Source organism: Brucella cytisi, from assembly GCF_038433355.1.
In the GTDB taxonomy this organism is placed as follows: domain Bacteria; phylum Pseudomonadota; class Alphaproteobacteria; order Rhizobiales; family Rhizobiaceae; genus Brucella; species Brucella cytisi.
The window spans coordinates 7,501-102,972 of the sequence record NZ_JBCAUP010000020.1; the positions used below are offsets into that span (position 1 = coordinate 7,501).

Here is a 95,472-nt window from a genome sequence, read left to right on the forward strand (position 1 = left end):
ACGATCATCCGCCAGCCGGTCGGCGTCACCGCTGCAATCACGCCATGGAACTTCCCGGCAGCGATGATTACCCGCAAGGCAGCCCCTGCCCTTGCGGCCGGTTGCACCATGATCGTGCGCCCCGCCGACCTCACGCCGCTGACGGCACTGGCGCTTGGCGTTCTTGCCGAAAAGGCAGGCATTCCGGCTGGCGTTCTCCAGATCGTTACCGGCAAGGCGCGTGAAATTGGTGCCGAACTGACAAGCAATGATATTGTGCGCAAGCTCTCCTTCACCGGCTCGACGGAAGTCGGACGCCTGCTGATGGCGCAATGCGCCCCGACCATCAAGCGCATCTCGCTGGAACTTGGCGGCAATGCGCCGTTCATCGTGTTCGACGATGCTGATCTGGACGCCGCCGTCGACGGTGCCATGATTTCCAAATACCGCAATGCGGGCCAGACCTGTGTCTGCGCCAACCGCATCTATGTGCAGCGCGGGATCTACGGCAAGTTCGCTGAAAAGCTCGCGGCCAAGGTCAAGGAACTCAAGGTCGGCAATGGCACAGAACCGGGTGTCGTCATCGGCCCAATGATCGAACCGAAGGCCATCACCAAGGTCAAGGCACATATTGACGATGCCGTATCCAAGGGCGCGAAGCTCATCACCGGCGGCAAGGAACTGGGCGGCCTGTTCTTCGAACCAGGCGTGCTGACGGGCGTAACGCCTGACATGATCGTAGCCAAGGAAGAAACTTTCGGCCCGCTGGCCCCACTCTTCGCCTTCGACACGGAAGAAGAAGTCATCGCCATGGCCAATGATACGATCTTCGGTCTGGCGGCTTATTTCTATACGGAGAATTTCAGCCGCGCGATCCGCGTCAGCGAAGGACTGGAATACGGCATGGTTGGTCACAATACCGGGCTCATTTCCAACGAAGTCGCGCCCTTTGGCGGCGTGAAGCAGTCAGGCCTCGGTCGTGAAGGCTCCAAATACGGCATCGAGGAATATCTCGAGACCAAATATATCTGCAGCGCCTACAAGCGTTAAAAACCGCTGTTTTCCATACCGTTCCCTGGAAAGCAGTGTCAAAAAAGATGGCGCGCATTGTTCGCGCCATCTTTTTTATTTATAGACGGTGCAACTACTAATATGGCTTCCGCCAAAGATAATCCGGAAAATATATGCTGCGCCGCCTTTACGACTGGACGATTTCGCTTGCCGCAAGAAAATCCGCCGAATGGTGGCTCGCCATCATCGCCTTTGTAGAAAGCTCGGTCTTTCTTGTCCCCGCCGACGTCCTGTTTCTGCCCATGGCGCTTGCCCGCCCCGAACGCGCCTGGCGTTATGCCTTCATCGCAACAGTGGCTTCCGTCCTTGGCGGCATTGCGGGCTGGTATCTCGGCTATCATGCCTATGAGCAGATCGCCAAACCGGTACTCGAGATGTACGGCAAGCTCGACACGTTCGAGCAATTGCGCGGTACAACCAGCGCCGACACCATTCTATTGATGCTGATCACCTCCGGCCTTGCACATCTGCCGCCGATCAAGGTGGTGACGATCCTGTCCGGTGCAGCTGGCATCAATATCTGGCTCTTCATCGCATCGGCCATCGTTGCGCGCGGTGCGCGTTTCTATTTCCTCGCCTGGCTGCTGCGCCGTTATGGCGAACCAATCCGCGATTTCATCGAAAAGCGCCTTGGCCTGATCGCAAGTCTCGTGGCTGTCGTCCTGATCGCGCTCTTTTTTGCTGTGAAGTATCTTCACGCCTGAGCGGTTCGCCCAAACTCGGTCAAAATAAATTGCTTGGAGACAAGCAAGCAGTTTGCCTTAAGAATAAGAGAGCCTTTTCAGGGAATCCCATATGGCGTTTGCACTCAATAATCCGGTCGGCAAAACACAGGCATGGACCGCAGGCATCATGACCATCGGTCTTGCCGCAACTGTCGGCACAGCACTGGGCTTCGAGCATCTGGCTGGCTTCATGCCCTGCAAGCTCTGTCTCGAACAGCGCACGCCTTACTATATCGGCGTTCCGGTTCTGGCTGCAGCTTGGGTCTCCTACGGCCTGAAATGGCCCCCGATCCTGACGCGCGGTCTTATCCTGATCAGCGCACTCTTGATGACCTTCGGGCTGGCGCTTGCCATCTATCATACCGGCGTTGAACTGAAATACTGGCCGGGACCGATTGATTGCAGTGCCGCGACAATGAAAGTCACGCTGGATGCAGGCAATCTCCTGAGCGACCTCAATTCGACGCGTCCGCCCGCATGCGACAGCGCGCCGGGCCACTTCCTCGGCCTGTCCTTTGCCGGATGGAACGTCGTCGCAAGCCTGCTCTTTGCAGCTATCGGCTACTACGGCGCTTTTGCGAAAAGTGGGAAGTAAAAGCGGGAAACTATAGGGATTAGGGCTCCAGTTCGACATCCCAGTATAGAAAATCGAGCCAGCTATCGTGCAGATGGTTGGGTGGGAAAAGGCGGCCGTTATTGTGCAAGTCCTGCACAGTCGGCATGGCTGGCTTCTGGCGCGGCCACATATGCGCGACGGCGGGCATCATTCCGCCCTTGCGCAGATTGCATGGTGAACAGGCGGCGACCACATTTTCCCACGTCGTCTCGCCGCCATGGCAACGCGGGGTAACGTGATCGAAGGTCAGGTCATGCGGCGAGCCGCAATACTGGCACTCGAAACGATCACGCAAAAAGACGTTGAAGCGCGTGAACGCAGGATAGCGCGGCGGCTTCACATAATCCTTCAGGCAAATCACGCTCGGAACGCGCATGGAGAACGATGGTGAGGAAACGATGTGATCGTATTCCGCCACAATGTTCACGCGTTCGAGAAACACCGCCTTGATCGCATCCTGCCAGGACCAGAGCGACAGGGGATAATAGCTGAGCGGACGGTAATCAGCGTTCAGAACCAGCGCGGGCAAGCCACTGGTCGAGACGGTTCTGGGCGAGACGGCAACAGTCAAGGGCGCACCTCCTTCAGAGCAACTCCGAAAAAGGGCGAAATGGCTCTCCATGCGGAATTGCGCTTTCATCGAAGCGCCGCGCGTCCATTTGGGCGCAACAACGACGCTCCAACCTCATGAGGACGGGACTGCAATCCGCAGAAAATCAAGCTTCCGCGAATCGAAATTCCGTCATCAGCCGATGCGGATAATGTAAGCCCGACGTGACAGGATTGTGAAGCGGAAACGCATTTATGCTTCGGGAAACACGCAAGTTTTACAGCAGCATCTATAAAAGTGGCGCCGCTTCACGTCCCTTGATCGCCGCATAATAAGCCCAGAACAATCGCGCCGCCACGCCGCGCCATGGCGCCCAGTCTTCCGCCAGCTTGCGAAGGGCAACGGCATCGGGCCGGATCTCATGGGCAAAGGCGTGGCCAACAGCCGTCTGCAAGGCCACATCGCCAGCCGGAAACACATCCGGATGACCGGCAGCAAACAGAAGATAGACCTCCGCCGTCCACGGGCCGATGCCCTTGATGGCCGTCAGTGCCGCGATCGCTTCTTCGGCAGGCAGATCGCAAAGCCCATGCAGGTCGATTGCCCCTTCTGCCAAAGCTTCACTCAAGGCAAACAGCGTTCTCTGCTTGGGACGCGAGAGACCAGCAAAACGCCAAGCCTCCTCTCCGCCCGCAATGTAGGTTTCGGGCGTCAGCGGATCGATGGCCTGTTTCAGCCGGGCCCAGATCGCGGCGGCACTGGCCGTCGAAACCTGTTGTGCGACAATGATGGATGCCAGACTTTCAAATCCGGGTTCGGACCGGCGCAACGGCACCGCATGGGACCGGCTGCGAATATCGGCCAGCCGAATATCGGCGAGAACCAGAGCCTCCAGCCCCGCCTCAATATCGCTCAATGTATCGATCCGCCGCATCGCACAGCCTTTCATTCTCTCGGCGCACAACGTACCAATGGAATCAGAAGACATTCAACTGACATTGAAAACACCATGACCGCACCTGTGTTCCGCTTTGCTCCGAGTCCCAATGGCCAGCTTCACCTTGGCCATGCCTATTCCGCTCTTCTGAACGCAGATATGGCCAAAAAGAGCAACGGGCGCTTCCTGCTGCGCATGGAAGATATCGACACAGCACGCTGTACGCCTGCGCTGGAACAAGGCATTTACGACGATCTCCGCTGGCTTGGCCTGACATGGGAAACCCCTGTGCGCCGCCAGTCGGAACATTTCGGCGAATATCGCAACGCCCTGACCAAACTTGCCGACAAGGGCCTTGTCTATCCGGCCTTCCTCAGCCGGGGCGAAGTTCGTGAGCGGATCGGCGAAGCTTTCGCCAAGGGCAAGGACTGGCCTTCCGACCCGGATGGAACACCGCTCTATCCGCAAAGCGAGCGCGATCTGACCGAAAAGGAACAAATGGAGCGTATCGCCTCGGGCATGTCCTATGCCTGGCGGCTCAATATGGAGAAAGCGCTTGGGGCGCTTGTCGCCGCAGGTGAATCATTGTTCTGGACCGAAAGCGGCGCGGGGCCGGATGGCGAGACCGGACGCGTGAACGCCGATCCAGCGCAATGGGGCGACGTGGTGATTGCCCGCAAGGACACGCCAACCAGCTATCACCTCTCCGTTGTCGTGGACGATGCCTTGCAGGGCATCACCCACGTTGTGCGCGGGCACGATCTGTTTCACGCGACATCCGTGCACCGGCTGCTGCAGAAGCTGCTCGGCCTGCCCGAGCCTCTTTATCACCATCACGATCTGGTGCTGGGCGACGACGGGATGAAACTGTCGAAAAGCCGCCAGGATACAGCGCTCGCATCATTGCGCGAACAAGGCTTTACGCCCGACGATATTCGCGCCAAGTTGTCCCTATAAAAGCTATTTTCGCCGCAGCGTCACAGATGATGTGCCCACGCACCGATTGACGAAAGCACACCAAAGCGGTTCAAAGGCAACATGATAGCTGGCACTGAAGAGTGCCGGCGGTAGATTTGTTTATTTTGAAGGAGGCATAGCCATGGTTTCTCAGAAAGCCGGTAATTACGTTGAGATAGAAGGCTTGCGCGTTGCCCCTGAACTGGTGGAATTTCTGGCCAAGGAAGCTGCTCCCGGAACCGGTGTGGAGCCGGAAAAATTCTGGAAGGGCTTTGCCGCCATCATCCGCGATCTCGCACCGAAGAACCGCGCCCTCCTTGCCAAGCGTGACGACCTGCAGGCCAAGATCGATGCCTGGTACAAGCAGAACCGCGACAAGGGCTACAGCCAGGCCGATTACCAGCAGTTCCTGAAGGATATTGGCTATCTCCTGCCGGAAGGCGGAGAGTTCTCGGTTTCGACCACCAATGTCGATCCGGAAATCACCCATATCGCTGGCCCGCAGCTTGTCGTTCCGGTGATGAATGCCCGCTACGCGCTCAACGCCGCTAATGCGCGCTGGGGTTCGCTCTATGATGCGCTCTACGGCACCGACGCGATTTCCGATGCCGACGGCGCGGAAAAGGGCAAGGGCAAGGGCTACAATCCGAAGCGTGGCGAAAAGGTCATCGCCTGGGCGAAAAACTTCCTCGATGAAAGCGCACCGCTTGCCACCGGCAACTGGGCCAATGTCGCCGGTCTCGCCGTCAAGGACGGCAAACTTGAAATCAAGCTGACCGACGGTTCGGCAACGGCGCTGAAGGATGCCAACCAGTTCAAGGGTTATAATGGCGACGCAGCCGCCCCGACCAATGTACTGCTGGCCAAGAACAACATGCATGTCGACATCGTCGTCAATGCGGACCATCCGATCGGCAAGACCGATCCGGCCCATATTGCCGATGTGGTTCTGGAATCTGCCGTCAGCACGATTCAGGATTGCGAAGATTCGATTGCTGCCGTCGATGCCGAAGACAAGGTTGCGGTTTATCGTAACTGGCTCGGCCTGATGAACGGCAAGCTGGAAGACACGTTCGAGAAGAACGGCAAGCAGATGACCCGCCGCCTCAATGGCGACCGCAGCTACAAGGCTGCGGACGGTTCCACGCTGTCGCTCAAGGGCCGCTCCCTGATGCTGGTGCGCAATGTCGGCCACCTCATGACCAACCCGGCGATCATTGATGCCGACGGCCATGAAGTGCCGGAAGGCATCATGGATGCAGCCTTCACCAGCCTGATCGCGCTGCACGATATCGGCCCCAATGGTCGCCACATGAATTCGCGCGAAGGCTCGGTCTATATCGTCAAGCCGAAGATGCACGGGCCGGAAGAAGTGGCTTTCGCCAACGAAATCTTCACCCGGACCGAAGAAATGCTCGGCATGAAGCCGAACACGCTCAAAATCGGCATCATGGACGAGGAACGTCGCACCACGGTTAACCTCAAGGAGGCGATCCGTGCCGCCAAGGAACGCGTCGTCTTCATCAATACCGGCTTCCTTGACCGCACCGGCGACGAGATCCATACTTCGATGGAAGCAGGCCCGATGATCCGCAAGGGCGATATGAAGCAGGCCGCTTGGATCGGTGCTTACGAACAGTGGAATGTCGATATCGGTCTCGAATGCGGCCTTTCCGGCCATGCGCAGATTGGCAAGGGCATGTGGGCCATGCCGGACCTGATGGCAGCCATGCTGGAACAGAAAATCGCCCATCCGAAGGCCGGAGCGAATACCGCATGGGTGCCGTCGCCGACCGCTGCCACCCTCCACGCGACCCACTATCATCAGGTGGATGTTGCTGCCGTTCAGGCAAAGCTGAAGAGCCGTCCGCGCGCCAAGCTCGACGACATTCTGTCGGTGCCGGTTGCAACCCGCCCGAACTGGACGCCGGAAGACATCCAGCATGAAATCGACAATAACGCGCAGGGCATTCTGGGTTACGTCGTACGCTGGGTCGATCAGGGCGTTGGCTGCTCGAAGGTTCCGGACATCAACAATGTCGGCCTGATGGAAGACCGTGCGACGCTGCGCATCTCCGCACAGCACATCGCCAACTGGCTCTATCATGGCGTCGTTTCGGAAGCCCAAGTGATGGAAACCATGAAGCGCATGGCAGCCGTCGTCGACAGGCAGAACGAAGGCGATGCCCTCTATCGCCCGATGGCCGCTGACTTCGACAAGTCGATTGCCTTCCAGGCCGCCTGCGATCTGGTCTTCAAGGGCCGCGAGCAGCCGAACGGCTACACCGAACCAGTCCTGCATCGCCGCCGTCTGGAGCTGAAAGCTCAAGGGTGATTCTTTTCACTTGCAAATGATCGAAGACGGCGGGAGAAATCCCGCCGTTTTCTTGTTCAATAAGGTTCTGAAATGACCCTCCTCATCCGCCACGCGACGGAAACCGATCTCCCTGCCCTGCTCGCCATCTATAATGATGCGGTAGAGAACACGCTCGCCATCTGGAATGAAACGCTCGTTGATCTGGAAAACCGTCGTGAATGGCTCAAAGCCCGTAATCGCGATGGCTTTCCGGTGCTGGTTGCCGAACGTGAAAGTCAGGTCGTTGGCTATGCGAGCTATGGCCCGTTTCGCCCGTTCGAGGGTTTCCGCCATTCCTCCGAACTTTCGATCTATGTGGCAAGCGATGCACGCGGCGGCGGCATCGGACGCGTCCTCCTGACCGAGCTTGTGGAAGAAGCACGCGAGCGAAAGGTGCATGTACTGATTGCCGGTATCGAAGCGGGCAATGCCGCTTCCATCGCGCTGCATAAATCTCAGGGCTTTGAAGATTGCGGCACGCTGAAACAGGTCGGCCAGAAATTCGGACGCTGGCTCGATCTTACCTTCATGCAGAAGATACTCTGATTGAAAAAGGGCCGCTTTCGCGGCCCTTTTTATCAGTTCGGCTGTGGAACGGCATTTCCGACTGACAGCTCCGTCAGACCGATTTCGCCTTCGACCTGATCGCTGCGAGCCATCAGGTAAAGACCAAGGCCACAGGTCAGGGCAGCGATGAACACCAGATACCAGGCATGTGCCATCGGATTGACCGCCAGAAGCGACGTCACGATCACCGGCGTCAGACCACCAAAGACCGCATAGGAAACATTGTAGGAAAACGACAGACCCGAAAAGCGAACCGGTGCCGGGAATGCGCGCACCATCACATAAGGCACCGCACCAACCATGCCGACCGAAAGGCCCATCACCGCGTAAAGCGCAAACAGAACCGGCAGCGAAACCCCCGCATAGGTGTAGAAGGCGAAGGTCGCGACACCGAAGAAAATGCCTGCAACAGCGAAGAAGCGCCCGCTGCCAATGCGGTCGACAATGGCACCAGCATTTACAGTTCCGAACATCAGGAACAGTGTGCCGAAGCTTGTGGCGGCGAGCGACTGCAAAGGCGTGTAGCCATAAAGTTTCTGCAGGAAGGTCGCCGTCATCAGCGTGGTGACAACAATGCCAGCCGACAAGATCCATGTCAGCAGCACCGAAATGATAACGCCATGCATGTGGTTACGCAGAACAGTGCCGAGCGGCAGCTTATCCTTGAGCAGATGGCTGTTCTTCATCTCGGTGAAGATCGGCGTTTCAGCCAGCCAGCGGCGCAGATAAACGGCAAACAGGCCGAAGATTCCGCCAATGAAGAATGGAATACGCCATGCATAAGCAGCCAGTTCTTCCGGCGTGAAAATCCAGTTGATGGCGGTCGCAATAAGCGAGCCGATCATGATGCCAAGCGTGAGGCCAGAGCACAGGAAACCGCACGCCATGCCGACACGATTGGCAGGCACATGCTCGGCCACGAAGGTCCATGCGCCCGGAACTTCACCACCGATGGCGGCACCCTGCAACATGCGGAAGACGATCAGCAGGATCGGCGCGCCAACGCCCAGCGTTGCATAGGTCGGCAGGCAGGCCATGGCCAATGTCGAAATCGACATCAGAAACACCGAGAAGGCGAAGACGCGCTTACGGCCAAACTTGTCGCCGAAATGCGCCAGCACGATGCCGCCAATCGGGCGCACCAGATAGCCGGCTGCGAAAATACCGAACGTCTGGATCAGCACCAGCCAGTCCGGCATATCGGGCGGAAAAAACAGATGACCTATGACGCTCGCAAAGAACACGAAGATGATGAAATCATAAAACTCTAGCGCACCGCCAAGGGCCGAAAGGCCGAGCGTGCGGAAATCCTGCCGGTTAAGCGGACGGGGACTGTTGCTTGCGTGGAGATTCGTCGATGCCATCGATTCGATTCTTTTCTGGTGGTTTACGCAGTGGGGCCGATCTTTTCGGATGGGTTTTAATGCGCCAATTGTGCATGCACTGCAAGGCTTGACTTCCAGATGTCGAAGCCTATTTTAGAACTATTCTAAACTTTGGATTCCCGAAATGCTCAGCCGATTCTTCCGCAACGACCGTCGCCCTTTCGATTCACTTTCCGAACAGGAAATTCTGGCGCTTGCCATATCCTCCGAAGAAGACGACGCACGCATCTATCTCGCCTATGCCGACGGCTTGCGTGACGAGTTTCCGCAATCGGCGAAAATCTTCGAACAGATGGCGGCAGAAGAACACGGACATCGCGATGCGCTGATCGAACGCCATAAAGCCCGCTTTGGGGACCGGATTCCACTGATCCGCCGCGAGCATGTCAGCGGCTATTACGATCGCAAGCCGGACTGGCTGGTGCGTCCGCTTGGCATCGACAAGGTGCGTGAAGCTGCATCGGAAATGGAGGAACAGGCCTACCGCTTCTATGTCGAGGCTGCCAAACGCGTCAGCGATGCAAACACCCGCAAATTGCTGGGCGACCTTGCCCAGCAGGAAAAGCAGCATGAAGCCAAGGCTGAGTCGCTGGAACACACACTGACGCCGGACGATGTGCAGGATGAGGAGCGCGCCGCCGAGCGCAAGCAGTTCATCCTGACCTATGTCCAACCCGGGCTTGCTGGCCTGATGGACGGATCGGTTTCAACGCTTGCCCCGATCTTCGCCGCCGCCTTTGCGACCCAGGATACCTGGCAGACCTTTCTGGTCGGCCTGTCCGCCTCGGTCGGTGCCGGTATTTCGATGGGCTTCACCGAAGCCATCCACGATGACGGCAAGCTCTCGGGCCGAGGCTCGCCGATCAAGCGCGGCCTGTCCTGCGGCATCATGACGACGCTGGGCGGCCTTGGCCATACCCTGCCCTATCTGATCAAGGATTTCTGGACCGCCACAAGCATCGCAGCGATTCTGGTCTTCTTCGAACTATGGGCCATCGCCTTCATCCAGAACCGCTATATGGAAACACCGTTCCTTCGCTCTGTGCTTCAGGTGGTTCTGGGCGGTGGCCTCGTGCTGGCGGCAGGTATATTGATCGGGAACGCCTAAACCGTCACAGCATCCTGCGGTCGGGAAATCGGTTCTTCGAAAGTCTCGATCGCAATGCGGCCTTGCCGGGAAACGGTGACAAAACTGTTTGCCGGCACCGCCATCCAGTTGGCGGCTTCACCGTCCAGCGGCTCCGACACCACGCATATGCCGGACGATCCGCCAAGTGTCGCCGTATAAAGCGTCGGCGCGAAAGCATCGGTCGCATAGCGGATCGCGTAAAGCTGATTCCCGTCGGAAAACGCCGCAGTCAGCCGCAGAAATGGCGGCACACCGCCGCGAACTGCTTCCTCGACAACCGTTGCCACCATGCGCTTCATGGCCAGCACTGGATCAGTGTCGAGACCGAATTCCAGCATCAGCAGAAAGATCAGTTCCGAATCGGTTGCGCCATGTTTCTGGCCATAGACATCATCGCTCAAATGGCTTTCCAGCCTGCGACGCAGCCGGTCGAAATGACCGATCTGGCCGTTATGCATGAAGCTCCAGCGTCCGGAAACGAAGGGATGGCAGTTGGAACGGCTGGTCAGCCCGCCGGTCGAGGCCCGCACATGCGCAAGGAAAAGGCGCGACTGAATTTGCCGCGCAAGGCTGCGAAGATTCTGGTCGGACCATGCGGGCAGAATATCCCGATAAAGGCCAGGTTCATCGCGATTGCCATACCAGGCAACGCCGAAGCCGTCGCCATTGGTACGTGTTTTGGCTTCATGCGCATCGTGGCTTTGCGCCACGAGCGAATGGCAGGGAGACGATATGATGTCTTCCAGATAGGTTTCAGGTCCGAGATAGGCGGCCCAACGACACATTTGCGATCCGGTACTTACCGGCCCCGGTTATGCGTCCGCTCATAAAGCTGGCGAACGATTGTGCTCGCCGTCTTCTCGAACAAAAATGGCAAAATTGCATGGATCAGTGCCGCAAAGGCCGCACAAAAAAGCTTGAACGAAAAACGTCCGGCAAAGGCCATATGTTCGAAATAGGTCTCGTCAACCGACTGAGGGTGTTCGGTGAAGAGGCGCGTGATGCGAGTGGTCATTGGAAATACTCCCGTCAATGAGTAAGTTGTTCCCGTTATACGGCGCATATCGCGCCTTTCTGGAAAATCATTCTAGCAAATGCATCTGAGATGAAATCTCGAAATATCCTTGATAATTACTATTTATTGGGACAATCATCCCATCATGAAACCATCACTGGACGAAATTGATCGAAGAATCCTGGATCAGCTGCAAATCGATGGCACCCTGTCCGTTGATTCTCTCTCCGAGCGGGTACACTTATCGCGCAATGCCTGCTGGCGCCGGGTCAAGCGCATGGAGGATGAAGGGATCATCAAGGCGCGCGTCGCTTTGGTCGATGCCGAGATGGCCGGTTGCGGCCTGTCCGTCTTCATTCTCGTACGCACGTCGAGCCACGATCCCGACTGGCTGACGAAATTTCGCGGTGCCATGGGGCGCTTTCCGGAGATCGTCGGAGTTTATCGCATGACCGGCGATCTGGACTACGTGCTGAAGGCGCGTGTTTCCGACGTCAAGGCCTATGACCGTCTTTACCAGCGGCTGATCGCCAGCGTTCCCCTGTCAGATGTTTCGGCTTCATTCGTCATGGAAGAGATCAAGGAAACGACTGCCGTGCCGTTGGAGCGGGATTAAATCCCTCGCGGAGGGCAACTCATCGTGTAAAAGCATGATCCTGTGCCGCACTATCATTGCAAAACAGCAAATAGACGGTACACCTTTCATTGGTTTTCACGTATGAGCGTCGCCAATTTAGAGCGCATCCTGAAAAGTGTGAAACGGTTTCAGACAAGATGCGCGATGAAACAATGTTCCGCAAGAAAGGCCCCCTCATGACCGTAGCATCCGCACAAGCGCCAACGCTCGGCATCATCCGCCTCGAACATGCGAAAGGCCTCGAACTCCCGGCCTATGAGACAGCGGGTTCGGCTGGCATGGACCTGCGGGCAGCCGTTGCCGAAGATCGCCAGATCGTTCTCCTGCCGGGACGTCGCACGCTGGTGCCGACAGGGCTGATCTTCGAAATTCCCGAAGGTTTTGAAGTGCAGATTCGTCCGCGCTCGGGCCTTGCCTTCAAGAACGGCATCACCTGCCTCAATACGCCCGGCACCATCGATTCCGATTATCGTGGCGAGGTGAAGGTTCTTCTCATCAATCTGGGCGATGACGATTTCCGCATCGAACGCGGTATGCGTATTGCACAGGCTGTTTTCGCACCAGTCGTCCAGCCGAAGATTGAAGAGCGCGCCCAAGTAACCGAGACGGCGCGCGGCGCTGGCGGCTTCGGTTCGACCGGCACGGCATAAACGCATGAAAAAGCCCGGCCAAGCCGGGCTTTTTTATTGCCGATTTCTTATTGCGTCAGAGCCGCGCGCTGGCAAAGTACGCCAGTGACCTGCACATCGGCCTCACCCAATTTGACGCCGAGCAGGTCGAGAATTCCGAAAACAAGGTTGTCTATTATCGGGGCAACAGGTGTTAGCAGAACACCCAGCAAGCCCACAACGTCTCCCAACGGCAGCTTTATTATACTCAGTAGATTGAGATCTATATCTATATTCTTGAGAAGAGAGCTTGAGAGAGAGGGTACTAAATCGCTTGAATAAGCGGTCTTGATCTTTTTATTCTGTATATCACTGTAATTGAATGACAACGAAGTCGTCTTTTCTCCAAGTTTCACTTCTGCTTTAGCGTCTAGGCTTAAAAGGCTGCCGAATGGAATCCCCAGTAGATACAGCTGCACCTTAGCTATACTCGTTTTGCTCACAGAGGGCTTTCGGTTCAGGTCATTAAAGGAACTGACTTCACCAAGGTAGATACCGACAATACCGGGCTTTGCAGCAATCGTGACATTGGCACTCGTCGGGCCTGACGGACAACTTAGGCTCTTGAGTTCTCCTTCTGCCGAAGCAATGTCGATTGATAGCGGCAAATGGAGATTGAAAAGTTCGACACCAATCAAAGGGTTGCCCGATTGGCCCCCGACGCGGATATCGAGTTGCAACCGAATCTGAGCCGTACGTACGAAAGATCCCGCCGCACCAACGCTGAAAAATGGGGTACCTTGCGGTGCTTCTCCTACGTATACTTTTAAAGTGACGCCAAGCAGTCCCGGGATGCTCAAGCCAGACGTAATATCGACTTGATGCTTGCCTCCAATCATGATCGCTGCGGAAACAAGCTGCAGAACATTAGCGGTTATGTTGTATCCGGCTCCCGAGCCTATTGAGGCGTTCGCCAACGACCCGAGCCCCAGCAACTTTCCGACCGGCAGTTTCGTAGCCAGTGCAACAGCATCCTTGCCCAAAATACCGAGCGCTGCTTTCGCCGTTGGATTGTTCGTCACCACTTCAGCCAACACATTTGCCAGCATGCCGACTGAAACATCCGTGTTCAGCAGCTGGTTATAGGTCCCGGCCGTCAATCCCACCTTTGGAGCCAGCTTGTCCAGAAAGCCGAGCAGGTTGATATCGGTTGCCGCGAGTGCATTGTAATCAACAAGCTTCAGATTGAGGGTGGTCCCCAACAAGCCACCGAGAAGTCCATTCAACACACTCTGATCGGTATTCAGGCTCAACAGTCGCGAACCGATCGAAAATGCCGCCTCCGCCTTTGTCGCTGCCATGCCGGTCGCGCCAAGTGCGGGCCGATTGATGAATGCCTGTCCGAAATAGAGATTGCCCGGACGTGCCAGCCGGACGCGAACCGCATCGGGACTGGTGCCGTCGGCGACAAAACGCTTCTCAACCGCACGACTTTTATCGGGGAAATAATTGCCCTTCTCCACCCAGACACGCGTCTTGTTGTCGGTCTTTCCGTTGACGACGGACGGATCGTAAGCGCCGGTCATCAGCACCGGATCAAGACCGTTCGCCCGTAATTGCCGCAATACAGCATCATTAGCTTGCGAAAGGGAAGCCGCACCGGCAACGGCGGCAAAATCCGCCATGCTCTGCAGTTGGCGCCGCTCCAGAAACAGTGAACTTGTGTCCACGCTGAAAGCCGCAACCGCCAGAAATATGGGGGATACCAGCGCCGCCATTGTCGCCAGATTGCCGCCCCGTGCACGCAGGAAACGCGATACCAGACCCCGCATATCGAATACCCCCACCCTGTGTCAGATTCCGCCAAGCCTTATTGTCGATGCCCTTGTAATGGTCGTGTCTGGAAGCGGCAGCCCCGTCATCAGGTTCCAGATCGGCAGGTTTTGCGCGTTGTAGCGGATCGTCACCGTGAACTGGTTCGGATCGGACTGGGCATTGTCGACACTCACCTGCATCTTGGCTGGATCGATCAGTGAATATTTTGCCGCGTTTTTCTGGATGTAGGTTGTCGCCAGCGTCAACCGCTCCGGGGGATCGATACCCGCCAGCGCCGTCCGCGTGGCATCTGCCGCAAGCTGCTGGACGGCATTCGCCACACCCAGATAAAGGCCGAAGGCGATCATACCCATCAGGATCAGAAGAAAAACCGGCGCCAATATTGCGAATTCGACCGCCGCCGTGCCGCTTTTATTTCGCTTGAAAAATAACAATGAAGGTATTCTTCGATGCAGGTTTGAAACCCTGTCCGATATGAATGAAAACCTTTTTCGCCCCATAATAAGGTAAGCCATTTGCCCTCCCGTCAAAGAGCATTGAAACCTTATTCCCATGTCAATTCGAAGCAACATGCATCATGCATGCGCCGACCATCCGCCCTTGCGGACCGGTCACGTTTTAAATTCTTCCATCTACTTTCAGGCGTGATTTCCCGATCTTATTTAATCAGGAGATAATTTAAGAACACTTAATTACTTTAAGAATCCCGTTTTAATTTGCGACTTCCAAAAGAATAACTGCAAGTTGTATATTGGTGCCAACTTGGTTCTCTTCATCACTTGCTTTCGCACCATGACCGGAAGGAACCGGAGGCATCCATCCCTTTGTGTTACCGACAATTATTGCATGACAAATAATTAAGATGAAATCCTGAGCGGAGAAGCATAGATATCCCGTTAGCAATCCATAGTGGGCAAGTATTGTCTCGCTTTGGTTGTATGCGACAGAGAATTGGCGGGACATATTGATAAATCTCCGGAGATCGGAGGTTCTGAAAGTTAGAGGGTTTGACGGTGCTTACATCTTCCGATTCTTCCAAAACCGGGCAGCGAACAGCACCTTCGCAGAAGCGCGCGCGCAGCAAGGCGCGCCGCTGGTGGCTCTGGCTTCCCGTCGCGGCAATCGTGGCCGGCGCGGGCTGGTATTTTTACGGCTCCGGTGAAGCTGGAGGCCAGAAGACGAGCTATCTCGCCGAAACGGTCACGCGCGGCGATATCGAAAACGCGATTACCGCTGTCGGCACACTCAGCGCCCTGCGCAGCATCAATGTCGGCGCGCAGGTTTCGGGCCAGCTAAAAAGCGTGAAAGTCGAAGTCGGCGATCAGGTCAAGAAGGGCGAGCTTATCGCCGAAATCGATCCATCGCCCTTTGAGAAGAAGGTGGAAATATCAAGCGCCCAGCTCGACAATCTCAAGGCACAGCTTCTCAGCAAGCAAGCTCAGCTTACCCTGAAAAAGGCCAATGCGGCACGCCAGCGCTCGCTTCTGGCCACACGCGGCGTATCGCAATCCACCGTCGATCAGGCTGATGCCGACCTCGCCATGGCCGATGCGGATGTGAAGGCGCTCGGCGCGCAAATCCGCCAGCAGGAAGCCCAACTTGCCAGCGACAAGGTCGATCTCGGCTACACCAAGATTTACAGCCCCATGGAAGGCACAGTCGTCGATCAGGCCGCCAAGGAAGGCGAAACGCTGAATGCCGTGCAGAGCGCGCCGACCATCGTGACCGTGGCCGATCTTAAGGTCATGACGGTGGAAGCGCAGGTTTCGGAAGCCGACATCGGCAGGCTGAAACCCGGAATGCCGGTCTATTTCACCCTGCTTGGCCAGCCGGAGAAGCGTTTCACCGGCACGCTGCGCCAGATCAAGCCGACGCCTGCGACCGAGAACAATGTGGTGCTCTATTATGCACTGTTCGACGTTCCGAACCCGACCGGCGAGCTGATGATCAACATGAGCACACAGGTCTATTTCATTCTCGATGAGGCGAAGAACGTGTTGATCGTCCCCTCGTCGGCGCTGAACTACAAGCGCGAAGGCCCCCAGAACCAGAGAGGCAAGCCGCAGATTTCGGTCCAGGTCGTCAGCGACAACGGCTCGATCACCGAACGTCAGGTTCAGATCGGCGTGCGCAATCGCGTGCAGACAGAGATCAAGAGCGGCCTTGAGGAAGGCGACAAGGTCGTCGTCACCAGCGCGTCCAGCGGAGCTGAAGCCGCCGCAGGACAGCGTGGCCGCAGGCCCGGCATGCGCCTGTTCTGATGAGCCGTCTCATGAACGAAAATCCCGTAACTGACACGCCCCTCATCAAACTGGATGATATCCGCAAGACCTATCACAATGGCGACCTTGCTGTTGAGGTGTTGCACGGCATCACGCTCGATATTCAGGCTGGAGAGTTCGTCGCGATCATGGGCGCGTCAGGCTCCGGCAAATCGACGCTGATGAACATTCTGGGCTGTCTCGACAGCCCGAGCGGCGGACAGTATCTGCTCGACGGCGAAGACGTCTCGACACTGGATGCCGATGCGCTGGCAGCATTGCGTCGCCGAACCTTTGGCTTCGTCTTCCAGAGCTACAACCTCATCTCGACCTCGACCGCGCAGGAAAACGTCGAAGTGCCCGCGATCTATGCAGGCCTGCCCGCATCGGAGCGCCATGCGCGTGCCGCCGAACTGCTTAATTCGCTGAAACTCGGCGACCGCCTCGATCATCGCCCGAACCAGCTTTCCGGCGGCCAGCAGCAGCGCGTTTCCATCGCCCGTGCACTCATGAATGGCGGGCGCATCATTCTTGCCGACGAGCCGACAGGCGCACTCGACAGCCAGAGCGGCGAAGATGTGATGGAACTGCTGCGCTCCATGCACGCGCAGGGTCATACCGTCATCGTCATCACACATGCCCGCGAAGTGGCCGAACGCGCCGACCGGCTGATCGAAATCCGCGACGGCCAGATCCTTTCGGATACGGTAAAACGAGCTATTCCCGATACGCAGGCGCCGTTCCGGTTGCGGAAGAGCCTTGAAGGCAGTTCCGCCCGCATCGCCGATATTTCGGAAGCGGTGAAGATGGCGATGCGCGCCTTGCGGGCCAACATCTTCCGGACGATCCTTACCCTCCTCGGCATTATCATCGGCGTCAGTTCCGTGGTGACGATGCTCGCCATCGGCACCGGTGCGCAAAACTCGATTCTCGACCGCATCAATGCGATGGGCACCGATCTCATTCTGGTACGTCCGTCCATGGCGGGCTTCCGGGGAACAGGCTCGATAGCGACACTGGTTCCCGAAGATGCCACTGCCATTCTGGAACTGCCGAACATCAGAACCGCGGTCCCCGAAGTCACCGGCACCGTGACGCTGCGGCGTGGCAATGTCGACTATCAGTCACAGGCAAACGGCACTGTCCCTGCCTTTTCCGAAGCCAAATCGTGGAAGGTTGCCACCGGCGACTTCATCAGCCAGAGCGATCTGGACAACTATGCGCCGGTCGCAGTGCTGGGTAAAACGGTCGTCAACACCCTGTTCCCCGACGGCAGCAATCCCATCAGCCAATATATCCTGATTCAGAAGATTCCCTTTCAGGTGATCGGAACCCTGGAGCCAAAGGGTGCGGGCTTTGGCGGCTCGGATCAGGACGACGTGGTGATAGTGCCGCTTTCCACCGGCAATCTGCGGCTGTTCGGCCAGAAATACGTGCGCACCATCACGGTGCAGGTGAAGGATTCCGACCTCATCAACACGACGCAGGAACAGATTCAGGACCTGCTCGACCAGCGCCACAAGAAGCAGGACACGATGATAACCAACATGTCCTCCATCCGCGAGGATGCAACGGCGATGGGCAATACGATGACGCTGTTTCTGGGGTCGGTCGCAGCAATCTCGCTTCTGGTCGGCGGCATCGGCGTCATGAACATCATGCTGGTAAGCGTGACGGAGCGCACCCGCGAGATCGGCGTGCGGATGGCGACCGGCGCAAGACGGCGCGATATTCTGCTGCAGTTCATTACCGAAGCGCTGACCGTCTCGGCAATTGGCGGTGCATTTGGCGTGGTGATCGGACTGGGCGCTGCTGCCGTCGCAGGCTGGGCCGGGCTTTCAGTCGGCTACAGCTTGGGACCCGTCCTGCTGGCCTTCGCCTGTGCTTTCGCCACTGGCCTGATCTTCGGTTTCCTGCCTGCGCGCAAGGCTTCTCGCCTGCTCCCGGCTGTGGCACTGTCTTCTGAATAGAAAAACACTGATTGGGAGGCAGTGCAGCGATGATTCTCCTGAAGCGAGGCCTCTCCGTCGCAGCCATAGCGCTCGCTGCTACAGCTGCGCTGACGCAGCCCGGCCGCACGGAGACCTGCAACCGCCAAACCTTTGAAAGTACAAACTACATCATCTGCGATGCAAAGACGGACGGCACAGGCTTGCATCTGTTCTGGAAAAATTCCGACGATGAGCCCTATCGCAATTTTTGGAAAATAGCCGACGCTGCCGCAACCCGCGGTGAGACACTGGTTTTCGCACTCAATGCCGGAATGTATCAGCCTGATTTTTCGCCGATGGGTCTCTACGTCGAAAATGGCCGTGAGCTTCGCCCGGCAAGCAAGACGACACCTGTTCGTGGGTCCGGGCCCGTACCGAACTTTTACAAGAAGCCGAACGGCATCTTCTACCTCGGCGACAAGGGTGCCGAAATCCTGCCGACAGGCCGTTTTCTGAAACAAAAGATCAAGCCGCAACTGGCCACCCAGTCCGGGCCGATGCTGGTTATCCGCAACAAGATCAATCCGATTTTCATCGTCGGCTCAACCGACAAGACCCGGCGCAGCGGTGTCGGCATTTGCAGTGGCGGCGCGATCCGATTCGCGGTCAGCGAAGACGCGGTCAATTTCCACGATTTCGCAAAATTGTTTCGAGACCATCTCCAATGCCCCAACGCCCTGTTTCTGGATGGCGGCGGCGGTGCAGGCATCTACGTTCCAGCACTGGGACGGAATGATGTCTCGTGGCACGGCGGTTACGGCCCGATCTTCGGGTTGATTGAATGAGGGCGGTCAAATTTCCGAATCATCGAGAATGCGGGAGAGCGTGCTTCGTCCGAGCATGCTCATGGCCGGATTGCTGACACGATAATACCAGACCAGCCCCATCGCCTGTTGAAACGCCCAGGCCGCGCCGCGTTTCCATTCGAAATCACCAGATTGAAGATGCCTGCGCAGAATATTGCGTCGCTCCCTATCGAAAAGATGCCAGGCTGCGACAAGGTCCAGCGCCGGATCGGCGGGTCCGAAGCCACCGCTATCGAGCACACCGACCAAATGTCCGTCGCGCGCAAGGAGGTTTCCCGGAATGAGATCGCAATGGCTCATTACGTCAGCACCACTGGATGGCAATGCGCGCAGTTGCTTCCATTTCCAGCGAAGGCGCGCTACATCCAGCAGGCCTTCGCTGTTCCTGAAACACGTCTCAATCCACTCATCATGATCCGTCAGATCGCCGCCTCTGCCAGTTCCTGAAAAAGAACGGCCTTTGGTATCAGCCAGACGAAGTGAAGCAATGAGATTTGCAATATCCAGCGCAAAATTGTTGGAAGTGGAAAGCCCATCAGGCGTGGCAACATCCCCTTCAATCCAGCTCTGCATCATCCAGGGCATGGGATAGTTGCGAGCGGGGTGGCCGATGCCCATTGGCTGAGGCGCCGGTACGGGCGAATGTTGTGCAAATTCCGCCATGGCAGCAGCTTCGTTCCGCAATATCTTTACATATTCAGCCGGGTTCGTTGCCTGTAGGGGAAATCTTGCAGCGATATTCGATCCGACGCGGAAAATTGCGTTGACCGTACCCGTCGTCTCCAGCTTCTCCACCTTCTCGCGACCATATTGTGGGAACTGGTCGGCGATCAGCACACGCACGAGGTCGGCATCAATATGAAGTTGGTCTGGATGCATCATGTCCCATCGATAGGACCGTGGGGCGGCAAAGGCAATGCGATCCATAGTTTGCCATGGACAAAATAAAGGCCGATCTGATTTTCAGACCGGCCTTTCAGATAACACATTCTGCATTGCTTACTTGAACAGCAGCGGCAAGGTGATTGGCATACGCGCCTTGGCAATGGCTGCCGGCGGGGCAGGCACAGGCGAAGCTCGACGCGCTGCTTCAAGTGCAAGCTGATCAACCTCCGAATTACCGGACGAACCGGCCAGCTTGACCGAAAGCACGTTGCCAGACGGATCAATCACAAAGTTGATGACCACGCGTCCTTTGGCGTTGCGTGCCTTGCGCTGCATGAAACGCGTGTTACGCGCCATATGAGCATTCATCTTCGCCTGCCATTTGTTGGAGGCGACGCCCGCCGACGCAGAATTCTCGCCACGACGGTTCGCAGCAGCCTTCTCGCCCGCATCTGCATCCATGCGCGGCGCAGCAGCCTGACGGGCTTCTGGCGCCTTCTCGGCCTTCTTGGGCTTGGGCTTCTCGACCTTGGGTTGCTTCGGCTTTTCCGGTTTCGGCTTCTCAACCTTTTTCGGTTCTGGCTTCGGCTCCGGCTTGGGTTCCGGTTTCACTTCCGGCTTTTCGACCGGCAGCGGAACAGCCACTTCGGGCTTTTCTGCCTCGACCACATCCGGAATGACTTCTTCCGGTTCCTGAACGGCCTGTGGTTCCGGCTCAGGCTCGGGCGGTTTCACCTCTTCCGGTTCAGGTGGTGTCGGTTCTTCCTGCACCGGTTCTGGCTGCGGGGCCGGTTCCGGCTCTGCCTGTTCCTGCGGTGCTTCAGCCGTTTCCGGCTGGGCTTCTTCCGCAACCTGTTCTTCCATCGGCGCTTCCGGCTCCGGCGCAAGTTCCACCACCATGGCGGCAACCTGCGAACCGTCAGGCTGATCCTGCTCCTGCGCCATATGGATGGCATAGGCACCGGCAGCATGAACGGTCAGAACAAGAATACCCGCACCGAGCCAGCGCCCCGCATCATGCCAAAAGGAATGATGATGAATGTCAGCCGAAGCCACCTTTACAGGAGGATGGTCGGGCGGAAGTGCGTTCATTGCGCTGCTCCCTGCGCTGCGGGAGTTTGCGAGGTGGGGGTCGGTTGCGCAGGCACACTGGCAGGTGCGGCTCCGCTCTGATCCGCACCGACGGTTTCAAGACCGACCAGTGCAATCTTCAGATAACCGGCTTCCCGCAGAAGATTCATCACACGCATCAATTCGCCATAGCCGACATTCTTGTCAGCGCGCAGGAAGATACGCGCTTCCTTGTTTTTTTCGGACAGACCGTCCAGCGCCACACCAAGGCGCTCGCGGGCAACGGTGTCATTGCCGACACTGATGCTGAGATCGTCCTTCAGGGTCACATAAAGTGGCTTGTCGGGACGGGGTGCAGGCGCTGCCGTCGAGGCAGGCAGATCCACCTTCACATCCACAGTCGCCAGAGGCGCTGCCACCATGAAAATGATGAGCAGAACCAACATGACGTCGATGAATGGCGTCACATTGATCTCGTGGTTCAGCTCGAGATCGTCACCGCCGCCTTCGCGAACTTTACCAGCCATGGTGCCTACTCCGCTGCGTGCAGCGTGCCTTCACGCACACCGGCCGTTCTGAAATCCAGATCGCGGCTGACAAGGCGCTCGACCCCTGCCGAAGCATCGGCCAGCAGCGACCGGTAGCCGGTGATGGAACGGGCGAACACATTGTAGATAACCACAGCAGGGATAGCTGCGACGAGACCGATGGCGGTTGCAAGCAAGGCTTCGGCAATACCCGGCGCCACGACGGCGAGGTTCGTCGTCTGCGCCTGGCTGATATTGATGAACGAATTCATGATGCCCCAGACCGTGCCGAACAGACCGACAAACGGTGCAACCGAACCGATGGTCGCAAGAATGCCAGTACCCTTGGAAAGACGGCGTCCGGCCTTGGCCTCGATACGCGACAGGCGCGAGGAAACACGCTCCTTGAGGCCTTCGCCACCGGCGCGCGCCAGCGCAGGACCCGACAAGCGCACCTCATCTTCTGCAGCACGGACCAGAACTGCACCCGGTCCCTTTGCACCGTCCAACGCGTGGACTGCTTCGGCAAGCGTTGCCGAATGACCGATAACTTTCAATGCCTTGGTAGCACGGCGGCGCGCACCGGCCAGTTCAAGCGTCTTGGCGACCCAGACCGTCCATGTGGCAAGCGAAGCGATCGCGAGACCAATCATCACAGCCTTCACGACCCAGTCGGCAGCCATGAACATGCCCCATGGCGAAAGATCGTGCGGGAGGATCAAACCGTTCTCGCTTTCGACAGGTGCAGCAGCAGGCGCAGCTGTCTGGGACTGGATCAGTTCAGGCGAAGGTGCCGTAGCCGGTGTGGTTGCTGCCGGGACAGACGCTCCCGGTTCGTTCGCAGGCGCCGGAGCAGCGACAGGCGCTGTATTGGCTGGTGCGGAACTGGAAGGCGCCTCTGCAGCGGGGGCGGCCGGGGCATTCGTCGATGGGGTTACGTCCTGGGCCAATGCAGAAGCCGCACCCAGCAAGCCGATGCCCATCGCCGCAGCCATGAAGCCTTTTCGCCAGAAACCAGTCATTTTGATCGCCTTTTGATTGTTCAAATCCGCGAGCACATGACTAAACCCTCATGCAGGCCGTCGCGCCGCTTGTTGGGCCTCTTCTTAACTCCCAATAACATGATGGCGCAAGTCATGTTTTCATTTTAAGGGCATTTTCGTCTTGCAATCCAAGGATTAGCGAACATTTTTCGCCTCTCGGCTTTTTGCCAGTTGCACATTCGTGCCAAATCAGACCTGATATGGTTAACCGCAGCGCTTGAGGATTGGATTTAAGAACAAATTCCGGGTGCTCGGGAGGAAATGCAATTCCGGCCAAGCCGGAATCCGGAGGACATGCCTATGATGCTCAAGGATATCCAGACACTTGAACATGCGGCCCGTACTGCCATGGCAGGAAATGATGATCCGCTGCCGGTACAACAGCGTTCGCTGAAGCCATCACATGTGGGACTGGCCTTTATCATGCTGGCCGGTGCGGCTTACCTGATACTGGCCTGATACTGGCCCGATGCTGGCTTGAGCCAGAAATATTCAACTCAAAAGCGTTTTTTGCCCCATTTTTGCCACGGAAAAGACGTGGGTTTCACAATTTTGACGTTTGAATAACACAGATTTTGAGCGGAACGGAAACCGTTTCCCCTCGTTTTTTCTCCTGTAGACGGCGAGATTGCCTCTCGCCTTCGGTTTGCCTTAATTACCGACAGGAGTTTCCATGAAAAGACTTCTCGCCTCGACGGCTCTTGCCGCGCTGATTGCCTTGCCCGCCTTCGCCCAGGGTGGTTCACCGATCTTCTCCGACGAGAAACAGGAAAAGCCGATTGCCAGCGAGAACGGATATTTCGTGGCATCCCCCGGCCAGCTTCTGGTGTCAGGCTTCATCGGACAGGCGGTCTATAACGGCCCATCCAACGATGCCGCGAATATCGGGACGGTCAATGACATGATCCTCGGTGCCGATGGCAGCCCGCAGGCGGTGGTGATCGGGGTCGGCGGCTTTCTCGGTGTCGGGGAGAAGAATGTCGCAATCGGCTTCGATCACGTGTCATGGGTGGTTCGTGAAGACGGCAAGCGCTGGCTGATCGTGGACGCCACCAAGGAACAGCTCGAAAAGGCGCCGGCATTCGACCGCAGCGCAGCTTTCGAAGCAGATGGCGTACCGCGCGCCGAACCGCCAGCCGCCGAAAAGACCATTACCACGCAGAAGGCGGACAGGATCATGCCTGATGGCATGAAGCCGGTTCCCTCCGAGGGACTAAGTGCGGACAAGCTCATCGGAGCCACGGTTTTCGGTGCGGATGAAACGAAGATCGGAACGGTCGGCGATGTCCTGATGACCGCCGACGGGCAGACAGAGGCATTCGTTGTCGACGTGGGCGGTTTCCTTGGCATCAATTCCAAGCCGGTGGCCGTTTCCATCGCCAATCTCGACGTTGCGACCGGCAAGGACGACAAGCTGAACGTCTTCACGCAGTTCACCAAGGAACAGCTGCAGGCACAGTCCGCCTATTCGGACGAAGCCTACAAGAAGGACCCGGAAGGCACGATCCTTCATGGCGAAGCGGAGTAAGGCTTCACGATATTTGCGGAGGCATTATCTGTAGTGCTTCCGCACTTTCCCGCCATTTACCCTGCCATTTACCATGACTTGCAACAACCGGCTGGTCTTGTTGCCGCTGATGGCTTGGCATGCAACCATTAAGCCAGCCGCACGTTATCCAAACGATAACCAGAGACTGAACAGGAGAGCTGATATGGCGCGTGCATCCGCGAAAACGAGCAAGATCGAAGAAAAGATCGAGGAAGCGCTGACCGATGCCAGCACTGAAGACCTGCAGGCCCAGGTCGAGCAGCTGAAGGAAGATATCGCTGCCATTGCGGCAACACTTGCCAATCTCGGTTCGCAGACCGTCCGCGACGCAAAACGCAGCGCGAAGGAAACCTACAAGAGCGCTTATATTCAGGGTGAGGACGCCATCGATGATCTGCGCAACAAGGCGCAGGATGTTGAAGCCCAGCTGACGGCAACGGTGCGCGAACGCCCGATTGCCGCACTCGCCACTGCACTCGGCGTCGGCTATCTGCTGGCCCTGCTCTCGCGCCGCTGAGGCGGATCATGCTGAAAGCTCTCATGCCCCTATTGTCTGCGATGGCAGGCGAAGAACTGAAATTCGTCGCGGCTCAAACGAAACGTGCAGCGATTTTCGGTGCGGCCATCGCCGTCTTCGCAATCATCGCGATCACCTTTTTCTGCGTCGCCGCCTTTCTGGCGCTGGCGCAGAACTATGGCGGGCCGCTGGCGGCTCTCATTCTGGCTGCATTGTCGCTGATCGTGGCGCTTCTCATTCTCGCAGTCCTGAAAATTCAGGCTGCGTCCGAGGCCAAAAAGCGCAAGCAGAAAATGGAAGCGGACAAATCGGCGATGGTAGCAGCCGCAGCAATCGCGACCGTGCCTGCCATCCTCAAACGGCCCATACTCGCCGCCGCCCTGCCGCTTGCAGGCATTGCTCTGGTCTCGCTGCTTTCTGACAAGAAAAAGCGCCCGCCGCAGAGCTGATAGCTTCACGCAAACGCAAAAACGCCGGCTTCAAGCCGGCGTTTTTGTTTTCCGCCTTCACCACCAGCTTTATTTGCCAACCGGCATTTCGCCTTCTTCGGCTAGTGGTCTGATTCCGACATTTGCATTCCTCGGATATGAGCGCTGAGCAAATGTCGGAATCAAAAAGATCACTAGTAATCTTATGATTCTGGTGGATTTTTCGAGTTTGACGTTTGAAACGAGATTTGTATCGGACGGGCATCAAACGTCAAATTCAATCCACTAGCGACGACAAGCGGACAATCACTCTGGTTCCGACACCATCATCGGTCTTGCAGTAGACGGGCTTTTCGCCGAACTGCATGCAAAGCTGTTCGATCACCAGCGTACCGAGACCGTTCTTCTCGCCGGATTTCTGCTGGTCCTTGTCGAAGCCCACACCGTCATCTTCCACGACCAGCACCGGGATAGCATCTTCACCCGGCTTCAGGCTGATCCGGATATGTCCTTCCGGACGTCCCTTGAAAGCATGCTTGATCGCGTTGGTGACAAGCTCGCCCAGAATGATGCCAATTGTCGTCACATCGCGCGCCTTCAGATCAAGCGGCGCGAAATCGGTCGAAAATTCGATCTTGCGATCCTGACCGATAGCGGTTCGGATATCGTTTATGACGGTTCCGAGAAAATCGTCGACGCGGGCCGATTCCATATCCTCGCCGAGACGCAAGCGCCGGTGCGCTGTCGATACCGTCTGGACGCGATCGCGAGCGGCGGCGAGAGCCGCGCGAGCATCCTCGCTGCGCGTCTGCCGCATCTGAAGGCCAAGCAGGGATGAAACGGTGGCCAATGAATTGCCGATGCGATGATTGGTGTCCTGCAGCAGAAGCTCGACCCGCTGGCGCTCCCGCTCGGCGATGCGGCGCTCGTGCTCAAGCTCGGCGGTCCGTTCCTGTACACGCTGTTCCAGCAATTGCTTTTCCGAACGCAGCGCCGTTTGCCCCTCGAACATCGACCGCGCATAGCGCTGAACCCGGCTGAACAGCAGAAGCGCCAGCATGGCAGCTGAAGCCAGTGCCACGATAGACGTCGCCGTCATCCAGTAGCGCATGCGGTTGATCCGCTTGTTGCGTTCAAGAAGCTGTTGTTCTTCCGCATCGATGAATTGCGTGACTGTATTGGCAAGCTGATCCATCAGCACCTTGCCCTCATCGCCGCGCACTTTTTCAACCGCTGCCGCCACATCACCCGACTGGGCAAGATTGACCGTCTCGCGCACATCTTCCTGTTCGCGTTCGACCAGCGCGCGGATCTGCTGAACCCGCGCATCCTGCAGCGGGCTCTGATCTGTCAGGGCTTCGAGGTCGGCAAGCGTCTTGTCGACGCTCAGAATCGTGTTGCGATACAGATCGAGATAAGTCTCATCCAGCGTCAGAAGATAGCCGCGACGGCTCATCTCGATATTGCTGGCAAGGCGCGCAACCTTGTCGACCTGCTGGCGCAAGGCATAATTGCGGGAAATATCGACGACCTGATGATTGACCCCGGACGACAGAAACAACGTCATGATGGCCGACAGCAGCACAAGGCCGAGCGAAACGATAACCGCAACCGGCTTCGATGACGATTGAAGCAGTTTTTGCAACAAGGCTGATGGCAAGAACGCAACCCACAAACAAACGATCACTTTGCCGACAGGAAATATCAGCAGCTGCTAACCTACAAGTGGCAGGATAAAAAGCAATCGTTGTGGGCGAAAACAGGCGAAGGTTTGAGATTTTAGCGCGATAAGCCCCCCTTTCATGGGAAAGAGGGGCAATTGATCAAGTGTTATGCAAAGCTTCTCAAGGTCGCCCGCGATGAATCGGCATCCGGACCGTAGTCGCCTTCGCCTTCGATCTTGAGGATTTCCTGCAAGCGCGTGCGAGCACGGCTGACACGGCTCTTGATCGTGCCGACAGCACAGCCGCAGATTTCCGCAGCTTCCTCATAGGCAAAGCCCGAAGCGCCGATCAGAATGATCGCTTCGCGCTGATCGTCGGGCAATTGCTCTAATGCTGCGCGGAAATCCTGCAGATCAAGCGTACCATATTGCGAAGGATGCACGGCGAGCTGTTCGCTGAACACGCCATCCGTGTCCTGCACTTCGCGGCCACGCTTGCGCATCTGCGTGTAGAATTCATTGCGCAGGATGGTGAAAAGCCAGGCCTTCATATTGGTCCCCATTTCAAAGGACTCCTGCTTGGCCCATGCTTTCATGATCGTATCTTGTACGAGATCATCCGCCTTGTCGTGCTGTCCAATCAGCGACACCGCAAAGGCGCGCAGGCTCGGCAGCGATGACAGAAGCTCTCGCTTGAACTGTGCATTACTCTCAACCGACGGACCGGGTGCTGTGTTCACGCATACTCTCCTGTTCAGCCTGATCGAGTTTTTGGAGAAGATCGAGGAAGCGATCCGGGATCGTCTCATCCTGTATCGAGGTGTACAGTGCCTTTAGTTTCAATCCGACTTCACAATTTGGTCCTAGTATATCCTTCTGAACGCGACGAGACGACCTGACCCCGGCTCCGTTCATGTGAAGGTTCTCTTTTTCTGCCATATCTTGATCGTTCCGGGCTAAATGCCCTACCCTATTAATCTAAGCCCCTGCTTGTCCGGGAAATGCGCGGCTTACCAAAAAGTTCCCTAATATATCTCCCAATCTCGGAACTTTTTTCAAAACGCCCCGTTTAGAGTACCATAATGCTGCGCTCAAAGCATGGGCGGGAGGGTTCTAGAACCGTGTCCGCCAATGTGCATTCGATGAACGAAAGCGGCAGTTGAGGAGTTCCAATACCATGACGTTATCGACGCGTATCGCGCCGCATCTTCCCTATCTCCGTCGTTTTTCTCGTGCTCTTACCGGCTCCCAGGCTTCCGGCGACGCTTATGTTGCGGCTGCCCTTGAAGCCCTGATTGCCGATGTGAGCATTTTTCCGGTCGCCTCGTCCGACCGGATCGGCCTCTATCGCCTTTTCTGCGATCTTTATAAGACGGCCTCGGTTCGCGTACCGGAACCAGCATCGGAATTTGCATGGGAACAGCAGGCTGCAAGAAATCTTTCGCATATCGCGCCCCTTCCGCGACAGGCATTCCTGCTTGTGGCGGTGGAAGGTTTTTCCGACAAGGAAGCCGCCGAAATTCTCGAACTGGACGATGTTGAACTGAGCCGTGTTCTCTCGGCTGCATCGACCGAGATTTCGCGTCAGGTGGCGACGCGCATCATGATTATCGAGGACGAACCGCTGATCGCGATGGATATCGAGCAGATGGTAGAAAGTCTCGGCCATGAAGTCGTCGGCATTGCGCGCACCAAGGATGAGGCCCTGGCGCTCTACAAACAGGAAAAGCCGCGTATGGTTCTGGCTGATATCCAGCTGGCCGATGGAAGCTCGGGCATCGATGCAGTGAATGAAATCCTGCAGAACGACACGATCCCGGTCATTTTCATCACCGCTTTCCCGGAACGTCTGCTGACGGGCGAGCGCCCGGAACCGACCTTCCTCGTCACCAAGCCGTTCAATCCGGATATGGTGAAGGCGCTGATCAGCCAGGCACTCTTCTTCGAAGAAGCCTCGCAGGTCGCAGCTTAAATCCAAAGGTCATAAACTCCCGAAAGGCGGCAGCTTTCGGGAGTTTAATGTTGGCGCTTCAATACACCGCCAAATCACACCGCCTTAGGTCCTGACATGAGTATTTAGAGTTGTGAGCGCCTTAATTTACCCGGAAGCACGGAACCAACCTGGCCTGGATGTCGTTTCTCCTTCACACAATAAAAAGGAGACCGGACATGCTTTATTATGCGCTCGTATTTCTTGTGGTGGCACTCGTAGCAGGTGCGCTCGGTTTCGGCGGCATCGCTGGTGCGTCAGCCGGTATAGCGCAGATTCTGTTCTTCGTGTTCCTTGCTCTGCTCGTTATTTCGCTCATCGCTTCGGCGATCCGCAAGGCGTAACAGATATAAAATCAAAGGCTGTTTTTGACCTTCTGACTCACCAGCCTATATTGCTTCTTAATGAAATTCGCCGCCGCATCACGTCATGCGGCGGTTTATCGGTTCCAGAATTCGGGCCAGTTCAAGGATCACAAGACGATCACTCGATCGGGACCCGCCGACCAGTCGATGAAATGGATGCCATGGCACGCAAATTTCCGCATAACTTTTCCGGAGCTTTTGCCGCTTTGCCAATGCGCGACCCAAATATTTGTTTCGTCGCATTCTCCTACGCAAAACCGCTTCGCACTTTTGCTGGAAATGCTCTGAATTCGGTTGCGGGATAATCGGGGCAGACATGACCGCTGGCGCAAAAGTTACCCTGCAAGAAACGGAACCTGACGCAGCCCGGCTGCGGGCCTTGCTGAGGGCCGTGCGCAACAGCAATGTCTGCGTTCTCTACCAGACACCCGATCTGATCTATTCCTGGGGGGAAAACATCCCGCTCTACTGGCAGGAAAAGTGGAAAATCGGTGGAAGTGACTGCGATTTCATTTTCTCCGTCACCTTGCACAAACTCGACGGCGCGAAGCGCGTGGCGCTGGATACCGGCGAAGCGCAGAATGTGGAGATCGCCATCAATGATGGCGACAAGCTGCGCTGGATCGAATTTCACATCGACTGCGATCGTGACGATAACGGCAATATACTGGGCCTTGTCACCACGGCTATTGAAATCAGCGAACTGAAGCGACGCGAGCAGGTGCTGAAGACCCTCTTGCGTGAAGTCAGCCATCGCTCCAAGAACCTTCTGGCCATCGTGCAAAGCATTGCCAGCCAGACGGCACGCTTCACCGATTCCATCGACGACTTTCTGTTGAAGTTCCGCGGACGCATCCAGTCCCTATCCTATTCACAGGATCTGGTGACCGATTCGAACTGGCGCGGCGCACTGTTTCGCGATCTCGTGCATTCACAGGTCGAAAAATATATCGACGTCAGCGACGAACGCCTGAGCATCGATGGCGACAATCCCTATCTTTTCCCCGGTGCCGCACTGCATGTCGGTCTTGCGCTGCATGAGCTGGTGGTCAATGCGACCTCCTTCGGCGGTCTTTCGATCCCTTATGGTCGGGTAAAGATTTCGGCGAAGGTCATCCATGTCGCCAGCGGCGATGACAGGCTGGAATTCCGCTGGGAAGAAACCAATCCGGCGATGCCCGAGGTTTTCGAGCACGATCCGCGCTTCGGCAGCGCGGTGCTGCAACGCATCGTCCCCGCCTCCGTCAATGGTCACGCCGATTATCGTATCGACGGAACCGGGGCCGTTTATTCGCTCGTCATCCCGACCGAACAGTTCGACGCCTGATCAGGCGGTAGCTCCTCAACAGCCACAAAAAAAAGCCGCCATGGTCAGACCTGGGCCTGAACCACGGCGGCTTGCTCTGAATTTGCGGAACGCCAGCTGCATAACGTTTGACGGTTAGCGCGGCATTCTCGCCGCTCGCCTCGTGCGGGGAGGTTGAGGCGAACTCTGAAGGCCGCGTTGTGGGGGCGGGGTCACGACCTTCATGCGCGCTTAACGCCGCAGAAGAAACTTGGTTCCGTCAGTTTCGTATTTTTTTGCAATAAAGTTCCAGCCGGTGATGCACAATCTCGTAACCGAGCGATCGGGCGATCTCTTCCTGCAGTTTTTCGATCTTGTCGGAGCGGAATTCCACCACATCGCCGGAATCCATATCGATGATGTGATCATGATGCGCGCCACTCGCCTGTTCGAAACGCGAAGGCCCTCCGGCGAAGGCGTGCCGGTGGATGGCGCCGCGTTCTTCGAGAAGCTTCATCGTGCGATAAACGGTCGAAAGCGAGATGCTGCTGTCGATCTCGACCGCGCGGCGAAAAATCTCCAGCGCGTCGGGATGATCTTCCGTCTCGGTCAATATGTTCAGGATGATCCGGCGCGGCCGCGTGATGCGGACACCTGCCTGGCGCAGTTCCTGTTCATAATCGGGTTTCTTGTATGATTCACTCATGCCCCGATTATGCACCGTCGCACCGCCAGTTGCAAATTTTTGCAACTGGACCGACCGCGATCTCCCCAACCCATTCCTGTGAATGTACTTTAGTGACTAAGATCCACTAACCGTTCGAAATCGAACCCGACAGCCTTGTCGTTCAGATGGTATTGTCCCCTGCCCACCCGCACGAAAAGCGCGTTGCCTTCCGGTTGGTTGTCTGTGCAGTTTTCGGCAAGGAACGAGAAGTATCTGGAATAAGGCCAGCCTGGAGCAACCCGGCGCACATCTCTAGGCGAGAAAGGTTCGGAAAGAATACCTTTCACCCGGACAGCATTATGGATTTGAGGATAAATATTCGATCCATTTTTCCACATGCATTAACTTTATCACCAGCACACGCAACATTCATATCCCGCGAACACGGGATAATTGCAGATTTTTCGAATGTAACGTCCAGACTTCGCCGCCAAAACGCTCATGTAATCATCTGTGATCTAGCGCTACTTTTTGTCTCCCGTTCTATTGCGAATGCGCTGTTTCGGATTGTGAAATACGCTTATCCGGTAACTATGGAGAAATTCATGAAAGCAAAAATCTTATTCTTTGGAATGGCAATTGCAGCTCTCACGTCTTTCGGTGCGATGGCCCAATCCAACGACAGCATCACTCAAAACCAAACGAAATTGCCGACACCATACAAGACCGCAAGTCTGCTGATAGCACCCGGGCAGTCCGGCCAATGCTATTATACCAGCGGTTCTGACTGCACAAAGCAATGTGACATGGGCATGTGTGTGAAATGCAAGAATGGCTATTACGCATGTACTAAATTTGATCCGCCTCCCCGCAAGAAGTGATCCCCTGTTTAGAGTTCCGCCATTGCGGAACTCTTCTCCCAAATCCACGAATGAAGGGCATGGAAAAATCAGAAAATGCTCAGATAGATGAGCGGGGACAGACAGAGGAAGAGGGCGATGAACGCAACAAAACTGCGCCGATAAAACAGACCCCAAAGGCCGAAGACTATCGCCACAGGCGCAGTATAGATGCTGAATATGACAAGATATCCATCATCGCCGACGCCGAAAAGCACGATATAGAAGAATATGAGTGCCGTCGCAGCACCAAAAGCCAGCGACACCACAGCAGAAAAACACCAGTCCCGCTTGCGCACTAAACGGTGCGTACCCGCTTTATTCAGAGCCATTGCCAGTGATTGTCAGTCGGCTGGAGCAAGCACGGTAAAGAGCGCTGCTCCGTCGCGATCCAGCTCTTCGACTGCTACCGGATAGATGTCGCCTTCGTGTGATTGGAGGCCGACCGTCGATGCCCCCATCGCGTCGGATATTGCATCCTTGCTGCCCCAGAACTTGCCGCGCTTTGTGAGGTCCACGCCGTCATCGGGAATAGCCACGCTATATTCCACCGCACCTTTATCGATACCATCACAGATGAGGTTCGCCGATCCGGTCTTGATTGAAACGCTCATCGTTCCTCCGCGCCTGATTGATCTCTTGTCGGGATCGACCCTAACGCGCATCCGCGAAAGTGTAAAATACTGTCTCCGGAAGAAGTGATGGTACGCCCAAGGGGAATCGAACCCCTGTTTGCGCCGTGAGAGGGCGCCGTCCTGACCGCTAGACGATGGGCGCTTAAACCATGTCGCTGATATAATCGCCAAAGAGAAAAAGTGCAATCCTCGAAGGGAGAAACAAACAAGGCGGCAATCATGCCGCCCTGATCAGCCTCTATCCGCTTCATAGCAGGGCGCTAAGATGCTAACGCTATCCACGCCCTGAAAATGCTCAATCGCCGCACGGGCTTAACCAAGTCTCGGTGAGTCAAACTCAACGCGACTTGGTATTATTCGACATTGCCGAGCTTGATGCGGCCGATGATGCGCGACTCGCGATAATCATAGATGATGAGTTCCGTACCGCCATCAGGCAGCAGGGTTTCCAGCGAAAGTTCATTGCCGGAAAGGCTTTGCGAGAGAAGACGGGTGCCCGGCGTCAGGTTGATCTGTGATTCGATCAGCTTCGGCGGTTCCGGCTTTACCGGAGCGGGAGCGGCCTGTCCGGGAATATCGGAACGGGCTTCTTCCGCTGGCGAGGTTTCCGGCGCGCGATTGATCTTGTAGACAACGGCGACAAGCACGGCCATAAGACCGATCAGCATGACACCGATGGAGACGGCCAGAAGCCGGATCATTTTGCGGCGCACACGTTCCATGGCTGGATCAAGCTGGGGCTCGGCCTGTTCTTCCGGGTAATAGCCCTGCTGATAGTCCTGATAGCCTGAATCCTGATGATTCTGGTATCTCGGATAGTGTGGATCCTGCATTCAACGACTCCGGTTCGAACTTCGCCATGTTATGGCGTGTGCCGCGTGATAGAGCATTTTGCAGCCAAATGGAAACATTTGACGCCGCATAAATGCGGTAAAACCAAGAGATAGAGCTGTTCTGACGATTTCGTTAAAACACGCCCGCTCTCATAGAGGCCCATTCTCTTAAAGGAAAGACACGAGTGAAAGAGCTTACGACCGACTCCGATGCCACAGGCAAGCGTCTCGACCAGTGGCTGGCCGCAGCATTGGGGCCGGAACTCTCGCGCAGCCGCGTTCAGTCCCTGATTGCCGATGGCCATGTGACCATCGACGGCGCACCCGCCCGTGAAGCCAAGCAGAAGCTGCGCGAGGGCATGACAATCGCCATCGTACTGCCTGAGCCGGAACCAGCCGAACCGATCGCCGAGAACATACCGCTCGATATTCTTTACGAGGATGATGATCTCATCGTGATCAACAAACCCGCCGGGCTTGTCGTTCACCCAGGCAACGGCAACTGGACGGGAACACTCGTCAATGCCCTTATATATCATTGTGGCGATAGCTTGTCGGGCATCGGAGGAATTCGCCGCCCTGGCATCGTTCATCGTCTCGACAAGGACACGAGCGGCGTCATGGTCGTGGCCAAGAATGACCGTTCGCATCGGCATTTGAGCGAACAATTTGCCGACCATGGCCGCACCGGCGATCTGGAACGCGCCTATCTCGCACTCGTCTGGGGCATGACAGAGCGCCCGCAGGGCTTCATCGATGCGCATCTTGGACGCTCGCATCGCGACCGCACCAAGCAGGCCGTGGTCAATGAAGAGCGCGAGGATGCCCGACACGCCATCACCCATTATGTGACGGTCGAAAAATTCGCCCCCCTTGAAGATGCAACCGCACTGGCCTCGCTCGTCGAATGCCGCCTTGAGACCGGTCGCACCCACCAGATCCGCGTGCACATGGCGCATATCGGCCATCCACTTGTCGGCGACATGGACTATGGCAGCGCCTACAAGACCAAGGCCAACAAGCTGCCGGAACCGTTGAAAGAGGCCGTGCGCGGTTTCCACCGGCAGGCACTGCATGCCTGGCTGCTCGCCTTCACCCATCCGGCCACGGAGGAACTGATGCGTTTCGAAGCGTCGGTACCGGAAGATATGGAGCACCTTCTGGAAAATTTCCGGAAGCATTCTATATAATACTGGCAACTATCATGGTTGGCCGAAAGGATGGATAGCTGATAAACAACAGGCTGTTTCCATCATCAAAATCGGGGGCGCGGCTGCAGTGAAAGCCGCTCTCTTGCCGCAAAAAACAATTCATTTCAGACCAAAGCGCATCCCGAAAAGTGGGAACCGGTTTTCGGGACAAGGTGCGCGCAAAATAAAAAGACAGGGTATTTTCTGTGTTTCGGGAAATGCAGAAGATACTCCAGCCACGCAACCTTTGGCCTTGAGAAGCGTTCACATTGTAGTGACAGATTGTTTCATGAGTTAAAGGATCGTGTTTTCGCCAAAATCATGCCTATATATGAGGGCTCGCGAGAGGGAAGTGCAGGAGGCAGCCCCCGCGACAGGTTCGCCAAACGGGAACCTGAAATTATAAAGGAGGGTGCTCTATGGCCCAGATGAATCTCCCAAGCATCACGTCCGGTGACGGTGGCCTTACCCGTTATCTGGAAGAAATTCGTCGCTTTCCCATGCTTGAGCCGCAGGAAGAATACATGCTGGCCAAGCGCTACCACGAACATACCGATCCCAAGGCCGCCCACAGGCTGGTGACAAGCCACCTGCGTCTCGTGGCCAAGATCGCCATGGGCTATCGCGGCTACGGCCTGCCGATTGGTGAAGTAATTTCCGAAGGCAATGTCGGCCTCATGCAGGCCGTGAAGCGTTTCGAACCTGAACGCGGTTTCCGTCTTGCCACCTATGCCATGTGGTGGATCAAGGCCTCGATCCAGGAATATATCCTGCGCTCGTGGAGCCTTGTGAAGATGGGCACGACCGCCAATCAGAAGCGCCTGTTCTTCAATCTGCGCAAGATGAAGAGCAAGATTCAGGCGCTCGATGATGGCGATCTTAACCCGGATCAGGTCAAGCAGATCGCAACCAAGCTCAAGGTCAGCGAAGACGAAGTGGTTTCCATGAACCGCCGTCTGTCCGGTGACGCGTCGCTGAATGCGCCCCTACGCGCTTCGGAAGGCGAATCCGGCGAATGGCAGGACTGGCTGGTCGATGACAGCAGCAGCCAGGAGCAGGTTCTGATCGAGCAGGACGAGCTGGAAAACCGCCGCTCCATGCTCGAACAGGCGATGGATACGCTGAATGACCGTGAACGCCGCATTTTCGAGGCGCGCCGCCTCTCGGACGACCCGATGACGCTGGAAGACCTTTCCAGCGAGTTCGGTATCAGCCGCGAACGCGTGCGCCAGATCGAAGTGCGTGCGTTTGAAAAGGTGCAGGCTGCGGTGAAGGTCGCTGCCTACAAGCAGCAGAAGGCGCTGAACCATGTCGAGGAAACGCACGCCTAAAGTCACAAGGCACCAAACCGACGCTGACAAGTTCTTTCTGCCGCAGACGGACAACCGTTCTGCGGCAGAATTATTTGGGCGTTACTGAGCCCCCTCGCCTTTGGCGAGTTCAAGTCCTTCATCTATCCAGCCTGTCAGCCCGCCCGCCATGATCTTGACCGGCCGGTCGAGATTGGCGAGCCGCAAGGCGCCACGCGCCGCGCCATTGCAATGCGGTCCTGCACAATAAGTGACGAAAATCGTTTCCTGCGACCATTCCGCCATCTTGGACGCGATAATCTTGCCGTGCGGCAGATTGATTGCGCCCGGAATATGCGCCTCTGCAAAATGCACAGGGCTACGCACGTCGAGAAGCACGAAATCGGCTCCTTTGGACAAGGCATCGTGCACGTCCCAGCAATCCGTCTCGAATGTGAATTCGGCTGCGAAATGATCACGTGCCAATGCGCCTGGCGCTGGCGGGATGGCAGTTACGGCTGATTTCCTGTCGGTCTTTGTCACACTATCCATGGGCGATCTCCTTTGTCTTCGGAAAGATTGTCGCCCATTTTCCAATTCACTTGCAATTGGCGTGATTGACAATATACGTAAAGATAATGACAAACCAGGTACCAGACCTTAAAGGCCCACTCGTCGTAGCGCTTCTCTATGACCGGCTTTGCACCTTTGAATTCGGCATAGTCGCCGAAATCTTTGGCCTGCCCCGCCCGGAAATGGGACCGGGATGGTATCGCTTCGCCAGTTGCCCGATTGAAGACGGCCCGTTGCGTGCACATGGCGGGTTCGTCATCACGCCCGATGGCGGTCCCTATCTCATTGACGAGGCCGACATCATCATTATTCCGGGCTGGAAAGGTGCAGACGTTCCGGTGCCGGAAGCCATCAGCGAAAGGCTGCGACACGCGCACCAGCGCGGAGCGCGCCTCGCCTCCATCTGTTCAGGGGCTTTCGTCCTGGCTGCGACGGGACTGCTCGACGGTGGCACCGCCACCACGCACTGGCGCTATGCCGACGCGCTGCGTAACAAACACCCCGCAATAGATGTCGATGATGCGTCGCTCTATCGCGAACATGATCGCATCTTCACTTCGGCCGGCAGCGCAGCCGGAATAGACCTCCTCATCGAAATCGTTCGACAGGATTTCGGAGCCGCCGCCGCAAATTCCGTTGCCCGGCGGCTGGTCATGCCCGCTCACCGCACGGGTGGACAGGCACAGTTTCTCGAACGTCCGGTCACAAGGCGCGAAGGCACCACAATCAGCCCGGTTCTGGACAGGATGCGTGCCGATCTTGCCGCGGAATGGACAATCGAGCGCATGGCGGCTGCGTGCCGGATGAGCCCACGCACATTCCTGCGGCGCTTTACTGAGGCAACCGGCGCCACGCCCGGCGACTGGCTCACCATGGAGCGTATTGCAGCTGCCAGGGAATTGCTCTCTCAGGGACAGGCGAGCATTGACGATGTTGCTGCTTCAGTCGGCTTTGGAAGCGCGCACACGCTTCGCCATCATTTCCGTCAAAAGATCGGGATCAGTCCGGCGGAATATCGCAGGCGGTTCCTCGCGGAAACTGTCATCCAAGCAATATAAAACCGTCAAACAACTGTAATGGATTGGCTTTAGGGACGAGGGCGTGTTTCACCCTAGAGCGGGCCAGTTGAAATGGATTCGTCGGAACCGCTCCAGCCTTTTGTTTTTACGCATGTCTTGTTCCGAAACCGGTTCCCACTTTCGGGAGACATGCTCCAGCCCGAAGGTCATCCCATGAAAAAGCTCCTGCTCGCCGCAGCTCTTGCGCTTACCGCTGCCACCGCCGCATCTGCTTCCGAATATGTCTCCTTCCTCGATTATCCGCAGAAGGAACAGGACGGGACGGAGTTCTTCACAGCCATCGAAATCCCGCAAGGCAGCTTCACCAAATATGAAATCGATGACAAGACCGGTCACATCATCGTCGATCGCTACCAGTCCATGCCTGTCATCTATCCGGCCAATTACGGCTCGATCACCAGCACGCTTGCTGGCGATGGCGATCCGCTCGACGCGCTCATCTATACGCGTGAGCCGATTGTTCCCGGCGCGATCATCAAGGTTCGTCCCATCGGCGTCCTGAAGATGATCGATGGTGGCGACCAGGACGACAAGATCGTCGCCGTCCCGACCACGGACATCGATCCGACCTATGACAACATCAAGGAAATCACCGATCTGCCGAAGATCGAACAGCAGCGTCTCGAAGCTTTCTTCCGCGTCTACAAGCAGTTGCCGGAAGGCCGTAAGGTCGTTGAACTGGGCGGCTTCGACAGCGCCGAAGCAGCCCGAAACGAAATCGCCAAGGCCATCAAGGCTTTCGCTGAAAAGAAGTAACCGGCACTATCCCGGCTCGCGTCAAAATAAAAAAGGCCGCTCAAAGCGGCCTTTTTCTGTTTCGATATGTAAGACTAGTTCGTGCCGAGCACGTCGTTGAACGCCTTCTCGCCCGGCACGCCCTTTTCAAGGCTGATAAGGGCGCGGCGACCGTTGCGATAGGAGATCGGAATATCGATCCACTGCAGGCGGCGCATCAGTGAAAGATTGGTGTCCTGCGCCGTGCGGGCGTCGTTCAGCCACACGATAAAGAAGTTATCGCCGATCTTCGACGGCACGGCGATCAGCGGATTGCCTGCCGCCTGTTCCGTGTCCTTGAAGGTAATGCGCTGTACATTGTCCACGACGCCACCGGTAAACCCTTCTGGCACGGTGAATACCAGCTCGATCAGATGGCTCGCCGGGATAGACTGATCCGTATTCTTGCGGATGGTCATCTTCAGCTCGACCTTGCTGGTCGGCATTGTAACGGTCGCGCGGACTGCCGGTTCAGCGGGTTGACCGTCTTCCGGGCTTTCCTCGATCGTCGACCAGACCACATTGCCACGCTCGACCGAATCCGAACCGGCGCCACCGCGTTCTTCATAAAGAAGCGCCTGCTGGCCGACGGCAACGGTCTGGTTCTGTCCGGGCTGCGCTCCGTTCTGCGTATTCGTTTCAGCGGGCGCAGGCGTGGAAGCAGCGGTCGACGTACCCTCGCCGATTCCGTTTGCAGCACCGGCAGATCCACTATCGGTTTCGCTGCCATCCGGCATCAGCCGCTGCGTCATTTTCGGTTCGCCTGCAGGCTGCTGCGGCTGTTCCGGTGTCTGCTCGCCACCCGTTGTCGCCGTGTTGGTGTCGGCTGGCGGAGTCGTCGAATCTTCGGGATGCGTCCCGGTATCGGAACCGGTCACAGGCGCATCGCTGCGTCCAAGGCTCGACGCCAGTTCCTGAATCTTGTCCTTGTTGACCCAGACCGCATAGCCAGCACCGCCGAGAACCAGAACGGCGACCAGAGCTGCAATCAGCCCCTTATAGGAACGCTGCTCCTTCTTGGAGGTGCGTTCGATATATTCGCTGCGGCGGGCCTGCGCCTTTTCCTTGGCGCGGTCCAGTTTCCAGTCGTCGCTGCGCTCGGCTGCAAAGGCCGGTGCGTCATCATCTTCACTGGAGAAATTGTCGCGACGCCCATCGCGCGGTGCACTGGAGAATGCGGGTTCGTCATCATCTTCATGCGACTGCGCGCGCTCTGCTGCGTCCTGATTCGCCTCCTGCAGGAAATCTTCCAGCGCATCCTCGACCGGCTCTTCCGGTACGGCGGCTGGCGGCGCATAAAAGGCTTCAACCTCGGCAATGGCATCTTCGAGAATATTGCGCTGGCGGACAGCTACAGCCTGCGAGGCATTTGCCGTAACAAGCTTTTGCTCGATCGTTGCGCGCGCTTTCGCGTAAACGCGCTGGCGCAATTCGGGCGATTTGTCCGCCTGCGCATCGATCGTCTTTTTCAGTACCGCTACAAAATCCGCCATTCCGTCTTACCCGGTTTCCGCCCGTCCAGATGAACAATAAGCACAGGATGCAATAAATGTCCCAATAATCACAATAATCAAGGGAAAGCAAAGTCTCTGGCTACGATTTAGCGAAGACTTTCAAAATGATGCGGTGAAATAGTGGCAAAATTCACCCTGATGCGAAGCTTTGTACGGCCCATTGCGTTCTTTGTACAACGGTCGAAACAAAATCGGAGCAGCTTCCGGAAAAGCTGCTCCGAACATATCGCTCATTGACTGCAAACAATCAGTCGTGGAACGGATCAGTGACGAGGATCGTGTCCTCGCGTTCCGGGCTGGTGGAGAGCATCGCCACCGGCGCGCCGATCAGTTCTTCGATGTGACGGACGTATTTGACAGCCTGCGCCGGAAGATCATTCCACGAACGCGCACCGGCGGTCGTTTCGGACCAGCCCGGCAGCGTTTCATAGATCGGCTTGACGCGCGCCTGCGCGCCCATGGAGGACGGCAGATAGTCGATGCGCTTGCCGTCGAGTTCATAGGCGACGCAGATCTTGATTTCGTCCAGACCATCGAGAACATCGAGCTTGGTGAGCGCAATGCCGGTGATACCGGAAGTACGAACCGTCTGACGCACGATGACGGCATCGAACCAGCCGCAGCGGCGCTTGCGACCCGTTACCACGCCGAATTCATGGCCCTTGGTGCCGAGGAATTCGCCGATCTCATCGTTCAGCTCGGTCGGGAACGGACCTTCGCCAACGCGGGTCGTATAGGCCTTGGTGATGCCAAGCACATAACCGATGGCCGTCGGGCCGAGGCCCGAACCGGCGGCAGCCTGACCGGCAACCGTGTTGGAGGACGTCACGAACGGATACGTGCCGTGGTCGTTGTCGAGCAGTGCGCCCTGCGCGCCTTCGAACAGGATACGGTCGCCCGCCTTGCGACGTTCGTCGAGAACGCGCCAGACCTGATCGATATAGGGCAGAATCTGATCGGCAACTGAGGTCAGTTCGGTCAAAATGGTTTCGACCGCAATTTCCTCAAGCCCCATGCCGCGACGCAGCAGATTGTGGTGCGCCAGCAGACGTTCGACCTTTGGCTGCAGCGTTTCCGGCTCGGCCAGATCGATCACGCGGATGGCGCGACGGCCGACCTTGTCTTCGTAGGCTGGGCCAATGCCGCGCTTGGTCGTGCCGATCTTGAGACCCGAATTGGAGCCTTCGCGCATGGCGTCGAGATCGCGATGGATGGAAAGGATGAGCGGAGCGTTTTCAGCAATACGCAGCACATCCGGGTTGATGTCGATACCCTGTGCGCGCAGCTTCTCGGTTTCAGCAACGAAATGATGCGGATCGACAACGACACCGTTGCCAATGACGCTCAGCTTGCCGCGCACGAGGCCGGATGGCAGCAGCGAAAGCTTGTAGCTGACGCCGTCGATAACAAGCGTATGACCTGCGTTATGACCACCTTGGTAGCGCACGATGACATCGGCGCGTTCGGACAGCCAGTCAACGATCTTACCCTTGCCCTCATCGCCCCATTGCGATCCGACGACAACCACATTTGCCATTGAAGAAACTCCTTGGCTTCTATTTGAAAATCCAAGGATCGAAGCGGCCCGGTCATCGCCAGTTGAGGCTACAGGGTGCTGATCCCTCGTCTCTATACAGATTGAAACGGGATTGCGCGACTCTTTCGTGCAAGAATTTGCTATTTTTGAACAGCCGTCGGAAACGGAGGGCGCTTAGGTCGCTTGAGATTCCGTTTATTGCGTGGCGAAAATGGCGGGATTTGAGACCCGGAGCGGAATGTACATTCAAGCATAGTCCCGAAAAGTTGCAGATTTTTCGGACAAGACTATGCGTCCAGGAGATGTACATGAGCACCGGAAGCGAAAAATCACGCCATTTGCAGACCGCCAGAAACGGAATATCCGCGACCTAGCCGGCGCGGACCATATAGAGTGCATCATCCGAATAGCTCTTGAGCTTTTCCTCAAGCGCCGGAAGATCGCGGACGACAAAGCCCTTCTTTTCCCAGAAGCCTTGCGAGCCGTTGACTGCAACGAGAGACATGGTAACGAAGCCGTCGCGTTCGGCTTGCGTGGCCATCAGTTCCACGACACGTGTGGCAGCACCGCTGGAACGGGCATCAGGCAGCAGCGCGATATCGTGGATATAGTAGGTGTTGGTATCATCCGGCAGTTCGCCCAGAACGGCGTTGAGAGCCGGAACCGTATCGAGCTTCCACGGATGGCTGATGCCATAACCAAGGATTTCAGTATCACGGGCGAGCACGAAGCAGCCCGCCGGATAGAGTTTGAAGCGGTCCCGGAAGACCGCCTCATCTTCAAAGAAGTCGAGATGGACAACATTAGCAACCGCAGTCACGCCCGCAATATCCTGCTCGTGCATGCGCCGCCATTCCGGCTGTACCATCTCTTCAACCATTTTCTCAAACTTCTCCGACGTTGAACTCAAGCGGTGTTGCCGCCTTGATTGCCTCTTGAGCCGTCAGTTCGTCAAGTGCTGCCTGTGGAATCTGTTCATCCACATAGAGCATGGCGATCGCATCGCCACCCGGATGGTCACGTCCGAGCGAGAAGTTTGCGATGTTGATATTGTGCTTGCCGCAGATCGTGCCAAGCAGGCCGATCATGCCCGGAACGTCCTTGTTGGTGACGTAAAGCATGTGCGGGCCGACCTCGGCATCGAGATTGATTCCCTTAATCTGGATGAAACGCGCCTTACCGTCCGAGAAGCAGGTTCCGGCGATGGAGCGTTCACGCAAGGTGGTCTTCACCGTCAGCTTGATATAGCCGTCGAAGATACCGGACTTGTCGCGCTTGACTTCCGAAACGATGATGCCGCGTTCCTTCACCATGATCGGTGCGGAAACCATGTTGACGTCGGCTACCTGCGGACGGATGAGACCGGCCAGAGCCGCACTCAGCAATGCGCGCGTGTTCATCGTGGCGGTGGAACCATCGAACAGCACTTCGACTTCCTGGATCGGCTCATCCGTGACCTGACCGACGAAAGCGCCAAGCACATCGGCAAGTTTTACGAACGGCTTGAGGCGCGGCGCTTCTTCCGCCGTGATCGACGGCATGTTGATCGCGTTGGAAACGGCGCCCTTCACGAGATAGTCCGACATCTGTTCGGCCACCTGAAGCGCAACATTTTCCTGCGCTTCCGAGGTCGATGCACCGAGATGCGGCGTGCAGACGACATTGGGCAGCGAGAAAAGTTCGTTTTCCGTCGCCGGTTCCGTTTCGTAAACGTCTATACCGGCACCGGCCACATGGCCGGATTTCAGCGCTGCCACCAGATCCTTTTCCACGATCAGGCCACCGCGGGCGCAATTGACGATACGCACACCCGGCTTTGTCTTGGCAAGGTTTTCCGCATTGATGATATTGCGGGTCTTGTCGGTCAATGGCGTGTGCAGCGTGATGAAATCGGCGCGGGCAAGCAGTTCGTCAAGCTCAACCTTTTCAACGCCCAGTTCCTGCGCACGAGATTCGGACAGGAACGGATCGAAAGCCACCACATGCATCTTCAGGCCGATGGCCCGGGTCGCGACAATCGAACCGATATTGCCGCAACCGACGACACCCAGCGTCTTGCCGGTGATTTCCACGCCCATGAAGCGGTTCTTTTCCCACTTGCCTGCGCGGGTGGATGTGTCGGCTTCCGGCAATTGCCGCGCCACGGCGAACATCAGCGCAATGGCATGTTCGGCAGTGGTGATCGAATTGCCGAACGGCGTGTTCATGACGATGATACCGCGGCGCGAAGCCGCCGGAATATCGACATTGTCCACGCCGATACCGGCGCGACCGACGACCTTGAGTTTCTTGGCAGCTGCAATCAGCTTTTCCGTGACCTTGGTGGCCGAACGGATCGCCAGCCCGTCATAATCGCCGATGACTTCGAGAAGCTTGTCCTTGTCCTTGCCGAGATCAGGCAGGTAATCGACTTCCACGCCGCGATCCTTGAAAATCTGGACGGCAGTGGGCGAAAGCTTATCGGATACGAGAACGCGAGGTGCCATGGAGGCCTCCTTCAAACATTTTCAGACCAAACATTTCCTGTAAACACAGACCGATCTGCTTCAGGAAAGGCTATGAATAATGGGGGATGCGGACCGTGGCCGCCCCAACGCGGACCACGGCGTCATGCACGAAATGCTCAGGCAGCAGCTTTCAGCGCAGCCTTCTGCGTTGCAAAAGCCCAATCCAGCCAATGCGTCAGCGCTTCCAGATCGGAAGTTTCCACCGTGGCACCGGCCCAGATGCGCAGACCCGAAGGTGCATCGCGATAGGCGCCGATGTCATAGGCAACGCCTTCCTTGTCGAGCGCAGTGACGATGCCCTTGGCGAAAGCGGCCTGCTCGTCGGCAGACAGGGCCGTCACTTCCGGATCAATAATCGTAAGGCAGACGGAGGTGTTCGAGCGGGTTTCCGGCTTCACCGCCAGATTGGCAATCCACGGCGTATTTGCGACAAAGCCGTCGAGAACTGCAAAATTCGCATCGGCACGCGCAACCAGCGCATCGAGACCGCCGAGCGATTTCGCCCATTTCAGCGCATCGAGATAGTCTTCCACACAGAGCATGGACGGCGTGTTGATGGTTTCGCCGACGAAGATGCCTTCGATCAGCTTGCCGCCCTTGGTCATGCGGAAAATCTTCGGCAACGGCCAAGCAGGCTTGTAGCTTTCCAGACGTTCGACAGCACGCGGGCTGAGGATCAGGATGCCGTGTGCACCCTCACCGCCCAGAACCTTCTGCCAGGAGAAGGTTACGACGTCGAGTTTCGGAAAATCGAGGCGTTGCGCGAAAGCGGCAGATGTTGCATCGCAGAAGGTCAGGCCCTTGCGGTCTGCCGGAATGAAATCGCCATTCGGGACGCGCGCACCGGACGTGGTGCCGTTCCAGGTGAAGACCACATCGCGGTCGAAATCGACCTGCGAAAAATCGACAATCTCACCATAAGGCGCGTCGAAGGTGCGAACATCTTCGAGCTTGAGCTGTTTGGTCACATCCGTGACCCAGCCCGAACCGAAGCTTTCCCACGCGACCATATCGACGCCGCGTGCGCCGAGCATGGACCACAGCGCCATCTCGACAGCGCCGGTGTCGGAAGCAGGCACGATACCGATACGGTAATCGGCAGGCACCTGCAGCACTTCGCGGGTAAGATCAATGGCCTCTTTGAGCTTTGTCTTGCCGATTTTCGCACGGTGCGAACGGCCAAGCGCCGCATCGACCAGCGCATTCAGCGACCAGCCGGGACGTTTTGCACAGGGACCGGATGAAAAATTAGGATTAGCCGGGCGAACTGCCGGCTTCGCAATCGTCGTCATGTTGTTTCTATCCTCTCAGATAGCACGCGTCTCGTTGGGGAGACGTGGCCCACTTACTGGGATAGCTGAAAGCGCATTTTTCATCAATACGCCTTTCTGGGAATATTTTTACCCAACCCGCCCGAATTGCTTCGGGCGGGTAGAATTTCGTTATCGGGTCGCTGTCTTCGTTTCAGACGGCTCTTCTTCCATGCGCGCATAATAGCTCGCAATCAGCGCACCGGAGATATTGTGCCAGACACTGAAAACGGCGCTCGGCACAGCCGCCAGCGGCGAGAAATGCGCATTGGCGAGCGCCGCGCCAAGGCCACTGTTCTGCATCCCGACCTCGATGCTGATCGCCTTGCGCTTGGCAAGCGACAGACCCGCGAAACGCGCTGAGAAATAGCCTAGAACCAGACCGAAGCTGTTATGCAGAACGACAACCGCGAAGATCAGCAGGCCAGACTGGGCGATAGCGGCCTTGTTGACAGCCACGACGGCGGAAACGATGAGCACAATGCCGATGACTGACACGAGCGGCAACATGGGCACAGCCGCCTTGACCAAACCCGGCACCAGCTTTTGCAGGATGAAACCCAGCGCCAGAGGCAGGAGAATCACCTTCACGATGCTGATGAACATGCTCATCGCATCGACCGGCAGATATTGGCTGGCGAAGAACCAGACCAGAAAAGGCGTCACGAGAGGCGCCAGCAAGGTCGTGACGCTCGTGCAGGCCACGCTTAGTGCCACGTCGCCCTTCGACAGATAGGTCATGACGTTGCTGGCCGTTCCACCGGGGCAGCAACCGACCAGAATAACGCCCGCAGCCACTTCCGGTGACATCGGGATGATACGCGTCAGCAACACGGCGAGAAGCGGCATGATGATGAACTGGGCCAGCACACCGATGGCGACCTCGAAAGGTCGTTTGGCGACTTCCGCAAAATCCTTGCCGGAAATGGTCAGACCCATCCCGAACATGATGATGCCGAGCAGAACCACGATCCATGGCGCAAATACGCTGAACGTAGACGGCAGAACAAAGCCGAGAATGGCAAAGACAATGACCCAGATGGCAAAAGTCCGGCCTACGAAATCTGAAAATGCTGCAATTGCTTTCATAACCCTCCCCTTTTCAGGAAACGCGCTCGACGCGTTCTTTCACCTGTAAGGATTCGGGTCGCATATGAAAACGAAAAATTCGACACAACTAAAACAATAGACTGCAAAGCGGGCCGAAAGACCCGTTGCAATTATAGCAGGGCGCTAAGATGCTAACGCATCACGCCCTGAAAATGCTCAATTGCCGCGCAGGCTTAACCAAGCCTTGATGAGTCAAACTCAATGAGACTTGGTATTACCAGGTCGTGAAGCGCACGCCGGCGCGCAGCTGATGGGACTGAATATCCTTGTCGCTGAGCGTGAGGCCTGCAGCACTAGCAATATCAGCACCCTCGATGACCCCATAACGATAGCCGATATCAAGCTTGATGTTGGATGCCACGTCGATGCCCACACCCGCCATCAGCGCCCAGGCGAGACGATAATCATCGTCGGTCTTGTAGTTACCATAGGCCGTATCAATGGAATAGCGCACATTGGCAAAGCCAAGGCCTGCACCGAGATAAGGTGTGAAGCCGTAATAATTGCCGAGATCGACATAGGCGTTGGCCATCATGTCCCAGCTACGAACATCGACGTCCAGGTCGTCGAAGCTCTGCTTGGAATAGCCGAGCGTCACGTCGCCGCGCAGATTATCCGTGAACTGATAACCGACACCGACGGACGGCACGATATTCTTGTCCAGATCATAGCTTTGCGATGCGCTCCAGAAAGATGTCTCTGTCTGAACCTTGACCTTGGAGGAGAGATTGTAGCCGATATCGCCGCGCAGATACCAACCGGACCCGACCTCGACCGGCTGCTGCACCGGAGCGCCCGGTTCGTAGCTGATCATATCGAGATCGGCGGCAAAAGACTGCGATGCGACGTATAATCCGGCCAGCAAAGCAGCCAACGAACAGAAAGCACGCCATTGCATAGACATGATGATATCCCCGCTTATGAATGTATCATCATGTATGAATGAACATGGTTAAGATCACATAAATATAGGGATATGTTTACTGTACTTCTAAACAAATAAGGCCCGGATGACCGGGCCTTATTTTTACCGCGCGATTTGCAATTACTTGTAAACGGGACCGTCTACGATGGTCGAAACCTGCTGCGGAGCATAGTCCGGGCCTGCATCGCCGAACATATAGCGCAAGCCAACGCGCACATCATGCACATTCATACCGTTGTCGTATCCATCACCGATCCACTGATTGCCTTCAAACATCTTGCCGCCATTGATATGGCGATAGCGATAGCCCGCATCGAGCTTGAGGTTTTGTGTGAGATCGACCGACGCACCGGCCATGAGCGCGTAGGTAAAGCGCCAGTTGGCAGCGCCTTCCTGCGTGCCGCCATAGCGAACATCGTCCAGATCGTCCCACTTCACCCGCGTGCCACCAATGCCAGCGCCGACATAAGGCGTGAAGCCGGCAAAATTGCCGAGATCGACATAGGCATTGGCCAGAATGGAGAGAGCCGAGAAGCGACCGCGCTCGTCGGAAGCGCAGTTGATGTCACCGTTACAGGCCGAACCATAAGTGTGGCCATCAAACTTGGCGCGGGTCATGTAGTCGACCGTCAGATCGGTACGGAAATAATCCGTCACCTGATAACCGACACCGCCGCCCACGAGGAACGACCCCTTGAGATCGCCATAAAGCGTGTTGCTGCCGAAGGTCGGCGAGCCGCCGCCGCAGGTCGCGCAATTATCGATGGTCGCGTAGTCGGCATCCTTGAACTTGGCCTTGGAGTAACCGATATCGCCGCGCAGATACCAGCCACCAACGGCGGGCGGAGCGACAACGACTTCCGGAACTTCAGGAACTGGCTCCAGTATGTCCGCAGCAAGTGCGACGGGCGCTGCAGCCATCAGGGCAACCGATGCCGCCACACCGGCAAAAAGAGCTTTCGTAAAACTTTTCATATGTCTGCCCCATCGGAGAATCACGCCGCTGAAAGCGACGGGTACGGATGTTTGAGGGGAGACTATTCGGCAAAAGTTAAATACAACTTAACCTTGTTTTTTTACCAAGTTCATTAACACTCGCTAATGTACAAAATGCATTCCAAACGCAAAAGGCGCGGGACAAAACCCGCGCCTTTGCTCGCATTATCTTTAAAGGCATCAGGCCGCAGCGCTGCCCTCGGACGAGATCACGTCGATGATATCGTTGACGACCTTTTCCACCAGACCACGATCATCACCTTCTGCCATGACGCGGATAAGTGGCTCCGTGCCGGATGGGCGGATAACCAGACGGCCCTGAACGCCAAGACGCTCGGTAGCTTCGTCAATTGCGCTCTTCACGCGCTTGTTCTCCAGCGGCTTGCCGCCCGAGGTACGAACGTTCTTCAAAAGCTGCGGCACAGGATCAAACTTGCGGCAGATTTCGCTGATCGCCTTGCCCTGCTCCTGCGCGACAGCAAGGATCTGCAATGCCGAAATGAGACCATCGCCCGTCGTCGCATAATCGGACAGAACAATATGGCCGGACTGCTCGCCACCGACATTGAAGCCATGTTCGCGCATATGTTCGACCACATAGCGGTCGCCCACCTTGGTGCGGGCCAGCGTCAGATGGCGATCGGCAAGGAAGCGCTCCAGTCCAAGGTTGGACATGACGGTCGCCACGATGCCGCCGCCTTCGAGACGATCGCTTGCAGCCCAGCTTTCAGCGATCACGGCCATCAGCTGGTCGCCATCGATGACGGTGCCGTTTTCATCGACCAACAGCACACGGTCCGCATCGCCGTCCAGCGCAATGCCGACATCGGCGCGCACTTCGTGAACCTTCTTCATCAGGCCGATGGGATGCGTCGAACCGCAATCCTCGTTGATGTTAATGCCGTTTGGCTCGTTGTTGATGGTGATGACTTCCGCACCCAGCTCCCACAGGGCAGCAGGGGCAACCTTGTAACCAGCGCCATTGGCACAATCGACAACAATGCGCAGGCCGTTCAGGTCGATATTGCGCGGTAGTGTACGCTTCGCGAATTCGATATAGCGATAGATGTCGCCGTCGACGCGCTTGGCGCGTCCGACATCACCGTGGCTGGCCAGATAAGGGGTCAGATCACCATCGATCATCGCCTCGATCTTCAGCTCGATCTCGTCAGAAAGCTTGAAACCATCCGGACCAAAAAGCTTGATGCCATTGTCATAGAATGGATTGTGCGATGCGGAAATCATGACGCCGATATCGGCACGCAGCGAGCGGCAGAGCATTGCAACGGCAGGCGTCGGGATCGGGCCAAGCAGGAAAACATCCATACCGGCAGCGGTAAAACCGGCCACCAGCGCGTTTTCAAGCATATAGCCCGAACGGCGCGTATCCTTGCCGATCACAACGCGCGAAGTCTGGCCCTTGCGGCGGAAGATGTGACCGACAGCCATACCGACTTTCATGGCAACTTCCGGCGTCATCGGGAAGCTGTTTGCCTGTCCGCGAATGCCATCGGTTCCAAAATATTTCCGTGTCATCTGTTTCGCCTTGCGCTGAGCCATGAACCGCTCTCTGTGTCTTCAAATATATGCCGCCTGAATTGATCAGCGAGCAATGGCTGCCCGTTGCCCGACAGCAGATTTTCGCTGTTCTTAACGCGAAAACACCCACAAATGCAATTTCGCCTTTTGCGGCAGGTTTAACGTTCCCACGTCCTAAGTCGTAATCTGACGCAATATGATGCGCCGAAATCCTTAATGAGCCTTTGCGGTAAGCCCAAACAAAGCCAGATAACAAGAAAGCCGGGACAAGCCCGGCTTTCTTGATTTCGCTTTCAGGCAGCTTACTGCGGCTGCGGCTCCATACCCGGTTCGTTGCCAGGCTCGCTGCCCTTGCGCTTGCGCGGGCTTCCAGCCTTCGGCACACCCGAACCACGCGACGGCGTATCGTTGCCCTGATCGCGCGACGGCTTGTTGCCCGCAATCAGTTCCTTGATCTCGTCGCCGGACAGCGTTTCATATTCGAGCAGACCCTCGGCAAGCGCGATCCAGTCCTTCTTCTTCTTGGTCAGGATGCGGGTCGCCTCGGCATAGGCCTCGTCGATCAGACGGCGCACTTCGGCGTCGATGATCTGCGCGGTTTCTTCCGAAATATTCTGCGTACGGGACACCGAATGGCCAAGGAAGACTTCTTCCTGATTGTCGCCATAGGCCACACGGCCAAGCTTGTCGGAATAGCCCCACTGGGTCACCATCGAGCGGGCAAGCTTGGTGGCCTGCTGAATATCGGAGGAAGCACCGGAAGTGATGTTTTCCTTGCCGAACTTCAGCTCTTCGGCCACACGACCGCCCATCATGATGGCAAGACGCGATACCATCCAGGTATAGGTGGCCGAATAACGGTCGCCTTCCGGAAGCTGCATCACCATGCCGAGCGCACGACCGCGCGGAATGATCGTTGCCTTGTGGACCGGATCAGCCTTCGGCACGTTGATCGCAACGATGGCATGACCGGCTTCATGATAGGCTGTATTGGCCTTTTCTTCCTGCGTCATGGCGGAGCGGCGTTCCGCACCCATCATGATCTTGTCCTTGGCGTCTTCGAATTCCTGCATGGTCACAAGGCGCTTGTTGCGGCGCGCGGCCATGAGGGCAGCTTCGTTGACGAGGTTGGCGAGATCAGCACCGGAAAAGCCCGGCGTGCCGCGTGCGACAACCTTGAGATCGACATTGGGTGCAAGCGGCACATTGCGCACATGCACTTTGAGAATCTGTTCGCGACCGACGATATCCGGGTTCGGCACCACAACCTGACGGTCGAAACGGCCCGGACGCAAGAGCGCGGGATCGAGAACGTCGGGGCGGTTGGTCGCCGCGATCAGGATGATCGATTCGTTGGCTTCAAAGCCGTCCATCTCGACCAGAAGCTGGTTGAGCGTCTGTTCGCGTTCATCATTACCGCCGCCGAGACCAGCGCCGCGATGACGACCGACGGCATCGATTTCGTCGATGAAGATGATGCAAGGCGCATTCTTCTTGGCCTGTTCGAACATGTCGCGGACACGGCTTGCGCCAACACCGACGAACATTTCAACGAAGTCCGAGCCGGAAATGGTGAAGAACGGCACATTGGCTTCGCCTGCAACAGAGCGCGCCAGAAGCGTCTTACCAGTACCGGGAGGGCCTACGAGCAGCACACCGCGCGGAATCTTGCCGCCGAGACGCTGGAACTTCTGAGGATCGCGCAGGAATTCGACGATTTCTTCGAGGTCCTGCTTGGCTTCGTCAACGCCAGCCACATCCTGGAAAGTCACGCGGCCATGCGCTTCCGTCAGAAGCTTGGCCTTGGACTTGCCGAAGCCCATCGCACCGCGCGAGCCACCCTGCATCTGGCGCATGAAGAAAATCCATACGCCGAGGATCAGGATCATCGGAAGCCACGACAGGAGAATGCCGATCAGCGAGCTGGAACCGTCGGTTTCAGGGCGCGCAGTAATCGCGACATCCTTGCTTTCAAGGCGCGAAACAAGACCCGTATCGCCCGGCGAATAGGTCTGGAAGGTCGAGCCATTATCAGCAAACGTACCGCTGATCCGCTGGCCGGTAATCGTGACCGATTTCACGCGACCGTTGGAAACGTCGTCAATAAACTGCGAATAGGAAACTTCACGGGAATTGGAGCGCTGACCTGGGCTTTGGAACAGGTTGAACAGCGCGATCAAAAGAAGAGCAATGATCGCCCAAAGGGCGAAGTTGCGATAGTTCGGATTCATATCGGGTCCAATCGATACCACGGCCATTCCGCGGGCACGGAACGATGTTTCGGTCTAACATAGGATCGAAGGATGGCCTTGCCAAGGCGCGTTCGACCCCGCATCCTCGATTCTTCTCACTCTGGTTTACAAAAATTAGGACATTTCCGCGCAGATACGTCCGATGCGGGCTTCCACGGCCCTTGCAAGATCGAAATCATGCCCCGGCAACACGTGATCGAAGATCGCAAAATGCCGTTCGATATGAATGTCTTGCTGAAATTCTCCATCCTGCAGAAACAGCAAGGCGAACAGCCTGCCTTCCCTATAAAGAGCAGGTGAAACCAGCAATGCCTCACGTTTTCGAGATTCGATCTCGATATTCTGCGACTTCAGGAAGTCCGTAAGTTCCTGCCTTCCCGGTGCCGCAAGATCAAAACCCGTTGCGCTTTGGTTCAAGAAACGGAATCGCCCGTCCCAGACAATTGGCTTGCCCGGCTTCAGATGGAGCTTTGGCAGATTGCGTTTTTCACGAAGAAACCGATGCGGTGAGCCACTGTCGCCGCGCTCGATGAGGGCGCCGAATACGGTCAGGCGATGAGTGTCATCATCTCCGGACAGAACCCGTTCAATGCGCGACCGCTCGCTATCGCCCGGCAGAAAACGGCGTCCGCCAGCGATGGCCGCAAGCAATCCTGCGAAGAGACGTCTCACATTGTCAGGAAGCACGGCGTAAAGCTGCGGATCGACAAGCAGGGTCCCGGCAGCATCTACACGCAAGCTCGCCGGATCGCCCAGCGCAGCAATCAAGGCGGCATTGTCCCGCTCACGCGCCGCTCCAGCCCCGGCAATCTGATCGAGAACTACCTGTCTGTCAGCCTCGGCAGCAATGCCCAGACGAATTCTTGGCCGTTCATATTCGATGTTGGCATTGCTGGGATCATCCACCCAATTGATCCCCCTGCCCCGCAATTCATCGCGCAGTGTCTGCCGGGAAACGAAAAGCAGAGGACGATCAAGTTCAACCGAGCCTTCGAGCCCAAGACCGTCCAGCAACGAGCGCGACGACATGGCCGCAAGCCCGCGCGCCTCGGCGTGGGCGCTACGCTCCTTGCGCATCAGAAAGGTCTCGATCTGGTCGTCCTGCGTATGGCCGGTGACAATGAAGGCTCCGCCAACATCCCGCGCGGCCTGCACCAGCAACCGATAGCGCGCCGTCCGCGCAGCAGCGGCAAGCCCGCTTGTGGGCTTGGCCTCGTCCCAGACGAGAATGCGGTGTTCAATCCCGTATTGCCGGCAAAGCAGCCCGACATTTTCGGCTTCGGCCTTCGATTCGGCGCGCAGTTGATGGTCCACCGTCACAGCAATCAGCCGGGGTGGGTTCTGGAGCATGGCCATATAATCCCGGAGGAGGAAAAGCAGGCCGAGAGAATCGCTGCCGCCCGAAACGGCGGCTATGACGGCCTTGGCCTGCTCAAATCCGAATGGCTCGAATAATTTGGAAATATTGCTTGGGCTAAGCCCCACGAAATAACTCCGCAATCAGCACTTTGCGCGGCTGCGCTCATCGGCAACGCGCTTCAATATCGCAGGCGCTGCCTTGGGGTAACGGTCTGGAATCTGCGCGAAGGTGGCGCAGGCGACATCGCGATTGTCCATCTTTTCAAGCGTCATGCCGAGCTTGAACATGTTTTCCGGCGCGCGCTTCGAATCGGGATAATCGCGCTGCGTATCAATAAATACCGTCGCCGCTTCTGGATATCGGCCCTGACCGTAAAGCGATTCTCCGAGCCAGAAGCGTGCTTCCGCCGTATTGGGATCAGCCGGATAACGCTTCACATGCTCGCGGAAGCCGGTTTCGGCTGCCTTGTAATCGCCCGACATCAGATACTGATAGGAAGCCTGATAGAGCGAACTGGGATTATCGTCCGTTGGAAGGGATGCGACCGTATCGCCTGCAGCATTTCCTCCCGACGTGGCGCCGGGTGTCGCACCCGGCTGTGCCGTGCGCGGTGTGGCATCAAGCGTTTCGCCGATTACATTGCCATTGGCGTCGAACCGGATGGAACCCAGCGACTGCGGCGGCTCGCCACGTTCCGGTCCACCCTGCGCGGGTGCGTTTGAACCAATAGCCATGGAATCGGCGCCAGAAGACTGGTTGGCCGCAGTCTGCGAAGAAGTGTTGTATCCACCGTTCTGCGGGGCGCTTCCGGAAACCCCGCCATCGAGGTTTCCGTTATTGCCCTGACTGGTCCCTTGGCTGGAACCGGCATCGGCGAGCGACGTGTCGCCGCCAGCCTGCTGCACTTCCGCATCGGCGCGCTTGCCGGTTTCCAGAAACTGGAAGCGGCCTTCGTTTGCTTCCTGCATCTTCTGCATCTGGTCCTGCATTTCGAGGATTTGGAAGTTCATGGCTTCCGCACGCGCACCCAGCGCATCTGCTATCGCAGCGGGGTTGCCCATGCCCTGCGCGCAGAGATCGGCGCCCGGCGATGCTGCCGCAGAAGCCGCTTGAGCTGCACCACTGGAAGCAGGCGAGGTTACGCCGTTCTTCTTTTCCAGTTCTTCAAACCGGAATTCATTGTCTTCCTGCGTCTTTTGCAGCTGATTGTCGGTGAAAGAAATCTGAGCATCCACGTCCTCGACCTTTCCGGTCAGGTTGCGCACCAGTTCCTGCTGCAGGCCGGGGCTTTGATAGCCGCCGCCCTGACCGCCGCTGCTACCATTATCACGCATGGCGTCATCGAGAATTGCCGTCGAACCGATGCTGACATGTTTCTGGGCGCCGCCACGCCCCTTCTCCAAGGCCTGAAAACGCGCTTCGTTGTCGCGCTGAATTTTCAGCATCTTGTCGCGAAGCTGCAAGATGCGCGTATAGGACTGGGCGTTTTGATGTGCCAGATTGCAGACCTGCTGCGAAAACTGATCGCCGCCGGGAGCACCTGCCTGCGCGAGCTGAATCCCCCCTTGCGAAGAAACAGATGCCGCCAGAACCGGAGCACTCACCAAAAGCGGCAGCATGGCAATTGCCAGCGTCACTTTCCTCATTGGTTTCCTCATTCCCTTTTGCCCCTGCTAATTCATCCATCCGATTCACCCATCCAACTCGGGGCGAACACGATGATCGAGTGCCGCGCCTGAACAGACGCTGAACATGATTACCGCACGATCAGCTCCGCTTTTAGAGCATTTCCCGCAAAAGTGCGAAGCGGTTTTGCGTCGGATAATGCGAAAAGCGAAGGCCTTTTGACGTTCACTATGACAAGTGCGACTTCGGCCAAAGTTTGTCGAAACGACCAAACAGGCGGTCAAAAACGAAAAAAGCGGCTCGAAAGCCGCTTTTCCGTAACACTGTCAGGTGCCCGCAGATTAGCTGCCTGCACCGTTGAGAACGGTGACGGCGCGACGGTTCTGCGACCAGCACGAGTCGGCATCGCAAACTGCGACCGGACGTTCGTTACCGTAGGAGATGGTGCGCATACGGTTGGTCGGGACGCCACGCGAAGCGAGGAAGTCTCGGGTAGCAGCTGCACGGCGCTGGCCGAGAGCAAGGTTATATTCACGCGTACCGCGTTCGTCGGCATGGCCTTCGACCGTGATCGAGTACTGCGGATAACGCTGCAGCCACTGGGCCTGCTTGGAAAGCGTCTGCTGTGCATCGGCGCGGATCAGCGAAGAATCGAGATCGAAGAAGATGCGGTCGCCGACATTGACCGTGAAGTCCTGCGAGGAACCCGGCGTTGCAGCGCCTGCACCGAGACCCAGATCACCGGCATTGTTCGGAAGGTTCTTCTTGGACGCACAACCGGCAACGGCGAGCGACATGAAAAGGGCAATAGCGATCGGGCTACGTGCAATCGACTGGATACGGCGCATGGGCCGGAGCTCCTTAAGATTTGATGTTCCTGCGTAACAATCCAATAATCATATTGAGGTTAAGACAGGCTCAAGAAGTATGGTTAATATTTTCTTGCGGCCAGATGCAACCGGCGATTTCCGGCAGCAGTTCTGGTGTTAGCCCTTGGGGGCAAAATACGGCAGAAACACGGCTTCCTGGCAATGATTGTGGCAATTTGAGCATTTCCTGCAAAAGTGCGAAGCAGTTTTGCGTGAGGATAATGCGATAAAACAAGGAGATAGAACGGTTTCCCGTTTCCGGTTGAACCGGAACCGTTCTATCCATGAAAAAGGCGCGAAACCGGAGTTTCGCGCCTTCACTTTCCATAACTATCCGCGAATCCGCTATTCGAGTAGCGGCGACCAGGCCGGATCGGATGCAAAGTTCGGCGTCTGGATCTGGCGCTCGTTGCGACCGGTCAGGTCAATGGTGAAGAGCTTCGGACCGCCTGCACCCGCCGCCTTGCGGAAGAACATCAGCACGCGACCGTTGGGAGCCCAGGTCGGGCCTTCATTGTGGAAGCCCGAGGTCAGCAGGCGTTCGCCCGAACCGTCAGTTTTCATCACACCAATGGAGAACTGGCCCTGCGACTGCTTGGTGAAGGCGATGAGATCACCGCGCGGAGACCAAACCGGCGTGGAATAGCTGCCGTCACCGGCCGAGATACGGCGCGGATTGGAGCCATCAGCACCCATGACATAGAGCTGCGGACGTCCACCACGGTCGGAGGAGAAAACGATCTGCGATCCGTCCGGTGAATAGGACGCGCTCGTATCGATCGCCTGGCTGTTGGTCAGGCGCGTGGTCGAACGATTGCGCAGGTCCATCGTATAGATATTGGCACTGCCGTCGTCCTGAAGCAGGCTCATCACAACCTTCTGGCCATCGGGCGAGAAACGCGGAGCAATGGTCATGCCGGGGAAATTGCCGACGAGTTCACGCTGGCCGGTTTCGAGCTGCAGCAGATACACCTTCGGCGAACCGCCTTCGAACGACATATAGGTGACTTCCTGACGGTTCGGCGAGAAACGCGGCGTCAGCGAAATGGCGCGACCGTCGGAAATGTAACGCACATTGGCGCCGTCCTGATCCATGATGGCAAGACGCTTCACACGCTTCTGTGCCGGGCCGGATTCATCGACGAAAACAACACGCGTATCGAAGTAGCCCTTTTCACCGGTCAGGCGCTCATAGATGGCGTCAGCGATGATATGGGCGACGCGGCGCCAGTTGTCCGGCGTGGTGAAGAACTGCTGGCCGATCATCTGCTGGCCACCAAACGTATCCCACAGGCGGAACTCAGCCTTGAGACGGCCATCCGGCTGTTTGGTGATGCGGCCCGTGACAAGCGCCTGCGCATTGATGACCTTCCAGTCCTCGAAACGCGGAGCCGCGTCCGGATTGGAGATCTTCTCGATGAAGGCGCCCTTGTCGATCGGTGCAAAAAGACCAGACCGCTCAAGATCGGCCGCGATGACCGACGTGATATTCGGTCCGAGCTGATCAGCCGAAAGGAAATCGGTGATGGCGATCGGCAACGGCTCGATCACACCCTTGTTGATGTTGATTTCCACGACGGCGCGCGCCGGCATGGTGCAGACAAGGCTTGCGGCAATCATACACGCGAAAGCCGAAAAGACCGTCCGGATCTTTGTATTGATGATGCCGATTTTCATGTCTTCTGGGACCTCTTTGTCCTTGCAGTAAGTTGGTTGGCGACCGGAAACCCGGTCAGAACATTTCGCTTGGGTCGAAGTTGACGATCACTTCCGACCATGAATCATATTTGTCGACTGGCAGATTGTACGGCGCGCAGCGTGCGACAGCGCGCTTGGCGCTCTCGGCTGCTGCACGACCAACACCATCGCCGCCACCACCCGATGTCACTTCCGGAGAGCCCTGAATGGAGCCATCCTGGTTCAGCTTCATCTTGACGGTCACGACCAGTCCCGGCGCGTCGGCCACACCGGCAGGCACGTTCCAGCATTTGGAAATCGCACCGCGCAACGCATCCATTTCGCTCTGGCTGAGCTTGGAGCCGCCAGTATTCTTCTTGCCGCCCAGCGATGCCTGATCGGTGGAACGCTTGGCTCCGCCGCCTGCCGCTTTCTGCTTGTTCAGCAGGGCAGCAACCTCATCGGCAATCGCATCATTCTTCGATTTCGAAGTCTGAGCGGCGTTCTGCGTCGGCTTCTTATCTTCCGTCGGTTTGCGGTCCGGCGTCTTTGCTGTCTGCGCCTGCGGCGGCTTCGGCTTCGCGTCGGGCGCTGGCACCTTGTCCGGCAGCTTCGGCGTTTCAGCGTCAGGGGTTTCCGCCTGTTTTTCGATGGCTTCCGCGACCGGATCAGGCTTCACTTCCTGCTTTTCTTCCGGCTTGGCCTGAACTTCCGTCGCCGGAACCGGCGTCGGCTTGGTCTCAGGCTTCTGTTCCGGTTTCGGATCAGGCTTCGGTTCCGGCTTTTTTACCGGTTCCGGTTGCGCCTTGGGTTCTTCCGCCGCCTCGATTGGCTTCGCCTTTGCATCAGGCTTTGGCGGTGTCTGGGTGTCGATATCCTGATCGCCAAAATTCTCGGCGTTTGGAACAGTTTGCGGTTTGGTTGTCGGCACAGGAGCCGACTTTTCCTTCATGGGTGCAGTCTTTTCGCCCTGCTGGATTTGCGTCATCGACTCGATCGGTACGATATCAACCGGGAACGATTCCGAATCCTGCACGTCGAAAGCCTTCGGCGAGGAAAACGAAACCACTGCCAGCGCGACCGCAACGGCATGCAAGGCAACAGAAGATGTCAGGCCAGCCTTCATGATGGCGTCAGCTATCCTGCTCCTGGAGGGTCACAAGGCCGATATTCTTGAAACCGGCGGCGGAAATGCGGGCCATGACTTTCATGACGGTACCGTAATCGGCAGCCTTGTCACCACGCACGAAAATGCGCTCTTCATAGCCCGTCTTGGCGATAGCCTGGAGTTTCGGCACCACTTCATCGATCGGAATTTCGGTTTCCTGCAGGAAGATCTTGCCTTCGCTATTGACCGAAACAGTGATCGGCTGCGTATCGGCATTCATCGCCTTGGCCTGCGTATCGGGCAGGTCAATCGGCACGCCAACCGTCAGCAGCGGCGCGGAGACCATAAAGATGATGAGGAGAACGAGCATCACGTCGACGAATGGCGTCACGTTGATTTCGCTCATCAATGCCTTCTTGCGGCCGCGCCTGCGGCGCCCGCCCGACTGCATTCCCTGATTTCCTACCGACATGCCCATTGCAAGATTCCCGAAGGCTGAAACTACACTCGATGCTTGAAGCCGCTTAATTACGCGGCGTCAGCTTCTCATCAATTTGGCGCGACAGTATGGCGGAAAACTCATCCGCAAATCCTTCCAGCCGTCCGCCGATCTTGCCCGCATCCGCCGACAGCTTGTTGTAGGCAATAACGGCAGGAATAGCGGCGAGAAGACCGATTGCCGTTGCCAGAAGTGCTTCGGCGATACCCGGCGCCACAACGGCAAGACTGGTGTTCTTGGAAGCGGCGATTGCCTGGAACGAGGTCATGATACCGACAACCGTACCGAACAGACCGATGAAGGGGGCAGCAGAACCGATGGTCGCCAGAAAGCCCAGACGCGAGTCGAGCTTTTCACTTTCGCGCGCCAGCGCGACATCCATGGCCTTGTCGATACGCATCTGCAGGCCAATGGGCGAGCGAGCGCCCTTCTCGAATGATTTCTTCCACTCACGCATCGCGGCCATGAAGATGGACGCCATGCCGGTGGTACGGCGTTCGCCGAGATTGCGATAGAGTTCCTCCAGCGACTGGCCGGACCAGAACGTCTGCTCGAAGCGATCAATCGCGCGCCGTGCCCGTCCGTAAGCAATCGTCTTGTCCACGATGATAGCCCAAGTCCAGATCGAGGCGAACAGCAGGCCAAGCATAACCAGCTTGACGACCCAGTTCGCCTGCATGAACAGGCCCCAGAGGGTAACATCGGCGGCGGGGGCCGCTAACGCAACATTTTCCATCGATCTACCGTCCTCGAATCCAAACGCCCGGCCACATGACCGGGCGGTATCGCAAATCCGTTACTCAACGTCTGAAAACAGACGCTCCAAACCTGCGCAGCTTTTCAACTTGAAGCCGTACCTGCCCGACGAGCGGCCGACACTTCGCACCGCAACCGCCATTCCGGATTTCAACTTTAAATCCATCACGCGCTTGTTACGGTTAATTTTGGTGAAAGGAAGGCGCTGCGCTTCAAGCCTGCCTCTCCACCGATTCCGTCAGGGTGATTAATGGAATATTATGGTTAAAGATGCGTTAGCATTCGCCCAAATAGGTATATTTGCCGCTAGCGCATCGAATTCCGCACGAACATGCCAGTGAAGACAGTCATTGGAGCGGTCCTGGGACTCAGTTCTTGCGGTTGTTGGTGAAAGCTTCCCGCCATTCGTCGGGAATGCGGCGCGGATGGCCTTCTTTGGTTATCATGACGGCCTCTACCTTCGCCTCCGAAAGCAGACGCTCCCCGCAGGTAATTTTCTGCGCCATGATGACCCGCGCGCCGCGAATTTCGCTGACGCGGGTTTCAATCAAAATAAGATCATCCATCTTCGCGGGCGATTTGTAATCGATCTCCATGCGGCGAACGACCCAGACCATTTCTTCGCCAAGCGCGCCCTCAGCCAATTCGATATGATGAACGTCCTGCAGACGCAGGAAATCCGTGCGTCCGCGTTCGTAGAATTCCAGATAGCGACCGTGATAAACGAAGCCGGAAAAATCCGTATCAGCATAATAGATGCGCGCATAGAGCAGATGCGCGCCGTCTTTCAGTTCGCCCGATACGGCAGCCTGCGCCAATTGTTCCTGTCGTTCCGTCATTCGTCTTCCATGAAGAGGCCGTACTGCGACTGCTGAATGATTTCGGCAGGCGCAGGCAATCCGAGATGCTGCCACGCGACAGCCGTCAAAACGCGGCCGCGTGGCGTGCGCTGCAGGAAACCCTGCTGGATCAAATAGGGTTCGATAATGTCTTCAATTGCGTCACGCGGCTCTGACAGGCCGGCGGCAATGGTTTCGATCCCCACCGGACCGCCGCCGAAATTGCGCGCGATGATATTGAGGTAACGCCGGTCGAGCTGATCCAGCCCGCGGTTGTCCACTTCAAGGCGTGACAGCGCCTCATCAGCGATCTTGCGATCGATGACATCGGCGCCGGCGACCAGCGCGAAATCGCGCACGCGACGCAACAACCGTCCGGCAATACGTGGTGTACCGCGTGAACGGCGGGCGACTTCCAGCGCGCCATCCGGCGAAATACCCATCTGCATGATGCGCGCACCACGCCGCACGATATATTCCAGTTCCTCGACCGTATAGAAATTGAGCCGTGTCGGAATGCCGAAGCGATCCCGTAACGGCGTGGTCAGAAGCCCGAGACGGGTCGTTGCCGCAACCAGCGTAAATTTCGCAAGATCGATCTTCACCGAACGTGCCGCCGGTCCCTCGCCGATAATCAAGTCGAGCTGGAAATCCTCCATGGCTGGATAGAGGATTTCTTCCACAGCCGGGCTGAGACGATGGATTTCATCGATGAACAGAACGTCGCGCTCTTCCAGATTGGTCAGCAGAGCCGCAAGATCACCCGCCTTGGCAATGACCGGGCCGGATGTGGAGCGGAAATTGACGCCCAGTTCCTTGGCCATGATCTGCGCCAGCGTCGTCTTGCCTAGACCCGGAGGGCCAACGAACAGGACGTGGTCAAGCGCCTCGCCACGCACTTTGGCGGCCTCGATAAAGACTTTCAGATTGGCGCGCGCTGCCGCCTGCCCGACAAAATCGTCAAGCGTCTGCGGGCGCAGCGTATTGTCTTCGTCTACGCGTCTGTCAGCATCAATGAGAGGGTTGCGGTCGCTCATCCCATCCTCCTCGCATGAACATATCGCTCAGGCAAGTAAATCACCGCGACAATTCCTTCAGACCCAGGCGGATGAGCTTGGCCGAATCGACATTCTCCCCCGCTTCCTTCAAGGCCGCGGCGACAGCATTGGCGGCCTGATCACGCGAGTAGCCGAGATTGGAAAGCGCCGACACCGCGTCGGCAACCGGCGCCGGAGCAGCGCCCGCGCCAAGTTCCTGCTTGAGCCCGATCGTGCCGCTCGCATCACCGGCGAAGGCAGGTGCCTTGTTCTTGAGTTCGGTCACGATGCGCTCAGCAACCTTCTTGCCGACACCCGGCGCGCGCGACACCATGGCGATGTCGCGCAATGCAATCGCATTGGCGAGTTCCGATGGAGACAAAGTGCCAAGCACAGCCAGAGCCACTTTCGCGCCAACGCCCTGCACATTCTGCAACAGGCGGAACCATTCGCGCTCAAGCTGATTGGCAAAACCATAAAGGCGGATCATGTCCTCGCGAACATAGGTTTCGATAAACAGGATGGCCGCCTCACCCGCACCACCAAGATTGCCGAGCGTGCGCGCCGAACAAAACGCAACATAGCCAACACCATGCACGTCGATGACGGCATGATCCTCGGCAATTTCATCGATCACACCCTTGAGCTTACCGATCATGGCCACCTACGCGATAAGTTGTTGCAACCGGCGCGCACTTGCGATGCTTTGCCGGTGATGCGCATGACAAATGGCAATGGCAAGCGCATCGGCGGCATCGCTCGTATCGAACGATGCGCGCGGCATCAGCACTTTCACCATCATATGGATTTGCTGTTTTTCACCGTGTCCCACGCCGATTACAGCCTTCTTCACGGCATTCGGCGCATACTCGGCAACGGGCAGTCCAGCCTGCGCGGGCGCCAACAAGGCAATGCCGCGCGCCTGACCAAGCTTCAGCGTCGCCGTTGCATCCTTGTTGACGAAGGTGTGTTCAACCGCCGCCTCATGCGGCATATATTCATGCAGGACTTTGGAAAGACCTTCATGCAGTTGGCAGAGGCGCGATGCGAGATCCATCTCGGCATTCGAGGTCACCGTCCCCGAACCGATGAAATGCAGTGAATTGCCCAACGATTCGACAATGCCCCAGCCGGTACGGCGCAGGCCCGGATCGATACCAATGATGCGAATCGTTTCTTTCATAAGCGAACCCTATCCTCAGACGGATTCACTTGACAGCAGAAAAGTGAACAAAAGAGAAACATGCGCTACGAAGGGCGCACATGATCAATCGTTATGAAGCGCCAAAAGCAGTTTTGAGCAATACGATCTGTTCGGAAACCGGATTGCCACGTGGGACGCCCTGCAGCGAGACCACTTCACCGTAAACTTCGCGGTCCATACGGCGCACACGCGCCTGAAGGCGCATGGAACGTTCGACCAACTCCATGAATGCTGCAGGCAGTTCGGACCAGCCTTGTGCGATTTCACCCGCCGATGGCGTATCAAGACGCACCTTGGCTTTCTCGGCTGCAACCTGCTGACGGGTCATTTCACCGTTGCGCGCCGCGCGCTGGAGCAGCAACCATGAAGCAATCTGCATCAGGCGCGTGGTCAGACGCATCGATTCGGCGGCATAGAGCGTCGCAGCCACACGCGAAAGATTGCGGGCGTCCTCACGGCCTTCGCCGTCGAGATAGCTTGCCGCTTCCTCGACCATATCCATGCCTTCTGCATAGATCGGCTTGAACGAATCCGAGAAAACCATGCGCTCTGCGAGGCTGATCATATTGCTCGGCATCTGGCTCTGTTCGCTAATCACTGCTCTGCCACCTTGCATGACCGCCTGTATCGGCGGCCCATTCCGTTGCCGTATTCGTCCAGTGGGATATGCCAGACGGATACGAATGAAACCATTGAACCGCTGTTCGACCATGAGGGAGGCTGAGACGGAACAGCTGTGCTAAACAAGTCCACGATAAACTGCACCTTCATACACCGTCGCGCAAGTTTATGTTTAACATTCGGTTAACATTTTCAGAGGCTTTTGACGAAAGCTTGTAAATAGAACGGATTGGGCAGTTGTTCCGTTCCGCACGCCTGCATGTGGAAATCGATATTCCCCCGATATGCAGCAAAAAGCGCACAAAAAAAGAGCCGCAATGGCGGCTCTCAGGAGTTTAACAGGGAGGCGTCAAACAGAGTGGCTAAACCACTCGGTAAGAATCCAGCCGAACTGGATGTAAACCATTTAACATTCTTAAGATTAATGAATGGTTAATTTCTGCGTAGCGCTGTGGATAATCTCACGCAATCCGGCACTTTTCACTCAAAGAGAAGCCGCCCGAAATGGGCGGCTGATCAGTAGTGGTTAATAGCGCTGCATCGCAGGCTTGGAGCTTGACGCAACCTGCATCTTGACGGGTTCGGCAGCAGGAACAGCGGGCTTTGCCGAAACGGGAGCCCCCTTCTTGCCCCAACCGATGGTTGGCAGCCATTCCAGATAATAGGCCAGTGCGAACTGCATCACGATGCCGGTTGCGATCAGCAAAGTGTCATAAGGCAGGCCGCCCGGGTTCACGAGCTTCATCACCTGCGCAACCATTGCCAGCAGCGTACCGGCAATGAAGACCGGCAGCGAATGCTTGCCGAGAACGGCGAGAGGATTATCCGGCGCCGTCCGGGCAATATTGTTCAGCGTCGGAACGACGGCGATGAGATAGGCAATCGCCAGCACGTGCAGCAGACGCGGACCCGACAGGAAAGTCTTGTCGAAGCCGGTAAGAACCATGGGCAGGCCCATCGACGCGTCGATGCCCCAAAGCGGAATACGCACCCATGCCAGCGCCAGCACCAGATAGCCAACGGCAAGGCCGATCAGCAGCGGATGCTTCGGCAGCTCGCCACCGCGACGTACATGAATCACGCCTGCAATACCGATTGCAAACAGGAACTGCCACGACAGCGGATTGAGGAACCAGACGCCTTCGGTCGGATAATTTACCGGCGCAACGTGATAGAGGCCTGACAGGAACCAGACCGTGCCGGAAACACCGAGCATGAGCGGCAGGCTGATGCGCGCCAGCAGAAGCAGGATCGGAGTCAAAACCAGCATCACGGCATACATCGACAAAATGTTGTTATAGCCGAGCTGGTGACCCATCGTGACGATGCCGAACAGCGCTTCGACCGGGTGCTTGACCAGCGGCGCGATGTTGATCTGCGTAAGCAACTCCGAACGCTTCAGGAAGATAGCGGCAGCGGCGAAAATGGCGATGGTCGCCATGGTCGTCATGATGTGCGTCGTATAGAGCACACCAGCGCGGCGCCACATTTTCAGCGACAGAAGCAGGCGATTGCCGGGAGCGAATTTAGATCCATAGGCAAGCGCCACGGCCATGCCGGAAATCAGCACGAAAGCTTCAGCCGAATCGGAGAAGCCCAGATTCTTGTGCGTGAAATGCTCGTAGATCGTGCCGGGTACATGGTTGATGAAGATCGTTAGCAGCGCGAGCGCACGAAACACGTCGATGCGCGTGTCGCGCATTTTCGTCGGTTGTGCGGGCATCGCTTCTCTAGCGGTCGCAATATTCATTTACCAGCCTGCCTATCTTTGAAGGAAAGTGCCTGCACTTGAGATTGCGAGCCTTTCCACTTTTCTTCGTGTCATTCCGGATGGGTGCCGGAACAGTTTCACACGTTCTGCCGGAGCGTTCAGCGCCCGGTCTTGGTGTGGCTTATATACGCGTTAATCCCGGCAGAACCGGGTTGGTTCCGATCAACTTTCGTTCCAGTGGATAACATTATGCCAGCCCGGACTGGCGCGGGCCCGAGGAGGTTTCGCCAATGAATACTTGCCGAAGCCCGGTTGCGTCGCATAAATGCGACAAAACAAATAGATAGAGCCCCGCTTCCGTTTCCGGTAAACAGAACGCCTCTATTGCCCGAATTCCATCACGTTTTTCCCGTTAGGCTTGGCTCATGAACACGCCCGCTCACCAGACTGAAACCGAACGCTGCCGCATCGTGCTGGTTGCGCCTCCACTTGCCGACGGCGCGGCCCTCGCAAAGCTTTTGACGGCTGCGCTCTCGGGCGGCGACGTTGCAAGCGTCATTCTCGACACCGGCGATCTCGACGAAGCCACTTTTCAGGCCGCAGCTGAAAAGGTCATCCCCGTCATTCAGGAAAAAGGTGCCGCCGCGCTTATCCTGAACGATACGCGCATCGCGGGTCGCGTCGGTGCAGATGGCGTTCATATCGAAGGCAAGGCTGCCGATCTGGCAGATGCGATCGAAAAACATACGCCGAAGATGATCGTCGGCACCGGCAATCTGCGCGACCGCCATGGCGCAATGGAAATCGGCGAGTTGCAGCCCGATTATGTTTTCTTCGGCAAGATCGGTGCGGATAACAAGCCGGATGCCCATCCGCGCAACCTGTCGCTGGCCGAATGGTGGTCGCAGATGGTGGAAATTCCCAGCATCGCGCAAGCCGGAAGCACGCTGGAAAGCATCATCCCCGCAGCCGAAACCGGCGCGGATTTCGTTGCGCTCGGTCGAGCGGTCTTCGACGCCGAAGACCCTGCAAAAGCTGTCGCGGAAGCCAACCGGCTTCTCGATGAGAACGCGCCACGCTTTGAAAACTGATCCCTTCATCAAGGTCTTGCCGATGCCCATGAAGAACAAATTTCTTCTCGCTGCCATTTTGACAATCGCGCTGCCGGTCCTGCCTGCTCTGGCAGCGGGCGAGCCGGTGCGCGGTCAAAAGAACAGCCATCAGGGCGATCATCAGGATAAGAAAGCCGACAAGCCTGCCAAGCCGGTGATGCTGCCGCAACCGGCAACGACCGAACCGATGCCCCACATCGACCCAAGCCGTTTCGGCGACAAACCGGCAGACGAGGCTTTCGGTGCATTTCAGCGTGGCCTTTATCTGACCGCTTTCAATTTGGCCAAGCCACAGGCTGAAAAGGGTGATCCGGCATCGCAGACACTCATTGCAGAAATTTATGCGCGCGGCCTTGGCATCCCCGCCAACCAGAAACTGGCGGCGGAATGGTACGAGAAAGCAGCCAATAACGGTGTTGTAGAAGCGCAGTTCCGCTATGCCGCACTTCTGCTTCAGGGCACCTACGCCAGGAAAGACCCCGTCAAGGCAGAGGAACTGATGAAGAAGGCGGCCGAGGGTGGCAATGCCATGGCGCAGTTCAACTACGGCCAGATGCTGATGGAAAAAACGCCGGGCAAGCCGGGCATCGATCTCGCCTTCCCGTGGTTCGAGAAGGCGGCCGGGGCCACGCTGGCCGATGCACAATATGCACTCAGCCAGATTTATGCCAACGGTACCCCGACCATCCCCCGCGACGACAAGAAAGCGCGCGTCTATCTCCTGCTTGCTGCCGCACAGGGTTATGATACGGCGCAGTTCGATCTGGGCCGCTGGCTGATCGAGGGCCGCGGTGGCGACCGCGACTACGAACAGGGGTTTGGCTGGATGCGTCTTGGCGCACAGCGCGGCATGGTGATGGCACAGGCCTGGCTCGCCCGCCTCTATCGCGATGGCATCGGCACAGAAGGCGATCTCGTCAAAGCAGCGGCCTGGTATATTGTTGCCCAGCGCGCCGGTTTTCGCTCACCAGACCTCAACGACATGATGGACGGACTGGCTGACGACCAGATTAAACAGGCCATAGAAACCGCCAACAATCTGCGCGTCCGCTGATTTTTGGGCGAATTTTGAGGCTGCATTGGCTCTCTTTTCGCGCTCAGGCTTGCGCCAAGCGCCTTTTTATGGTCTTGAGACGCCGATTATCGTGGTTCGAGTATAAGGCAGGTGCGCAATCTCCGGAATAATGCCGGACGGTTGCCTTTTCGTCGTCATGCGTCGAACCGCACATGGTTTCACATTTTCATTCCGGATCAAGCTCATGAAGATCAATGGTAACGAAATCCGCCCCGGCAATGTCATCGAACATGCTGGCGGCTTGTGGGTTGCGGTCAAGACCAACGCCGTCAAGCCTGGCAAGGGCGGCGCTTATAATCAGGTCGAACTGAAGAACCTCATCAACGGCACCAAGCTCAACGAACGTTTCCGCGCTGCAGAAACCGTCGAGCGCGTTCGTCTGGAACAGAAGGATTTCTCGTTCCTCTACGAACAGGGCGAAGCGCTGATCTTCATGGACACCGAATCCTACGAACAGCTTGAGCTGGCCAAGGATTTCGTCGGTGACCGTGCCGCTTTCCTTCAGGACGGCATGATGGTTACTGTCGAACTCTATGAAGAAAAGCCGATCGGCATTCGCCTTCCGGATCAGGTCACGCTTGCGATCACCGAAGCCGACCCGGTCGTCAAGGGCCAGACCGCTGCTTCGTCCTACAAGCCTGCTGTACTTGAAAACGGTATCCGCATCCTCGTTCCGCCGTTCATCGCATCCGGCGAACGCGTGATCGTTGATACCAACGAACTGACCTACGTCAGCCGCGCTTAATACGAAAAACGAGATTTGTGGTGCCTGGATCAGGCACCACTTTATCCATGTCGCAAAGATTGCGACCGTTCTTTCTCAGATCGCTCAATTCCTCGACCTCCACCGAATGTGTTTCGGTTCGGATGTTCGACATTCTGTTTATGATTAACTGCTTGATCCCTTTCAAAATCCACGCTTCGGGATCGTGCTTACAAGGACAATGAAATGGCCCGCTCAGCCCTTCTCAACGTTATGGTACAGGCCGCTATGAAGGCCGGCCGCAGCCTCGCTCGCGATTTTGGTGAAGTCCAGAATCTTCAGGTTTCTCTCAAGGGCCCCGGCGACTATGTCAGCCAGGCAGACCGCCGCGCCGAACAGATCATCTATACGGAATTGAGCCGCGCCCGCCCGGATTATGGCTTCCTGATGGAAGAATCCGGCGAGGTTGAATCCAAGGACGGACAGCACCGCTGGCTGATCGATCCTCTCGACGGCACCACAAATTTCCTGCACGGCATTCCAGTTTTCGCAGTCTCCATCGCTCTCGAGCGTCAGGGGCAGATCGTCGCCGGCGTCATCTACAATCCGGCCATGGATGAGCTTTACACCGCTGAACGCGGCGGTGGCGCATTCCTCAATGACCGTCGCCTGCGCGTTGCATCACGCAACAAGCTGGTCGATTCCGTTATCGGCACGGGTATCCCGCATCTGGGTCGCGGCCATCACGGGCATTATCTGGTCGAACTGCGCAATGTCATGGCCGAAACCGCAGGCATTCGCCGCATGGGCGCCGTTGCACTCGACCTCGCCTATGTTGCAGGCGGCCGTCTGGATGGTTTCTGGGAAGATGGCATGCATCCGTGGGATCTCGGCGCAGGCATTCTTATGATCCGCGAAGCCGGTGGTTTCGTCTCGGACAAGAATGGCGGTCAGGACATTTTCGGCACCAAGACCATCGTTGCAGGCAATGAAATCATTCAGAAGGCATTGCTGAAAACGATCAACAAACCGATCTAAAAAAGACCTGCTGCTTTGTCGATCCAATGGTTTGTTTCAACTGGGTCATCTCCAGCAATATAGAAACAAGGCCGAGCGCTTAAATGGCTCGGCCTTTTTATTAATTTAGAGCGTATCTATAGAAAATTATGCTACAGTTGGCCGGGAAACTTTCCCAGAACCTCAAGTATATTCCCAAGAATATTCCACCAATTCATGCTTATTCCCTCTCACAAAGTTGAGTTTACAAATCAATAATTATCAAAATTAGAAAACTTAAAAATATCAACTTATTTATTTATTTATTACCATAAATTATATAGGCATATATAAGAAATACATCATATTAAGATCCCGGGATCTAATATTATAAACTTTCTGCTCTACAATATTCAGACCATCCCGCGAACCTGACAGCGCACACCACAAATCCGCGTAATTTTCTTGTTCCAATGATTCCGCTTCACGAATTAATGAAGTAGGCTTCTTTTCAAACACGCGACCATGGAGCGGAACGCATGAGCGATTTGAGAGTTTCCCGGGACCGTCTGGACGAGGGACGCGATTACGATCCCTATCGCCTGTCGAGCCCGCGCATTGTCATTCTCTCCATGGCGATCTTCCTTATTATCGTGGCTTTTCTGGCCGCGATCCTGATGCGACAGATCCATACGTTCTTCGTCACCAATCCCGGCCTTAACGGCCTGATACTCCTGGTGCTTCTCATCGGTATTCTGCTGGCCTTCGGACAGGTGCTGCGGCTTCTACCAGAGATTCGTTGGGTCAATTCATTCCGCGACGGTGACCGCGACGGCACCACGCGACCGCCCGTCCTGCTTGCACCGATGCGGGCTTTGATCGGCCGCCGCCAGTCGATGGCGCTTTCCACTGCCTCCATGCGTTCGATCCTCGATTCCATCGCGACACGTCTTGATGAAAGCCGGGATATATCGCGCTATCTGATCGGACTTTTGGTCTTTCTCGGCCTGCTCGGCACCTTCTGGGGCCTTCTGGAGACGGTTGGTTCCATCGGGCGCACCATCCAGACCCTCGACCCGAATTCAGGAAGCACCGGCGATGTACTGGATGCGTTGAAGGCAGGCTTGCAGGCTCCGCTTTCCGGCATGGGCACGGCTTTCTCGTCCTCGCTGTTCGGTCTTTCGGGTTCGCTAATTCTTGGCTTCCTCGACCTTCAGGCGGGCCGCGCGCAAAATCGTTTCTATACAGAACTGGAAAACTGGCTTTCCTCCGTAACCGATCTCGGTTCCGATATCGGTGCCGACCAGAACGGAGGCACGGAAGAAATCCGCGTTCTGGCTGACCGGTTGCAGAACCTGCATGGCGGCGACGCATCCACGCAGCGCACCACGGCAGCGTTGGCCAATCTTGCCGAAGGCATACAGGGCCTCGTCAAGAACATGCGCAGCGAGCAGCAGATCATGCGCGACTGGGTGGAAAAACAAGCGGACGAGCAGAAGGCTATCCGCCAGACGCTTGATCGTCTCACCAAGGCCATCGGCGAGCGCTCGCACGACCGCAAATCCGATCGCACGGACAAGGCGGAGTAAGCAGCCATGTCCCTCGCCCGCAACCGCCGCTCCCAGAGGCATGTCGATTACTGGCCGGGCTTCGTCGATGCCCTGACGACGCTGCTGCTCGCAATCATGTTCCTGCTTACCGTCTTCGTGCTGGCGCAATTCCTGCTCAGCCGCGAGGTGAACAACAAGGATAGCGTTCTCGCACGACTCAATAGCCAGATACAGGAACTGACACAGCTTCTGTCGCTGGAGCGCAGCAATTCGCAGGACATGCAGGACACCATCGCCAATCTGCAGGCTTCGCTGTCCAGCACGGAAAGCGAGCGTTCACGTCTGCAAAGCCTTTTGAACGAAGGCAGCGGCGCAGGTGCTGCCGCTGAAAAGCGCGCTGGCGAACTGTCCGAAAGCCTTGATGCCGAAAAGCAGGTCAGCGCTCGTGCACTCAGTCAGGTGGAACTGCTGAACCAGCAGATTTCAGCCCTTCGCCGCCAGATCGCAGCACTTGAAGATGCGCTCAACGCTTCAGAAAGTCGCGACCGCGAATCGAACGCCAAGATCGCCGATCTCGGTCGCCGCCTGAATGTCGCATTGGCGCAGCGTGTGCAGGAGCTGAACCGCTATCGTTCCGACTTCTTCGGACGCCTGCGTGAAATCCTGTCGGACAAGGAGAATATCCGTATCGTCGGCGACCGCTTCGTCTTCCAGTCGGAAGTTCTTTTCCCGACAGGCTCGGCGGATATCAATCCTGCCGGTCAGGACGAGATGAAGAAACTTGCCGACGCGGTGATCCAGCTCAATCAGGAAATCCCAGATGACATCAACTGGGTACTGCGTGTCGACGGTCACACGGATAATGTGCCTCTGACTGGCACGGGACGCTTCCGCGACAACTGGGAGCTTTCGTCAGCCCGCGCAACCGCAGTGGTCAAATTCCTGATCGCCAATGGCGTACCGGCCAACCGGCTCGTTGCAGCAGGTTTCGGGGAATATCAACCGCTCGACGCTTCCGACACAGCCGATGCCCGATCCAAGAACCGGCGCATCGAGCTGAAGCTGACCGAACGATAAGAAGGAATAACGGGGGCAACGCCCCCCGTTTCACTTCGCAGCGAAGGCTCCAGCACCTGCCTCGAATTGCAGCTTGGCGAGACGGGCATAGATGCCGCCCTTCTCGACAAGGCTTTGATGTGTGCCTTCTTCGACAATATGGCCATGGTCGAGCACCAGAATGCGGTCGGCCTTGAGCACGGTCGCAAGCCGGTGCGCGACGACAAGCGTCGTGCGATCAGCCATCAGACTGTCCAGGGCCTTTTGCACAAGCATTTCGCTTTCAGCATCAAGCGCCGATGTCGCTTCATCAAGAAGAAGAATGGGCGCAGCACGCAAGATTGCCCGCGCAATGGCGATGCGCTGGCGCTGGCCCCCTGAAAGCGTCACACCGCGTTCGCCGACTTCCGTGTCATAGCCCTTGTCGAGCGCCATGATGAAATCATGCGCAAGGGCTGCCTTTGCCGCTGCCACAATCTCCTCGTCGCTCGCTCCGGGTCTACCGAAGGCGATGTTTTCGCGCACGCTGGTGGCGAAAATCGCCACATCCTGCGGCACGGTTGAGATGCGCGCCCGAACGGCCTGCGGGTCAGCATCAGGCAAAGCCACGCCGTCGATCAGGATCTTACCTGACTGCGGATCGTAATAGCGCATGACGAGTGCAAAGATCGTGCTCTTGCCTGCACCCGACGGACCGACAATCGCAACAGTCTCGCCGGGCTTCACGGTGAAGCTGACGCCATTGAGCGACGGTGCATCTGGCCGCGTCGGATAGGAAAAATGCACGGAATCGAACACGACCTCACCGCGTGGCGGCACCGGCATGGCAACAGGTTTCAAAGGCGCGGCAATACCCGGCTGCTCGTCCAGAATTTCGACAAGCCGCTCCGTAGCCCCTGCTGCCTGCGCCAGTTCCCCACCCACTTCCGACAAGGCACCGAAGGAGCTGCCTGCGAATACGGCATAAAGCACGAATTGACCGAGCGTACCGGCAGACATCGTGCCGGCCAGCACATCACGCGAACCAAACCAGAGCACCGCAACAATGCTGGAGAAGATCAGGAAAATGGCAAAAGCCGTCAGGATTGCACGCGCCTGAATGGAGGAACGCGCCGCCTGAAAGGCTTTTTCTACCGCGCTGCCAAAACGCCCGACCACTATGCTCTCATTGGTGAAGGCCTGCAGCGTGCGCATCGCACCAATCTGCTCACTGGCATAGGCATTGGCCTTCGCCAACATGTCCTGCGTCATACGGGAACGGCGACGCACCGAGCGTCCGAAGGCGATCAGGGGCACAACGATGATCGGGATGGCAGCAATGACCAGCGCAGAAAGCTTCGGGCTGGTCACGACCATCATCGCCAGCGCGCCGACACCCAGAATCATGTTGCGCAGCGCGACAGAGGCCGTAGCGCCCACCACCGACTTGATCTGCGTCGTGTCGGACGACAGGCGCGAAACGATTTCACCCGACTGTGACCGGTCGAAGAATTCCTGCGAAAGCGCCGTCACATGCGAAAAGACCGCATTGCGCAAATCCGCGACCACTCGCTCGCCGAGCGAGATCACGAAGAAATAGCGCAGGCCCGATGCCAGCGCGAGAATGAGCGCCAGCAACACGAGCATGCCGAAGTAATTATTGACGAAGATCGCATTCGATCCCGTAAAGCCATGGTCGATCATGCGACGCAGCGCGACGGGCACAGCAAGGGTCGTTACAGCGGCCAGCACCAGCGAAAAGAGCGCGCCTGCAACCAGGACCTTATAAGGTGCCAGGAACGGCAAAACTCTCTTCAGCGGCTTCAGCGTGCGGCGTTTGCGGCCATCTTCTGCAGTCAATTCGTGATTCATATCAATTTCAGTATCCCGGTCGGCCATTCTTGTGTTTGCGCCCTTGTTATTGCCGTGCGCCTGATGTATAGGCTCGCCAACCCTTTTGGAAGCCGTTGCCTGTAGGTAATGGGTCTTCATATCTGCCATTGGGCGAAAGTGCCGCAGTTTCGATAGTCAAGGCTGCGCTTTTCACCCCAGACTTTCAGGATTGAGAAGATGAAAGCCAATATCCATCCCGACTACCACACCATCAAGGTCGTGATGACCGATGGCACCGAATACATGACCCGTTCGACCTGGGGCAAAGAAGGCGATACGATGAACCTCGATATCGACCCGACCACCCATCCAGCCTGGACGGGCGGTTCGCAGACCCTGCTCGATCGCGGCGGTCGCGTTACGAAGTTCAAGAACCGTTTCGGCAATCTCGGCATCTAATCCGATATTGCATCTGGTTGAAAAGCCCCGCCTCGGCGGGGTTTTTTTATGCCTGAATTTCATTCATCAGGGCACAAAAAACTCCCGGATAACCGGGAGTTTTGCATCATTGTTGTGAGCACGAGAAATCAGGCGCTCAGCTTTTCCATCACTTCGTCGCTGACTTCGAAGTTCGTGTAGACGTTCTGCACGTCGTCATCGTCTTCGAGCACGTTGAGAAGCTTGAGAACCGAACGCGCCTTTTCCTCGTCCAGCTCGGTATTGGTCTGCGGCTTCCAGATCGTCTTGATCGATTCGGCTTCGCCGAGAGCAGCTTCCAGAGCCTTGGACACTTCGCCGATATCTTCGAACGCGCAGATGATGACGTGCTCTTCTTCACCGGACTGCACATCGTCAGCACCAGCTTCGATGGCCGCTTCCATAACCTTGTCGGCGTCGCCGACGGAGGACTTGTAGACGATTTCGCCAACACGGTCGAACATGAAGGACACCGAACCGGTTTCGCCCAGCGCACCGCCCGACTTCGTGAAGGCTGCACGCACATTCGATGCCGTGCGGTTACGATTGTCCGTCAGTGCTTCCACGATAACCGATACGCCGCCGGGGCCACGGCCCTCGTAGCGCACTTCATCATAATTCTCGCCGTCATTACCGGCGGCCTTCTTGATGGCGCGCTCGATATTGTCTTTCGGCATGGACTGCGCCTTGGCGTTCTGGATCGCCAGACGCAGGCGCGGGTTCATCGTCGGGTCAGGCAGACCCTGCTTGGCAGCGACGGTGATTTCGCGTCCGAGCTTGGAAAACATTTTCGACCGCACCGCATCCTGACGACCCTTGCGGTGCATGATATTCTTAAACTGTGAATGGCCGGCCATGGCACCCCTGTTCTGTTTAAAATGCTGTGCACGGAGAAAGCGTCACGCATGAAACAGAGATCAAGCAGAGAAGGGCCGCAGGTTGGGCCACAGTGCTTTCCGTGCAGAATGGCGGCGTTATAAGGAATTCAGGCCCATTCGTCCAGCAAAAGCGCCGCTGCCCCCCGAATCTCTGTCAACAAAAGCAATATTGCTCGACCCGTCAGGCAAAGCGGATTATCTATAAATTCATGATTCAGCCCGCCCAAAACACCCCCAGCGAAACCATCGCAGCCCGTATCAGCCGCATTCTCGCCGACCGCATCATCGCCGGTGAGATCGAGCCCGGCACGAAACTGCGACAGGATCACATTGCCGAAGAGTTCAAGACCAGCCATGTGCCGGTGCGCGAAGCATTCCGGCGACTGGAGGCTCAGGGGCTTGCCGTTTCCGAACCTCGGCGTGGCGTTCGGGTTGCATCGTTCGACATCGGCGAAATCAGGGAAGTGGCGGAAATGCGGGCTGCTCTGGAAGTCCTGGCGCTACGCCATGCCGCGCCCCATATCACGCAGGCAACGCTCGATGCCGCAGAGCAGGCCACGCTGGAAGGCGACAAGTCACGCGATGTCAGAAGCTGGGAAGACGCCAACCGCCGTTTCCACCGGCTCATCCTCGAACCGTGCAAGATGCCGCGCCTGCTTGCAGCCATCGATGATCTTCACGCTGCCAGCGCCCGATTTCTCTTCGCCACCTGGCGGTCGGAGTGGGAAACCCGCACCGACCACGACCATCGTGCCATATTGCGGGCGCTGCGCCAGAACGATGTCGAGAGCGCAGTCACTATCCTCGCCAGGCATGTACAATGGATCGGGCACCGTCCGGTCAAGACCGCATCGGGCAAGACGCGCGATTCGTTTGCGATTGTCGGTTGATCAGGCGATTGCACAGATAAGCATCTTATTTTCGGCGTCCCCATTCCAGGCTGTAGTGACGGATTATTCGCACAGATTTTCATCTGCACGACCGGGTCTCTGCGCGCGTCTCCCACAGCAGCACGCCATGCTGCCTGTTCCGCCTCTTGCGTTTATCGCCAGGAGCTTTAAGAAGATATAGATCGAATCTCAATTTTATCTATAATTTGAGGAAGCTATGACGACCATCACCCAGACGCGCCCATCCTTCAGCCCGCTCAATCTGGAATCCCGTTCCCCTGCAATGCGCCTTGCAGCCGTTGCGCTTGGCACGCTGGTTCTCGCCGTCTCGTCGCAGATCGAAGTTCCGATGATTCCGGTCCCGATCACACTGCAGACCCTGATCGTTCCGCTGATCGGCGCGCTTTATGGTTGGCGTCTTGGCATGGCCACTGTTCTGGCCTGGCTCGGCGAAGCCATGCTTGGCCTTCCGGTTCTTGCAGGCGGCGCTGGTGGTCTTCCGCATTTCGCAGGCCCGACCGCAGGCTATCTCGTTTCCTTCCCGATCATCGCCGCGCTGACCGGCTATCTGGCCGAACGCGGCTGGAACGGTAACCGCATCGGCCTCGCCTTCGTTTCGTTCCTTGCCGCCAATGTGGTCTGCCTTGCTCTTGGCGCGGCCTGGCTGTCCAGCATCATTGGCCTTGAAAAGGCCGTTGCCTTCGGCGTGACGCCGTTCCTCGTCGGCGCCCTCATCAAGTCGGCTCTCGGCGCTGCGATCCTCAAGGCCATCGCCCGCGACGGCAAGGCCTGATCTGCCAGGTGACAGTACGCCTGCGCGGCCATCATCTCCTGTGCATGCTGACTTATGTCGGCAAAGGCTACAGCCCGGCTTTCGTCGAAACTACGACAGGATTGCTGAGCGGCTCAGCAAAGGGGAAGAGATTTTTCTGGTCGATGGCCCTGACGACATTTGCGCGCCCCTGCTCTGCGGGGGCGATTGCCATTGTTACGAAGCGAGTGTTCGCGAGCGTGACCGGCTGGCATTGGAGGCCGTAGGCAAACTTCTCGGGCAGACGCTTTCCACGCAGAACCGTTTCGGGCTCGACGCAGAGCGGCTTGCCGTAATGCGCAGCGCTTTTGCAGAAGGCACATTACGCAAAGCCTGCGAGCGTTGCGAATGGTCGAACCTCTGCACGAGAATTGTCACAACAGACCAGTTTCACGGCGTTAAAATAACAAGGCCACCCGCCTCAAGATGAGACGGGTGGCCTTGTTGTATCTGGCTTTTACTGTTGGCTTTTGCGCTTTCGCCGCGCCAGCATGTTGAGCGCTTCGACCAGCGCTGAGAAGCCCATAGCAGCGTAGATATAGCCCTTCGGCACGTGGAAGCCGAAACCATCAGCAATCAGCGTCATACCGATCATCAGCAGGAAGCCCAGCGCCAGCATGACGATGGTTGGGTTCGCCGCGATGAACCGCGAAAGCGGATCGGCTGCAAGCAGCATGACAGTAACGGCTGCGACCACGGCAATGACCATAATGGCGATCTCGTCGGTCATGCCGACGGCGGTGATGATCGAATCGACCGAGAAAACCAGATCAAGGATCAGGATCTGCACGATGGCGGCACCCATGGTGAGCTGAGCCACCTTGCCGCCGATGTTTTCCTTGCCATCATCGGGATCGACCGTGTGGTGAATTTCCTTGGTCGCCTTCCAGACAAGAAACAGGCCACCGGCAATCAGGATGATGTCACGCCAGGAGAAGCCATGGCCGAACGCCTCGAAGATCGGATCCTTGAGCTGGACGATGATCGAGATCGTGAAAAGAAGCGCCAGGCGCAGGATGAGCGCCGCGCCAATGCCGATGCGGCGGGCGCGCGCCTGCTGCGAGGCAGGTAGCTTGTTGGTAAGGATCGAGATGAAGATCAGATTGTCGATACCTAGGACGACTTCCATCGTCACCAGCGTAACCAGCGCGGCCCAGCCGGCGGGGGTCGAAAGAAATCCCAGATACTCGGCAAAAAAATCCATTGAGTTGCGTCCCCTTGCAAAAAAACTCGTTGCAAGGAGATAGTAGTCTGGAAAATCCATTCAACTGGCAGAAAGCTGCCAGATTAAAATAGCGGCCTAATTATAGATAACATCATACTTCAAGATAAAATAAGACGTTATCGCCAGAATGCCGGAATGGTTTCCTCCAGATGCGCACCGATGCGCAAGGGAGCGGCCTTTTCTGCAAGCCCCGTGCGATCCGAAATCTCTATGCCCACACCGCAGACGGTAGCCGGACCATTCGCCGCTTCGAACCGTCCTTTGGGCACTTTCGACAGGAAGCGGTTGAGTGGTTCCTCCTTGTCCATGCCCAGTGAGGAATCATAATCACCGCACATGCCTGCATCGGACATATAGGCTGTGCCATTGCGCAATATCTGGCAGTCGGCGGTCGGGACATGCGTGTGAGTCCCGACAACAGCGCTGGCGCGACCATCGACAAAATGACCGAAACACTGCTTTTCGCTCGTCGCTTCAGCATGGAAATCGAAGAACACGGCATCGGCTTGTTCCCCAAGGGGACAGGCTTCCAGAATTTTCTCGGCCGCGATGAACGGATCATCGAGATCGGGGTGCATGAACACCCGGCCCATGACGTTCGACACGAGAACGCGGGCGCCATTTTTGGCGATATAAAGCCCCTCACCTTTTCCGGCTGTGCCTTTCGGGAAGTTTGCCGGGCGCAGAAAGCGGTCTTCGCGCTTGGAAAAATCCAGCGCCTCGCGCTGATCCCACACGTGGTTGCCGGTCGTGACAACGTCGGCGCCAGCACGAATGGTATCGTGGAAAATCTCTTCCGTAATGCCAAAACCGCCCGCGGCGTTCTCGCCGTTGACGATTACGAAGTCCAGCTTCAGATCGGAAATCAACCCCGGCAGTTTTTCATATACCGCGGTGCGGCCCGACCGGCCCACCATATCACCAAGAAAAAGCAATCTCATGAGAATGCCTTATAAACTTGCGCCAAGCGAACGCAAGCCGATCAGGGCATTTTGCAGTCAGGCGGAATTGCCTGACCTCGCATAAATGCAGGGGAAAAAACTAATGCATGTCCCCCAAAAGCGCGAACCGGTTTTGGGGGACATGCACGAAAACAAAATTTAGAGCGGCAGCTCGGTTCCAACCGGGCGCAAGCCGCTCTCGGTCAGGATCTGGTTGAGCGCGATATCATGCGGCTCATTTGGCACATGCTCGACTTCCTGGCAGTCGAAAGCCATGCCGATCAAAAGCGGCTGCAGACCGCGTTCGGTGAACCGCGCCAGCGCGCGGTCGTAGTGTCCTGCACCATAGCCAAGTCGATGCCCACGCTGATCAAAACCTGCAAGTGGCATCAACAGGATCGCAGGATCGACAATCGGCGCATCTGCTCCCGGCCCCATCGTGCCGAAACCCGTCTGACGCAATCTGGCATCAGGCAGATATTCACGAAAGGCAATCGTTTCCTTGTCCAGAACAACGGGGAGGCAAAGCCGGGCACCCTTGGCGCGAAGCGCCGATAATAATGGGCGTGGGTCGATTTCAGAACGGATCGGCCAATAACCAGCAATCAAGGTGCCTTTGGGAACGTCAATTGCAGCTTCACCTTTTTTGGCTGCTGCCAGCGAAGCCTCGTAATGAAAGCGCGGATCAAGCGCATCACGGACCGCCAGAACCTTGCGTCTAAGCTCCTGCTTTTCCAGACCGGGGCTGCGCTCCGTTGCCGTCATTCCAAGCCACTCCCTGCTGCCGTTTTTCACCATGCAGTGGAACCGCAAAGAGCCAATCCGTCAAGTGATCCCGCCCGCGCCATACGCGATCTTCTCCGAGCGGTCACGAATGACCTTCAAAACAACGCCGTGGAAGTCATTGAGGAACAGTTTGCCCCACAGGTCACAGTAAAAATCGATCGGCGTGGCGATCTGATAATGGGTCGTCAGCGTGAGACGCGTGTGACCATTCGTGAGAGGCTCAAGACGATAATCCCCCTGCGCAAGCTTCAGATAGGTGCTGTCGACCTTGATATGCGCTTCCACCTCGGGCGGTATGGAGCCAGGGCCGAAGCGGAAATCCCACGCCAGAAGCCGATTTTCTTCCCATTGCGTGACGATTTCCTGAAAATTGACGCCGTGCGTCCACTGCAAGTCGCGTACCGCTCCAACACCAGTACCGTTCAGCCTTGCATCCACCGGCTGCGGCACGCCAAGAACGCCATGGCTGAATGTCCACGACAGTTCGTCCGGGCGCACATTGCGGATTTCAACCGTCTGCTGCCAGACGACTTCCGGCGGCGCTGCGATCTCGATCACCGTGGTTACAGCGCCATCATGCGGGGTGTAGGACATCTGAAGTTCGGCTGGCAGAACGAGCAGCGGCAGCGCAATCACCAGCGTCGTGGTGCGACGCGAACGAAATTGCCGGATGATCCACAAGGTCACCGTCGAACCGAGCGCCGAGAACACCATGAAAAACGGAGCGGCCATGGCCACGCAAATTCCTGCTTCATGGAAAAAGACCATGCTGGTAACGACAAGCCCGGCGATGATAGCCCATCCCATACGGACATGCCGCCATAGGCTTTTTTGCGCACGCGGGTCGGAAAGGCTCGAAGCAAGGCTGGCAACAGCCATCGGTAACAGCATCAGGCCCGCAATGACGGGCATCGCATCCGCATATTGGCCCGACCAGATCATGACATAAAGCAGAAGGCCGTAGACGAATGCGATGGGTACCGCGACGGCCAGTCTTTCCGATGAATCGGGCGATGCTGTTTCAGGAGATTTCATCAAGAGCGCAAATCGTTGGAGCTTTGCGCATGTTTACGAACAAATTGTCCGTTAGATCAAGCTCATAGCTATCCTGCGACAGCCAGAGGAAAAGAAAGCGGCGACCACGACGACCGATGGTAGTGATTGATCCCGGGAACCTACAAAGTAGGTGGGCGCCATATGCGAAAGCCCGCAAGCCTTCACAGGGACAGCTCCCTTAGAGATCAATAAGGCCCCGGGGATGCTGTTACACCTGTCGGGAAGCGCAGTTCGCCAAGGCCCAATATAGTACCTGCCCGATGGGAACGCCAGTGGCTTACACCGGCTTAACAGGAAAACTTTTCAGAAAAATCTGGACGAAGTTCAGCTGTTCCGTGGCGCAATGCGCGACGCCACCTGCTCGATGCGCGACGCCACGTCCGACAGCATGCCTGTCAAGGCAGCATCGTTGCTATCGGCGCGACCAAGCGCTTCATCACGTGCACGGCGCAGCGTTTCAACTTCGCTTTCCAGACCGTTGATACGTTTCTGCATCTCGGCCATCTCGTCCATCACCATGATCCCGGCCATGACGGTCAGGCGCAGATCGCCTATCTCCCCGAAGGACGTTTTGAGATGCGTGACATATTGATCGAAACGGTCGGCAAGCCCGGACAGATGTTCTTCCTGTCCTTCGTCGCAGGCCATACGGTAGGCTTTGCCATCGATGGTAACGGTTACGGTCGCTATGGTAGCCTCCTATCGGTCCAGAACAGCGCGGATTGTCTCCATCGCAGTCACAAGGCGACGCGAAACCTCGCGATTAGCAGCTTCCAGCCGCTCGGCGCGCGCTTCCGACTGATCGAGTTCCTGGGCGAGACGGCTGCGATCCGCATTCATACGCTGTACCTCCTCCTCGGCCTCGGCGAAGTCGCCTTCTTTGTCCAGCCGCAGATCGACCGCTTGTTCAAGCGTATTGAGTGCCTTTTCCAGCCGTTCCAAGACTTGCCTGAGGGTCGTTTCGGGTGCCATCCATATCCTTTCCAATGCCAATTCGCGGGCCAACTTATGGGGATCGAATCGCGCCTGCGGGACGGGCATCTTTGAAAAGATTGTAATAATCACCCGCCCGATAAGCAACAAATGAGGGGCGCATCTAAACGTTCATGCACCGTTATCGGTGCAAAAACGGCTTTTCGGTGATTGTTCTACAGCTTTCCACACAACTCAATCGATTAGTCGCGGACAGTTTATTGCCCAAAATTCATCGGTTTATTGACTCCTTATACGCAGGTGCTATGTGTCCCGATGCCTTCTGGAGCGTGATCCCGAAACGCATGAAGCCGTTTTGGACACGGATCGTGCTCAGGCAAAAGGCATCGCCGCAACCCCGTTAACCCCTCCCAAGGAAAGACGGCTGAGACCATGACCAATTCCGACAAACAAAACCAGATGGCGAACGCGATCCGCTTCCTCTCTATGGACGCGGTAGAGAAAGCCAATTCGGGCCATCCCGGCCTGCCGATGGGTGCAGCCGATATAGCGACGACGCTTTATACCCGTTTTCTCTCGCACGACCCGCAAAACCCGCACTGGCCGGATCGCGACCGTTTCGTGCTCTCCGCAGGCCACGGCTCGATGCTGCTCTATTCGCTGCTCTATCTTTCGGGCTACGAAGACATCACCATCGACGAGATCAAGAATTTCCGTCAGCTCGGTTCGCGCACCGCAGGCCATCCGGAATATGGTCACGCCGCCGGTATCGAGACGACGACCGGCCCGCTCGGACAGGGCATCGCCAATGCCGTCGGCATGGCGCTTTCCGAACGTATCCTCAATGCACAGTTCGGCGACAGCCTCGTCAACCATTACACCTATGTGATTGCCGGTGACGGCTGCCTCATGGAAGGCATCAGCCAGGAAGCCATCGCGCTTGCCGGTCATCTGAAGCTGAACAAGCTGATCGTATTCTGGGATGACAACAACATCTCGATCGACGGCCCGGTCACGCTTTCCGACAATACCAATCAGCCAGCCCGTTTCGCCGCTTCCGGCTGGAACACCATGGCTGTTGATGGTCACGATCAGGATGCGATTGCCAAGGCAATCGAACTGGCCAAGGTTTCCGACAAGCCGACGCTCATCGCCTGCAAGACGACCATCGGCTTCGGCGCACCAAACAAGGCTGGCACCAACAAGGTGCATGGCTCGCCGCTCGGTGCTGAAGAAATCGCTGCAACCCGCAAGGCGCTCGGCTGGAGTGCTGAACCCTTCGTCGTTCCGGCAGAAGTGCTGGACGGCTGGCGCGTTGCCGGTCTGAATGCCGCCAAGAAGCGTCAGGAATGGGAAAAGCGCTTTGCTGCCGTCGACGCGGACACCCGCGCTGAATTCGAGCGCCGGATGCGTGGCGACTTGCCTTCCAACTTCGATGCAACCATCATCGAATACAAGAAGAAGCTGTCCGCCGACAAGCCGAAGGTCGCAACCCGCAAGTCTTCGGAAATGGCACTGGAAGTCATCAACGGTGTCGTGCCGGAAACCATCGGCGGCTCCGCCGATCTCACCGGTTCGAACAACACCAAGACGAGCCAGACCAAGGCCATAACGCCGGAAGACTACGGCCAGCGTTACGTCCATTACGGTATCCGTGAGCACGGCATGGCAGCAGCCATGAACGGCATGACGCTGCATGGCGGGCTGATCCCTTACGGCGGCACCTTCCTGACCTTCTCGGATTATTGCCGTCCGGCCATGCGCCTTTCCTCGCTGATGGGCATCCGCGTCGTTTACGTGATGACGCATGACTCCATCGGTCTTGGTGAAGACGGCCCGACCCACCAGCCGGTAGAACAGCTTGCCGCCTTGCGCGCCATTCCGAACCATAATGTGTTCCGCCCTGCCGACGCTGTCGAAGCGGCTGAATGCTGGCAGATTGCCCTGCAATCGAAGAAGACGCCATCGACGATGGCTCTGACTCGCCAGAACCTGCCAACGGTTCGTACCGAGCATCGCGACGAAAACCTTTCGGCTTTCGGCGCCTATGAACTTGCTGCGGCAAGCAAGGATGCCAAGGTGACGATCTTCGCGACCGGTTCGGAAGTGGAAATCGCACTCAAGGCCCGCGACCTGCTGGAAGGCAAAGGCATTGCCACCCGTGTAGTTTCGGTTCCTTGCTTCGAGCTTTTCGAACAGCAGAGCGATGCCTACAAGACCGCGACCATCGGCAATGCGCCGGTCAAGGTGGCGATCGAAGCGGCAATCTCACTCGGCTGGGAACGCTTCATCGGCGAGAACGGCATATTCATCGGCATGAAGGGCTTCGGTGCTTCGGGCGAGATCAACGATCTTTACAAGCATTTCGGCATTACGGCAGAACATGCCGCCGAAGCTGCGGAGAAGAAGCTCAACGCCGCATGATTTTAAGAACGCCGGCGTCGTAAAAACGCCGGCGTTTGAGTTTCCATTCCAGTCCGGTCGGACGAATCCTGTTCGATTTGTCCGTTCCGACGGAGTTTTGAAGCACTGCATGTGCAGTACCCTATCGGGAGATTAAGAGAAAATGGCAGTTCGCGTCGCAATTAACGGTTTTGGCCGCATCGGCCGCAACATCCTTCGCGCCATCGTCGAGTCGGGCCGCACCGATATTCAGGTCGTGGCCATCAACGACCTCGGCCCGGTCGAAACCAACGCACATCTTCTGCGTTATGACAGCGTTCATGGCCGTTTCCCCAAAGAAGTTAAGGTTGCAGGCGACACCATCGACGTCGGCTACGGCCCGATCAAGGTTCATGCCGTCCGCAACCCGGCTGAACTGCCGTGGAAGGAAGAAGGCGTCGACATCGCTCTGGAATGCACCGGCATCTTCACCTCGCGCGACAAGGCTGCGCTTCATCTTGAAGCTGGTGCAAAGCGCGTCATCGTTTCGGCTCCTGCCGACGGCGCGGACCTGACTGTCGTCTATGGCGTCAACCATGACAAGCTGACCAAGGACCATCTGGTCATTTCGAACGCTTCGTGCACCACCAACTGCCTTGCACCGGTGGCTCAGGTTCTCAACGATGCTATCGGCATCGAAAAGGGCTTCATGACCACGATCCACTCCTATACGGGCGACCAGCCGACGCTGGACACCATGCATAAAGATCTCTACCGCGCGCGCGCAGCAGCTCTTTCGATGATCCCGACCTCGACGGGCGCAGCCAAGGCTGTCGGCCTCGTTCTGCCGGAACTGAAGGGCAAGCTCGACGGCGTTGCCATCCGCGTTCCGACCCCGAACGTCTCGGTTGTCGACCTGACCTTCATCGCCAAGCGCGCAACGACCGTCGATGAAGTCAACAACGCGATCCGTGAAGCCGCCAATGGCCGCCTCAAGGGTATCCTCGGCTACACAGATGAGCCACTCGTCTCGCACGACTTCAACCACGACTCCCATTCCTCGGTCTTCCACACGGACCAGACCAAGGTCATGGAAGGCACCATGGTGCGTATCCTGTCGTGGTACGACAATGAGTGGGGCTTCTCCAGCCGTATGGGCGATACCGCTGTCGCCTTTGGCAAGCTGATCTAAGCCTCCGACCATGTTTCGCGCCCTTCTCCCCACCGTTGCGCGCTGGCGTCCGCTGGAAGGAGAAGGGCTCGAACATCTCAATATCAGCCCCGCCGGCCGCACGATCCGTGCTGAAAGCGTGGTGATTGGCGACCGCGAAGACAATCCCTACGGCGTGCGCTACAGCATCGACTGCAACAGCGTCTGGCATGTCCTCCATTTCCTGATCGAAACTACGGCCGGACACCGGCTGGAGCTTGTTTCCGACGGCGACGGTCGCTGGAGCACGATGGCTGGCGATGCATTGCCCGAGTTCGATGGCTGCATCGATATCGATCTGGCAGGAACGCCCTTCACCAACACGCTGCCCATCCGCCGTCTTGGCCTCACACCGGAAAGCGGCACCGTTCAGCTCGACATGCTTTACGTGCCGTTCGACAGTTTCCGTCCGCTGCGCGACCAGCAGCGTTATACCTGCCTTGAGGAAGGGCGGCGCTATCGCTACGAGGCTGCCGACCGCACCTTTACCGCCGAACTGCCCGTCGACGAGGACGGGCTTGTCACCGATTATCCAACCCTTTTCCGGCGCCTGCCTGTTTGAGCTCTCCTGCTCCACCGGCACCCGAAAGACAGTTCTGGGAGAAAGATCATGAGTTTCCGCACTCTCGACGATGCTGACGTCAAGTCCAAGCGCGTACTGGTCCGCGTTGACCTCAACGTGCCGATGGCAAATGGCGAAATCACCGACCTGACCCGTATCGAGCGTATCGTTCCAACCATTGCCGAGCTTTCCAGGAAAGGCGCAAAGGTAATTCTGCTCACCCATTTCGGTCGCCCCAAGGGCGTTGCTTCGGACGAGAATTCATTGAAGCATGTTGTGAAGCCGCTCTCCAAGGTGCTTGGACACGGTGTCCATTTTGCCGAAGACTGCATCGGCGAGCACGCCAAGGCCGCCGTCGATGCACTGAAGGACGGCGATGTCCTGCTTCTGGAAAACACCCGTTTCCACAAGGGCGAGGAAAAGAACGATCCGGAATTCGTCGCGGCTCTGGCAGCCAATGGCGATCTTTATGTGAACGACGCGTTTTCGGCTGCCCACCGCGCCCATGCTTCGACCGAAGGCCTCGCACACGTCCTGCCCGCCTATGCGGGCCGCGGCATGCAGGCCGAGCTTGAAGCGCTGGAAAAGGGCCTTGGCAATCCGGCTCGTCCGGTTGTCGCCATCGTCGGTGGCGCAAAGGTTTCAACCAAGCTCGACCTCTTGTCCAACCTGATCGAAAAGGTTGATGCGCTCGTTATCGGCGGCGGCATGGCTAATACTTTCCTAGCAGCACAGGGACACGATGTCGGCAAATCGCTCTGCGAGCATGAGCTGGCCCACACCGCCCGCGAAATCATGGCCAAGGCCGAAACCACCAAATGCGCGATCATCCTTCCGGTCGATGCTATCGTGGGCTGGCACTTTGCAGCCGACACGCCGAACAAGACCTATGGAGTCGATGCAGTTCCAAGCGACGGCATGATTCTCGATGCCGGGGCACTCTCGACCGATCTAATCGCCTCGGCCATCGATGATGCGGCCACGCTTGTCTGGAACGGTCCGCTCGGTGCGTTCGAACTGCGTCCGTTCGACACCGCGACGGTTAAGACCGCAAAACACGTCGCAGCCCGCACCAAGGCTGGCAAGCTGGTTTCGGTCGGCGGCGGCGGCGATACGGTCGCAGCCCTCAATCATGCTGGCGTAGCCGATGACTTCACCTATATCTCGACCGCAGGCGGCGCCTTCCTCGAATGGATGGAAGGCAAGCCCCTCCCCGGCGTTGATGTGTTGAAGAAGTAGAGCATTTCCAGCAAAAGCGTGAAGCGGTTTTGCACGGAAGAATGTATGAGAACAAATAAAGCCCCGGAAATCCGGGGCTTTTCTTCATGCTTTGGGGGTCAGCTTCAGGAGGCGCCCCGGATTGTCATCCTCGATCAGCCAGATGGCCCCGTCGGGACCGACAGCCACATCGCGGACACGGTTTTCCATTTCAAAGCGCTCGGCTTCGTCCGCCTTGCCATCCTTGTCGATCACGACACGTACCAGCGACATGACCGAAAGCCCTCCGATCAAAGCCGAGCCGCGCCATTCGGGGAACATGTCTCCCTCGTAAAAGGCAAGACCGGCCGGAGCGATAACCGGCGTCCAGTACACCAATGGCGGCTCGAATTCCGGACGTGTGCTATGGCGCGGGATCGGTCTGCCGCTATAATTGTCGCCATTGGAAACAACAGGCCAGCCATAATTAAGACCGGGCTTGATGAGATTGAACTCGTCACCGCCACGCGGGCCCATCTCGTGCTCCCAGAGCTTTCCATCGGGGCCGAAGGCCAGTCCGTACGGGTTGCGATGGCCGGTTGACCAGGTTAGTGCCCGCACACCTCCCGCATCCGCGTGCGGATTATCCTTCGGCACGGAACCATCGAGATTCATGCGGAGAATTTTCCCCATGGGAGCCTCATCGTCCTGCGCGGTTGCAGGCAACATGCGGTCGCCGACGGAAAGGAACAGATGTTTGCCGTCCGGCTCGAATGCAATAATGCCGCCCGGCTGTCCGCCGCGAGCCGCCGCATCCTGTTTCCAGATCGTGGTCTTGTCCTGCAGCGCTGCCTTGCCGTCACCTTCATCCAGCACAGCGCGCACCAGAACGACGCTGCTGCCGTTCTTCGCCGGTTCGTTATAGGAGAAGTAGACTGCCTTACCCTTTTCGAAATCCGGAGCAGGCGCAATATCGAGCAGGCCGTTCTGGCCACTGAATGCCACTTCCGGCACACCATCGACAGCAGTTTTGTCACCCGATTGCGTGACGATGAAAATCTTGCCGCCCTTCTCCGTCAATAAAAGTCTGCCATCGGGCAGAAAGGCGATAGCCCAGGGCGTATCGAATTCGGCAACCGACGTTGCAGTAAACGGAGCACTTGCTTCGGCCTTCCTGCCACCGGCATTGATGCTCTCAGCCGAAACATCCAGCACCGGCAGGGCAACCATTGATGCTGCCAGAACAAACGGCAGGCTCAAAAGGGCGCGTCGCATATCTCCTCCTCAAATCGGGACAATGGAAAACGGGCGAGGTTTTTCTCACTGGTTTCTTACATGGGGGGGTGAGAGGCGGATATCAAAACGAGTTTCGGGAAAAACCTGAGATAACCAATCTGACCGCTCGTAAGATAACTTGTCTCATCTAAACCGTTTGAAAAATCTTTCAAACGTTTCAATGACTTGCGCTCTTCATAGTTTTAACCAACACTCCCTCATCGCTTTGATAGAAGGAGCATTGCATATGACTGAACGTCTTGAGGATATTGCGATTGCACTGGTGGCGGCAGGAAAAGGCATTCTCGCTGCCGACGAAAGTTCGGGCACCATCAAGAAGCGCTTTGACACAATCCATCTCGCATCGACGGAAGACACGCGCCGCGACTATCGCGAGATGCTGTTCCGCTCGGACGAAGCGATGAAGAACTATATTTCGGGCGTCATTCTCTATGACGAAACCATAAGACAGAAGGCCAAGGACGGTACACCGCTTGTCGAAATCATCCAAAGGGCGGGGTCGATTCCGGGCATCAAGGTCGATGCGGGTGCGAAGCCGCTAGCGGGCTTCGAAGGTGAAACGATCACAGAGGGGCTGGACGGTCTGCGCGAACGGCTCAATGAATATTACGCACTTGGCGCCCGTTTCGCCAAATGGCGCGCAGTGATCTCGATTTCCGATGGCCTGCCCAGCTGGGGCGCGGTGAAACAGAATGCACAGGCGCTCGCCCGCTATGCAGCGCTTTGCCAGGAAGCAAACATCGTCCCTATCGTTGAGCCGGAAGTGTTGATGGACGGCCAGCCGGGCGATCACACCATCGACCGTTGTTATGATGTGACGGAATGGGTTCTGAAGACGGTGTTTACGGAACTTTACGATGCTCGCGTCCGGCTCGAAGGCATGATCCTGAAGCCGAATATGATCATCGACGGCAAAAAGGCACGCAAGGCTTCCGTCGAGGAAGTGGCGGAGAAAACTGTCCGCTGTTTCCGCAACACGGTTCCGGCAGCAGTGCCCGGTATTGCTTTTCTTTCCGGCGGCCAGACCGGCGAGGAAGCGACGGCCCACCTTTCTGCGATGAATGCGGGCTTCGAAATGCCGTGGAAAATGACTTTCTCCTATGGCCGTGCCCTGCAGGCGGCAGCGCTGGACGCCTGGGGCGGCAAGGATGAAAACATCGCTGCTGGTCAACGGGCTTTCGCACATCGGGCAAAGATGAACGGTCTGGCTGCCACCGGCGGCTGGAAAAAAGATCTTGAAAAAGCAGCCTGACTTGTCTTGAGAAACAAGAGCCCGGCCATGTCAACCGGGCTTTTCTTCAGCCTTCGTGCAAGTGGAACCCCACCGCCAGTGCCATGATCAATATGGCGATGACTGCGATCTTCCAGAAATCGCCGCGCTGCTTCAGGCCCGGCAGGCCAAGCGGTTTGATGATGTGCAGTCCCATCAGAAGAACAAGCAGCACAGGCAGGATTTTGGTCACAAATCACCTCTCTGCCTCCTTGTGACGCAGACAGGCCGTCGCTGCAAGATGCGTGCAACAGACACAACCCTTTTACCGACAAGGTTCCATCTTCATCTTAAGTTTCATGGACGAGCCGCCGCCGGGCGGCGTAAACTGCATGCGGAGGTGATGAAAAGCGCATGGAGGAGATAGACCAGAACAGGTCGATCTTGCGCTTTCGTCAGCAGACTAATCAGGAAGCAACAACCGCCCGACGGGTGGCGTTGCGCGTGTTTCTGGGAGGAAGAGCATGACTTCGAAATATGCCGAAACCTATGCCGCATGGCAGGCCGATCCTGAACGCTTTTGGGCTGAAGCGGCGCAGGCAATCGACTGGTTCAAGCCATGGGACCAGGTTTTTGCGGGCGACGAAGGTGTCTATGGACGTTGGTTCAAGGGTGCGCAGTGCAACACCTGCTATAATGCGCTCGACCGCCATGTCGCCAAAGGGCGCGGTGAACAGGTTGCGCTCATCTATGAAAGCCCTGTCACCGGCAAGGTGCGCAAATTCACTTATCGCGAACTGCTGGAAGAAGTAGAAGCGCTGTCCGCCGTCATGCTCGACAATGGTGTATCGAAAGGCGATCGCGTTCTGATCTATATGCCGATGGTCCCCGAAGCAGCTGTCGCCATGCTGGCATCGGCCCGTATCGGTGCCGTCCATTCCGTCGTCTTCGGCGGATTTGCTGCCACTGAACTCGCAACCCGTATTGACGACGCCAAGCCTGTGATGATCATCGCCGGTTCCTGCGGTATCGAGCCTACCCGCATCGTCCCCTATCAGGCCATGCTCGATAAGGCGATTTTACTTGCGCAGCACAAAGTCAATCATTGCATCATATTGCAGCGCGAGCAGAGCCGGCACGAACCGGTGGCAGGACGTGACATCGACTATCGCGAGGCCGTTGATGCCGCGCGCGGTCGTCATGTTTCCTGCACGCCGGTTGATGCTACCGACCCGCTTTACGTACTCTACACGTCCGGCACGACCGGCGAGCCGAAAGGCGTCGTGCGCGACAACGGCGGACACATGGTGGCGCTTGACTGGTCCATGAAGAATGTCTTCGGCGTGGAACCGGGACAAGTATGGTGGGCCGCATCCGATGTGGGTTGGGTGGTTGGCCATTCCTACATCGTTTATGCCCCGTTGATCCATGGCGCGACCAGCATCCTGTTCGAAGGCAAGCCTATCGGCACACCCGATGCTGGCACCTACTGGCGCATCATCGCCGAACATGGCGTTGAAGTAATGTTCACCGCACCGACGGCGCTGCGTGCAATCAAGAAAGACGACGCGGACGGCAATTTCGTGCGTCGCTACGACCTTTCAAAGTTCCGCGCCCTCTATCTCGCTGGCGAACGCGCCGATCCCGACACGATTCACTGGGCAGAAAATCTGCTGGGCTGCCCGGTGATCGATCACTGGTGGCAGACGGAAAGCGGCTGGCCGATGGTCGCCAATCCGCTCGGCCTCGGTCTTCTGGAAACCAAATACGGCTCACCCGCTGTCTGTCTTCCGGGTTACGATATCCGCGTGTTGGACGATGACGGCCACGAAGTCGAGCGCGGCCAGCTCGGGAATGTTCTCATCAAGCTGCCCCTGCCACCCGGTTGCCTGCCAACACTCTGGAACGCCGATGAGCGTTTCCGCAAAGCCTATCTGAACGAGTTCCCCGGCTACTATAAAACCGCCGATGCCGGCTACATGGATGAAGATGGCTATCTCTACATCATGAGCCGCACTGACGACATCATCAATGTCGCTGGCCATCGCCTGTCGACCGGGGCGATGGAGGAGGTACTCTCCAGCCATCCCGATGTTGCCGAATGTGCGGTGCTTGGTATTTCCGACCCGGTTAAAGGTCAGGTGCCTTGCGGCTTCCTCGTGCTGAAATCCAACATCGACCGCGATCCGCAAGAGGTCGAGAAGGAATGCGTCAGCATGGTGCGTGACATCATCGGACCTGTTGCAGCCTTCCGGCTGGCGCTGACCGTAAAGCGTCTGCCCAAGACGCGGTCTGGCAAGATTCTACGGTCAACCATTCAGAAGATTGCCGACGGTGAGGAATGGAAGATGCCGGCCACAATTGACGATCCGGCTATTCTTGACGAAATCGGCACCGTTCTGCGCGAGCGTCACACGGGTCTCGCCTTCGCCTGATCTTAACCGTCCCGACTATTGACCGGCGGTTTCCGCCGGTCCACTCTCCATGCAAATTGGAGATCGATCATGCGATTAGAAGGCAAGGTGGCAATCGTCACCGGCGCTGCCCGCGGTATTGGCTATGCCATAGCAAAGCGCTTCCTGATGGATGGCGCAAGCGTAGTCCTGTCCGACATCGACAACGCCGCCGCCATGCGCGCAGCCAAGGATCTGGAGCAATTCGGCCCGGTTCGCCATATGGCAGCGGATGTGGGGGACAAGCTCGATGTCCACAATCTCCTGACCTTCACCATCACCAATCTGGGTGAGGTTGATATTCTCGTCAACAACGCGGGTATCGTGCATCAGGCGGATTTCCTTGACCTCAAGGAAGAGGATTTTGACCGTGTCATGCGTGTCAATCTCAAAGGCGCATTTCTGTGCGGACAGGCCGTGGCAAAACGCATGGTGGAGCGAGTCGAATCGGGCGGTGATCCAGGCACGATCATCAACATGTCATCGGTCAACGCAATCTTCGGTTTGCCGGAGCAGCTCGCCTATTCCGTTTCCAAGGGCGGATTGAACCAGCTGACACGTACCATGGCAGTAGCGCTCGCCCGTTGGGGGATTCGCGTCAATGCCATCGGCCCCGGCTCCATCGAGACCGACATGCTTTCCGCCGTGAACACAGACGCCGGTGCCCGCAACAGGATTCTATCAAGAACACCACTCGGTCGCATAGGCCAAGCCTCTGAAATTGCTTCGATAGCGTCGTTTCTGGCATCGCGGGATGCGAGCTATGTAACAGGCCAGACCATCTATGCGGATGGTGGGCGCCTGCCCCTCAGCTTTACAGCAGCACCACGCTATAAGGCATGATGTTGCGGCCCCGCTATATTAGGAAGATAATGAAATAAGGATTTGCTCCTGACAGAAAGCTGTCAGGAGGGGTGTGCGATAGTGCGTATCCAAGGATGAGGGAGATTCACCATGGCACTCGCAATCGCACCATTGATCGCAGTTTTGAAGGAATACAGGCGCAGGCATGATGAACGCCGTCGTTTCATTCGCACCGAGCGTGTAATCGACGGATTGCCTAAAGACCTGCGCAAGGATCTGGGCTGGCCGGATCGCTATCTGGAACAGCGCAACACCAAATACTGCAACGGAGAATAAAACGGAATGCGCCGTGCAGACCGCCTTTTCCAGATTGTTCAGCACCTGCGCGGTGGCAGGCTCGTCACCGCGCGCCAGCTGGCCGAGCGGCTGGAAGTCTCCGAACGCACCATCTATCGCGATATTTCCGATCTGCAGTCAACCGGCGTCCCCATCGATGGCGAAGCCGGTGTCGGCTATATTTTGCGGCAGGGTTTCGAACTCCCGCCGCTTATGTTCACGCGCGATGAAATCGTCGCTCTTGTCGCCGGGGCGCGCCTCATCCGCGCCTGGGGCGGCGTTTCCATGGCGCGTGGCGCGGAAGAGGCTCTGGTCAAGATCGAAGCCGTTCTGCCCAAGGAAGAACGCGCCCGCATCACAAGTACTCAGATACATGCGCCAACTGCCCGCATCAGCATGGACGAACGCCGCATCATCGACGCGGTGGAACGCGCCGTCGATCAGGGCAATGTACTCAATATCCGCTATAGAGATCTGGAATCGCGCGAAAGCGAGCGTGATATTCGCCCGCTTGGTCTGTGGTTCTGGGGCAAGGTCTGGACGGTTATCGGCTGGTGCGAATTGCGCAATGCTTTCCGCACATTCCGGACAGATCGCATTGTTGAGGCCAGCGATGCAGGCCGCCTCTTCCGAGCCGAACGCGGCAAGACGCTGGGCGATTTCTACCGCCTCATGGAACTGAGCGAATACAACGCTTTTAAAGACTGATTATTGCCTTCCAAGCCCAAGATGACCGCTAAGCCGTTCTGGGACTGGCTCTTCTATCGCTTTCCGAGCAGAATGAATCGTATGAACTTTCAAATGAGTTCGGTTCTGACGCGATCTGGCTAACATTGACGGTCGACAGATATGGCAAAATGCCCGTTCGGTTGATCTTTGAACCCGCGTCCTTGCTGCTGTTTCTACCGGTGTCACGCTCAGAATATGAGGAACGGCTCTGCTTCGCACGCCGATATGCTTGAAGCAGATCGACGCACGAAACTAGAGAGGAGTTTTTGAACCAGGCTTATTTCGTCAGGGCGGCAATGCGATCAAGCGCGCTTCCAAAACCTTTGAGCGAGACCTTGAAAGCGACTGGCAGGCTGGGTCCAAGTGCGGTGGCAGTGATATTGAGATTAGCTGCCGTCTTGAGCTTGCTGACCTGCTTGGCATCGAAAGAAAGTGGCGCCAGACAACCCTGCGGCAGGCAGGTCGAGAAAGTGAGCGCCGGTGCTTCTCCCTCGTCGATCTTCAGTGTAGCGCCCTTCGCCAGATTCAACCCGTACGGCATCAGAAGTACACCATCGACCTTACCGCCAGCGACATTGTGCAGTTCGACCGTCAGGACACGCTGGCCAGTCTGCGAGGAATTCTGCATCTGGTTCATAATGCAGTTTGTGCTCTCTTTCTGCGCCTGGCAGGAGATGGACCAGTCCTGATAGGTTTCTGTGAGGGTGCTGGCGCCTCCCGCAGCTTGAGCCAACAAAAAAGCCCGGCTGATGAAGCCGGGCTTTCAGACTGTTGACAAACCCCTGGCCTTGTTCAGGGGTTTGTGATTCAGTGGGTCATGTTGAAGAAACCTGCTCCGTCCCAGACGGCTCTCGAGATGGTAACGCTCGACAGCCTGGTGCCCAAGGATCATCTGCTTCGCAAGATCGATGCGGTGATAGACTTCTCCTTTATCCATGATCGGGTTGCCGGACTTTACTGCGCCGACAACGGCCGCCCGGCGCTCGATCCGACCTTGATGTTCAAGGCTTTGTTCATCGGCTACCTGTTCGGCATCCGCTCGGAACGTCAGCTGGTGCGCGAGATCGAGGTCAATGTCGCCTATCGCTGGTTTCTGAGGATGAAGCTGACCGATGGTGTGTTCGATGCCTCGACGCTGTCGCAGAACCGCCGCCTGCATAGCGGCAATCTAGGTGAGATTCGCATTGCCTCACTAGAAATGTTCCCTGATTGTTGGCCGTTGCCTCATCTGATTTGCTCCCAGCATTTGTGGGTGCGGAGCAAATCAGATGAGGCTGATCAGCGTGACGACGAAGAAGGAATTGGTT

The 95,472-nt window shown here is 57.0% G+C and carries 99 protein-coding genes, 1 tRNA gene, 1 other RNA gene and 1 pseudogene (1 of these 102 only partly in view); 44 read left to right on the plus strand and 58 right to left on the minus strand.

Going from position 1 to position 95,472, the window contains the following annotated elements:
• The 3 genes from AAE521_RS18175 to AAE521_RS18185 form a co-directional block, all read left to right on the plus strand.
• On the plus strand, positions 1-1,029 hold the 3' portion of the coding sequence (locus AAE521_RS18175; RefSeq protein ID WP_342062088.1) for an NAD-dependent succinate-semialdehyde dehydrogenase. It extends 423 nt beyond the left edge of the window; 1,029 of the gene's 1,452 nt are visible here — the last part of the coding sequence; its start codon lies off the left edge, out of view; its stop codon occupies positions 1,027-1,029.
• A 134-nt stretch (positions 1,030-1,163) separates the two neighbouring features.
• On the plus strand, positions 1,164-1,754 hold the full coding sequence (locus AAE521_RS18180) for a YqaA family protein (protein ID WP_010661318.1): 591 nt from the start codon (positions 1,164-1,166) through the stop codon (positions 1,752-1,754).
• Between the two features lie 91 nt (positions 1,755-1,845).
• The gene (locus tag AAE521_RS18185) at positions 1,846-2,370 is read left to right on the plus strand and encodes a disulfide bond formation protein B (RefSeq protein WP_010661319.1); all 525 of its coding nucleotides are present in this window, start codon (positions 1,846-1,848) and stop codon (positions 2,368-2,370) included.
• Positions 2,371-2,389: 19 nt separating this feature from the next.
• Here the strand turns inward: AAE521_RS18185 and AAE521_RS18190 are convergent, their stop codons facing one another.
• Positions 2,390-2,962: an HNH endonuclease gene (locus AAE521_RS18190; RefSeq protein ID WP_010661320.1), complete on the minus strand. Its 573-nt coding sequence runs from the start codon at positions 2,960-2,962 to the stop codon at positions 2,390-2,392.
• Positions 2,963-3,230: 268 nt separating this feature from the next.
• On the minus strand, positions 3,231-3,875 hold the full coding sequence (locus tag AAE521_RS18195; RefSeq protein ID WP_029376263.1) for a DNA-3-methyladenine glycosylase family protein: 645 nt from the start codon (positions 3,873-3,875) through the stop codon (positions 3,231-3,233).
• 75 nt (positions 3,876-3,950) lie between these two features.
• Here AAE521_RS18195 and gluQRS point away from each other — a divergent pair, with 75 nt between their 5' ends.
• From gluQRS to AAE521_RS18210, 3 genes are all read left to right on the plus strand, one after another.
• A complete protein-coding gene (gene gluQRS / locus AAE521_RS18200; protein WP_342062089.1) occupies positions 3,951-4,835 on the plus strand; it encodes a tRNA glutamyl-Q(34) synthetase GluQRS in 885 nt (294 codons plus the stop codon).
• 142 nt (positions 4,836-4,977) lie between these two features.
• The gene (locus tag AAE521_RS18205; RefSeq protein WP_342062090.1) at positions 4,978-7,170 is read left to right on the plus strand and encodes a malate synthase G; all 2,193 of its coding nucleotides are present in this window, start codon (positions 4,978-4,980) and stop codon (positions 7,168-7,170) included.
• 72 nt (positions 7,171-7,242) lie between these two features.
• Positions 7,243-7,737 (plus strand): GNAT family N-acetyltransferase, encoded by a 495-nt coding sequence (locus tag AAE521_RS18210; RefSeq protein WP_342062091.1) that lies wholly within the window; start codon positions 7,243-7,245, stop codon positions 7,735-7,737.
• A gap of 32 nt (positions 7,738-7,769) precedes the next feature.
• Here the strand turns inward: AAE521_RS18210 and AAE521_RS18215 are convergent, their stop codons facing one another.
• Positions 7,770-9,122, minus strand: a complete 1,353-nt coding sequence (locus AAE521_RS18215) for an MFS transporter (protein WP_342062092.1) — start codon at positions 9,120-9,122, stop codon at positions 7,770-7,772.
• 145 nt (positions 9,123-9,267) lie between these two features.
• On the opposite strand from AAE521_RS18215, the gene mbfA reads away from it, so the two are divergent.
• Positions 9,268-10,251 carry an iron exporter MbfA gene (gene mbfA / locus AAE521_RS18220; protein WP_029929604.1) on the plus strand — a complete coding sequence of 328 codons (984 nt, stop codon included), beginning with the start codon at positions 9,268-9,270 and terminating at the stop codon, positions 10,249-10,251.
• Here mbfA and AAE521_RS18225 read toward each other — a convergent pair.
• Together AAE521_RS18225 and AAE521_RS18230 are read right to left on the minus strand one after the other, a co-directional pair.
• The gene (locus AAE521_RS18225) at positions 10,248-11,057 is read right to left on the minus strand and encodes a class II glutamine amidotransferase (RefSeq protein ID WP_010661327.1); all 810 of its coding nucleotides are present in this window, start codon (positions 11,055-11,057) and stop codon (positions 10,248-10,250) included. The genes mbfA and AAE521_RS18225 overlap by 4 nt on opposite strands.
• Before the next feature lie 14 nt (positions 11,058-11,071).
• Positions 11,072-11,287, minus strand: a complete 216-nt coding sequence (locus tag AAE521_RS18230) for a DUF6356 family protein (protein WP_006473246.1) — start codon at positions 11,285-11,287, stop codon at positions 11,072-11,074.
• A 145-nt stretch (positions 11,288-11,432) separates the two neighbouring features.
• On the opposite strand from AAE521_RS18230, the gene AAE521_RS18235 reads away from it, so the two are divergent.
• Both AAE521_RS18235 and dut read left to right on the plus strand, forming a co-directional pair.
• Positions 11,433-11,903, plus strand: coding sequence for an Lrp/AsnC family transcriptional regulator (locus AAE521_RS18235; protein WP_010661328.1), 471 nt, complete (start codon positions 11,433-11,435; stop codon positions 11,901-11,903).
• Between the two features lie 197 nt (positions 11,904-12,100).
• Positions 12,101-12,574, plus strand: a complete 474-nt coding sequence (dut, locus tag AAE521_RS18240; RefSeq protein ID WP_036587906.1) for a dUTP diphosphatase — start codon at positions 12,101-12,103, stop codon at positions 12,572-12,574.
• Between the two features lie 47 nt (positions 12,575-12,621).
• Here the strand turns inward: dut and AAE521_RS18245 are convergent, their stop codons facing one another.
• The 3 genes from AAE521_RS18245 to AAE521_RS18255 form a co-directional block, all read right to left on the minus strand.
• The gene (locus tag AAE521_RS18245) at positions 12,622-14,364 is read right to left on the minus strand and encodes a TadG family pilus assembly protein (RefSeq protein ID WP_342062093.1); all 1,743 of its coding nucleotides are present in this window, start codon (positions 14,362-14,364) and stop codon (positions 12,622-12,624) included.
• Positions 14,365-14,385: 21 nt separating this feature from the next.
• The gene (locus AAE521_RS18250) at positions 14,386-14,802 is read right to left on the minus strand and encodes a TadE/TadG family type IV pilus assembly protein (protein WP_010661331.1); all 417 of its coding nucleotides are present in this window, start codon (positions 14,800-14,802) and stop codon (positions 14,386-14,388) included.
• A 277-nt stretch (positions 14,803-15,079) separates the two neighbouring features.
• Positions 15,080-15,331, minus strand: coding sequence for a hypothetical protein (locus AAE521_RS18255; RefSeq protein ID WP_029929590.1), 252 nt, complete (start codon positions 15,329-15,331; stop codon positions 15,080-15,082).
• Positions 15,332-15,381: 50 nt separating this feature from the next.
• On the opposite strand from AAE521_RS18255, the gene AAE521_RS18260 reads away from it, so the two are divergent.
• Genes AAE521_RS18260 through AAE521_RS18270 form a run of 3 tightly spaced genes read left to right on the plus strand, consistent with a single transcriptional unit; the run spans position 15,382 to position 19,405 of the window.
• Positions 15,382-16,629: an efflux RND transporter periplasmic adaptor subunit gene (locus AAE521_RS18260; protein ID WP_342062094.1), complete on the plus strand. Its 1,248-nt coding sequence runs from the start codon at positions 15,382-15,384 to the stop codon at positions 16,627-16,629.
• Positions 16,629-18,599, plus strand: a complete 1,971-nt coding sequence (locus AAE521_RS18265) for a MacB family efflux pump subunit (protein ID WP_342062095.1) — start codon at positions 16,629-16,631, stop codon at positions 18,597-18,599. The genes AAE521_RS18260 and AAE521_RS18265 overlap by 1 nt, the downstream gene beginning before the upstream one ends.
• 29 nt (positions 18,600-18,628) lie before the next feature.
• Complete coding sequence (locus AAE521_RS18270) at positions 18,629-19,405, plus strand: phosphodiester glycosidase family protein (RefSeq protein WP_342062096.1); 777 nt, start codon at positions 18,629-18,631, stop codon at positions 19,403-19,405.
• Between the two features lie 6 nt (positions 19,406-19,411).
• Here the strand turns inward: AAE521_RS18270 and AAE521_RS18275 are convergent, their stop codons facing one another.
• The 4 genes from AAE521_RS18275 to exbB all read right to left on the minus strand — a co-directional run bounded on the left by AAE521_RS18275 (position 19,412) and on the right by exbB (position 22,931).
• Complete coding sequence (locus tag AAE521_RS18275; RefSeq protein WP_342062097.1) at positions 19,412-20,308, minus strand: aminoglycoside phosphotransferase family protein; 897 nt, start codon at positions 20,306-20,308, stop codon at positions 19,412-19,414.
• Positions 20,309-20,425: 117 nt separating this feature from the next.
• On the minus strand, positions 20,426-21,403 hold the full coding sequence (locus tag AAE521_RS18280) for an energy transducer TonB family protein (RefSeq protein WP_342062098.1): 978 nt from the start codon (positions 21,401-21,403) through the stop codon (positions 20,426-20,428).
• Positions 21,400-21,909: a TonB system transport protein ExbD gene (exbD, locus tag AAE521_RS18285; protein WP_342062099.1), complete on the minus strand. Its 510-nt coding sequence runs from the start codon at positions 21,907-21,909 to the stop codon at positions 21,400-21,402. The genes AAE521_RS18280 and exbD overlap by 4 nt, the downstream gene beginning before the upstream one ends.
• Positions 21,910-21,914: 5 nt before the next feature.
• Positions 21,915-22,931 (minus strand): tonB-system energizer ExbB, encoded by a 1,017-nt coding sequence (gene exbB, locus AAE521_RS18290; RefSeq protein WP_374865002.1) that lies wholly within the window; start codon positions 22,929-22,931, stop codon positions 21,915-21,917.
• 321 nt (positions 22,932-23,252) lie between these two features.
• Here exbB and AAE521_RS18295 point away from each other — a divergent pair, with 321 nt between their 5' ends.
• The 4 genes from AAE521_RS18295 (at position 23,253) to AAE521_RS18310 (ending at position 25,467) form a co-directional block, all read left to right on the plus strand.
• The gene (locus AAE521_RS18295) at positions 23,253-23,411 is read left to right on the plus strand and encodes a hypothetical protein (protein ID WP_167375580.1); all 159 of its coding nucleotides are present in this window, start codon (positions 23,253-23,255) and stop codon (positions 23,409-23,411) included.
• A 214-nt stretch (positions 23,412-23,625) separates the two neighbouring features.
• Complete coding sequence (locus AAE521_RS18300) at positions 23,626-24,480, plus strand: PRC-barrel domain-containing protein (RefSeq protein ID WP_010661341.1); 855 nt, start codon at positions 23,626-23,628, stop codon at positions 24,478-24,480.
• A 184-nt stretch (positions 24,481-24,664) separates the two neighbouring features.
• A complete protein-coding gene (locus AAE521_RS18305; protein WP_010661342.1) occupies positions 24,665-25,018 on the plus strand; it encodes an ElaB/YgaM/YqjD family protein in 354 nt (117 codons plus the stop codon).
• 8 nt (positions 25,019-25,026) lie between these two features.
• Positions 25,027-25,467: a phage holin family protein gene (locus AAE521_RS18310; RefSeq protein ID WP_071634168.1), complete on the plus strand. Its 441-nt coding sequence runs from the start codon at positions 25,027-25,029 to the stop codon at positions 25,465-25,467.
• A 256-nt stretch (positions 25,468-25,723) separates the two neighbouring features.
• Here the strand turns inward: AAE521_RS18310 and AAE521_RS18315 are convergent, their stop codons facing one another.
• The 3 genes from AAE521_RS18315 to AAE521_RS18325 form a co-directional block, all read right to left on the minus strand.
• Positions 25,724-27,106: a sensor histidine kinase gene (locus tag AAE521_RS18315; protein WP_029376267.1), complete on the minus strand. Its 1,383-nt coding sequence runs from the start codon at positions 27,104-27,106 to the stop codon at positions 25,724-25,726.
• Positions 27,107-27,276: 170 nt separating this feature from the next.
• Positions 27,277-27,849, minus strand: a complete 573-nt coding sequence (locus tag AAE521_RS18320; protein ID WP_010661345.1) for an RNA polymerase sigma factor — start codon at positions 27,847-27,849, stop codon at positions 27,277-27,279.
• Positions 27,821-28,048: a NepR family anti-sigma factor gene (locus tag AAE521_RS18325; RefSeq protein ID WP_012091358.1), complete on the minus strand. Its 228-nt coding sequence runs from the start codon at positions 28,046-28,048 to the stop codon at positions 27,821-27,823. Before AAE521_RS18325 ends, AAE521_RS18320 begins: the two co-directional genes overlap by 29 nt.
• A 238-nt stretch (positions 28,049-28,286) precedes the next feature.
• Here AAE521_RS18325 and AAE521_RS18330 point away from each other — a divergent pair, with 238 nt between their 5' ends.
• The 3 genes from AAE521_RS18330 (at position 28,287) to AAE521_RS18340 (ending at position 30,791) form a co-directional block, all read left to right on the plus strand.
• Positions 28,287-29,081, plus strand: coding sequence for a response regulator (locus AAE521_RS18330; protein WP_342062101.1), 795 nt, complete (start codon positions 28,287-28,289; stop codon positions 29,079-29,081).
• A 197-nt stretch (positions 29,082-29,278) separates the two neighbouring features.
• Positions 29,279-29,443, plus strand: coding sequence for a DUF1328 domain-containing protein (locus AAE521_RS18335; protein ID WP_006473348.1), 165 nt, complete (start codon positions 29,279-29,281; stop codon positions 29,441-29,443).
• 337 nt (positions 29,444-29,780) lie between these two features.
• Positions 29,781-30,791: a sensor histidine kinase gene (locus tag AAE521_RS18340; protein ID WP_342062102.1), complete on the plus strand. Its 1,011-nt coding sequence runs from the start codon at positions 29,781-29,783 to the stop codon at positions 30,789-30,791.
• Between the two features lie 238 nt (positions 30,792-31,029).
• On the opposite strand, the gene AAE521_RS18345 is transcribed toward AAE521_RS18340, so the two are convergent.
• On the minus strand, positions 31,030-31,455 hold the full coding sequence (locus AAE521_RS18345) for a ferric uptake regulation protein (RefSeq protein WP_010661349.1): 426 nt from the start codon (positions 31,453-31,455) through the stop codon (positions 31,030-31,032).
• A gap of 89 nt (positions 31,456-31,544) precedes the next feature.
• Positions 31,545-31,814, minus strand: a complete 270-nt coding sequence (locus AAE521_RS18350) for a hypothetical protein (protein ID WP_071634167.1) — start codon at positions 31,812-31,814, stop codon at positions 31,545-31,547.
• A 207-nt stretch (positions 31,815-32,021) separates the two neighbouring features.
• Here AAE521_RS18350 and AAE521_RS18355 point away from each other — a divergent pair, with 207 nt between their 5' ends.
• Positions 32,022-32,297 carry a hypothetical protein gene (locus AAE521_RS18355; protein ID WP_010661350.1) on the plus strand — a complete coding sequence of 92 codons (276 nt, stop codon included), beginning with the start codon at positions 32,022-32,024 and terminating at the stop codon, positions 32,295-32,297.
• Positions 32,298-32,365: 68 nt separating this feature from the next.
• Here AAE521_RS18355 and AAE521_RS18360 read toward each other — a convergent pair whose 3' ends face one another.
• From AAE521_RS18360 to AAE521_RS18375, 4 genes are all read right to left on the minus strand, one after another.
• Positions 32,366-32,647 (minus strand): hypothetical protein, encoded by a 282-nt coding sequence (locus AAE521_RS18360; RefSeq protein WP_029929574.1) that lies wholly within the window; start codon positions 32,645-32,647, stop codon positions 32,366-32,368.
• 12 nt (positions 32,648-32,659) lie between these two features.
• Positions 32,660-32,929 carry a hypothetical protein gene (locus AAE521_RS18365; RefSeq protein WP_010661352.1) on the minus strand — a complete coding sequence of 90 codons (270 nt, stop codon included), beginning with the start codon at positions 32,927-32,929 and terminating at the stop codon, positions 32,660-32,662.
• Between the two features lie 88 nt (positions 32,930-33,017).
• Positions 33,018-33,092: transfer RNA gene (locus AAE521_RS18370), tRNA-Glu, on the minus strand.
• A 211-nt stretch (positions 33,093-33,303) separates the two neighbouring features.
• On the minus strand, positions 33,304-33,783 hold the full coding sequence (locus tag AAE521_RS18375) for a hypothetical protein (protein WP_071634166.1): 480 nt from the start codon (positions 33,781-33,783) through the stop codon (positions 33,304-33,306).
• Positions 33,784-33,968: 185 nt separating this feature from the next.
• Between AAE521_RS18375 and AAE521_RS18380 the strand changes: the two genes are divergently transcribed.
• Complete coding sequence (locus tag AAE521_RS18380) at positions 33,969-34,973, plus strand: RluA family pseudouridine synthase (RefSeq protein ID WP_342062103.1); 1,005 nt, start codon at positions 33,969-33,971, stop codon at positions 34,971-34,973.
• 419 nt (positions 34,974-35,392) lie between these two features.
• Positions 35,393-36,304: an RNA polymerase sigma factor RpoH gene (gene rpoH / locus AAE521_RS18385; RefSeq protein ID WP_071634164.1), complete on the plus strand. Its 912-nt coding sequence runs from the start codon at positions 35,393-35,395 to the stop codon at positions 36,302-36,304.
• A gap of 81 nt (positions 36,305-36,385) precedes the next feature.
• Here rpoH and AAE521_RS18390 read toward each other — a convergent pair whose 3' ends face one another.
• Positions 36,386-36,814, minus strand: coding sequence for a rhodanese-like domain-containing protein (locus AAE521_RS18390; protein ID WP_342062104.1), 429 nt, complete (start codon positions 36,812-36,814; stop codon positions 36,386-36,388).
• A gap of 86 nt (positions 36,815-36,900) precedes the next feature.
• On the opposite strand from AAE521_RS18390, the gene ftrA reads away from it, so the two are divergent.
• Positions 36,901-37,893, plus strand: a complete 993-nt coding sequence (gene ftrA, locus AAE521_RS18395; RefSeq protein WP_342062105.1) for a transcriptional regulator FtrA — start codon at positions 36,901-36,903, stop codon at positions 37,891-37,893.
• Between the two features lie 174 nt (positions 37,894-38,067).
• Positions 38,068-38,670 carry an inorganic diphosphatase gene (locus AAE521_RS18400; RefSeq protein ID WP_029929564.1) on the plus strand — a complete coding sequence of 201 codons (603 nt, stop codon included), beginning with the start codon at positions 38,068-38,070 and terminating at the stop codon, positions 38,668-38,670.
• Positions 38,671-38,744: 74 nt separating this feature from the next.
• On the opposite strand, the gene AAE521_RS18405 is transcribed toward AAE521_RS18400, so the two are convergent.
• The 24 genes from AAE521_RS18405 to AAE521_RS18520 form a co-directional block, all read right to left on the minus strand.
• Positions 38,745-40,181 carry a transcriptional regulator gene (locus tag AAE521_RS18405; RefSeq protein WP_342062106.1) on the minus strand — a complete coding sequence of 479 codons (1,437 nt, stop codon included), beginning with the start codon at positions 40,179-40,181 and terminating at the stop codon, positions 38,745-38,747.
• Positions 40,182-40,449: 268 nt separating this feature from the next.
• The gene (locus AAE521_RS18410) at positions 40,450-41,739 is read right to left on the minus strand and encodes an adenylosuccinate synthase (RefSeq protein WP_010661360.1); all 1,290 of its coding nucleotides are present in this window, start codon (positions 41,737-41,739) and stop codon (positions 40,450-40,452) included.
• Positions 41,740-42,109: 370 nt separating this feature from the next.
• A complete protein-coding gene (locus tag AAE521_RS18415; protein WP_010661361.1) occupies positions 42,110-42,619 on the minus strand; it encodes a GNAT family N-acetyltransferase in 510 nt (169 codons plus the stop codon).
• 4 nt (positions 42,620-42,623) lie between these two features.
• On the minus strand, positions 42,624-44,225 hold the full coding sequence (serA, locus tag AAE521_RS18420) for a phosphoglycerate dehydrogenase (RefSeq protein ID WP_029929559.1): 1,602 nt from the start codon (positions 44,223-44,225) through the stop codon (positions 42,624-42,626).
• Positions 44,226-44,362: 137 nt separating this feature from the next.
• Complete coding sequence (locus AAE521_RS18425; RefSeq protein ID WP_029929557.1) at positions 44,363-45,538, minus strand: phosphoserine transaminase; 1,176 nt, start codon at positions 45,536-45,538, stop codon at positions 44,363-44,365.
• A gap of 150 nt (positions 45,539-45,688) precedes the next feature.
• Complete coding sequence (locus tag AAE521_RS18430) at positions 45,689-46,645, minus strand: bile acid:sodium symporter family protein (RefSeq protein ID WP_342062107.1); 957 nt, start codon at positions 46,643-46,645, stop codon at positions 45,689-45,691.
• A 235-nt stretch (positions 46,646-46,880) separates the two neighbouring features.
• Positions 46,881-47,570 (minus strand): outer membrane protein, encoded by a 690-nt coding sequence (locus tag AAE521_RS18435; RefSeq protein WP_071633508.1) that lies wholly within the window; start codon positions 47,568-47,570, stop codon positions 46,881-46,883.
• Positions 47,571-47,711: 141 nt separating this feature from the next.
• A complete protein-coding gene (locus AAE521_RS18440) occupies positions 47,712-48,566 on the minus strand; it encodes an outer membrane protein (protein WP_342062108.1) in 855 nt (284 codons plus the stop codon).
• A 201-nt stretch (positions 48,567-48,767) separates the two neighbouring features.
• Complete coding sequence (gene glmM / locus AAE521_RS18445) at positions 48,768-50,123, minus strand: phosphoglucosamine mutase (RefSeq protein ID WP_342062115.1); 1,356 nt, start codon at positions 50,121-50,123, stop codon at positions 48,768-48,770.
• Positions 50,124-50,428: 305 nt separating this feature from the next.
• Complete coding sequence (gene ftsH, locus AAE521_RS18450; RefSeq protein ID WP_071633510.1) at positions 50,429-52,357, minus strand: ATP-dependent zinc metalloprotease FtsH; 1,929 nt, start codon at positions 52,355-52,357, stop codon at positions 50,429-50,431.
• A 135-nt stretch (positions 52,358-52,492) separates the two neighbouring features.
• Positions 52,493-53,863, minus strand: coding sequence for a tRNA lysidine(34) synthetase TilS (tilS, locus tag AAE521_RS18455; protein ID WP_342062109.1), 1,371 nt, complete (start codon positions 53,861-53,863; stop codon positions 52,493-52,495).
• 15 nt (positions 53,864-53,878) lie between these two features.
• Entirely contained in the window at positions 53,879-55,396 is a 1,518-nt protein-coding gene (gene ybgF / locus AAE521_RS18460) for a tol-pal system protein YbgF (protein ID WP_071633512.1), read from the minus strand.
• A 309-nt stretch (positions 55,397-55,705) separates the two neighbouring features.
• Positions 55,706-56,212, minus strand: coding sequence for a peptidoglycan-associated lipoprotein Pal (pal, locus tag AAE521_RS18465; RefSeq protein WP_010661371.1), 507 nt, complete (start codon positions 56,210-56,212; stop codon positions 55,706-55,708).
• 70 nt (positions 56,213-56,282) lie between these two features.
• Positions 56,283-56,561, minus strand: a complete 279-nt coding sequence (locus AAE521_RS18470) for a hypothetical protein (protein WP_071633513.1) — start codon at positions 56,559-56,561, stop codon at positions 56,283-56,285.
• Between the two features lie 17 nt (positions 56,562-56,578).
• Positions 56,579-57,910 (minus strand): Tol-Pal system beta propeller repeat protein TolB, encoded by a 1,332-nt coding sequence (gene tolB / locus AAE521_RS18475; protein WP_010661373.1) that lies wholly within the window; start codon positions 57,908-57,910, stop codon positions 56,579-56,581.
• 55 nt (positions 57,911-57,965) lie between these two features.
• Positions 57,966-59,036 carry a hypothetical protein gene (locus AAE521_RS18480; RefSeq protein WP_010661374.1) on the minus strand — a complete coding sequence of 357 codons (1,071 nt, stop codon included), beginning with the start codon at positions 59,034-59,036 and terminating at the stop codon, positions 57,966-57,968.
• A gap of 7 nt (positions 59,037-59,043) precedes the next feature.
• A complete protein-coding gene (tolR, locus tag AAE521_RS18485) occupies positions 59,044-59,496 on the minus strand; it encodes a protein TolR (RefSeq protein ID WP_010661375.1) in 453 nt (150 codons plus the stop codon).
• Between the two features lie 46 nt (positions 59,497-59,542).
• Positions 59,543-60,253 (minus strand): protein TolQ, encoded by a 711-nt coding sequence (gene tolQ, locus AAE521_RS18490; RefSeq protein ID WP_010661376.1) that lies wholly within the window; start codon positions 60,251-60,253, stop codon positions 59,543-59,545.
• A 388-nt stretch (positions 60,254-60,641) separates the two neighbouring features.
• The gene (locus AAE521_RS18495; RefSeq protein WP_012091336.1) at positions 60,642-61,112 is read right to left on the minus strand and encodes a YbgC/FadM family acyl-CoA thioesterase; all 471 of its coding nucleotides are present in this window, start codon (positions 61,110-61,112) and stop codon (positions 60,642-60,644) included.
• Positions 61,109-62,149 (minus strand): Holliday junction branch migration DNA helicase RuvB, encoded by a 1,041-nt coding sequence (gene ruvB / locus AAE521_RS18500; protein WP_012091335.1) that lies wholly within the window; start codon positions 62,147-62,149, stop codon positions 61,109-61,111. Before ruvB ends, AAE521_RS18495 begins: the two co-directional genes overlap by 4 nt.
• Positions 62,150-62,189: 40 nt before the next feature.
• Entirely contained in the window at positions 62,190-62,807 is a 618-nt protein-coding gene (gene ruvA / locus AAE521_RS18505; protein ID WP_071633515.1) for a Holliday junction branch migration protein RuvA, read from the minus strand.
• Between the two features lie 6 nt (positions 62,808-62,813).
• Complete coding sequence (gene ruvC, locus AAE521_RS18510) at positions 62,814-63,332, minus strand: crossover junction endodeoxyribonuclease RuvC (protein ID WP_010661380.1); 519 nt, start codon at positions 63,330-63,332, stop codon at positions 62,814-62,816.
• A 91-nt stretch (positions 63,333-63,423) separates the two neighbouring features.
• Positions 63,424-63,930, minus strand: coding sequence for a protease adaptor protein RcdA (gene rcdA / locus AAE521_RS18515; protein ID WP_071633537.1), 507 nt, complete (start codon positions 63,928-63,930; stop codon positions 63,424-63,426).
• A 570-nt stretch (positions 63,931-64,500) separates the two neighbouring features.
• On the minus strand, positions 64,501-65,724 hold the full coding sequence (locus AAE521_RS18520; protein WP_012091332.1) for an OpgC family protein: 1,224 nt from the start codon (positions 65,722-65,724) through the stop codon (positions 64,501-64,503).
• A gap of 386 nt (positions 65,725-66,110) precedes the next feature.
• On the opposite strand from AAE521_RS18520, the gene AAE521_RS18525 reads away from it, so the two are divergent.
• From AAE521_RS18525 to AAE521_RS18550, 6 genes are all read left to right on the plus strand, one after another.
• Positions 66,111-66,776 (plus strand): thiamine phosphate synthase, encoded by a 666-nt coding sequence (locus AAE521_RS18525; RefSeq protein WP_029929540.1) that lies wholly within the window; start codon positions 66,111-66,113, stop codon positions 66,774-66,776.
• Between the two features lie 28 nt (positions 66,777-66,804).
• Positions 66,805-67,851, plus strand: a complete 1,047-nt coding sequence (locus tag AAE521_RS18530) for a tetratricopeptide repeat protein (protein WP_342062110.1) — start codon at positions 66,805-66,807, stop codon at positions 67,849-67,851.
• A 205-nt stretch (positions 67,852-68,056) separates the two neighbouring features.
• The gene (gene efp / locus AAE521_RS18535) at positions 68,057-68,617 is read left to right on the plus strand and encodes an elongation factor P (RefSeq protein WP_010661385.1); all 561 of its coding nucleotides are present in this window, start codon (positions 68,057-68,059) and stop codon (positions 68,615-68,617) included.
• 204 nt (positions 68,618-68,821) lie between these two features.
• Complete coding sequence (locus AAE521_RS18540; RefSeq protein ID WP_010661386.1) at positions 68,822-69,613, plus strand: inositol monophosphatase family protein; 792 nt, start codon at positions 68,822-68,824, stop codon at positions 69,611-69,613.
• Positions 69,614-70,110: 497 nt separating this feature from the next.
• The gene (locus AAE521_RS18545; RefSeq protein WP_071633517.1) at positions 70,111-71,160 is read left to right on the plus strand and encodes a MotA/TolQ/ExbB proton channel family protein; all 1,050 of its coding nucleotides are present in this window, start codon (positions 70,111-70,113) and stop codon (positions 71,158-71,160) included.
• Between the two features lie 6 nt (positions 71,161-71,166).
• Positions 71,167-72,198, plus strand: a complete 1,032-nt coding sequence (locus AAE521_RS18550) for a peptidoglycan -binding protein (RefSeq protein WP_010661388.1) — start codon at positions 71,167-71,169, stop codon at positions 72,196-72,198.
• Positions 72,199-72,228: 30 nt separating this feature from the next.
• On the opposite strand, the gene AAE521_RS18555 is transcribed toward AAE521_RS18550, so the two are convergent.
• Positions 72,229-74,157, minus strand: coding sequence for an ABC transporter transmembrane domain-containing protein (locus AAE521_RS18555; protein WP_342062111.1), 1,929 nt, complete (start codon positions 74,155-74,157; stop codon positions 72,229-72,231).
• 69 nt (positions 74,158-74,226) lie between these two features.
• On the opposite strand from AAE521_RS18555, the gene rpmE reads away from it, so the two are divergent.
• Positions 74,227-74,448: a 50S ribosomal protein L31 gene (rpmE, locus tag AAE521_RS18560; RefSeq protein ID WP_002964804.1), complete on the plus strand. Its 222-nt coding sequence runs from the start codon at positions 74,227-74,229 to the stop codon at positions 74,446-74,448.
• Positions 74,449-74,576: 128 nt separating this feature from the next.
• Here rpmE and AAE521_RS18565 read toward each other — a convergent pair whose 3' ends face one another.
• Complete coding sequence (locus AAE521_RS18565) at positions 74,577-75,323, minus strand: YebC/PmpR family DNA-binding transcriptional regulator (RefSeq protein ID WP_010661390.1); 747 nt, start codon at positions 75,321-75,323, stop codon at positions 74,577-74,579.
• A gap of 230 nt (positions 75,324-75,553) precedes the next feature.
• Here AAE521_RS18565 and AAE521_RS18570 point away from each other — a divergent pair, with 230 nt between their 5' ends.
• From AAE521_RS18570 to AAE521_RS18580, 3 genes and pseudogenes are all read left to right on the plus strand, one after another.
• Positions 75,554-76,234, plus strand: coding sequence for a GntR family transcriptional regulator (locus AAE521_RS18570; RefSeq protein WP_071633520.1), 681 nt, complete (start codon positions 75,554-75,556; stop codon positions 76,232-76,234).
• A 217-nt stretch (positions 76,235-76,451) separates the two neighbouring features.
• The gene (locus AAE521_RS18575; RefSeq protein WP_151665274.1) at positions 76,452-77,027 is read left to right on the plus strand and encodes a biotin transporter BioY; all 576 of its coding nucleotides are present in this window, start codon (positions 76,452-76,454) and stop codon (positions 77,025-77,027) included.
• A gap of 8 nt (positions 77,028-77,035) precedes the next feature.
• Positions 77,036-77,475: pseudogene (locus tag AAE521_RS18580) on the plus strand (DUF1284 domain-containing protein).
• Between the two features lie 27 nt (positions 77,476-77,502).
• Here the strand turns inward: AAE521_RS18580 and AAE521_RS18585 are convergent.
• From AAE521_RS18585 to AAE521_RS18615, 7 genes are all read right to left on the minus strand, one after another.
• Complete coding sequence (locus AAE521_RS18585; protein ID WP_010661394.1) at positions 77,503-78,249, minus strand: TerC family protein; 747 nt, start codon at positions 78,247-78,249, stop codon at positions 77,503-77,505.
• 137 nt (positions 78,250-78,386) lie between these two features.
• Positions 78,387-79,211 (minus strand): TIGR00282 family metallophosphoesterase, encoded by an 825-nt coding sequence (locus tag AAE521_RS18590; RefSeq protein ID WP_010661395.1) that lies wholly within the window; start codon positions 79,209-79,211, stop codon positions 78,387-78,389.
• 159 nt (positions 79,212-79,370) lie between these two features.
• Entirely contained in the window at positions 79,371-79,976 is a 606-nt protein-coding gene (locus tag AAE521_RS18595; protein ID WP_125300908.1) for a 5-formyltetrahydrofolate cyclo-ligase, read from the minus strand.
• A 60-nt stretch (positions 79,977-80,036) separates the two neighbouring features.
• Positions 80,037-81,032 (minus strand): SRPBCC family protein, encoded by a 996-nt coding sequence (locus AAE521_RS18600; protein WP_151664308.1) that lies wholly within the window; start codon positions 81,030-81,032, stop codon positions 80,037-80,039.
• Positions 81,033-81,130: 98 nt separating this feature from the next.
• A non-coding RNA gene (gene ssrS, locus AAE521_RS18605) (6S RNA) lies at positions 81,131-81,289 on the minus strand.
• Between the two features lie 88 nt (positions 81,290-81,377).
• Positions 81,378-81,743, minus strand: a complete 366-nt coding sequence (locus AAE521_RS18610; RefSeq protein WP_029376275.1) for a cell division protein ZapA — start codon at positions 81,741-81,743, stop codon at positions 81,378-81,380.
• Between the two features lie 9 nt (positions 81,744-81,752).
• Positions 81,753-82,025, minus strand: a complete 273-nt coding sequence (locus AAE521_RS18615; protein WP_010661399.1) for a DUF4164 domain-containing protein — start codon at positions 82,023-82,025, stop codon at positions 81,753-81,755.
• Positions 82,026-82,418: 393 nt separating this feature from the next.
• Between AAE521_RS18615 and tkt the strand changes: the two genes are divergently transcribed.
• The 4 genes from tkt to AAE521_RS18635 all read left to right on the plus strand — a co-directional run bounded on the left by tkt (position 82,419) and on the right by AAE521_RS18635 (position 87,379).
• Entirely contained in the window at positions 82,419-84,410 is a 1,992-nt protein-coding gene (gene tkt / locus AAE521_RS18620) for a transketolase (RefSeq protein ID WP_071633525.1), read from the plus strand.
• A gap of 142 nt (positions 84,411-84,552) precedes the next feature.
• The gene (gene gap / locus AAE521_RS18625; protein WP_010661401.1) at positions 84,553-85,560 is read left to right on the plus strand and encodes a type I glyceraldehyde-3-phosphate dehydrogenase; all 1,008 of its coding nucleotides are present in this window, start codon (positions 84,553-84,555) and stop codon (positions 85,558-85,560) included.
• 10 nt (positions 85,561-85,570) lie between these two features.
• Positions 85,571-86,140, plus strand: a complete 570-nt coding sequence (locus tag AAE521_RS18630) for a putative glycolipid-binding domain-containing protein (RefSeq protein ID WP_071633526.1) — start codon at positions 85,571-85,573, stop codon at positions 86,138-86,140.
• A gap of 48 nt (positions 86,141-86,188) precedes the next feature.
• Complete coding sequence (locus tag AAE521_RS18635; RefSeq protein WP_342062112.1) at positions 86,189-87,379, plus strand: phosphoglycerate kinase; 1,191 nt, start codon at positions 86,189-86,191, stop codon at positions 87,377-87,379.
• An 84-nt stretch (positions 87,380-87,463) separates the two neighbouring features.
• Here the strand turns inward: AAE521_RS18635 and AAE521_RS18640 are convergent, their stop codons facing one another.
• Positions 87,464-88,612 carry a PQQ-dependent sugar dehydrogenase gene (locus tag AAE521_RS18640; RefSeq protein ID WP_071633528.1) on the minus strand — a complete coding sequence of 383 codons (1,149 nt, stop codon included), beginning with the start codon at positions 88,610-88,612 and terminating at the stop codon, positions 87,464-87,466.
• Positions 88,613-88,859: 247 nt separating this feature from the next.
• Between AAE521_RS18640 and AAE521_RS18645 the strand changes: the two genes are divergently transcribed.
• On the plus strand, positions 88,860-89,885 hold the full coding sequence (locus tag AAE521_RS18645; protein WP_342062113.1) for a class I fructose-bisphosphate aldolase: 1,026 nt from the start codon (positions 88,860-88,862) through the stop codon (positions 89,883-89,885).
• A gap of 46 nt (positions 89,886-89,931) precedes the next feature.
• Here AAE521_RS18645 and AAE521_RS18650 read toward each other — a convergent pair whose 3' ends face one another.
• Positions 89,932-90,096, minus strand: coding sequence for a hypothetical protein (locus AAE521_RS18650; RefSeq protein WP_012091317.1), 165 nt, complete (start codon positions 90,094-90,096; stop codon positions 89,932-89,934).
• A 271-nt stretch (positions 90,097-90,367) separates the two neighbouring features.
• On the opposite strand from AAE521_RS18650, the gene AAE521_RS18655 reads away from it, so the two are divergent.
• From AAE521_RS18655 to AAE521_RS18670, 4 genes are all read left to right on the plus strand, one after another.
• Positions 90,368-92,278 carry a propionyl-CoA synthetase gene (locus AAE521_RS18655; protein ID WP_278526756.1) on the plus strand — a complete coding sequence of 637 codons (1,911 nt, stop codon included), beginning with the start codon at positions 90,368-90,370 and terminating at the stop codon, positions 92,276-92,278.
• A 69-nt stretch (positions 92,279-92,347) separates the two neighbouring features.
• On the plus strand, positions 92,348-93,139 hold the full coding sequence (locus AAE521_RS18660) for an SDR family NAD(P)-dependent oxidoreductase (RefSeq protein ID WP_071633531.1): 792 nt from the start codon (positions 92,348-92,350) through the stop codon (positions 93,137-93,139).
• Positions 93,140-93,250: 111 nt separating this feature from the next.
• Entirely contained in the window at positions 93,251-93,436 is a 186-nt protein-coding gene (locus tag AAE521_RS18665) for a hypothetical protein (RefSeq protein WP_012091315.1), read from the plus strand.
• A 6-nt stretch (positions 93,437-93,442) separates the two neighbouring features.
• Positions 93,443-94,144: a helix-turn-helix transcriptional regulator gene (locus AAE521_RS18670; RefSeq protein WP_010661411.1), complete on the plus strand. Its 702-nt coding sequence runs from the start codon at positions 93,443-93,445 to the stop codon at positions 94,142-94,144.
• A gap of 298 nt (positions 94,145-94,442) precedes the next feature.
• On the opposite strand, the gene AAE521_RS18675 is transcribed toward AAE521_RS18670, so the two are convergent.
• Complete coding sequence (locus tag AAE521_RS18675; RefSeq protein WP_374865008.1) at positions 94,443-94,916, minus strand: invasion associated locus B family protein; 474 nt, start codon at positions 94,914-94,916, stop codon at positions 94,443-94,445.
• 66 nt (positions 94,917-94,982) lie between these two features.
• On the opposite strand from AAE521_RS18675, the gene AAE521_RS18680 reads away from it, so the two are divergent.
• A partial coding sequence (locus AAE521_RS18680; protein WP_342062114.1) for a transposase occupies positions 94,983-95,472 on the plus strand: 490 nt, incomplete at its 3' end.

Excerpts from the sequence above, each read along its gene's own strand:
- AAE521_RS18180 (WP_010661318.1), top strand. The coding sequence starts at position 1,164 with ATGCTGCGCCGCCTTTACGACTGGACGATTTCGCTTGCCGCAAGAAAA.
- AAE521_RS18185 (WP_010661319.1), top strand. The coding sequence starts at position 1,846 with ATGGCGTTTGCACTCAATAATCCGGTCGGCAAAACACAGGCATGGACC.
- AAE521_RS18195 (WP_029376263.1), bottom strand. The coding sequence starts at position 3,875 with ATGCGGCGGATCGATACATTGAGCGATATTGAGGCGGGGCTGGAGGCT.
- gluQRS (WP_342062089.1), top strand. The coding sequence starts at position 3,951 with ATGACCGCACCTGTGTTCCGCTTTGCTCCGAGTCCCAATGGCCAGCTT.
- AAE521_RS18205 (WP_342062090.1), top strand. The coding sequence starts at position 4,978 with ATGGTTTCTCAGAAAGCCGGTAATTACGTTGAGATAGAAGGCTTGCGC.
- AAE521_RS18210 (WP_342062091.1), top strand. The coding sequence starts at position 7,243 with ATGACCCTCCTCATCCGCCACGCGACGGAAACCGATCTCCCTGCCCTG.
- AAE521_RS18215 (WP_342062092.1), bottom strand. The coding sequence starts at position 9,122 with ATGGCATCGACGAATCTCCACGCAAGCAACAGTCCCCGTCCGCTTAAC.
- mbfA (WP_029929604.1), top strand. The coding sequence starts at position 9,268 with ATGCTCAGCCGATTCTTCCGCAACGACCGTCGCCCTTTCGATTCACTT.
- AAE521_RS18225 (WP_010661327.1), bottom strand. The coding sequence starts at position 11,057 with ATGTGTCGTTGGGCCGCCTATCTCGGACCTGAAACCTATCTGGAAGAC.
- AAE521_RS18230 (WP_006473246.1), bottom strand. The coding sequence starts at position 11,287 with ATGACCACTCGCATCACGCGCCTCTTCACCGAACACCCTCAGTCGGTT.
- AAE521_RS18235 (WP_010661328.1), top strand. The coding sequence starts at position 11,433 with ATGAAACCATCACTGGACGAAATTGATCGAAGAATCCTGGATCAGCTG.
- dut (WP_036587906.1), top strand. The coding sequence starts at position 12,101 with ATGACCGTAGCATCCGCACAAGCGCCAACGCTCGGCATCATCCGCCTC.
- AAE521_RS18245 (WP_342062093.1), bottom strand. The coding sequence starts at position 14,364 with ATGCGGGGTCTGGTATCGCGTTTCCTGCGTGCACGGGGCGGCAATCTG.
- AAE521_RS18255 (WP_029929590.1), bottom strand. The coding sequence starts at position 15,331 with ATGTCCCGCCAATTCTCTGTCGCATACAACCAAAGCGAGACAATACTT.
- AAE521_RS18265 (WP_342062095.1), top strand. The coding sequence starts at position 16,629 with ATGAGCCGTCTCATGAACGAAAATCCCGTAACTGACACGCCCCTCATC.
- AAE521_RS18270 (WP_342062096.1), top strand. The coding sequence starts at position 18,629 with ATGATTCTCCTGAAGCGAGGCCTCTCCGTCGCAGCCATAGCGCTCGCT.
- AAE521_RS18275 (WP_342062097.1), bottom strand. The coding sequence starts at position 20,308 with ATGATGCATCCAGACCAACTTCATATTGATGCCGACCTCGTGCGTGTG.
- AAE521_RS18280 (WP_342062098.1), bottom strand. The coding sequence starts at position 21,403 with ATGAACGCACTTCCGCCCGACCATCCTCCTGTAAAGGTGGCTTCGGCT.
- exbD (WP_342062099.1), bottom strand. The coding sequence starts at position 21,909 with ATGGCTGGTAAAGTTCGCGAAGGCGGCGGTGACGATCTCGAGCTGAAC.
- exbB (WP_374865002.1), bottom strand. The coding sequence starts at position 22,931 with ATGACTGGTTTCTGGCGAAAAGGCTTCATGGCTGCGGCGATGGGCATC.
- AAE521_RS18295 (WP_167375580.1), top strand. The coding sequence starts at position 23,253 with ATGATGCTCAAGGATATCCAGACACTTGAACATGCGGCCCGTACTGCC.
- AAE521_RS18300 (WP_010661341.1), top strand. The coding sequence starts at position 23,626 with ATGAAAAGACTTCTCGCCTCGACGGCTCTTGCCGCGCTGATTGCCTTG.
- AAE521_RS18305 (WP_010661342.1), top strand. The coding sequence starts at position 24,665 with ATGGCGCGTGCATCCGCGAAAACGAGCAAGATCGAAGAAAAGATCGAG.
- AAE521_RS18310 (WP_071634168.1), top strand. The coding sequence starts at position 25,027 with ATGCTGAAAGCTCTCATGCCCCTATTGTCTGCGATGGCAGGCGAAGAA.
- AAE521_RS18325 (WP_012091358.1), bottom strand. The coding sequence starts at position 28,048 with ATGGCAGAAAAAGAGAACCTTCACATGAACGGAGCCGGGGTCAGGTCG.
- AAE521_RS18330 (WP_342062101.1), top strand. The coding sequence starts at position 28,287 with ATGACGTTATCGACGCGTATCGCGCCGCATCTTCCCTATCTCCGTCGT.
- AAE521_RS18335 (WP_006473348.1), top strand. The coding sequence starts at position 29,279 with ATGCTTTATTATGCGCTCGTATTTCTTGTGGTGGCACTCGTAGCAGGT.
- AAE521_RS18340 (WP_342062102.1), top strand. The coding sequence starts at position 29,781 with ATGACCGCTGGCGCAAAAGTTACCCTGCAAGAAACGGAACCTGACGCA.
- AAE521_RS18345 (WP_010661349.1), bottom strand. The coding sequence starts at position 31,455 with ATGAGTGAATCATACAAGAAACCCGATTATGAACAGGAACTGCGCCAG.
- AAE521_RS18350 (WP_071634167.1), bottom strand. The coding sequence starts at position 31,814 with ATGTGGAAAAATGGATCGAATATTTATCCTCAAATCCATAATGCTGTC.
- AAE521_RS18355 (WP_010661350.1), top strand. The coding sequence starts at position 32,022 with ATGAAAGCAAAAATCTTATTCTTTGGAATGGCAATTGCAGCTCTCACG.
- AAE521_RS18360 (WP_029929574.1), bottom strand. The coding sequence starts at position 32,647 with ATGGCTCTGAATAAAGCGGGTACGCACCGTTTAGTGCGCAAGCGGGAC.
- AAE521_RS18365 (WP_010661352.1), bottom strand. The coding sequence starts at position 32,929 with ATGAGCGTTTCAATCAAGACCGGATCGGCGAACCTCATCTGTGATGGT.
- AAE521_RS18375 (WP_071634166.1), bottom strand. The coding sequence starts at position 33,783 with ATGCAGGATCCACACTATCCGAGATACCAGAATCATCAGGATTCAGGC.
- rpoH (WP_071634164.1), top strand. The coding sequence starts at position 35,393 with ATGGCCCAGATGAATCTCCCAAGCATCACGTCCGGTGACGGTGGCCTT.
- AAE521_RS18390 (WP_342062104.1), bottom strand. The coding sequence starts at position 36,814 with ATGGATAGTGTGACAAAGACCGACAGGAAATCAGCCGTAACTGCCATC.
- ftrA (WP_342062105.1), top strand. The coding sequence starts at position 36,901 with ATGACAAACCAGGTACCAGACCTTAAAGGCCCACTCGTCGTAGCGCTT.
- AAE521_RS18400 (WP_029929564.1), top strand. The coding sequence starts at position 38,068 with ATGAAAAAGCTCCTGCTCGCCGCAGCTCTTGCGCTTACCGCTGCCACC.
- AAE521_RS18405 (WP_342062106.1), bottom strand. The coding sequence starts at position 40,181 with ATGGCGGATTTTGTAGCGGTACTGAAAAAGACGATCGATGCGCAGGCG.
- AAE521_RS18410 (WP_010661360.1), bottom strand. The coding sequence starts at position 41,739 with ATGGCAAATGTGGTTGTCGTCGGATCGCAATGGGGCGATGAGGGCAAG.
- AAE521_RS18415 (WP_010661361.1), bottom strand. The coding sequence starts at position 42,619 with ATGGTTGAAGAGATGGTACAGCCGGAATGGCGGCGCATGCACGAGCAG.
- serA (WP_029929559.1), bottom strand. The coding sequence starts at position 44,225 with ATGGCACCTCGCGTTCTCGTATCCGATAAGCTTTCGCCCACTGCCGTC.
- AAE521_RS18425 (WP_029929557.1), bottom strand. The coding sequence starts at position 45,538 with ATGACGACGATTGCGAAGCCGGCAGTTCGCCCGGCTAATCCTAATTTT.
- AAE521_RS18430 (WP_342062107.1), bottom strand. The coding sequence starts at position 46,645 with ATGAAAGCAATTGCAGCATTTTCAGATTTCGTAGGCCGGACTTTTGCC.
- AAE521_RS18435 (WP_071633508.1), bottom strand. The coding sequence starts at position 47,570 with ATGTCTATGCAATGGCGTGCTTTCTGTTCGTTGGCTGCTTTGCTGGCC.
- AAE521_RS18440 (WP_342062108.1), bottom strand. The coding sequence starts at position 48,566 with ATGAAAAGTTTTACGAAAGCTCTTTTTGCCGGTGTGGCGGCATCGGTT.
- glmM (WP_342062115.1), bottom strand. The coding sequence starts at position 50,123 with ATGACACGGAAATATTTTGGAACCGATGGCATTCGCGGACAGGCAAAC.
- ftsH (WP_071633510.1), bottom strand. The coding sequence starts at position 52,357 with ATGAATCCGAACTATCGCAACTTCGCCCTTTGGGCGATCATTGCTCTT.
- ybgF (WP_071633512.1), bottom strand. The coding sequence starts at position 55,396 with ATGAGGAAACCAATGAGGAAAGTGACGCTGGCAATTGCCATGCTGCCG.
- pal (WP_010661371.1), bottom strand. The coding sequence starts at position 56,212 with ATGCGCCGTATCCAGTCGATTGCACGTAGCCCGATCGCTATTGCCCTT.
- AAE521_RS18470 (WP_071633513.1), bottom strand. The coding sequence starts at position 56,561 with ATGGAAAGTGAAGGCGCGAAACTCCGGTTTCGCGCCTTTTTCATGGAT.
- tolB (WP_010661373.1), bottom strand. The coding sequence starts at position 57,910 with ATGAAAATCGGCATCATCAATACAAAGATCCGGACGGTCTTTTCGGCT.
- AAE521_RS18480 (WP_010661374.1), bottom strand. The coding sequence starts at position 59,036 with ATGAAGGCTGGCCTGACATCTTCTGTTGCCTTGCATGCCGTTGCGGTC.
- tolR (WP_010661375.1), bottom strand. The coding sequence starts at position 59,496 with ATGGGCATGTCGGTAGGAAATCAGGGAATGCAGTCGGGCGGGCGCCGC.
- tolQ (WP_010661376.1), bottom strand. The coding sequence starts at position 60,253 with ATGGAAAATGTTGCGTTAGCGGCCCCCGCCGCCGATGTTACCCTCTGG.
- AAE521_RS18495 (WP_012091336.1), bottom strand. The coding sequence starts at position 61,112 with ATGACGGAACGACAGGAACAATTGGCGCAGGCTGCCGTATCGGGCGAA.
- ruvB (WP_012091335.1), bottom strand. The coding sequence starts at position 62,149 with ATGAGCGACCGCAACCCTCTCATTGATGCTGACAGACGCGTAGACGAA.
- ruvA (WP_071633515.1), bottom strand. The coding sequence starts at position 62,807 with ATGATCGGTAAGCTCAAGGGTGTGATCGATGAAATTGCCGAGGATCAT.
- ruvC (WP_010661380.1), bottom strand. The coding sequence starts at position 63,332 with ATGAAAGAAACGATTCGCATCATTGGTATCGATCCGGGCCTGCGCCGT.
- rcdA (WP_071633537.1), bottom strand. The coding sequence starts at position 63,930 with ATGCCGAGCAATATGATCAGCCTCGCAGAGCGCATGGTTTTCTCGGAT.
- AAE521_RS18520 (WP_012091332.1), bottom strand. The coding sequence starts at position 65,724 with ATGAATATTGCGACCGCTAGAGAAGCGATGCCCGCACAACCGACGAAA.
- AAE521_RS18525 (WP_029929540.1), top strand. The coding sequence starts at position 66,111 with ATGAACACGCCCGCTCACCAGACTGAAACCGAACGCTGCCGCATCGTG.
- AAE521_RS18530 (WP_342062110.1), top strand. The coding sequence starts at position 66,805 with ATGAAGAACAAATTTCTTCTCGCTGCCATTTTGACAATCGCGCTGCCG.
- efp (WP_010661385.1), top strand. The coding sequence starts at position 68,057 with ATGAAGATCAATGGTAACGAAATCCGCCCCGGCAATGTCATCGAACAT.
- AAE521_RS18540 (WP_010661386.1), top strand. The coding sequence starts at position 68,822 with ATGGCCCGCTCAGCCCTTCTCAACGTTATGGTACAGGCCGCTATGAAG.
- AAE521_RS18545 (WP_071633517.1), top strand. The coding sequence starts at position 70,111 with ATGAGCGATTTGAGAGTTTCCCGGGACCGTCTGGACGAGGGACGCGAT.
- AAE521_RS18550 (WP_010661388.1), top strand. The coding sequence starts at position 71,167 with ATGTCCCTCGCCCGCAACCGCCGCTCCCAGAGGCATGTCGATTACTGG.
- AAE521_RS18555 (WP_342062111.1), bottom strand. The coding sequence starts at position 74,157 with ATGGCAGATATGAAGACCCATTACCTACAGGCAACGGCTTCCAAAAGG.
- rpmE (WP_002964804.1), top strand. The coding sequence starts at position 74,227 with ATGAAAGCCAATATCCATCCCGACTACCACACCATCAAGGTCGTGATG.
- AAE521_RS18565 (WP_010661390.1), bottom strand. The coding sequence starts at position 75,323 with ATGGCCGGCCATTCACAGTTTAAGAATATCATGCACCGCAAGGGTCGT.
- AAE521_RS18570 (WP_071633520.1), top strand. The coding sequence starts at position 75,554 with ATGATTCAGCCCGCCCAAAACACCCCCAGCGAAACCATCGCAGCCCGT.
- AAE521_RS18575 (WP_151665274.1), top strand. The coding sequence starts at position 76,452 with ATGACGACCATCACCCAGACGCGCCCATCCTTCAGCCCGCTCAATCTG.
- AAE521_RS18585 (WP_010661394.1), bottom strand. The coding sequence starts at position 78,249 with ATGGATTTTTTTGCCGAGTATCTGGGATTTCTTTCGACCCCCGCCGGC.
- AAE521_RS18590 (WP_010661395.1), bottom strand. The coding sequence starts at position 79,211 with ATGAGATTGCTTTTTCTTGGTGATATGGTGGGCCGGTCGGGCCGCACC.
- AAE521_RS18595 (WP_125300908.1), bottom strand. The coding sequence starts at position 79,976 with ATGACGGCAACGGAGCGCAGCCCCGGTCTGGAAAAGCAGGAGCTTAGA.
- AAE521_RS18600 (WP_151664308.1), bottom strand. The coding sequence starts at position 81,032 with ATGAAATCTCCTGAAACAGCATCGCCCGATTCATCGGAAAGACTGGCC.
- AAE521_RS18615 (WP_010661399.1), bottom strand. The coding sequence starts at position 82,025 with ATGGCACCCGAAACGACCCTCAGGCAAGTCTTGGAACGGCTGGAAAAG.
- tkt (WP_071633525.1), top strand. The coding sequence starts at position 82,419 with ATGACCAATTCCGACAAACAAAACCAGATGGCGAACGCGATCCGCTTC.
- gap (WP_010661401.1), top strand. The coding sequence starts at position 84,553 with ATGGCAGTTCGCGTCGCAATTAACGGTTTTGGCCGCATCGGCCGCAAC.
- AAE521_RS18630 (WP_071633526.1), top strand. The coding sequence starts at position 85,571 with ATGTTTCGCGCCCTTCTCCCCACCGTTGCGCGCTGGCGTCCGCTGGAA.
- AAE521_RS18635 (WP_342062112.1), top strand. The coding sequence starts at position 86,189 with ATGAGTTTCCGCACTCTCGACGATGCTGACGTCAAGTCCAAGCGCGTA.
- AAE521_RS18640 (WP_071633528.1), bottom strand. The coding sequence starts at position 88,612 with ATGCGACGCGCCCTTTTGAGCCTGCCGTTTGTTCTGGCAGCATCAATG.
- AAE521_RS18645 (WP_342062113.1), top strand. The coding sequence starts at position 88,860 with ATGACTGAACGTCTTGAGGATATTGCGATTGCACTGGTGGCGGCAGGA.
- AAE521_RS18655 (WP_278526756.1), top strand. The coding sequence starts at position 90,368 with ATGACTTCGAAATATGCCGAAACCTATGCCGCATGGCAGGCCGATCCT.
- AAE521_RS18660 (WP_071633531.1), top strand. The coding sequence starts at position 92,348 with ATGCGATTAGAAGGCAAGGTGGCAATCGTCACCGGCGCTGCCCGCGGT.
- AAE521_RS18665 (WP_012091315.1), top strand. The coding sequence starts at position 93,251 with ATGGCACTCGCAATCGCACCATTGATCGCAGTTTTGAAGGAATACAGG.
- AAE521_RS18670 (WP_010661411.1), top strand. The coding sequence starts at position 93,443 with ATGCGCCGTGCAGACCGCCTTTTCCAGATTGTTCAGCACCTGCGCGGT.